The 114872-nt window shown below is 71.0% G+C and carries 104 protein-coding genes and 2 riboswitches (2 of these 106 running past the window's edge); of the genes, 52 read left to right on the plus strand and 52 right to left on the minus strand.

Translation table 11 applies throughout. The features are described 5' to 3' along the window. Positions 1-341, minus strand: partial view of an arsenate reductase family protein gene (locus OG520_RS29160; protein WP_406015161.1) — the 5' portion only. The gene continues 19 nt to the left of window position 1, outside the view; only the first 341 of its 360 coding nucleotides appear in the window; its start codon is at positions 339-341; its stop codon lies beyond the left edge, outside the window. Positions 342-461: 120 nt separating this feature from the next. Between OG520_RS29160 and OG520_RS29165 the strand changes: the two genes are divergently transcribed. Continuing rightward, positions 462-731, plus strand: coding sequence for a hypothetical protein (locus OG520_RS29165; protein ID WP_399326072.1), 270 nt, complete (start codon positions 462-464; stop codon positions 729-731). Between the two features lie 474 nt (positions 732-1205). Next, a complete protein-coding gene (locus OG520_RS29170) occupies positions 1206-1691 on the plus strand; it encodes an FxLYD domain-containing protein (RefSeq protein ID WP_406015162.1) in 486 nt (161 codons plus the stop codon). Positions 1692-2799: 1108 nt separating this feature from the next. Here OG520_RS29170 and OG520_RS29175 read toward each other — a convergent pair. Next, complete coding sequence (locus tag OG520_RS29175) at positions 2800-3597, minus strand: DUF4573 domain-containing protein (protein WP_406015163.1); 798 nt, start codon at positions 3595-3597, stop codon at positions 2800-2802. A gap of 54 nt (positions 3598-3651) precedes the next feature. After that, entirely contained in the window at positions 3652-5061 is a 1410-nt protein-coding gene (gene glnA / locus OG520_RS29180) for a type I glutamate--ammonia ligase (RefSeq protein ID WP_399326063.1), read from the minus strand. Between the two features lie 254 nt (positions 5062-5315). Here glnA and OG520_RS29185 point away from each other — a divergent pair, with 254 nt between their 5' ends. Continuing rightward, on the plus strand, positions 5316-5783 hold the full coding sequence (locus OG520_RS29185) for an RDD family protein (protein ID WP_406015164.1): 468 nt from the start codon (positions 5316-5318) through the stop codon (positions 5781-5783). A 102-nt stretch (positions 5784-5885) separates the two neighbouring features. Here the strand turns inward: OG520_RS29185 and OG520_RS29190 are convergent, their stop codons facing one another. The 4 genes from OG520_RS29190 to lipB form a co-directional block, all read right to left on the minus strand. Next, the gene (locus tag OG520_RS29190) at positions 5886-6593 is read right to left on the minus strand and encodes a DUF4191 domain-containing protein (protein ID WP_399326061.1); all 708 of its coding nucleotides are present in this window, start codon (positions 6591-6593) and stop codon (positions 5886-5888) included. Positions 6594-6612: 19 nt separating this feature from the next. Further along, positions 6613-6813 (minus strand): hypothetical protein, encoded by a 201-nt coding sequence (locus OG520_RS29195; RefSeq protein ID WP_406015165.1) that lies wholly within the window; start codon positions 6811-6813, stop codon positions 6613-6615. Between the two features lie 340 nt (positions 6814-7153). Then, positions 7154-8119: a lipoyl synthase gene (gene lipA, locus OG520_RS29200; RefSeq protein ID WP_266420188.1), complete on the minus strand. Its 966-nt coding sequence runs from the start codon at positions 8117-8119 to the stop codon at positions 7154-7156. Between the two features lie 132 nt (positions 8120-8251). After that, entirely contained in the window at positions 8252-9064 is an 813-nt protein-coding gene (lipB, locus tag OG520_RS29205) for a lipoyl(octanoyl) transferase LipB (RefSeq protein WP_406015166.1), read from the minus strand. A 263-nt stretch (positions 9065-9327) separates the two neighbouring features. On the opposite strand from lipB, the gene OG520_RS29210 reads away from it, so the two are divergent. Then, complete coding sequence (locus tag OG520_RS29210) at positions 9328-11112, plus strand: regulator (protein WP_406015167.1); 1785 nt, start codon at positions 9328-9330, stop codon at positions 11110-11112. A gap of 206 nt (positions 11113-11318) precedes the next feature. On the opposite strand, the gene OG520_RS29215 is transcribed toward OG520_RS29210, so the two are convergent. Then, on the minus strand, positions 11319-12620 hold the full coding sequence (locus OG520_RS29215) for an FAD-dependent oxidoreductase (RefSeq protein WP_406015168.1): 1302 nt from the start codon (positions 12618-12620) through the stop codon (positions 11319-11321). A 227-nt stretch (positions 12621-12847) separates the two neighbouring features. After that, positions 12848-13747, minus strand: coding sequence for a TIGR01777 family oxidoreductase (locus OG520_RS29220; RefSeq protein WP_406015169.1), 900 nt, complete (start codon positions 13745-13747; stop codon positions 12848-12850). A gap of 124 nt (positions 13748-13871) precedes the next feature. Between OG520_RS29220 and OG520_RS29225 the strand changes: the two genes are divergently transcribed. Then, positions 13872-14399: a GNAT family N-acetyltransferase gene (locus tag OG520_RS29225; RefSeq protein WP_406015170.1), complete on the plus strand. Its 528-nt coding sequence runs from the start codon at positions 13872-13874 to the stop codon at positions 14397-14399. Positions 14400-14447: 48 nt separating this feature from the next. Here OG520_RS29225 and OG520_RS29230 read toward each other — a convergent pair whose 3' ends face one another. Then, on the minus strand, positions 14448-15083 hold the full coding sequence (locus OG520_RS29230) for a TetR/AcrR family transcriptional regulator (protein ID WP_399326049.1): 636 nt from the start codon (positions 15081-15083) through the stop codon (positions 14448-14450). Between the two features lie 157 nt (positions 15084-15240). Between OG520_RS29230 and OG520_RS29235 the strand changes: the two genes are divergently transcribed. Next, entirely contained in the window at positions 15241-16011 is a 771-nt protein-coding gene (locus OG520_RS29235) for an SDR family NAD(P)-dependent oxidoreductase (RefSeq protein ID WP_399326047.1), read from the plus strand. Positions 16012-16033: 22 nt separating this feature from the next. Here OG520_RS29235 and OG520_RS29240 read toward each other — a convergent pair whose 3' ends face one another. The 7 genes from OG520_RS29240 to OG520_RS29270 all read right to left on the minus strand — a co-directional run bounded on the left by OG520_RS29240 (position 16034) and on the right by OG520_RS29270 (position 26880). Then, entirely contained in the window at positions 16034-16555 is a 522-nt protein-coding gene (locus OG520_RS29240; protein WP_399326792.1) for a DUF4240 domain-containing protein, read from the minus strand. A 61-nt stretch (positions 16556-16616) separates the two neighbouring features. Then, positions 16617-17588 carry a helix-turn-helix transcriptional regulator gene (locus OG520_RS29245; RefSeq protein ID WP_406015171.1) on the minus strand — a complete coding sequence of 324 codons (972 nt, stop codon included), beginning with the start codon at positions 17586-17588 and terminating at the stop codon, positions 16617-16619. A 217-nt stretch (positions 17589-17805) separates the two neighbouring features. Beyond that, complete coding sequence (gene aceE, locus OG520_RS29250) at positions 17806-20475, minus strand: pyruvate dehydrogenase (acetyl-transferring), homodimeric type (RefSeq protein ID WP_406015172.1); 2670 nt, start codon at positions 20473-20475, stop codon at positions 17806-17808. 255 nt (positions 20476-20730) lie between these two features. Then, positions 20731-21354 (minus strand): GntR family transcriptional regulator, encoded by a 624-nt coding sequence (locus OG520_RS29255; RefSeq protein ID WP_399326041.1) that lies wholly within the window; start codon positions 21352-21354, stop codon positions 20731-20733. Positions 21355-21501: 147 nt separating this feature from the next. After that, on the minus strand, positions 21502-23379 hold the full coding sequence (gene sucB, locus OG520_RS29260) for a 2-oxoglutarate dehydrogenase, E2 component, dihydrolipoamide succinyltransferase (RefSeq protein WP_406015173.1): 1878 nt from the start codon (positions 23377-23379) through the stop codon (positions 21502-21504). Positions 23380-23441: 62 nt separating this feature from the next. Beyond that, positions 23442-24830 carry a dihydrolipoyl dehydrogenase gene (gene lpdA, locus OG520_RS29265; protein ID WP_266420213.1) on the minus strand — a complete coding sequence of 463 codons (1389 nt, stop codon included), beginning with the start codon at positions 24828-24830 and terminating at the stop codon, positions 23442-23444. A 493-nt stretch (positions 24831-25323) separates the two neighbouring features. After that, complete coding sequence (locus OG520_RS29270; RefSeq protein WP_406015174.1) at positions 25324-26880, minus strand: leucyl aminopeptidase; 1557 nt, start codon at positions 26878-26880, stop codon at positions 25324-25326. Between the two features lie 258 nt (positions 26881-27138). On the opposite strand from OG520_RS29270, the gene OG520_RS29275 reads away from it, so the two are divergent. Next, on the plus strand, positions 27139-27969 hold the full coding sequence (locus OG520_RS29275; RefSeq protein ID WP_406015175.1) for an endo alpha-1,4 polygalactosaminidase: 831 nt from the start codon (positions 27139-27141) through the stop codon (positions 27967-27969). Here the strand turns inward: OG520_RS29275 and OG520_RS29280 are convergent. After that, the gene (locus tag OG520_RS29280; RefSeq protein ID WP_406015176.1) at positions 27966-28760 is read right to left on the minus strand and encodes an adenosylcobinamide-GDP ribazoletransferase; all 795 of its coding nucleotides are present in this window, start codon (positions 28758-28760) and stop codon (positions 27966-27968) included. The genes OG520_RS29275 and OG520_RS29280 overlap by 4 nt on opposite strands. 88 nt (positions 28761-28848) lie before the next feature. Here OG520_RS29280 and OG520_RS29285 point away from each other — a divergent pair, with 88 nt between their 5' ends. Further along, positions 28849-29610 (plus strand): hypothetical protein, encoded by a 762-nt coding sequence (locus OG520_RS29285; RefSeq protein ID WP_399326032.1) that lies wholly within the window; start codon positions 28849-28851, stop codon positions 29608-29610. On the opposite strand, the gene OG520_RS29290 is transcribed toward OG520_RS29285, so the two are convergent. From OG520_RS29290 to OG520_RS29310, 5 genes are all read right to left on the minus strand, one after another. Next, positions 29511-30272 (minus strand): hypothetical protein, encoded by a 762-nt coding sequence (locus OG520_RS29290; protein ID WP_406015177.1) that lies wholly within the window; start codon positions 30270-30272, stop codon positions 29511-29513. The genes OG520_RS29285 and OG520_RS29290 overlap by 100 nt on opposite strands. Further along, positions 30269-32074, minus strand: coding sequence for a phosphatidylglycerol lysyltransferase domain-containing protein (locus tag OG520_RS29295; RefSeq protein ID WP_399326028.1), 1806 nt, complete (start codon positions 32072-32074; stop codon positions 30269-30271). Before OG520_RS29295 ends, OG520_RS29290 begins: the two co-directional genes overlap by 4 nt. Positions 32075-32162: 88 nt before the next feature. Next, positions 32163-33269 carry a nicotinate-nucleotide--dimethylbenzimidazole phosphoribosyltransferase gene (cobT, locus tag OG520_RS29300; protein WP_385550941.1) on the minus strand — a complete coding sequence of 369 codons (1107 nt, stop codon included), beginning with the start codon at positions 33267-33269 and terminating at the stop codon, positions 32163-32165. A gap of 95 nt (positions 33270-33364) precedes the next feature. Further along, positions 33365-34204, minus strand: a complete 840-nt coding sequence (locus OG520_RS29305; RefSeq protein ID WP_406015178.1) for a class I SAM-dependent methyltransferase — start codon at positions 34202-34204, stop codon at positions 33365-33367. A gap of 47 nt (positions 34205-34251) precedes the next feature. After that, positions 34252-35454, minus strand: coding sequence for a bifunctional adenosylcobinamide kinase/adenosylcobinamide-phosphate guanylyltransferase (locus OG520_RS29310; protein WP_406015179.1), 1203 nt, complete (start codon positions 35452-35454; stop codon positions 34252-34254). A gap of 127 nt (positions 35455-35581) precedes the next feature. On the opposite strand from OG520_RS29310, the gene OG520_RS29315 reads away from it, so the two are divergent. After that, on the plus strand, positions 35582-35791 hold the full coding sequence (locus OG520_RS29315; protein ID WP_072483289.1) for a hypothetical protein: 210 nt from the start codon (positions 35582-35584) through the stop codon (positions 35789-35791). Between the two features lie 94 nt (positions 35792-35885). Here OG520_RS29315 and OG520_RS29320 read toward each other — a convergent pair whose 3' ends face one another. The 3 genes from OG520_RS29320 to OG520_RS29330 all read right to left on the minus strand — a co-directional run bounded on the left by OG520_RS29320 (position 35886) and on the right by OG520_RS29330 (position 38504). After that, positions 35886-36959 (minus strand): S1C family serine protease, encoded by a 1074-nt coding sequence (locus tag OG520_RS29320; protein WP_406015180.1) that lies wholly within the window; start codon positions 36957-36959, stop codon positions 35886-35888. A 97-nt stretch (positions 36960-37056) separates the two neighbouring features. Continuing rightward, complete coding sequence (locus OG520_RS29325; protein ID WP_406016594.1) at positions 37057-37791, minus strand: class I SAM-dependent methyltransferase; 735 nt, start codon at positions 37789-37791, stop codon at positions 37057-37059. A gap of 113 nt (positions 37792-37904) precedes the next feature. Continuing rightward, positions 37905-38504, minus strand: coding sequence for a DUF3043 domain-containing protein (locus OG520_RS29330; RefSeq protein ID WP_399326018.1), 600 nt, complete (start codon positions 38502-38504; stop codon positions 37905-37907). Positions 38505-38801: 297 nt separating this feature from the next. Here OG520_RS29330 and OG520_RS29335 point away from each other — a divergent pair, with 297 nt between their 5' ends. The 5 genes from OG520_RS29335 to OG520_RS29355 all read left to right on the plus strand — a co-directional run bounded on the left by OG520_RS29335 (position 38802) and on the right by OG520_RS29355 (position 45331). Next, positions 38802-39584: a PspA/IM30 family protein gene (locus tag OG520_RS29335; protein WP_072483677.1), complete on the plus strand. Its 783-nt coding sequence runs from the start codon at positions 38802-38804 to the stop codon at positions 39582-39584. 9 nt (positions 39585-39593) lie between these two features. Continuing rightward, positions 39594-39872 (plus strand): PspA-associated protein PspAA, encoded by a 279-nt coding sequence (locus OG520_RS29340; protein WP_124718101.1) that lies wholly within the window; start codon positions 39594-39596, stop codon positions 39870-39872. Between the two features lie 190 nt (positions 39873-40062). Then, positions 40063-41319, plus strand: a complete 1257-nt coding sequence (locus OG520_RS29345; protein ID WP_406015181.1) for a sensor histidine kinase — start codon at positions 40063-40065, stop codon at positions 41317-41319. Next, positions 41316-42011 carry a response regulator gene (locus OG520_RS29350; protein WP_406015182.1) on the plus strand — a complete coding sequence of 232 codons (696 nt, stop codon included), beginning with the start codon at positions 41316-41318 and terminating at the stop codon, positions 42009-42011. The genes OG520_RS29345 and OG520_RS29350 overlap by 4 nt, the downstream gene beginning before the upstream one ends. 164 nt (positions 42012-42175) lie before the next feature. Continuing rightward, positions 42176-45331: an efflux RND transporter permease subunit gene (locus OG520_RS29355; protein ID WP_406015183.1), complete on the plus strand. Its 3156-nt coding sequence runs from the start codon at positions 42176-42178 to the stop codon at positions 45329-45331. Between the two features lie 86 nt (positions 45332-45417). Here OG520_RS29355 and OG520_RS29360 read toward each other — a convergent pair whose 3' ends face one another. Both OG520_RS29360 and OG520_RS29365 read right to left on the minus strand, forming a co-directional pair. Further along, the gene (locus OG520_RS29360) at positions 45418-45612 is read right to left on the minus strand and encodes a DUF397 domain-containing protein (RefSeq protein WP_376219977.1); all 195 of its coding nucleotides are present in this window, start codon (positions 45610-45612) and stop codon (positions 45418-45420) included. After that, complete coding sequence (locus OG520_RS29365; RefSeq protein WP_406015184.1) at positions 45609-46436, minus strand: Scr1 family TA system antitoxin-like transcriptional regulator; 828 nt, start codon at positions 46434-46436, stop codon at positions 45609-45611. The genes OG520_RS29360 and OG520_RS29365 overlap by 4 nt, the downstream gene beginning before the upstream one ends. Positions 46437-46585: 149 nt before the next feature. Here OG520_RS29365 and OG520_RS29370 point away from each other — a divergent pair, with 149 nt between their 5' ends. Beyond that, positions 46586-46894: a hypothetical protein gene (locus OG520_RS29370; protein ID WP_406015185.1), complete on the plus strand. Its 309-nt coding sequence runs from the start codon at positions 46586-46588 to the stop codon at positions 46892-46894. 19 nt (positions 46895-46913) lie between these two features. Here the strand turns inward: OG520_RS29370 and OG520_RS29375 are convergent, their stop codons facing one another. From OG520_RS29375 to nadA, 3 genes are all read right to left on the minus strand, one after another. Then, positions 46914-51956 (minus strand): tetratricopeptide repeat protein, encoded by a 5043-nt coding sequence (locus OG520_RS29375; protein WP_406015186.1) that lies wholly within the window; start codon positions 51954-51956, stop codon positions 46914-46916. Continuing rightward, positions 51946-53355, minus strand: coding sequence for a lipase/acyltransferase domain-containing protein (locus OG520_RS29380; RefSeq protein WP_406015187.1), 1410 nt, complete (start codon positions 53353-53355; stop codon positions 51946-51948). The genes OG520_RS29375 and OG520_RS29380 overlap by 11 nt, the downstream gene beginning before the upstream one ends. 188 nt (positions 53356-53543) lie before the next feature. Next, the gene (gene nadA / locus OG520_RS29385; RefSeq protein WP_399326000.1) at positions 53544-54752 is read right to left on the minus strand and encodes a quinolinate synthase NadA; all 1209 of its coding nucleotides are present in this window, start codon (positions 54750-54752) and stop codon (positions 53544-53546) included. 246 nt (positions 54753-54998) lie between these two features. On the opposite strand from nadA, the gene OG520_RS29390 reads away from it, so the two are divergent. Then, complete coding sequence (locus OG520_RS29390; protein ID WP_030933606.1) at positions 54999-55355, plus strand: iron-sulfur cluster assembly accessory protein; 357 nt, start codon at positions 54999-55001, stop codon at positions 55353-55355. Between the two features lie 104 nt (positions 55356-55459). Here OG520_RS29390 and OG520_RS29395 read toward each other — a convergent pair whose 3' ends face one another. Further along, positions 55460-56950 (minus strand): hypothetical protein, encoded by a 1491-nt coding sequence (locus OG520_RS29395; RefSeq protein WP_406015188.1) that lies wholly within the window; start codon positions 56948-56950, stop codon positions 55460-55462. A gap of 161 nt (positions 56951-57111) precedes the next feature. Next, positions 57112-57309 carry a hypothetical protein gene (locus OG520_RS29400; RefSeq protein ID WP_266420286.1) on the minus strand — a complete coding sequence of 66 codons (198 nt, stop codon included), beginning with the start codon at positions 57307-57309 and terminating at the stop codon, positions 57112-57114. Between the two features lie 160 nt (positions 57310-57469). Here OG520_RS29400 and OG520_RS29405 point away from each other — a divergent pair, with 160 nt between their 5' ends. Further along, positions 57470-58444, plus strand: a complete 975-nt coding sequence (locus OG520_RS29405) for a carbohydrate kinase family protein (protein WP_266420288.1) — start codon at positions 57470-57472, stop codon at positions 58442-58444. A gap of 14 nt (positions 58445-58458) precedes the next feature. On the opposite strand, the gene OG520_RS29410 is transcribed toward OG520_RS29405, so the two are convergent. Continuing rightward, positions 58459-59841, minus strand: a complete 1383-nt coding sequence (locus OG520_RS29410) for a cysteine desulfurase/sulfurtransferase TusA family protein (protein WP_399325996.1) — start codon at positions 59839-59841, stop codon at positions 58459-58461. Positions 59842-60113: 272 nt separating this feature from the next. Between OG520_RS29410 and coxB the strand changes: the two genes are divergently transcribed. The 4 genes from coxB to OG520_RS29430 all read left to right on the plus strand — a co-directional run bounded on the left by coxB (position 60114) and on the right by OG520_RS29430 (position 64579). After that, entirely contained in the window at positions 60114-61076 is a 963-nt protein-coding gene (coxB, locus tag OG520_RS29415; RefSeq protein WP_399325994.1) for a cytochrome c oxidase subunit II, read from the plus strand. Then, entirely contained in the window at positions 61073-62809 is a 1737-nt protein-coding gene (gene ctaD / locus OG520_RS29420; protein WP_399325992.1) for a cytochrome c oxidase subunit I, read from the plus strand. Before coxB ends, ctaD begins: the two co-directional genes overlap by 4 nt. Further along, the gene (locus tag OG520_RS29425) at positions 62806-63204 is read left to right on the plus strand and encodes a cytochrome c oxidase subunit 4 (protein WP_399325990.1); all 399 of its coding nucleotides are present in this window, start codon (positions 62806-62808) and stop codon (positions 63202-63204) included. Before ctaD ends, OG520_RS29425 begins: the two co-directional genes overlap by 4 nt. Positions 63205-63322: 118 nt before the next feature. Continuing rightward, positions 63323-64579 carry an Ig-like domain-containing protein gene (locus OG520_RS29430; protein WP_406015189.1) on the plus strand — a complete coding sequence of 419 codons (1257 nt, stop codon included), beginning with the start codon at positions 63323-63325 and terminating at the stop codon, positions 64577-64579. Positions 64580-64636: 57 nt separating this feature from the next. Here the strand turns inward: OG520_RS29430 and OG520_RS29435 are convergent, their stop codons facing one another. Continuing rightward, the gene (locus OG520_RS29435) at positions 64637-65038 is read right to left on the minus strand and encodes a hypothetical protein (RefSeq protein WP_399325986.1); all 402 of its coding nucleotides are present in this window, start codon (positions 65036-65038) and stop codon (positions 64637-64639) included. Between the two features lie 187 nt (positions 65039-65225). Between OG520_RS29435 and OG520_RS29440 the strand changes: the two genes are divergently transcribed. The 6 genes from OG520_RS29440 (at position 65226) to OG520_RS29465 (ending at position 72329) form a co-directional block, all read left to right on the plus strand. Next, on the plus strand, positions 65226-65846 hold the full coding sequence (locus OG520_RS29440) for a heme-copper oxidase subunit III (protein WP_030933584.1): 621 nt from the start codon (positions 65226-65228) through the stop codon (positions 65844-65846). A gap of 62 nt (positions 65847-65908) precedes the next feature. Then, positions 65909-66718, plus strand: coding sequence for a c-type cytochrome (locus OG520_RS29445; RefSeq protein ID WP_266420309.1), 810 nt, complete (start codon positions 65909-65911; stop codon positions 66716-66718). Further along, positions 66715-67767 (plus strand): Rieske 2Fe-2S domain-containing protein, encoded by a 1053-nt coding sequence (locus OG520_RS29450; RefSeq protein WP_399325984.1) that lies wholly within the window; start codon positions 66715-66717, stop codon positions 67765-67767. Before OG520_RS29445 ends, OG520_RS29450 begins: the two co-directional genes overlap by 4 nt. Beyond that, positions 67764-69389, plus strand: coding sequence for a cytochrome bc complex cytochrome b subunit (locus OG520_RS29455; RefSeq protein WP_406015190.1), 1626 nt, complete (start codon positions 67764-67766; stop codon positions 69387-69389). Before OG520_RS29450 ends, OG520_RS29455 begins: the two co-directional genes overlap by 4 nt. Before the next feature lie 123 nt (positions 69390-69512). Further along, positions 69513-70577, plus strand: coding sequence for an anthranilate phosphoribosyltransferase (gene trpD, locus OG520_RS29460; protein ID WP_266420317.1), 1065 nt, complete (start codon positions 69513-69515; stop codon positions 70575-70577). An 85-nt stretch (positions 70578-70662) separates the two neighbouring features. Then, positions 70663-70780, plus strand: a riboswitch (SAM riboswitch). A 172-nt stretch (positions 70781-70952) separates the two neighbouring features. Further along, complete coding sequence (locus OG520_RS29465; RefSeq protein ID WP_406015191.1) at positions 70953-72329, plus strand: aminotransferase class V-fold PLP-dependent enzyme; 1377 nt, start codon at positions 70953-70955, stop codon at positions 72327-72329. Between the two features lie 76 nt (positions 72330-72405). Here OG520_RS29465 and OG520_RS29470 read toward each other — a convergent pair whose 3' ends face one another. After that, the gene (locus OG520_RS29470; RefSeq protein ID WP_093543818.1) at positions 72406-72687 is read right to left on the minus strand and encodes an Lrp/AsnC family transcriptional regulator; all 282 of its coding nucleotides are present in this window, start codon (positions 72685-72687) and stop codon (positions 72406-72408) included. Then, a complete protein-coding gene (locus OG520_RS29475; protein WP_389970413.1) occupies positions 72684-73433 on the minus strand; it encodes a rhomboid family intramembrane serine protease in 750 nt (249 codons plus the stop codon). The genes OG520_RS29470 and OG520_RS29475 overlap by 4 nt, the downstream gene beginning before the upstream one ends. Positions 73434-73596: 163 nt before the next feature. Here OG520_RS29475 and OG520_RS29480 point away from each other — a divergent pair, with 163 nt between their 5' ends. The 5 genes from OG520_RS29480 (at position 73597) to OG520_RS29500 (ending at position 79074) form a co-directional block, all read left to right on the plus strand. Continuing rightward, positions 73597-73839: a hypothetical protein gene (locus OG520_RS29480; RefSeq protein ID WP_014156692.1), complete on the plus strand. Its 243-nt coding sequence runs from the start codon at positions 73597-73599 to the stop codon at positions 73837-73839. Positions 73840-73875: 36 nt separating this feature from the next. Continuing rightward, positions 73876-75237, plus strand: a complete 1362-nt coding sequence (locus OG520_RS29485) for an NYN domain-containing protein (RefSeq protein ID WP_406015192.1) — start codon at positions 73876-73878, stop codon at positions 75235-75237. Positions 75238-75521: 284 nt separating this feature from the next. Next, entirely contained in the window at positions 75522-76550 is a 1029-nt protein-coding gene (locus tag OG520_RS29490) for an NlpC/P60 family protein (protein WP_399325974.1), read from the plus strand. A gap of 237 nt (positions 76551-76787) precedes the next feature. Further along, positions 76788-77819, plus strand: coding sequence for an NlpC/P60 family protein (locus OG520_RS29495; RefSeq protein ID WP_406015193.1), 1032 nt, complete (start codon positions 76788-76790; stop codon positions 77817-77819). Positions 77820-77835: 16 nt separating this feature from the next. Further along, positions 77836-79074: a hypothetical protein gene (locus OG520_RS29500; RefSeq protein WP_406015194.1), complete on the plus strand. Its 1239-nt coding sequence runs from the start codon at positions 77836-77838 to the stop codon at positions 79072-79074. 14 nt (positions 79075-79088) lie between these two features. Here the strand turns inward: OG520_RS29500 and OG520_RS29505 are convergent, their stop codons facing one another. Further along, entirely contained in the window at positions 79089-80336 is a 1248-nt protein-coding gene (locus OG520_RS29505; protein ID WP_406015195.1) for a glycosyltransferase 87 family protein, read from the minus strand. A 120-nt stretch (positions 80337-80456) separates the two neighbouring features. Here OG520_RS29505 and OG520_RS29510 point away from each other — a divergent pair, with 120 nt between their 5' ends. Further along, positions 80457-81599 carry a glycosyltransferase family 4 protein gene (locus tag OG520_RS29510; protein WP_399325966.1) on the plus strand — a complete coding sequence of 381 codons (1143 nt, stop codon included), beginning with the start codon at positions 80457-80459 and terminating at the stop codon, positions 81597-81599. 87 nt (positions 81600-81686) lie between these two features. On the opposite strand, the gene OG520_RS29515 is transcribed toward OG520_RS29510, so the two are convergent. Then, on the minus strand, positions 81687-83483 hold the full coding sequence (locus OG520_RS29515) for an AMP-dependent synthetase/ligase (RefSeq protein WP_406015196.1): 1797 nt from the start codon (positions 83481-83483) through the stop codon (positions 81687-81689). Positions 83484-83763: 280 nt separating this feature from the next. Between OG520_RS29515 and OG520_RS29520 the strand changes: the two genes are divergently transcribed. The 6 genes from OG520_RS29520 (at position 83764) to OG520_RS29545 (ending at position 88843) form a co-directional block, all read left to right on the plus strand. Then, a complete protein-coding gene (locus OG520_RS29520; protein ID WP_406015197.1) occupies positions 83764-84570 on the plus strand; it encodes a metallophosphoesterase in 807 nt (268 codons plus the stop codon). 106 nt (positions 84571-84676) lie between these two features. Then, entirely contained in the window at positions 84677-85126 is a 450-nt protein-coding gene (locus tag OG520_RS29525) for an SRPBCC family protein (RefSeq protein WP_072483258.1), read from the plus strand. Between the two features lie 4 nt (positions 85127-85130). After that, entirely contained in the window at positions 85131-86447 is a 1317-nt protein-coding gene (locus OG520_RS29530) for an ArsA family ATPase (protein ID WP_399325960.1), read from the plus strand. A gap of 83 nt (positions 86448-86530) precedes the next feature. After that, positions 86531-86989 carry a DUF5304 domain-containing protein gene (locus tag OG520_RS29535; RefSeq protein ID WP_389970386.1) on the plus strand — a complete coding sequence of 153 codons (459 nt, stop codon included), beginning with the start codon at positions 86531-86533 and terminating at the stop codon, positions 86987-86989. Positions 86990-87063: 74 nt separating this feature from the next. After that, complete coding sequence (locus OG520_RS29540; RefSeq protein WP_406015198.1) at positions 87064-88005, plus strand: ROK family glucokinase; 942 nt, start codon at positions 87064-87066, stop codon at positions 88003-88005. Between the two features lie 79 nt (positions 88006-88084). After that, positions 88085-88843, plus strand: a complete 759-nt coding sequence (locus tag OG520_RS29545) for an endonuclease/exonuclease/phosphatase family protein (RefSeq protein WP_399325957.1) — start codon at positions 88085-88087, stop codon at positions 88841-88843. Positions 88844-88900: 57 nt separating this feature from the next. Here OG520_RS29545 and OG520_RS29550 read toward each other — a convergent pair whose 3' ends face one another. Then, complete coding sequence (locus OG520_RS29550) at positions 88901-89578, minus strand: hypothetical protein (RefSeq protein WP_406015199.1); 678 nt, start codon at positions 89576-89578, stop codon at positions 88901-88903. Then, complete coding sequence (locus tag OG520_RS29555) at positions 89571-90350, minus strand: carboxylesterase (RefSeq protein WP_266425934.1); 780 nt, start codon at positions 90348-90350, stop codon at positions 89571-89573. Before OG520_RS29555 ends, OG520_RS29550 begins: the two co-directional genes overlap by 8 nt. A gap of 195 nt (positions 90351-90545) precedes the next feature. Between OG520_RS29555 and OG520_RS29560 the strand changes: the two genes are divergently transcribed. The 4 genes from OG520_RS29560 to OG520_RS29575 all read left to right on the plus strand — a co-directional run bounded on the left by OG520_RS29560 (position 90546) and on the right by OG520_RS29575 (position 94373). Further along, a complete protein-coding gene (locus tag OG520_RS29560; RefSeq protein WP_266420358.1) occupies positions 90546-91289 on the plus strand; it encodes a 1-acyl-sn-glycerol-3-phosphate acyltransferase in 744 nt (247 codons plus the stop codon). A 47-nt stretch (positions 91290-91336) separates the two neighbouring features. Further along, complete coding sequence (gene macS / locus OG520_RS29565; protein ID WP_266420360.1) at positions 91337-92560, plus strand: MacS family sensor histidine kinase; 1224 nt, start codon at positions 91337-91339, stop codon at positions 92558-92560. Further along, a complete protein-coding gene (locus OG520_RS29570; RefSeq protein WP_399325953.1) occupies positions 92557-93249 on the plus strand; it encodes a response regulator in 693 nt (230 codons plus the stop codon). Before macS ends, OG520_RS29570 begins: the two co-directional genes overlap by 4 nt. A gap of 119 nt (positions 93250-93368) precedes the next feature. Then, positions 93369-94373, plus strand: a complete 1005-nt coding sequence (locus OG520_RS29575; RefSeq protein ID WP_266420366.1) for a 2-hydroxyacid dehydrogenase — start codon at positions 93369-93371, stop codon at positions 94371-94373. Positions 94374-94407: 34 nt separating this feature from the next. On the opposite strand, the gene OG520_RS29580 is transcribed toward OG520_RS29575, so the two are convergent. Continuing rightward, positions 94408-96342 carry an anthranilate synthase family protein gene (locus tag OG520_RS29580; RefSeq protein WP_406015200.1) on the minus strand — a complete coding sequence of 645 codons (1935 nt, stop codon included), beginning with the start codon at positions 96340-96342 and terminating at the stop codon, positions 94408-94410. A gap of 94 nt (positions 96343-96436) precedes the next feature. Then, the gene (locus tag OG520_RS29585) at positions 96437-96493 is read right to left on the minus strand and encodes a trp operon leader peptide (RefSeq protein ID WP_107408160.1); all 57 of its coding nucleotides are present in this window, start codon (positions 96491-96493) and stop codon (positions 96437-96439) included. Positions 96494-96596: 103 nt separating this feature from the next. On the opposite strand from OG520_RS29585, the gene OG520_RS29590 reads away from it, so the two are divergent. Together OG520_RS29590 and OG520_RS29595 are read left to right on the plus strand one after the other, a co-directional pair. Beyond that, entirely contained in the window at positions 96597-97943 is a 1347-nt protein-coding gene (locus OG520_RS29590) for a class II 3-deoxy-7-phosphoheptulonate synthase (protein ID WP_399325949.1), read from the plus strand. Positions 97944-98113: 170 nt separating this feature from the next. Further along, complete coding sequence (locus OG520_RS29595) at positions 98114-98422, plus strand: bacterioferritin-associated ferredoxin (protein ID WP_406016595.1); 309 nt, start codon at positions 98114-98116, stop codon at positions 98420-98422. Between the two features lie 185 nt (positions 98423-98607). Here the strand turns inward: OG520_RS29595 and bfr are convergent, their stop codons facing one another. Next, a complete protein-coding gene (gene bfr / locus OG520_RS29600; protein ID WP_124718145.1) occupies positions 98608-99087 on the minus strand; it encodes a bacterioferritin in 480 nt (159 codons plus the stop codon). 155 nt (positions 99088-99242) lie between these two features. Between bfr and OG520_RS29605 the strand changes: the two genes are divergently transcribed. Further along, positions 99243-99875 carry a sulfite oxidase-like oxidoreductase gene (locus tag OG520_RS29605; protein WP_317866773.1) on the plus strand — a complete coding sequence of 211 codons (633 nt, stop codon included), beginning with the start codon at positions 99243-99245 and terminating at the stop codon, positions 99873-99875. A 78-nt stretch (positions 99876-99953) separates the two neighbouring features. Here the strand turns inward: OG520_RS29605 and OG520_RS29610 are convergent, their stop codons facing one another. The 5 genes from OG520_RS29610 to thiO form a co-directional block, all read right to left on the minus strand. Next, positions 99954-100808, minus strand: a complete 855-nt coding sequence (locus OG520_RS29610) for a deoxyribonuclease IV (RefSeq protein ID WP_399325945.1) — start codon at positions 100806-100808, stop codon at positions 99954-99956. A gap of 6 nt (positions 100809-100814) precedes the next feature. Beyond that, positions 100815-102728, minus strand: a complete 1914-nt coding sequence (gene pknB, locus OG520_RS29615; protein ID WP_406015201.1) for a Stk1 family PASTA domain-containing Ser/Thr kinase — start codon at positions 102726-102728, stop codon at positions 100815-100817. Between the two features lie 111 nt (positions 102729-102839). Next, complete coding sequence (locus tag OG520_RS29620; protein WP_399325941.1) at positions 102840-103634, minus strand: thiazole synthase; 795 nt, start codon at positions 103632-103634, stop codon at positions 102840-102842. Between the two features lie 2 nt (positions 103635-103636). After that, positions 103637-103864 carry a sulfur carrier protein ThiS gene (thiS, locus tag OG520_RS29625; RefSeq protein WP_399325939.1) on the minus strand — a complete coding sequence of 76 codons (228 nt, stop codon included), beginning with the start codon at positions 103862-103864 and terminating at the stop codon, positions 103637-103639. Continuing rightward, a complete protein-coding gene (gene thiO / locus OG520_RS29630) occupies positions 103861-105045 on the minus strand; it encodes a glycine oxidase ThiO (RefSeq protein WP_406015202.1) in 1185 nt (394 codons plus the stop codon). The genes thiS and thiO overlap by 4 nt, the downstream gene beginning before the upstream one ends. Continuing rightward, positions 105043-105155: riboswitch (TPP riboswitch) on the minus strand. Its footprint overlaps the gene before it by 3 nt. A 233-nt stretch (positions 105156-105388) precedes the next feature. Between thiO and OG520_RS29635 the strand changes: the two genes are divergently transcribed. From OG520_RS29635 to OG520_RS29660, 6 genes are all read left to right on the plus strand, one after another. Further along, positions 105389-106645 (plus strand): NAD(P)/FAD-dependent oxidoreductase, encoded by a 1257-nt coding sequence (locus tag OG520_RS29635; RefSeq protein ID WP_406015203.1) that lies wholly within the window; start codon positions 105389-105391, stop codon positions 106643-106645. Positions 106646-106761: 116 nt separating this feature from the next. Then, positions 106762-108510: a peptide-N4-asparagine amidase gene (locus OG520_RS29640; protein WP_406015204.1), complete on the plus strand. Its 1749-nt coding sequence runs from the start codon at positions 106762-106764 to the stop codon at positions 108508-108510. Between the two features lie 43 nt (positions 108511-108553). Then, positions 108554-108919 carry an Rv2175c family DNA-binding protein gene (locus OG520_RS29645; protein ID WP_406015205.1) on the plus strand — a complete coding sequence of 122 codons (366 nt, stop codon included), beginning with the start codon at positions 108554-108556 and terminating at the stop codon, positions 108917-108919. Between the two features lie 107 nt (positions 108920-109026). Further along, positions 109027-109680, plus strand: a complete 654-nt coding sequence (gene thiE, locus OG520_RS29650) for a thiamine phosphate synthase (protein WP_399325930.1) — start codon at positions 109027-109029, stop codon at positions 109678-109680. Between the two features lie 124 nt (positions 109681-109804). Then, entirely contained in the window at positions 109805-110722 is a 918-nt protein-coding gene (metF, locus tag OG520_RS29655; protein ID WP_406015206.1) for a methylenetetrahydrofolate reductase [NAD(P)H], read from the plus strand. Between the two features lie 50 nt (positions 110723-110772). Continuing rightward, positions 110773-111699 carry a hypothetical protein gene (locus OG520_RS29660; RefSeq protein ID WP_406015207.1) on the plus strand — a complete coding sequence of 309 codons (927 nt, stop codon included), beginning with the start codon at positions 110773-110775 and terminating at the stop codon, positions 111697-111699. 51 nt (positions 111700-111750) lie between these two features. Here the strand turns inward: OG520_RS29660 and OG520_RS29665 are convergent, their stop codons facing one another. The 3 genes from OG520_RS29665 to OG520_RS29675 form a co-directional block, all read right to left on the minus strand. Further along, the gene (locus OG520_RS29665) at positions 111751-113268 is read right to left on the minus strand and encodes a phytoene desaturase family protein (RefSeq protein ID WP_406015208.1); all 1518 of its coding nucleotides are present in this window, start codon (positions 113266-113268) and stop codon (positions 111751-111753) included. A gap of 30 nt (positions 113269-113298) precedes the next feature. Beyond that, a complete protein-coding gene (locus OG520_RS29670) occupies positions 113299-113916 on the minus strand; it encodes a DUF4126 domain-containing protein (RefSeq protein WP_399325922.1) in 618 nt (205 codons plus the stop codon). A 362-nt stretch (positions 113917-114278) separates the two neighbouring features. Next, positions 114279-114872: the 3' portion of a TetR/AcrR family transcriptional regulator gene (locus OG520_RS29675; protein WP_266420416.1), read on the minus strand. 18 nt of this gene lie beyond the right edge of the window; the window shows 594 of its 612 coding nt (coding positions 19-612); its start codon lies beyond the right edge, outside the window — the gene reads right to left on this strand; the stop codon is at positions 114279-114281.

The following is a 114872-nucleotide window of genomic DNA, read 5'->3' on the forward strand; positions in this document are numbered from 1 at the left end:
CGTACCGCCTCGTCCGTGCGGGCCACGACGGCGGTCCCGTCGTCCGCGGTGATGATGGGCCGCTGGATGAGCTTCGGGTGCTCGGCGAGGGCCGAGATCCACCGCTCACGCGAACCGGCCTCGCGCGGCCACTCCTTGAGCCCGAGCTCCTTCGCATCCGCTTCCTGCGTCCGTGTGATGTCCCACGGCTCCAGCCCGAGCCGGTCGAGTACGGCCCGGATCTCGTGCGGCGACGGCACATCCTCCAGATAGCGGCGGACGGTGTATTCGGCACCCTCCGCATCGAGCAGCTGCACCGCGCTGCGGCACTTGGAACAGGCGGGATTGATCCAGATCTCCATGGGGCCAAAGGTACGCGAGGGATTCCCCGAAAGCCCTTCTGGCCAGCGCCGATTGTCAGTGCCGGGCAGTAAAATGGAGGCAGTTCGTGAGGGTTCCACGACCGTGCCAGGAGGTTGCCCATGGCCGTTGCCGCAGTCACGACCAAGCCGCTCCACAAGCCCCTGATGAAGAAGCCGCTCCCCGCGGGCCGGCCCCGCGAGTGGTACATCTCCCACAACCGCCGCCTGAAGGCCATGCGCCTGGCGATCGCCCTGCTCGACACGGGCGTCTACTACCCGTCGACCGCGACCAACGACAAGATACGAGCGACCGCCGAGCGCATCGGCACCCACCCGCCGTCCGACACGACCTGCCGCATGGTCCGCGCCCTGATCCGCTACGGCCGCTGACGGCCTGCGCAACCGATGACCGTGTCCCTGGGCCCTGTACGTGGCCCGGGGACACGGCCACGTACAGGCAGCGACGGACCCGGCTCAGAACCCGCCGCAGGTCGCCGTGGCGAAGGCCCCGAGGCCGTGGCTGTCCGGACGGTCCCGTTGTCCGCCGTCACCGCGCGGGCGACCTCGCCGCCCGATGCGCCGAGGGTGACGGCGAAGGAGCCGCCGCTCATTCACCACCACCGGCCGGCGCGAGCACGACCACGAGCAGTACCCAGGGCCACCGCCGCCGACGCCGCATCGCCTCCGGGGCGCCGCCCGGACTCCGGTCGCTCATGCCCTCAGCCTCGTCCGCCCCGTGCCGCACCGCGAATCGACGCCGCCCCCTCCGCTCACCCGTCCGGCGTACACGGCATGCGGCCCGCGCCGCCGCCCCTTTGACTGAGGCGATGGGCGAAGGGGGAGTGGCGAGTGCTGGGAGGCACGATGACGAGGAAAGCTGCGCGGGGCCTGTGCGCCGTACTGCTGACGACGGCCGTGATGTCGACGGCCGCAGCCTGCTCCGACGACGGCGGCAGCGCCTCCAGCACGGCGTCCAAGGCCGCGTCCGCCGCGGCGTCGGCGGCATCCCGGGGCGCTGATGTGGTGGCCTCGGCGACGGCCGCCGCGGGCGAGAAGCTGAACAACTTCAAGAACGGCGTGAATGCCAAGAGCGATGTCGAGCTGGGCAGGCCGAGCACCGACGGCGACGGCCGCGCCACCGTGAAGGCCACCGTGAAGAACAGCTCCGACTCCGCGAAGTCGTACGCGGTGCAGGTCAACTTCCTTGACGGGAGCGGCAATCTGCTCGACACGGTGGTGGTGACGGTCGACGACGTCGGCCCCAAGGCATCCAAGGACGCCACCGCCCGCAGCAACCGCAAGCTGTCCGGAGACATCAAGGCCGAGGTGGGACGGGCTCTGCGGCACTGACTGCGCCACAACAGCGCGCGACTATCGCGTGCTGTTGGAGGAATCCCCTGGAGACAGATCCGGCGGCAAAGCATTCACGACGACCGGAGCTGGGGGATTCGAAGGCGTGGGCACCTGGATGAGGAAGGGGAAGAATGCAATCTCGCTGCCCGTATTCAGAGCCCGCTGTGAAACCCGATAGCAAACGATCTCGTCCGGATTGTCAATGAGTGTGTAGCACTTGAGTACCGACGGTGCGACCTGGGAATTCTGCTGCGAGGCAACGGAGCTACTCGCTGATGTGCCCAAGATGCCGGCCGTCAAGAAGGAAGCCGCCGCTGCGACACTGATGTTCCGCAAGGTTGTCTTCTTCATGTTCATCAGCTCAAAGGCTCGGAGTGAACTGGCAGTTCCCCATCGGCGTGCCGGGGCTTCAGCGGCCCCGGCACCATGGCTTGAGGGGGACGATCCTCGTAGAACTGGAACTGCTCGTAGAACGAACTGCTCGTAGAACTGGAACTGGGCGTCGACAACCATCGTATCGTTCGGCCCGGTCTGCTGCTGGTCCGTCTCGTTCGGCTGCGTCACTTTCCCCGGGTTGCGTCTCGTACGGCATCTGCCTCAACTCTCCAGGCATGACTGGTTGAATTCGGGAAATCTTTCGGTGCGACATTCTCGAAGAGAGCGCGCAAGGTAGGAGAGTAGGGATTCCAGGGTTCCGCCTGGAGTCGCTGCTGTCAGTCCCGTCATTGCGTCAGCGTCACGCCGGAGTCACGCCGTGGCTATGGCCCGCTGCTCACGATGACACGTGACTGGAACAGTAAGAAAGCGCAGTGCCGGAAAGGGGAAAGCCGTGAGAGGAAAAGTCGTCCTGAGTTCCGCCGCGACAGTGGCGCTTGTCGGGGGGCTGGCTGCGGCCACTGTCGTGCCTGCTTCCGCTGCCCCGACTCAGACATGTCGGGTAGTGGCAAATACCTTGACGGGAGAGAGCTTCGATCCCAACGGGATGTTCGTCGTCTCCCCTGGGGGGATGGTGCTGCGCCCTTCTACTGACGGTCGTATAGGACCGACCGCCGTAACGGGCGCGGGCAGCTTCTCCGTAGGCCCGGTGGCTTGCGCTGGAGGGGAATCAGCGACATCGGCCGGAGCAGGTGCAGCCACTGCTGCGGCTGCCGGAACGAGCGCGGCACAAGCGGCGAGAAGCAGGGGTGCCTCCCCGCAAGAAGCGGCGGCACAGGGTGTAGCGGCGGCGCAGGCCACGGGGAGAAGCCTTGGTTTGTCGCAGACGGTGATAAACCAAGTCAGCAATCAGACAATCAACAACCTGAACCAAATCATTGGTTCCACCATCGGTGGCTCCGTCATCGCCGGGAGTGGTAACACGGTCGGCGGCGGCAACACGGTCGGTGGTGGCACGAATGTTCCGGGTACTGGTGGCGGGACGAATGTTCCGGGTACCGGTGGTGGCACGAATGTTCCGGGTACTGGTGGCGGGACGAATGTTCCGGGTACCGGTGGTGGCACGAATGTTCCGGGTACTGGTGGCGGGACGAATGTTCCGGGTACTGGTGGCGGGACGAATGTTCCGGGTACTGGTGGCGGGACGAATGTTCCGGGTACTGGTGGTGGCACGAATGTTCCGGGTACTGGTGGCGGGACGAATGTTCCGGGTACTGGTGGCGGGACGAATGTTCCGGGTACTGGTGGCGGGACGAATGTTCCGGGTACCGGTGGTGGCACGAATGCTCCCGGAACCGGCGAGCAACCAGTGATGGCGCCGGCCCTGTGATTCCCTTTTCCTGCAGGCGGTGAGTCCGGGCCGACGCAGGCGCGAGCCCCCTGTTGGTGAACCGCGCCCGATAGTTGATCGTCGGCCTAGATCACCCATCGCCCATGAGCCCTCATCGGTTTCTCGATGAGGGCTCATGAACCTTTCCCGGAATCACCCGACCCCGCTCTTCAGAGGTCGGGAACCCGCTCTTTAGAGGTCGAAGTACAGCTCGAACTCGTGCGGGTGCGGGCGCAGCTGGATCGGGGCGATCTCGTTGGTGCGCTTGTAGTCGATCCAGGTCTCGATCAGGTCGGACGTGAAGACGCCACCGGCCTGGAGGTACTCGTTGTCCGCTTCCAGCGCTTCCAGGACGGCCGGGAGGGAGGTCGGGACCTGCTGGACGTTCGCGTGCTCCTCGGGAGCCAGCTCGTAGAGGTCCTTGTCGATCGGCTCGGCGGGCTCGATCTTGTTCTTGATGCCGTCGAGGCCCGCCATCAGCAGCGCGGAGAAGGCCAGGTACGGGTTGGACGACGGGTCCGGGGCGCGGAACTCGACGCGCTTGGCCTTCGGGTTGGAGCCCGTGATCGGGATGCGCATTGCGGCCGAGCGGTTGCGCTGCGAGTACACCATGTTGACCGGGGCCTCGAAGCCGGGGACCAGACGGTGGTAGGAGTTCACCGTCGGGTTGGTGAACGCCAGCAGCGACGGGGCGTGCTTGAGGATGCCGCCGATGTAGTAGCGGGCCATGTCCGAGAGGCCCGCGTAGCCCTGCTCGTCGTAGAACAGCGGGTCGCCGCCGGCCCACAGGGACTGGTGGACGTGCATGCCCGAGCCGTTGTCGCCGAAGATCGGCTTCGGCATGAAGGTCGCGGTCTTGCCGTTGCGCCAGGCGACGTTCTTCACGATGTACTTGAAGAGCATCAGGTCGTCGGCCGCGGCGAGCAGCGTGTTGAACTTGTAGTTGATCTCGGCCTGGCCGGCGGTGCCGACCTCGTGGTGCTGGCGCTCGATCTGGAGGCCGCTGTTCTCCAGCTCCAGGGACATCTCGGCACGCAGGTCGGCGAAGTGGTCGACCGGCGGGACCGGGAAGTAACCGCCCTTGTAGCGGACCTTGTAGCCGCGGTTGTTCTCGACCGCACCGGTGTTCCAGGCGCCGGCCTCGGAGTCGATGTGGTAGAAGCTCTCGTTCGCCGACGTCTGGAAGCGGACGTTGTCGAAGACGTAGAACTCGGCCTCGGGACCGAAGTACGCGGTGTCGGCGATGCCGGTGGAGGCGAGGTACGCCTCGGCCTTCTTGGCCACGTTCCGCGGGTCACGGCTGTACTGCTCGCCGGTGATCGGGTCGTGGATGAAGAAGTTGATGTTGACGGTCTTGTCGCGGCGGAAGGGGTCGACCCGGGCGGTCGACAGGTCCGCGCGCAGTGCCATGTCGGACTCGTGGATGGCCTGGAAGCCGCGGATCGACGAGCCGTCGAAGGCAAGCTCGTCGGCCGGGTCGAAGGTCGCCGCCGGGACGGTGACGTGCTGCATCACACCGGGCAGGTCACAGAACCGGACATCGATGAACTTGACGTCATTGTCGGCGATGTACTTCTTCGCGTCGTCGGCGTTCTGGAACATCCAACTCCTCCTACTCCCGGCCCGGGAGGGACGGGGTTGTAGCTCGTGGTGCGGCCAGTGCGGTGGCACACGCTGGACCCGACCATAGGCAGACCGGATTTCTCAAGCATGACCCATTTGTTTCGCAGAAGTTAACCGAGCCGGGTGTGACCGGCACCTCGTGGCCGGTCAGGGGCCCGCGTTCCGGCCGCTCCGGGGACCGGTAGCGGCACCCGCCCGGCCGGGCGCTCGGGCGGGCGCAGTACCGTGTTCGGGTGGACAACAGGCAAGTAATCGGATCCTGGCTCTCCGGGCCGCGCGCGGCCGCCGAGGAGATGGGGGCCGACTTCGGCTACCGGGGCAAGCGGCTCGGCCTGCCCGAGCACGGGCCGGGTTCCGTGGCACCGCTCGGCCGGCGGTTCGGCGCGATCTTCATCGACTGGGCCCTGTGCCTGCTGATCGCATACGGGCTGTTCGCGCGCGGTGACCAGCAGGCGGCCGGAAACTGGGCACTGGGCATCTTCCTCGTGCTGAGCGTGCTCACCGTCGGCACCATCGGCTGCACGCCGGGCAAGCGCATCCTGGGCATCAGGGTCGTCGCCGAGAGCGGTGGCCGGCTGACGTTCGGGCGGGTGATCGTCCGGAGCGTGCTGGTCTGCCTGGTGATCCCGGCCCTGGTCTGGGACCGCGACGGCCGCGGCCTGCACGACCGGCTGGCCGGCGCCGTCCAGGTCCGTATCTGAGGCGAAGACGCGAAGAGCCGAAAAGACAGAAGAGCCGAAAAGGCAGAAGAGGCGGGGCGCGAACCGATCCGGTTCGCGCCCCGCCTCTTCGTATGTCCGACGTCAGCGCATCTTTCCGCCGCGCGGCATCCGCATGCCCTTCGGCATGGGGCCCTTGGGCAGCGGCATGTTGCTCATCAGGTCACCCATTGCGCGCAGCCGGTCGTTGGCCGCCGTCACCTGCGGGCCGGTGAGGATGCGCGGCAGCTTCAGCATCTTGGTGCGCACCTTCTTGAGCGGCACCTGGCCCTCGTCGTTGCCGACGATGATGTCGTGCACCGGTACGTCGACCAGGATGCGCGCCATCTTCTTCTTCTCGGCCGCGAGCAGCAGCTTCACCCGGTTCCCGTTGCCCTCGCCGACCAGCACGATGCCCGCCTTGCCCACGGCGCGGTGGACGACGTCCTGGCTGCGGTTCATCGCGACCGCGGGCGTCGTGGTCCAGCCCCGGCCCACACGGTCCAGCACCGCCGCCGCGGCGCCCGGCTGCCCCTCCATCTGCCCGAAGGCGGCACGCTCGGCACGCCGTCCGAAGACGATCGCCATCGCGAGGAGGGCCAGCACGAAGCCCAGGATGCCCAGATAGATCGGGTGGCCGATCAGGAAGCCGACCCCGAGGAGGACACCGAAGGTGACAATTCCCACGCCCGCGACGACAAGACCGACCTTCGGGTCGGACCGCCTGGCCATCTTGTAGGTCAGGGCGATCTGCTTGAGTCGCCCCGCGTTCTCGGCGCTGTCCGCGCCTTCAGTGTTTGACTTCCTCGCCATGTACAGAAGTTTACGTGGCCTAGGAACGGCGGTCGGCCGCGGCCTCCAGTACGTACTCGGCCTCGACCCTGTCCTTGGCCCGGCGCCGGTCCTCCAGGACGGCGGTCCAGGCGTTGCGGCGGGCGGTGCGCTGGCCGCTGGCCAGGACCAGCGACTCGACGGCACGGAGAGCATCGGTGACGGAAGGGATGGCGGTGGCGCGTACCGGCACGGCCTGCATCGTGGAAATCTCCTCGGAGCGGATGTGCGGACTGAGTTGCGTGGACTCAGCTGCCCGGACCGAACTGCCCGGGACTGCGTTGCGCGAAGTGGGTGGCGTGCGCTGCGATGCGGGAAGCAGGGCGGCAGCGGCCCGGACGGCTGCTGCCGGCCACCGCACCGTGTGCACCCAGCGTCACTGCTCGGTGTTACCAGCGCATGACCGGTCGGTCAAACACCAATGAAACCTTGATACGGGCGGCGCGCACGCCGACGCGGCCCATACGCGCCCCCGACCTGCGAGGAGCGTATGGGCCGCGTCGAATCAGTTATTACTGTGCGGTAGCTTCTTGTGCCCGGATTCACACGGTGGGCGCCGCGGCGGCGGCACCGCGACGCTCGATCGCCTGCTGGAAAAGACGGCCCGCGCGGTACGAGGAACGGACCAGCGGCCCGGACATCACGCCGGAGTAGCCGATCTCGTCGGCCTCCTCCTTCAGCTCCACGAACTCCTGCGGCTTCACCCAGCGCTCGACCGGGTGGTGACGCACGGAGGGCCGCAGGTACTGCGTGATCGTGATGAGCTCGCAACCCGCGTCGTACAGGTCCTGGAGCGCCTCGCTGACTTCCTCGCGGGTCTCGCCCATGCCGAGGATCAGGTTGGATTTGGTCACCAGACCGGCCTCGCGGGCCCGGGTGATGACCTCCAGGGAGCGTTCGTAACGGAAGCCGGGGCGGATCCGCTTGAAGATCCGCGGCACCGTCTCGACGTTGTGCGCGAGCACCTCGGGGCGCGAGGAGAAGACCTCGGCGAGCTGCTCGGGCTCCGCGTTGAAGTCGGGGATCAGCAGCTCGACCTTGGTGCGGCCGGCCTCCCGCTCCGCGGTCAGCGCGTGGATCTGGCGCACGGTCTCCGCGTACAGCCAGGAACCGCCGTCCTCCAGGTCGTCGCGCGCGACGCCGGTGATGGTGGCGTAGTTCAGGTCCATCGTGACGACGGACTCGCCGACACGGCGGGGCTCGTCCCGGTCCAGCGCCTGCGGCTTGCCCGTGTCGATCTGGCAGAAGTCACAGCGCCGGGTGCATTGGTCACCACCGATGAGGAAGGTGGCCTCCCGGTCCTCCCAGCACTCGAAGATGTTGGGGCAGCCGGCCTCCTGGCACACCGTGTGCAGACCCTCGCTCTTCACGAGTTTCTGCAGCTGGTTGTACTCGGGGCCCATCTTCGCCCGGGTCTTGATCCACTCGGGCTTGCGCTCGATGGGGGTCTGGCTGTTCCGGACCTCGAGGCGCAGCATCTTGCGCCCGTCGGGTGCGACAGCGGACACTCCGGCACTCCCCTTTGCTTTCACTGCATTGGATTCTTCGGCGAACACCAGGGTACGCCCGTGGTTCAAACGGCTTTACGTGTGGCCAACCTGTGGCCGGCAGGGCCTATTCCCGGAGGGGTACTCCGAGCGTCATGCAGTGGCCACGGCATCCGTCGGGCGCTCGATGGCGCGCGGGGCGAGCTCGGCGTTCTCCAGGACGTTCCTGAGGTGCTTCTCGACGACCGGGAGCACGTCCGCGATGGTGATGTCGCGGCCGAGCTCGTACGCCAGCGAGGTGACGCCCGCGTCCCGGATGCCGCACGGCACGATCCGGTCGAACCAGGTGTTGTCCGGGTTCACGTTGAAGGAGAAGCCGTGCATGGTCACGCCCTTGGCCACCCGGATGCCGATCGCCGCCAGCTTGCGGTCCTCGCGGCGCTGGCCGGCGTTGGACGGGGCGTACTCGGGGCCGTTCAGCCGGGCGTCGAACTCCTCGTCCTGCAGCCTCGGGTCGAAGTCCAGGGAAAGTCCGCCGATCGCCGGGCGGTCCTCGACCGGGTCGCCGAGCACCCAGACGCCGCTGCGGCCCTCGACCCGGGTGGTCTCCACGCCGAACTCGGCGGCGGTACGGATCAGCGCGTCCTCCAGCCGACGGACATGCGCGACGACGTCCACCGGGCGGGGCAGCTTCTGGATCGGGTAGCCGACCAGCTGCCCGGGGCCGTGCCAGGTGATCTTGCCGCCGCGGTCCACGTCGATGACGGGGGTGCCGTCCAGTGGGCGTTCGCTCTCGGTCGTGCGCCGCCCGGCCGTGTAGACGGGCGGGTGTTCCAGCAGCAGGCAGGTGTCCGGGACGGTGTCCTCGAATCTGGCCGCGTGCACCTCGCGCTGCTTCTGCCAGGCCTCCTGGTAGTCGACGGCTTCCTCGCCGAATCCCAGCCGGACGAACCGAAGCTCAGCCACGACAGATGCCTTCCTACTCGCGGTGCCGGGAGCCGGGGGGTGTCCGGAGCCGCGTCACCATGCACTGAATCACGCCCCGGGCCACTGTACGACCGGCCCCCGGACGGCGGCCCGGCAGGTCTTCCCGTCAGCGCCACTTTCAATCCTCACACGATCGGATGAAAGTGAAGCGAAGGTGGCTGTGACCGCCGCGGAGGCCGCTAAATTCACGCCGTTCCATAAGGGCGCCCGCCCGGCCCCGAAGGCAGGAGACCGTACAGCTGATGTCGGAACGACCTCCGCAGCGCACCCCCAACCGCCGACTCGCCTCCCTCATCACCGAGGCCGGCTTCTCCAACGCCGGCCTCGCCCGCAGGGTGGACCAACTCGGCCTCGAACATGGCCTCGACCTGCGGTACGACAAGACCTCCGTGACCCGCTGGCTGCGCGGTCAGCAGCCCCGCGGGACCACCCCCGCGCTGATCGCCGAGGTCTTCACCCGGCGGCTCGGGCGCCGCCTCTCCGCGCAGGACCTGGGCCTCGACGCGTGCGCCCCGGTCTACGCGGGCCTGGAGTTCGCGGCCACGCCCGCGGAGGCGGTCGACATCGTCAGCGGGCTGTGGCGGAAGGACTCCGGCAGCCATGCGGAGCTGCGCAAGATCGCCTTCACCCCGGCCGGGCTCGTCGTCCCCAGCAGGGACTGGCTGATCGGCCGGGCCGACGAGTGGGTGGGGCGGGGGAGCGAGCCCTCGCCCCAGGTGCGCGGCGGGACCGGTGCCGCCCATGCGACCGGTGGGGCCCACACGACCGGTGGGGCCGGAGGGATCGGCAGGCCCCTCGGCGGCGGTGGGACCGCCGGGGCCACGGGGACGGCGGGAGCCGCCGAGGCCGGTGGTTCCGTGCGGCCCGGCGGTCCCGGCGGTCCCGGTGGCCCCGGCGGGGTGCGCGGAGTGCCGGGAGCGCACGGCTTGTACGGGGCGCACGGCGGGACGGCGGCGTCGGGCGCCGGTGGCCGCGGGGTCCGTGGGCCCGTGCCCTCCCGGCCCTCCGGACCGTCCGCGCCACCGGGCTCGCCCGCACTCCCGCCGGCTCCGGCCCCGCCGGGAACAGGGCTGCCGGGCGCCCCCGGCGTCCCCCGGCAGCGGCAGACCGACCGCGGCCCCGGCCAGCGGGTCAGCGGTGGTGACGTCGCCGCCCTGCGCTCGGTCGGCGAGCTCTTCCGCACCCTCGACAACGCCTACGGCGGCGGCCACGCCCGCCAGGCCCTCGTCCGGTACCTGGAGCACGAGACGGAACCCATGCTCCGCGGGACGTACGGGGAGGCGACCGGCCGTCGGCTCTTCTCCGCCGCCGCCGACCTGACCCGGCTGGCGGGCTGGACCTCGTACGACATCGCGGCCCACGGCCTGGCCCAGCGGTACTTCGTCCAGGCGCTGCGGCTCGCCCAGGCCGCCGGGGACCGCGCGTACGGCAGCTACGTCCTGATCACCATGAGCCGGCAGGCGGTCTACCTCGGCCACGGCAGGGAAGCCGTGCAGCTGGCCCGGGTGGCCCAGCAGGGCATCGGCTCTTCGGCGCCGCCCGTCGTCCAGGCCTTGCTGCACGCCGTCGAGGCACGCGGTCACGGGGTGCTCGGCGAGGCCAGGCCCTGCACCACCTCGCTGGCGCGGGCGGAACGCGCGCTGGAGATCGCCCGGCACGGGGACGAGGTGCCGCACTGGGCGCGGTACTTCGACGAGGCACAGCTCGCCGACGAGTTCGGGCACTGCCACCGGGATCTGCAGCAGTACCGGGCCGCGGCGCAGCACGCGGAGCGCTCCCTCGAGCTGCGCTCCCCGGCGTACGCCCGCAGCCGGCTGTTCTGCCGGGTGGTGCTGGCGTCCGCCCGGCTCGGGCTCGGCGAGCTCGACCAGGCGTGCCTGCTCGGCGCCGAGGCCGCCCAGCAGGCCGCGGAGATGCGGTCGGTGCGGGCGACGGAGTACGTCCGGGACTTCGAGCGGCGCCTGGAGCCGTACCGGGACGCCGCGGCGGTACGGGGCTACCGCGACCGGGTCGCCGCCCTGGGGTGAGTCCGGGGCGCGGCCACCGGCGCCCCCGGACGTCGCGAGCCCTAGGGCCTGTCCGGCGGATCATGGCCGGGGGCGTGGCGTCTGGCACGGCACCTCGCGGCGTTGCCGAAACGCCCGGACAGCTCCGCTATCAGGACGCACCGGCGCCTTGCGATGCACCGCACCAGACGCCGCGCCCTGTCCGACCCTGATCCGCCGGACAGGCCCTACGCCGCCTCGGACAGCGCCGTCCCGCTTCCCTGCCGTACGCCCAGGTCGGTGAGGATCGCCTCGGCCGCGCGCCGGCCCGAGAACAGGGCGCCCTGCACCGAGCTCGTGTCGCGGTGGTCGCCGCACACGTACAGACCGGCGAGCAGCCGCACCGGGCGGCGCGGATCGTGCGGGGCCGGCATCGCGGGGACCGCCTCGGGGTCGTGGTGGGAGGCCAGCAGCTCCCAGTCGTCGGTGGGGGTGCCGTACAGCGCGGCGAGATGGGCGCGGACCGTGCGGTCCAGATCGGGCGGCGGGGTGCCGAGCACCGTCGAGCTGATCAGCGTACGGCCGCGCGGGGCGCGCGAGGGGTCGACCGCGCTCATCACCGCGGTGTGCGCGACCGGGCCCGACCGGTCGGCGTCCAGCAGCAGTGCGGCACCGGTCGGCGGGGGAACGGGGGCGGTGTGGTGAAGAACCGTCACGGCGTGGAAGGGCGGCACCCGCAGACCGGGCAGCAGCTCGGCGGCGGCGCCCGCGCCGGTCGCCAGCAGCAGGGAACGGCAGCCCAGTTCGCCGTGCTCCTTGGTGCGGACCGAGGTGATGTCGGCAGCCGTGACATGCACACCCGTACGTACGGTGCCGGGCGGCAGCGCGGCGGCCAGGAGTTCGGGCAGGGCGCCCGAGCCGCCCACGGGCACGCACAGCCTGCCGCGGGCATAGCCGCGCAGGGCCAGGTCGGCGCACCGGCTGGACGTGCTGAGCCCGGGGTCGCTGAGCAGCGCGGAGAGCAGCGGGCGGAGGAAGCCGTTGACCGTACGGGAGGGCAGGCCGCGGTGGGACAGGGCGGCGAGCGCGGTCTGTTCGGGCCGGGCCAGGATGCGGGCGGACGGGGTGGCGGCGAGCCGGGACAGGGCGGCGCCCAGCCGGGCCTGGTCGATCGGCCCGCCCATCGGTGGCCGGGGGGCGCTTGCGAGGGCGCGCGCTGCTTTGAATGCGCCCCGAGCGCCCCGTGCATCGCCGGTGCGGTACTGACGCCCGTCGCTGTGGACGAGGACCCCCGGGGCGAAGTTGCGCAGCACCAGCCCTTCGAGGCCGGGCGTCGTGCGCAGCTCCGGGCAGGAGGTGCTGAGGAGCGGGCCGAGGTGGTCGAGCCGGAAGCCGTCCAGCTCCGCGGTGGTCATCCGGCCGCCGACCCGGGGGCCGGCCTCCAGGACGCTGACGCTTACCCCTGCACTGGTCAATCGATGGGCTGCTGACAGACCGGCGATCCCGGCCCCGATGATGACGACGTCCGCGTGGTGTGCCGTGCTGAGCACGTGCCCCTCCCCGAGTCGGCGCAACTGCTGGGAGGCTCTTGCCCCCAACAGGCCCCCGGAATGCCCGAGTTCGCAAGGAGGCTAGGAGGGTGGCCGGTGAAGACGCAGTCGCGCGCACCCGGGGCACCGTTGCACGGGGTCGCATGTCCGTCCGATTTCGCGGAGGGTGTGCCGACCGGCGGCGCGCGGGAGGAGGTCCGGCGAGTGCCGGTGCTCTTGCGGCGCGCTCAGCCCAGCGCCGCGCGGATCGCCCCGTCGATTCCCGGGAAGGCGAACACGAAGCCCGAGTCCAGCAACCGACCCGGCAGCACCCGCTGGCTGGCCAGCACATCCTCCGCGAAGTCCCCCAGGGCGATCCGCAGGGCCGGTGCCGGGGCCGTGAAGAGCGTGGGGCGGTGCAGCACCCGCCCCATCGCGGCCGTCACCTCGCTGTTGGTGACGGGGTCGGGTCCGGTCAGGTTCACCGGACCCGACAGCGACTCGGTGTCCAGGATGTGGCGCAGTGCCGCGACCTCGTCGTGCAGCGCGATGAAGCTCCAGTACTGGCGCCCGTTGCCCAGCCGGCCGCCGAGCCCCGCTCGGAACAGCGGGAAGAGCCGGCCCCAGGCGCCGCCCTCGCGGGCGACGACCAGACCGGTGCGCGCGTGCACCGTCCGTACGCCCGCCTCCTGGGCGGCTGCCGTGGCCGCCTCCCACTCCACGCAGACGGACGGCAGGAAGCCCTCGCCGGCCGGGGCGCTCTCGTCGACGGCGCGGTCCCCGGTGTCGCCGTAGTAGCCGATCGCCGACCCGGACAGCAGCACCTTCGGCGGTACGTCCAGCGAGGCGACGGCCTCGGCGATCGCCGCCGTCCCCAGTACCCGGCTGTCCCGGATCTCCCGCTTGTACGCCGCTGTCCAGCGGTGGTCACCGACCCCGGCCCCGGCGAGGTGGACGACGGCGTCGCAGCCGACCAGGCCCGCCACGTCGACGTACCCCCGTCCGGGATCCCACTCCACCTCGTCGCCGGCCCGCGCGGGATGCCGTACGAGGCGCACCACCTCGTGCCCGTCGGCCCGCAGCGAACGCACCAGCGCCGCTCCGATGAGTCCGGATGCTCCGGTGACAGCGATACGGGAGGGCAGCATGGGTCCATCCTGCCCCAGCGGCCCGGCCGGGCCCAGCTGCCGGGCCGACAGCCCTCGTCTCCTCGGTGCGGCGAGGGCGAAATGCGGCTGACCGGGCGAGGGGTGCCGTGGCACAGTGACGCGCATGCCCGAGAACCCCGCGCACCCTGCCTGTTCCGTCCGTCCCGCCGCCCTCCATGACGAAGCCGCGCTCGGTGAACTCGACCGCGCCACCTGGTCGACGCTGCACGCCGTGATGCCCAGGCCGCAGCCGCCGTACGCGCCGTTCTTCGACGAGCGCCACCGGCCCGAGGACCTCCTGGTGGCCGAGGCGCGGGACGACGCGGGCGAGCTGCGCCCGGCCGGATACCTCAGGCTGGTCCCTGCGACCCCGCTGGCCTGCAACGCCCACGTCCAGCAGATACAGGGCCTCGCCGTAGCCGGCTGGGCGCGCGGCCGCGGCGTCGCCAGGGCCCTGCTGCGGGCCGCCTTCGCGACCGCCCGCGGTGACGGGGCGAACCGGGTGACCCTGCGGGTGCTCGGGCACAACGCGCCCGCGCGCGCCCTGTACGAGTCGGAGGGGTTCGTCGTCGAGGGCGTGCTGCCCGGTGAGTTCTTCCTGGACGGGCGTTACGTCGACGACATACTCATGGGCCGCTCGCTCGCCCCGTGACCCGGGGACTGTCCGGCGGATCGGTCCGGACCGGCTCTCGCTCCCTGCTCAGCCCTTGAACAGCCGCATGCCGCCGATGAGTTCGTGCAGGCAGCGCACCGCCAGATCGGCGGGTGAGCCGGGCCCGGTCGGCGGCGCGTCCGTCGCCGCCCAGGCCTCCAGCGCGACACGTACCGCGTCCGTGGCGGCGGCCGCGGCGAGCCGGACCTCCAGCGGGTCCGCCCCGTCGCCCGCCAGCCGGGTCAGCACCGGCAGCAGCCGCTCCTCCGAATCCTGATTGACCCGGTACCAGACGGCACGCAGCGCCGGGTCGTCCGCCGCGGCCCGCAGCAGCCCGCGCGTCCAGCCGAGCTGTTCGGCGCCGTCCGCGCCCGGCGCCCGGAGCGCCTCGGTGACCGCCCGCTCCAGGATCCCGGCGAGCGGGTCCCCGGGCTCGGCCGCTTCCAGCAGTGCCCGCCAGCGCTCGGCGCCGCCGGAGAGCAGCGGACCCACCGCGTCCTGCTTGGAGCGGAAGTAGCGGTAGAAGGTGCGCAGTGCCACGCCCGCCCGGCGGGCGATGTCCTCCGCCGTGGTGCCGTCGGGGCCCCGCTCGGCGAAGAGCGAGGCCGCGGCGCGCGCGATGTCCAGCTGGGTCGCCGCCTTGCGGCGCTCGGTGAGGGACGGCTGGGTCGGCTCGGTGCTCATTCCCAGGAGATTACCCCGGCAGGGGAGAGGTGTGCGCGAAACGCCGTCATGGCAAAACGTGCCATCCAGGCGTACGGTGGACATTGATCGGGACGTCATCGGGGCGCCGCCGAGACGCTTCGGGACAGCAGTCACCGGGATCGGGAGAGATACAGACATGAACCGCTACGAAGGCCGCCGCGTACTCATCACCGGAGGCGGCTCCGGCATCGGGCAGGCCACCGTCCACCGCGTCCTCGCCGAGGGCGGCCACGTCGTCGCGGCCGACGTCAACGAGGCCGGCCTGAAGGCCACCCACGACACGGCCGTGGCGAACGGCACCGCCGGGCGCCTCACCACTCTCGTCCTGGACATCTCGGACGAGGCCGCGGTCCGGGCGGGCGTGGCCTCCGCCGTGGAGACCCTCGGCGGGCTCGACGTCCTGGTCAACGCGGCCGGAATCCTGCGTTCCGAGCACACCCACAAGACATCGCTGGAGTTTTTCAACAAGATCATCGCGGTCAACCTCACGGGTACGTTCCTGATGATCCGCGAGGCGATACCGGCCCTGCTGGCGGGCGACGAGCCGGCCGTCGTGAACTTCTCCTCCACCTCGGCGAGCTTCGCGCACCCGTACATGTCGGCGTACGCGGCGAGCAAGGGCGGTATCCAGTCGATGACGCACGCGCTGGCGAGCGAGTACAGCAAGCAGGGGCTGCGGTTCGTCGCCGTCGCGCCCGGCTCGATCTCCTCCGACATGACCAGCGGCAACGGGCCGGGGCTGCCCGCCGACGCCGACATGTCGCTCTTCATGAAGCTGTCCCCGGCGCTCGGGGCGGGCTTCGCCAGCCCGGACACCGTCGCCGGCGTCGTCGCGATGCTCGGCTCCCGGGACGGGGCGTTCATCACCGGTACGGAGATCCGGATCGACGGCGGAACCCACTTCTGACGCGACGGCGGGGGAGCACCGGTCAGCCCGGCCCGAACCGTTCCCAGAGCGAGGGGAAGCGCTCCGCCAGGGCCGCCTCGTCCTCGAAGCTCACGGGGGTGCCCTCGGGCTCGGCGGCCTGGGGCGGCAGGCCGAGGTCCGGGGCGACCACGCCGGTGAGCTGTTCGTACGCCTCGTCGGCCGCGTAGCCGAGATCCTCGGCGTCCCCGTCGATCTCCTCGTCGAAGTCGTCGAGGAGACCGGCGAGGCCGTCCGGGTCGTGCAGGGCGCCCTCGAAGATCTCCCGGCCCTGGCCGATCAGCCAGCAGCGGAAGAAGTCGAAGGCGTCGTCGCTCGCGCCACCGAGCAGCACGGCGGCGGCGCCCCACAGATCCCAGCGGTAGGCGCGGTTGAAACGGGCCTCGAAGTGCCTGGCGAAGTCCAGCACCGCATCCGGATCGAGCCGCACCAGCCGTTCGACGAGCAGGTCGGCCTGATCCTCGGGGTCGCCCTCGGCGGCCGCGCGGGAGCTGTCGATGAGCTCCCAGAACTCCGTCTCGTCCATCACGGGTCAAGCATCGGCCCTGGCGGCAGGCGACGCACGCGGACGCGGGGAAAAGAAGCCCTCAGCGATAGAGCTCGCGCAGGCGTTCGGCGGCCGCGGCGAAACGGTCCCGCAGAGCGGCCGGCTCCAGGACCTCCGACTCCGGCCCCAGGGCCAGCAGTTGGCTGTAGGCGACCTCGTCGGACTCGACCGGCAGGGTGACCGTGAGCCACCCCCCGGCATCGGGCGGGCCGGCCGCCTCCAGGGCTTCGTGGACCGCCGAACGGTCCATGGTGTGCGGCAGTCGGCGTACACCCTCCGGCGACACCCGCACCGTCACCTCGGTCCGCAGGAGCGAACGGGCGAACTGGGCGGCCCGCTCGTCCCAGAAGCCCGGCAGATCGAACCGCTCGTCGCGCTCGAACCGCTCGTCGGACACCGTCACGGCCGAGAACCGGTCGATCCGGTACACCCGGAAGTCGTCTCCCACCCGGGCGCAGACGTACCAGACCCCGGCCTTCAGGACGAGCCCGTGCGGTGCCATCTCCCGCTCCACATCGCCGTCCCGGCCGCCCCGGCGATAGCGGGCACGGACGATCCGGTCGCCCCAGACGGCCTCGGCGACGGCCGGCAGCAGTTCGGGGGTGACCGGTTCCTGGTACCAGCCGGGAGCGTCCAGGTGGAAGCGCCGGCCGGCACTGTCGGAGGCGTCCCGCAGCGAGGGCAGCAGGGCCGCCGACACCTTGAGCCGGGCGGCGGACGCGGCGTCCTCCAGGCCCATCTCGCGCAGGGCGGACGGCAGTCCGGAGAGGAAGAGCGCCTCGGCCTCGTCACGGGCGAGGCCGGTGAGGCGGGTGCGGTAACCGCCGACCAGTCGGTAGCCCCCGGCCCGGCCCCGGTCCGCGTACACCGGGACACCCGCTTCCGAGAGCGCCTGCGCGTCCCGGGTCACGGTCCGCTCGGACACCTCCAGCTCCCGGGCGAGCTCGGCGGCGGTCATGGCGGGACGGGACTGCAGGAGCAGCACCATTCTGATGAGACGGGCAGCGCGCATGCGGCCATTGTGGCCGCGGTACGCGGTGCGTGTTCCCCGGGCCCGGGGGCGGTGGCCTCAAGCGCCGGCCGGGCTCAAAAGGTGTCCTCGATCGCCGACGGGCTTGATCGTGCCGGCTCCGGAGGCAGAACAAGCCCGTCCGGCGTTCGAGGACAGAGCCTGCGCCGGACGGGCGGGACGGGGGCCGGGGCGGGCCCGGACCCCGTCTTCCGGGCCGTCAGAGCCCGTACCGCTCCCGGGCCTCCTTGACCGCGGAGGCGGTCACCTCGCCGCGGCGGGCCAGCTGGGCCAGGGCCGCGACCGTGACCGACTGCGCGTCGACGCCGAAGTGGCGGCGGGCCGCGTCGCGGGTGTCGGAGAGGCCGAAGCCGTCCGTGCCGAGCGAGGACCAGTCCTGCTCCACCCACTGGCTGATCTGGTCCGGCACCTGACGCATCCAGTCGCTGACCGCGACGACCGGACCCGGTGCGCCCTCCAGCGCCTGGGTCACGTACGGCACCCGCTGCTCACCCCGGAGCAGCGCCTCGTCGCACTCCAGAGCCTCGCGGCGCAGCTCGCCCCAGGAGGTGGCGGACCAGACGTCGGCCGTGACCCCCCAGTCCGCGGCCAGCAGCTCCTGCGCCTGAAGGGCCCAGTGGATCGCCGTACCGGAGGCCAGCAGCTGGACCCGCGGGGCGTCGGCCGAGGCCGGGGTGCCCTCCTTGAAGCGGTACAGGCCCTTGACGATGCCCTCCTCGACGCCCTCCGGCATCGCGGGCTGCGGCTTCGGCTCGTTGTAGACCGTCAGGTAGTAGAAGACGTTCTCGGCCTCGGGGCCGTACATCCGCCGCAGACCGTCCTTGACGATCACGGCGATCTCGTACGCGAACGCCGGGTCGTAGTTGAGCGACGCCGGGTTCGTGGACGCGATCAGGTGCGAGTGGCCGTCCGCGTGCTGGAGGCCCTCGCCGGTCAGCGTCGTACGGCCCGCCGTGGCACCGACGATGAAGCCCTTGCCCAGCTGGTCGGCGAGCTGCCAGAACTGGTCGCCGGTCCGCTGCCAGCCGAACATCGAGTAGAAGATGTAGAAGGGGATCATCGTCTCGCCGTGCGTCGCGTACGACGTCGAGGCGGCGATGAAGTCGGCCATGGCCCCGGCCTCGGTGATCCCCTCGTTGAGGATCTGGCCGTCCTTGGCCTCCTTGTAGTACATCAGCTGGTCGCGGTCGACCGGATCGTACGTCTGGCCCAGCGGCGAGTAGATACCGGCCGACGGGAACAGCGACTCCATACCGAACGTACGGGCCTCGTCCGGGACGATCGGAACCCAGCGCCTGCCGGTCTCCTTGTCCCGCATCAGGTCCTTGACCAGGCGCACGAAGGCCATGGTGGTGGCCATCTCCTGCTTGCCGGAGCCCTTCTTCAGCGCGGCGAACGCGCGCTCCTCGGGCTGGGGCAGCGCCACGGCGTGCGTCCGGCGGGCCGGGGCGGGACCGCCGAGGGCGGCGCGGCGCTCCTGGAGGTAACGGACCTCGGGGGAGTCGGCGCCCGGGTGGCCGTAGGGCACCAGGCCGTCGACGAAGGCGCTGTCGGGGATCGGGAGTCCGAGCAGCTCGCGCATGTCCTTGAACTCGTCGACGGACAGCTTCTTCATCTGGTGGTTGGCGTTCTTGGACTCGAAGCCCTTGCCGAGCGTGAAGCCCTTCACCGTCTGGGCGAGGATCACGGTCGGCGCGCCCTTGTGCTCGACGGCGGCCTTGTACGCCGCGTACACCTTGCGGGCCTCGTGGCCGCCGCGCGAGGTGTAGAAGCACTCGGCGATCTTCGCGTCGGTGAGCAGCTTGGCCAGCTCGGCGAGCGCGGGCTCGGCGCCGAAGAAGTGCTCGCGGATGTACGCGACGTCGCGGGTGGCGTACGTCTGGAACTGCGCGTCCGGGACCTCCCGGAGCCGGCGGACCAGCGCACCGGTGGTGTCCAGCCGGAACAGCTCGTCCCAGGCGTTGCCCCAGAGCGTCTTGACGACGTTCCAGCCGGCGCCGCGGAACGCGCCCTCCAGCTCCTGGACCACGCGGAAGTTGGCGCGGACCGGGCCGTCGAGGCGCTGCAGGTTGCAGTTGATGACGAAGGTCAGGTTGTCGAGCCGCTCACGGGCCGCGAGGGCGAGGGCGGCGGTCGACTCGGGCTCGTCCATCTCGCCGTCGCCGAGGAAGGCCCAGACGTGCGAGTTCGACGTGTTCTTGATGTTGCGGTTGGCGAGGTAGCGGTTGAAGCGCGCCTGGTAGATCGCCGAGAGCGGGCCGAGGCCCATCGACACGGTGGGGAACTCCCACAGCCAGGGCAGCCGCCGCGGGTGCGGGTAGGACGGCAGACCGTCGCCGCCCGCCTCCTGGCGGAAATTGTCGAGCTGCTGCTCGCTCAGTCGGCCGTCGAGGAAGGCGCGGGCGTAGATGCCGGGGGAGGCGTGGCCCTGGATGTAGAGCTGGTCGCCGGAGCCGTCCCCCTCCTTGCCGCGGAAGAAGTGGTTGAAGCCGGTCTCGTACAGCCAGGCCGCCGAGGCGAAGGTGGCGATGTGGCCGCCGACGCCGAACCGGGCGCCGCGGGTGACCATCGCGGCCGCGTTCCAGCGGTTCCAGGCGGTGATCCTGGACTCCATCTCCAGATCGCCGTCGAACGCGGGCTCGGCGGCGGTCGGGATGGAGTTGACGTAATCGGTCTCCAGCAGCTTGGGCAGCGCGAGACCGGCGCCCTCGGCGTGCTCGAGCGAGCGGCGCATCAGGTACGCGGCGCGGTGCGGGCCCGCGGCCTTGGTGACGGCATCCAGGGAGGCCGCCCATTCGGCGGTCTCCTCGGGGTCACGGTCCGGGAGCTGGTCGAGCTCGCTCGGAAGCTTTCCTACGGGGTCGGTCATGATCGCCGCCTTCCGGAGTGGAGGGGGGTGGAGAAGGCCCTGACTGGCAGGACAGGGCGATGGGGCCGGTGGGCCCGCGAATGAACTGTAAGGCGCCGATCGATGATCGATCAAAGGATGAAGGGCAAAACTTCTCGATATGAAGAAAGTGGCATGCGGTGCCGTGAAACGGGGCACGGAGTGACGGGATTTAGCACCTAAAAGGGGCACCCGCCTGCACAGGCGAGCGCCCCTCGCGACAGATGCGTACGGCTCTCAGGCGCGCGGCGCGCAGCCGAGCACGTGTGCTTTGACCAGTACCCCGATGTCCGGGTCCTTGCGCAGGAACGCCTCGATGAGCGCCTCGTGCTCCTCGGCGTACGACTTCTGCACCGTGCCCAGCCACCGGATCGACAGGGCGGTGAACACCTCGATGCCCAGCCCCTCCCAGGTGTGCAGCAGCACCGCGTTCCCGGCGGCCCGCACCATCTCGCGGTGGAAGCCCACGGTGTGCCGCACCTGCGCCTCGCCGTCGGCCAGCCGGTCCGCCGCGTAGAGCGCCGTCACATGCGGTGTGAGGCGCGAGCAGTCCTCGCCGAGGGACGGAGCCGCCAGCTCCGCCGCGATCTGCTCCAGACCGGCCCGCACGGGGTAGCTCTCCTCCAGATCGGCGGCGGTGAGATTGCGGACCCGTACGCCCTTGTTGGGCGCCGACTCGATCAGCCGGAGCGTCTCCAGCTCCCGCAGCGCCTCGCGCACGGGCGTCTGGCTGACCTCCAGCTCGGTGGCGATCCGGCGCTCCACGATCCGCTCACCCGGTTTCCAGCGCCCGCTGACGATCCCGTCCACGATGTGCTCGCGGATCTGTTCGCGCAGCGAGTGGACGACGGGCGGGGTCATGAGGGGCTCCTTCGGGGCAAACCGGTGCTGTCCGCACCATCACGATTGCCGGGGCGACCGGTGGTGTCTAGACAATACGGCGGCGCCCCCGTCCGGAAGTGTTCCGGACGGGGGCGCCGCTGGTGAGGCTGGTTACAGCCGCGGTGCTCAGAGGCCGAGCTCGACCTCGAACTCACCGGCCTCCAGGATCGCCTTGACCGAGGTCAGGTAACGGGCGGCGTCCGCGCCGTCCACCAGACGGTGGTCGTAGGAGAGCGAGAGGTACGTCATGTCGCGCACCGCGATCGTCTCGCCGAGGTCCGGGTGGTCGATGACCACCGGGCGGCGGACCGTGGCACCGATGCCCAGGATGGCTGCCTGGTTCGGGGGCACGATGACGGTGTCGAACAGCGCACCGCGCGAGCCGGTGTTGCTGACGGTGAAGGTGGCACCGGACATGTCGTCCGGCGTCAGGCCGCCGCCGCGGGCCTTGCCGGCCAGCTCGGCGGTCTTCTTCGAGATACCGGCGATGTTCAGGTCGCCCGCACCCTTGATGACCGGGGTCATCAGACCCTTCTCGGCGTCCACGGCGATGCCGATGTTCTCCGAGTCGAAGTACGTGATGGTGCCCTCGTCCTCGTTGATCCGGGCGTTGACGACCGGGTGGGCCTTCAGCGCCTGGGCCGCCGCCTTCACGAAGAACGGCATCGGGGACAGCTTGACGCCCTCACGGGCGGCGAACGCGGCCTTCGCCTGGTTGCGCAGCTTCATCAGCTTGGTGATGTCGACCTCGACGACCGAGGTCAGCTGGGCCTGCGAGTGCAGCGCCTTCATCATGTTGTCGCCGATGACCTTGCGCATGCGGGTCATCTTGACCGTCTGACCGCGCAGCGGGGAGGCCTCCAGCTTCGGCGCCTTGGAGGCGGCCGGAGCAGCAGCGGCGGCGGGGGCCGGGGCGGCAGCGGCGGCCTTGGCGGCCTCCGCGGCGGCGACGACGTCCTGCTTGCGGATGCGGCCACCGACGCCGGTGCCCTTGACCGCGCCCAGGTCGACGCCGTTCTCGGCGGCGAGCTTGCGGACCAGCGGCGTGACGTACGCGCCGTCGTCACCGGAGGGCGCGGCAGGGGCGACCGGGGTGACCGGAGCCGGGGCGGCGACCGGCGCCGGAGCGGCCGGGGCCACCGGAGCCGGAGCGGCGACCGGGGCGGCGGGCGCCACCGGGGCCGGAGCCGGAGCGGGAGCGGCCGGGGCCGGAGCCGGAGCGGGAGCGGCCGGGGCCGGAGCGGGAGCCGGGGCAGCCGGAGCCGGAGCCGGAGCCGGAGCCGGGGCGGCGGCGGGTGCCGGAGCGGCGGCGGGTGCCGGAGCGGCGGCGGGTGCCGGAGCGGCGGCGGGTGCCGGAGCGGCCGGGGCCGGGGCAGCGGCCGGAGCGGCGCCGGCGGCACCGATGACGGCGAGCTTGGCGCCGACCTCGGCGGTCTCGTCCTCGGCGACGACGATCTCCAGCAGCACACCGGAAACCGGGGCCGGGATCTCGGTGTCGACCTTGTCCGTGGAGACCTCCAGGAGGGGCTCGTCCTCCGTGACCTCCTCGCCGACCTCCTTCAGCCAGCGGGTGACGGTGCCCTCGGTGACGCTCTCGCCGAGCGCCGGAAGGGTGACGTCGGTACCGGCGGCGCCACCGGCCGGTGCGGCGGCCGGAGCCTCGGCCGCGGGGGCCGGAGCGGCGGCGGGGGCCTCGGCGACCGGCGCCGGGGCCGGGGCGGCCGCGGGCTCGGCGGCCGGAGCCGCGGCGGCCGCGGGGGCACCCGTGCCGTCGTCGATGACGGCCAGCTCGGCGCCGACCTCGACGGTCTCGTCCTCGGCGACCTTGATGGCGGCCAGGATGCCGGCCGCGGGGGCCGGGATCTCGGTGTCGACCTTGTCGGTCGAAACCTCGAGCAACGGCTCGTCGGCCTCGACGCGCTCGCCCTCGGCCTTCAGCCAGCGGGTGACAGTTCCCTCGGTGACGCTCTCGCCGAGCGCCGGAAGGGTTACGGAAACCGACATGGTTTCAGTTGCTCCTTACGAAAGTGCGGAAGTGGGTCGGTCGTCGCGCCCGGTCGACTGGATCAGTCGTGGGAGTGCAGGGGCTTGCCGGCCAGGGCCAGGTGGGCCTCGCCGAGCGCCTCGCTCTGGGTCGGGTGGGCGTGGATGAGCTGCGCGACCTCGGCGGGCAGCGCCTCCCAGTTGTAGATCAGCTGGGCTTCGCCGACCTGCTCGCCCATACGGTCACCGACCATGTGGACGCCGACCACGGCACCGTCCTTGACCTGGACGAGCTTGATCTCGCCCGCGGTCTTGAGGATCTTGCTCTTGCCGTTGCCCGCGAGGTTGTACTTCAGAGCGACGACCTTGTCCGCGCCGTAGAGCTCCTTGGCCTTGGCCTCGGTGATGCCCACGGAGGCGACCTCGGGGTGGCAGTACGTCACCCGCGGGACACCGTCGTAATCGATCGGAACGGTCTTCAGACCGGCCAGCCGCTCCGCCACCAGGATGCCCTCGGCGAAGCCGACATGCGCGAGCTGGAGCGTCGGGGCCAGGTCACCCACGGCCGAGATGGTGGGCACGTTGGTCTGCATGTACTCGTCGACGAGGACGTAGCCGCGGTCCATCGCGACGCCGGCCTCCTCGTAGCCCAGGCCCTGCGAGACCGGGCCGCGGCCGATGGCGACCAGCAGCACCTCGGCCTCGAAGGTCTTGCCGTCGGCGAGGGTCACGCGGACGCCGTCCTGCGTGTACTCGGCGCTCTGGAAGAACGTACCGAGGTTGAACTTGATGCCGCGCTTGCGGAAGGCGCGCTCAAGAAGCTTCGAGCTGTTCTCGTCCTCGACCGGGACGAGGTGCTTCAGGCCCTCGATGATCGTCACGTCGGTGCCGAAGGACGTCCACGCCGAGGCGAACTCGACGCCGATGACGCCGCCGCCCAGCACGATCGCGGACTTCGGGACGCGGTCCAGCTTCAGCGCGTGGTCCGACGAGATGATGCGGTTGCCGTCGATCTCCAGGCCCGGCAGCGACTTCGGCACGGAGCCGGTCGCGAGCAGCACGTGGCGGCCCTGGACGCGCTGGCCGTTCACATCCACCGAGGTGGGGGAGGAGAGCCGTCCCTCACCCTCGATGTAGGTGACCTTGCGCGAGGCGATGAGACCCTGCAGACCCTTGTACAGGCCCGAGATCACGTCGTCCTTGTACTTGTGGACGGCGTCGATGTCGATGCCCTCGAAGGTGGCCTTGACGCCGAACTGGCCGGCCTCGCGCGCCTGGTCGGCGATCTCACCGGCGTGCAGCAGGGCCTTCGTGGGGATACAACCGTTGTGCAGGCAGGTGCCGCCGACCTTGCCCTTCTCGATCAGAGCGACGTCCAGGCCCAGCTGCGCTCCGCGCAGGGCCGCGGCGTAACCGCCGCTACCACCGCCGAGGATCACTAGGTCGAAAACGGTGCTGGCGTCGTTCGCCACGTCACGTCCTCCATGCATGTGCGCCGTACGCCGGGCCCCGTCGCTGGGGGATGACCGGCCGGTCGGCTGGTGTTCGGCCGCTTTTGTTATTCGGCCCTGTGGTGGGGGCCCTGTCCTGCCGAGAACCCATCTTCGCACTTGTTGACGGTGAGCGGGACGCGGGGCCCGGGTCTGAGACGGACGATCATCCGTCTCAGGGGGTTACCGCCGCGTAGACCCCTACTGATTTCGTCGAGAGCGAAACCGGCCGGATCCGTGCGGCGATGTCATCGGAGCAACACGTACGGCCCCGGGCCCATGCCCGGGGCCGTATGTCACGGTCGAGGCCTCAGAGCCTGTCGGGTGACCTCCGACCGGGCGGCCACGCCCTGGCACGCACGCTTCCCGCGTTGTCGTCGGTGGCCAACGCTCCGCGTCGACTCCCTCCTCCGCCTTGGAACCGCACGCACCAGACCGCGTCCGCTTTTCCGGTCCGAGGTCACCCGACAGGCGCTCAGCCGAGGTCTCCGGCCGCGGTGCGCTCGGCCAGCTTCACCAGCGTGCGGACCGCGGAACCGGTGCCGCCCTTCGGCGTGTAGCCGTACGGTGCGCCCTCGTGGAAGGCCGGGCCGGCGATGTCCAGGTGCGCCCAGGCGATGCCCTCGCCCACGAACTCCTGCAGGAACAGACCGGCCACCAGGCCGCCGCCCATCCGCTCGCCCATGTTGGCGATGTCGGCGGTCGGGGAGTCCATGCCCTTGCGCAGGTCGGCGGGGAGCGGCATCGGCCAGGAGGCCTCGCCGACCTCCTCGGCGATCTCGTGGATGGAGGTACGGAAGGCGTCGTCGTTCGCCATGATGCCGAAGGTGCGGTTGCCCAGCGCCAGCACCATCGCGCCGGTCAGGGTCGCCACGTCGACGATCGCGTCCGGGTTCTCCTCGGAGGCGCGGGTCAGCGCGTCGGCGAGGACGAGCCGGCCCTCGGCGTCCGTGTTGAGGACCTCGACGGTCTTGCCGCTGTACATGCGCAGCACGTCACCGGGGCGGGTGGCGTTGCCCGACGGCATGTTCTCGGCGAGCGCCAGCCAGCCGGTGACGTTGACCTGGAGACCGAGGCGGGCGGCCGCGACGACGGTCGCGAACACGGCGGCGGCGCCGCTCATGTCGCACTTCATCGTCTCGTTGTGGCCGGCCGGCTTCAGCGAGATGCCGCCCGAGTCGTAGGTGATGCCCTTGCCGACCAGGGCCAGGGTCTTCTCCGCCTTCGGGTGCGTGTAGGCGAGCTTCACCAGACGCGGGCCGTGGGTCGAGCCCTGGCCGACGCCCAGCAGACCGCCGAAGCCGCCCTTGACGAGCGCCTTCTCGTCCAGGACCTGCACCTTGATGCCGTGCTCCTTGCCCGCGGTGGTGGCCACGGCGGCGAAGGACTCGGGGTACAGGTCGTTCGGCGGGGTGTTGATCAGGTCGCGGGCGCGGTTGATCTCCTCGGCCACCGCGACGGCGCGCTCGGCGGCCGCCTTGAACGCCTTGTCGCGCGGCTTGGCGCCGAGCAGGGCGACCTCGCCGAGCGGGAGCTTCGCGCCGTTGCCGTTCTTCTTGCCCTTGGGGGCGAGCTTGTCCTCGCCGCCCTGGTACGCGGTGAAGGCGTACGCGCCCAGGAGCGCGCCCTCGGCGACCGCCTCGGCGTCCTCGGCGGACGCGAGGGGCAGCGCGAAGCCGGCCTTCTTCGAGCCGGTCAGGGCACGGGCGGCCGAGCCCGCGGCCCGGCGCAGCGCCTCGCTGTCGTACGCCTCGTCCTTCGCAGGGACGGAGCCGAGCCCGACCGCGATGACGACCGGGACCTTGAGGCCGTCGGGTGCGGGGAGCTTGGTCACCTCGCCCTCGGCACCCGCGGCGCCCAGGGCCTTCAGGACGGTGGCGAGCTTTCCGTCGAACGCCTTGTCCACGGCCTCGGCGCCCGGTGCGAGGACCAGGTCCCCAGACTTGGATCCAGCGCCCTTGGCGACGCCGACGACGAGTGCGTCGGCGCGCAGCGTCGCCGCACCGGCAGTGCTGAGAGTGAGAGCAGTCACGGTGGTGAAATCTCGCTTCCGTTGAGTTCGTTGTCGGTCGAGGGGTGGGCCGACCGTGCCCGGCGCATCGTAGACGCCGCCGCAATGCGCCGGGAATGAGCCTACGCGCGCCATTGCTGCGGGATCACGGCGGCGGGCCGTCGGTGGCCCGATGTGGAGCCCCGGCCGCGGTCCCGGGCGTCCGGTCCGGGGCCCGTGGAGCGGGAACCGGACGTGGACATAGGGTCGTTGGCGGTGCCGGAACGACAGGGGAGAACCATGCACGTCCGTGGGGCCGCACGCCGGACGGGAAGCGGCCGGTCGCTGCCCGTCGCCGTACTGATTCTGCTGACCCTGCTGGCCTGCTGCACGTCGGCGCCGGAACCCTCCGGGAAGGGCCGCTGGCGGCCGGAGCCGGGCATCGGCTGGCAGTGGCAGCTCTCGGGCCGGCTGGACCCGACGGTGGACGTCCCGGTGTACGACATCGACGGCTTCGACCACCAGGCCTCGGCGGTCGGCGATCTGCACCACCGGGGCCGCAAGGTGATCTGCTACCTCTCCACCGGCGCCTGGGAGGACTTCCGCCCGGACGCCGGGAAGTTCCCCGCGTCGGTACGGGGCAAGGGCAACGGCTGGGAGGGGGAGTACTGGCTCGACATCCGTCGCACGGACGTCCTCGAACCGCTGATGGAGCGGCGGATCGAGATGTGCGCGGAGAAGGGCTTCGACGCGGTGGAGCCCGACAACATGGACGGCTACCGCAACCGCACCGGCTTCCCGCTGACCGCCGCCGACCAGTTGCGCTACAACCGGCTCATCGCCCGGATCGCCCACCGCCACGGGCTCGCCGTCGGCCTGAAGAACGACCTCGGGCAGATCCCGGAGCTGGAGCCGGACTTCGACTTCGCGGTCAACGAGCAGTGCGCGCAGTACGAGGAGTGCGGGAAGCTCACCCCGTTCGTGAAGGCGGGCAAGGCCGTCTTCCACGTCGAGTACGAGCTGCCCGTCAGCCGGTTCTGCGCCGGGTCGCGGCGGCTGGGGCTCAGCTCGCTGCTGAAGAAGTACGAACTGGGCGTGTGGCGCCAGGAGTGTCCGGAGGCCCGCGCCTAAAGGACCGGTGCCTGACCGAACGTCAGGACCACCAGGGCCGTCGTCGCCGCCGTTTCCGCCAGCGCGCCGAAGACATCGCCGGTCACCCCGCCGAAGCGCCGCACGCAGTGCCGCAGCAGGAGCTGGGCGAGACCGAGCGCGGCCACCGCGGCCAGCGCGTGGCGCAGCGCCCCGTAGCCGCCGAGGAGCGCACCGGCCCCCGCGCAGCCCGCGACCACCACGGCCCCGACCGCCACCGCGCCCCGGACCGTGACCGTGCCCGCCACCGCAGCGCCCAGCCCCTCCGGGCGGGCCGGCGGCACGCCCCGGCGGGAAGCCAGGGTGAGCGCGAGCCGGGCGGTGACCGCGGCGACGGCCGCCGCCACCGCGCCGTACGCCCAGCCCTGCCCGTACAGCTGATGGAGCGCCGCGACCTGGGCCAGCAGCACGAACAGCAGGGTGATCACACCGAATGGCCCAATGTCCGACTGCTTCATGATCCGCAGGGCGTCGCCGGCGGGCTTGCCGCTGCCCAGGCCGTCGGCGGTGTCCGCGAGACCGTCCAGATGCAGCCCCCGGGTCAGCACGGCGGGAACGGCGGCCGAGGCGACCGCGGCGAGCAGCGGCCCTGAGCCGAGCAGCAGCAACAGGCCGCCGGGCACCGCCGCGAGCAGGCCCACGACGAGGCCGGCGAGCGGTGCGCACAGCATCCCGGCGCGGGCGGTCTCGCGGTCCCAGCGGGTGACGCGGACGGGGAGCACGGTCAGGGTGCCGAAGGCGAAACGGATGCCGTGGCTGTTCAGGGAGGTCACGGCGCGCAGGCTAATCGGTACGCCCGGCGGATAGATTGCTCGGAACACAACAGACCATGACAGAAGCGGCATATCGGGAGTGGGTGGCATGGGTCACTGGTTCGATCAGAACATCGTCGAGCCGGGAAAGCTGCCGCTGCTCCTCGCCCTGGCCGCCTTCGTGCTCACCTTCGCGATCACCCGGGTCATCACCCGGATGATCCGGGCGGGCAAGGGCCCGTTCCGCAACATCACACCCGGCGGAATGCACATCCACCACGTGGTCCCCGGTGTCGTGCTGAGCGTCGTCGGCGGCTTCGGCGCGGTCGCCAGCGGACGGCAGGGCGTCACCGCGGGGGTCTGTGCCGTGGTCTTCGGCACGGGCGCGGGGCTGGTACTGGACGAATTCGCCCTGATCCTCCATCTCGACGACGTGTACTGGACCGAGCAGGGCCGCCAGAGCGTGGAGGTGGTGGTCCTCACCGCGGCGCTGGTGCTGCTGGTGCTGGCCGGATTCTCACCGCTCGGCGTGAACGAGCTGAGCAGCGACGAGCAGCAGGGCAGACTCGGCGTGATCCTGACCCTGGTCGTCAACTTCTGCTTCGTGCTGATCGCCCTCTTCAAGGGCAAGGCGCGGCTCGCGGTCGTCGGCACGCTCGTCCCGTTCGTCGCGCTGATCGGGGCGATCCGGCTGGCCCGGCCGACATCGATGTGGGCGAAGCGCTTCTATCGCAACCGTCACCGGGCCCGCGCCCGGTCGGTGCTGCGCGCCTACCACCACGACGTGCGCTGGGTGGGCCCGCGGCGCAGATTCCAGGATCTGATCGGCGGCGCACCGGACCGGGTGCCGCTCCCCGGACGCAAGACCTGATCCTGGCGTTGGTGCCGACGCGTCGTGCGGACGCACAGCACGAGGATCGCGCCGATCGCCACCAGGTGCTCCTTGCCCGCCAGATTGTTCTTCAGGACCACCTCGACCACCATCGCCGCGATCACCAGCGCCCCGGTGAAGCGGGCCCGGTAGACGCAGCAGACATAGACGGCGAGGCCGACCACCGCCGCGGACGGGCCGGTGTCGACGACCCGGGCGTCCGAGACCGGCAGTCCGAACAGCACGTCCGGGCCGAGCGCGACACCGATCCGCGCGTACAGCGTCCCGGCCAGCGTCGCCACGTACGCGATCAGCAGCGTGCGCCACCGGCCCAGGCAGATCTCGGCGGTCCCGAACACCATCAGGATCTGCACCAGCGCTCCCCAGACCGGCAGATCCAGCGCCGGCACGAACAGCGACAACGGCGTACGCAGCAGGGCCGCCCACAACGGGGCCTCGGCCCGCACCGCCCCGAGGCCGTGCACCACCCCGAAGCCCCACGACCGGTTCTGCACCACCTGGAGCAGCGCCGTCAGGCAGACCGCGGCGACCGTCATCGGAATCGCCCGCAGCCGTGCGGCGGCGAGCATTCCGCGTACGGCCCTCAGCAGCGGACCCCACTCGTGGCGAGCTGCCCCGCACAGCGCGGGCACCGGTCTCATCCATCGGTCCCGAGGTGCGAGCGGTGCAGCCACTTGGGCAGACCGGGCGCCTCCAGGAACCCTTCGGCACGACCCGCCGCGACGCCGATACGCAGCAGGTCCGAGCTCTTCTCGAACAGCATGAAACGTGGCTCCCAGATCGGTCGGTACTTCGCGTTGGCGCGGTACAGCGATTCGATCTGCCACCAGCGCGAGAAGAAGCTGAGCATCGAACGCCACAGCCTCAGCACCGGTCCGGCACCGAGTCGCGAACCCCGCTCGAAGACGGACCTGAACATCGCGAAGTTCAGTGAGACCTGGGTGATCCCGATCTCCTCGGCGCGCTGGAGGAGCTCGATGACCATGAACTCCATCAGCCCGTTCTCGGCGTCCCGGTCACGGCGCATCAGGTCCAGCGAAAGGCCGTTCGGCCCCCACGGGACGAAGCTCAGCACGGCGCGCAACTCGCCCCGAGCGCCGCCCTCCCCGGTCGGGGCGTCACGGCATTCGAGCATCACGCACTGCCCGTCGGCCGGATCACCGAGCCGGCCGAGCGCCATCGAGAAGCCGCGTTCGGTCGCCCCGTCGCGCCAGTCGTCGGCGCGCCGCACCAGTTCGGCCATCTCCTCCTCGGGGATGTCCGCATGGCGGCGGACGGTCACGTCGTACCCGGCGCGCCCGACCCGGTTGTACGCCTGGCGGACGGTCCGCATCGCCCGCCCCTCCAGGGTGAACTCGGCGGTCTCCACGATCGCTTCGTCGCCCAGCTCCAGGGCGTCCAGGCCGTGCCGCGCGTAGACGGTGCCGCCCTCCTCGCTCACCCCCATCACCGCAGGGATCCAGCCGTGCTCGCGGGCCTCGGCCAGCCACGGATCGATCGCCCCGGGCCAGGCCTCCGGATCGCCGATGGGGTCGCCGGAGGCGAGCGAGACCCCGCCCACCACCCGGTAGGTGACGGCGGCCTTCCCGGTGGGGGACCAGATGACGCTCTTCTCCCGGCGCAGCGAGAAGTAGCCGAGCGAGTCGCGTTCGCCGTGCTTCTCCAGCAGCGCCCGGAGCCGGGCCTCGTCCTCGGGGGTGATCGGGTCGACGGCCCGGCGGGCCCGGAACGCCGCGTACACGACGGCGATCAGCAGCAGCGTGGAGAGCACGTTGATGGTGACGTTGACCCAGCCCGGGGTGGTGATCCCGGGGAAGGCGGCGTCGTTCTCGGCGACCGAGACCAGCCTCAGCGCCCCGTAGCGCCAGCGGTCCAGGAAGGGCGCGCGGTAGCCGTGGGGCGCGGTGTTGGTGAGGGTGACCAGGCCCGCGGCGATCAGCGAGGTGACCAGCAGCCCGCCGACCGCGACGACGGCGGCCAGCTTCGGGTTGGACCGGTCGCCCTTCGCGTAGAACTCGCGCCGCCCGAGGACCAGGGCCAGGACGAAGGCGGCGGTCAGCGCCAGCGAGATCCAGTTCTGCGGATACCGCCGGACCTCCGGGAACCCGATCACCAGGGCGAAGAGCAGCAGCAGCAAGCCGCTCACCACCATGTTCACGATCCAGGCGGCCCGCTTGCGGCGGCGCATGGTGACCGCCAGGAAGAGCGCGACCACCCCGGAGGAGAAGCCCGCGGTGAGCAGATAGGGAGTGAAGTAGTTCTCGGTGTTGTGGCGGCGCAGATCGTTGCCGAGAGTGACCCAGACGGCGCTCAGGAAATTGATGAACGACACGACGCGCAGGTACCAGATGGTGAATGCCGCGCTGCGCCGTGACCGGACGGTGCTCGGTGACCGGACGCTGTCCCGCCCGGATTCCTCGGTGGACAATCGGACCTCTCCCATGAAAAGCGATCATATGGTGCATCGCACTGCATGAGGGACTGCGCTGCGGCCGGTGTTCAACGGCCGCAGCGCCGCCGGTCCGTGAGCCTCAGGTCGCGTCGCCGTAGGCGGCGCCTGCCTCGGCTCCCTCGTCGGCGCCGTCCTTCTCCTCGGCGACGGGGTCGCGTTCGGGCAGCTCGGCCGCCAGTGCGGCAGCGGCCCGGACAAGCGGGAGTGCGAGCAATGCCCCGCTTCCTTCCCCCACGATGACGCCGTGGTCCAGCAAGGGGTTGAGCGCCATCCGGTCCAGTGCCTTGGCCTGCGCCGGCTCGCCGCTCGCCTGACCCGCCAGCCACCAGTCCGGCGCCCGGAAGGCCGCCCGCTGACCCACCAGCGCACAGGCCGCGGAGACCACGCCGTCCAGGATCACCGGCAGCCTGCGCACCGCGCACTGGAGCAGGAATCCGGTCGTCGCCGCCAGATCCGCACCGCCCACCGTGGCCAGCAGCTCCAGCTGATCACCGAGGACCGGCCGGGCCCGCCGCAGCGCGTCCCGGATCGCCGCACACTTGCGCATCCACGCCAGATCGTCGATCCCCGCGCCGCCGCGCCCGGTGACCACCGAGGCGTCCGTACCGCACAGCGCCGCGATCAGCGTGGCCGCGGCCGTCGTCCCGCCCACGCTCAGATCACCGAGCACCACCAGATCAGTGCCCGAATCGGCCTCCTCGTCGGCGATGGCCATGCCGAGACGTACCGCCTGCTCGGCCTCCTCGGCCGTCAGCGCGTCCTCGATGTCGATCCGGCCGCTGCCGCGCCGCACCCGATGACGGACCACCGACTCGGGCAGCAGTTCCGGATCGCAGTCCAGGCCGGCGTCGACGATCCGGACCGGTACGGAGAACTGCCGGGCCAGCACCGCGAGCGGTGTCGCGCCGTCCAGCGTGGCCCGCACCAGCTCGTGGGCGGTGCCGGCCGCGCGCCCGGAGACACCCAGCTCGGCCACCCCGTGATCACCGGCGAAGAGCACCACGCGCGGCTGCTCGATCGTCTTGACCGGTACGGACTGCTGCGCGGCCGAGAGCCATTCGCCCAGCTCGTCCAGGCGGCCGAGGGAGCCGACGGGAACGATCATGCGCTCCCGGCGTTCCTCGGCGTCGCGCCGTACGCCGCCGTCGGGGCGTTCGATCAGGTCGGAGAAGTCGTCCAGATTCACGGGGGTCTGCCTCGCGGGTCGATGCGTCGAGTGGGCCGGTGAGCCCGGCGGCGGGCTCACTGCGGAACAGTACCCGCCGCATTTCTGACGCCCGGTCAGTGCGAGGTTCTTCCACCGAACCGCAGCTGCGTCATCGCGGGCGTCAGGGTCCGCAGCCCCGGGAGCAGCGACTGGATCCGGATCAGCTCGCCCATCGCGCCCCGCCCCCGCGGCAGCCGCAGGGTGCGCACCTCGGTGATCGCCGGATGCGCACCGCGCAGCTTGGGCCGCTCGCCGGGATTCATGGCCCAGCGCATCGGCGGAATGGTCATGGTGCCGACCTTCGACGTGCCGGCCAACGTGCCCCTGGCGAGCCGGCGCGCCATCGTGTCCAGGACCAGGACACCGCCGGGCAGTCGTTCGGCGCAGGCCGCCAGGATCTCCCGGACCTCCGCGGGGCGCAGATACATCAGCAGTCCCTGGGTCGTGACGACGACGCCGCGGCCCTGCGGCTCGTCGATCTCGTCCAGCCAGGAGAGATCGGTCGCCGACCGCGACAGCGTGCGCAGCCGGTCCGAGCCGGGCAGCAGCGTCCGGCGCAGCTCGGCGACCTCCGGCAGATCCACGCTCAGCCAGTTCAGCAGGCCGTTGTCGACCCGCCAGAAGCCGGTCTCCAGACCGTCGCCGAGCGCGACCACGGTGGCCCGCGGCCGGTCGGCGAGATACTCCTGCACGGCCAGGTCGAAGCAGCGCGAGCGCAGTCCCTGGGCCTGCGAGTGGAACGGATTCGGCCGCCCGAACCGCTCCTCGAAGGGGTAGTCCAGATCCTTCAGCAGCCGCAGCGCCACCGGATCGTCCAGTACCGGATAGGGCCGGCCCGCCTCGTACGCCCGGTTGTAGAGCGTCCACAGCAGGGTCTCCGGAACCCCGCTCAGCATCGGTTGTACACGTGCCATGCCCGCTCCTCCTGTTCCTTCCGTGCCCATTCCTGTCCTGCCTCCGGTCAGCCGCGCAGGGTCAGCGCCTGCCCGGCCACCACCAGCAGCACCTGTTCGCACTCGTCGGCGAACGCGGCGTTCAGCCGGCCCAGCTCGTCCCGGAAGCGCCGCCCGGCAGCGGTCGCGGGCACCACGCCCGAGCCGGTCTCGTTGGTGACGGCGACGACCGTACGACGCGTTCCGCGCACCGCCGCGACCAGCTCGGCCGTCCGCTCCCGCAGGGCGCCCTCGCCACCGCCCGCCCATACCGCGTCGTCCCAGGCCGCCACCCGGTCCATCGCGTCGGTCAGCCACAGCGACAGGCAGTCGATCAGCAGCGGAGGCCCGTCCGACTCCAGCAGCTCCACCAGCTCACAGGTCTCCTCGGTGCGCCAGGCGGCCGGTCTGCGCTCCCGGTGCAGGCCGATCCGGGCCGCCCACTCGGCGTCCCCCTCCCTGCCGCCACCGGTCGCCACGTACACCACCTCGGGGAACGTCTCCAGGCGCCGCTCGGCCTCCACCGACTTGCCCGACCTGGCCCCGCCCGTCACCAGCGTGCGCCGCGGCACCTCCGGGGCCGTGCGGTACTCGCCCACCACCAGCGTCGTCCCGTCCGGCACGGCCCGCGCGCCGGCCGCCGCGAGCCGCCGGTCCAGCTCGGCGCCGGGCGGCGCGTCATGGTCCAGATGGACGGCCACGACCTCGGTGGCCGGGCCGATCGCCGCCACGGCCCGCAGCCGTGCCACCGCGTCCGGCCGCCCCACCACATCGCCGACCACCATGTCGTACGGCTCCGCGAGCCGGTCCGCGAGACCGGCGGGGGCGGCCCCCGGCGGCATGTACAGCAGCCGCGAGCCCTCCGGTCCCGTGACCTCGTACCCCGTCCCCGGAGCGTCCATCGGCACCGCCCGCACCCGGTGCCCGCTGATCAGCGTCAGCACCCGCCCGTCCGGCACCCGTCCCGCCGGGGGCAGCCCCGCGGGCAGCTCCACGGCGGGCCCGTCGTGCGGATGGGTGAGCAGCACCTGCCGTACCCCGGTGAGCGAGTGCCCCGCACGGGCCGCGGCGAACACGGCCCCCGGGGTGAGATCGAGCAGCAGTGCGTCGTCGACCAGCAGCGCGGTCGACGCCCGCGAGCGCGCCCCGCGGGCGGCGGCGCAGGCGGCGCAGGGGCATTCGGGCCGCGGCAGCCCGTCGGGGGCTCCGGTGCCGAGCAGAGTCAGTTCCACGCTTCCGATCCTCCCGCGTCCGTGCAAGCGGTGCGCGACGTGGGGGCGTCCGGACGGGTGCGGGCCCGGTCCCCGCACCGGACTCAGGCACTAGGCTGCGGGCAGCAAAGTGACCCAGGAGGCGGACATGGCGTGGACGTGGCGGTTCGAGAAGTCCGACGGTACGGAGACGGAGCCGGCCCTGCAGCCGGAGGAATTCACCACCCAGGGCGACGCGGAGTCCTGGATCGGTGAGTACTGGAAGGAACTCCTCGACGGCGGGGCGGACCAGGTGACGCTCTTCGACGACTCGACGAAGATCTACGGTCCCATGAGCCTCCAGGCGGACCAGGGCTGATCCGCCCCCTCGCGCGGGGCCCCGCCGCCGTACGGGCAGGGAGACAGGCCCGTACGGCGGCAGGGCGCGCGACGCGGGGACGCCAGGGCGTGTTTCAGATCTCGCCCAGGGTGACCTTCGCCTTCTGCTCCGTACCGTTGCGCAGATAGGTCACCTCGACCTTCTGGCCCGGTTTGTCCGAGGCCAGCGCCTCCGACAGCGCGGTGATCGTCGGGACCGGCTGACCGTCGATCCCGGTGATGATGTCACCGGCCCGCAGCCCCGCCTTCTCCGCGGCGCCGCCCTTGGTCACGCTGACCAGTGCCACCCCGATCGGCTGGTAGTTGTCGTCGACGACCGTGCGTCCGGTGATGTTCAGGGCCGCCCGGCCCGAGTCGGTGACCTTGCCACTCTTGATGATCTGATCGGCGACCGTCTTCACCATCGACACCGGGATCGCGAACCCGATCCCCGGCGCCGCGCTGCCGCCCAGCTCCGGGTCCGTCGCCGCCAGGGTCGGGATGCCGATCACCTCGCTGTCCAGATTGACCAGCGCGCCCCCGCTGTTGCCCGGGTTGATCGCGGCCGAGGTCTGCACCATGTTCGCGATCGTCGCGCCGGTGCCGCCGCCCGCTCGGCTCTCGCTGACGGTCCGGCCGAGCGCCGAGACGATGCCCTGGGTGACGCTGGAGGACAGCCCGAGCGGCGAGCCCATCGCCAGGACGATCTGCCCCACCTCGACCTTCTCCGAGTTGCCGAACTTCGCGGGCTTCAGGCCGGCCGGCGCGCTGTCGAGCTTGATGACGGCCAGATCCTGTTCCGGATAGGTGGCCACCAGCTTGGCGCCCTTCACCTTCTCGCCGGTGGCGACGGTGACCTTGAACGTCTTGCTGTTGCCGACCACATGGGCGTTGGTGACGATATGGCCCTTGGTGTCGTAGACGATGCCGGAGCCCAGGACCTCGGAGGCCTCGATCTGCACCACCGACGGCAGCACGTTCTTGATCACGGTCTGGTAGTCGCTCTGCAGGTCACCGGCGGTTCGGGTGGCGGAGGCCGACCTGCTGGGTTCGGCCGTCGGCGATTCGGAGGCCGCGTCCGAGCAGCCGCTCACCAGGGCGAGCGCACAGACACCTGCGATCAGGGGCAGCAGCCGGCGGGCACGGCCGCGGGAGTGGGATGCATCCATGTCCGGATTATCACTTTTTACGCCACTCTCGGCCTGTCGGGTTCGGCCGGCCGGGGCGCGCCGCCGGACCGTGCCGGCGACCCGCTCCCGCGTCCGCTCAGCCCCGTACTCCGCACAGATGCAGCAGCGCGGCCACCCGGCGGTAGGGATCCGTCCGCCCGGCACGGTCCTCCGCGGCCAGCACCTGCTCCAGTTCGGCGGCGGCCGGCAGCTCCACGTCGTTGCTCACGTTGTCCGTGAAGACGCGCACCCCGTACCAGGCGTGCAGGGGCGCCGCGATCCCGGCGAGCGTGGACGTCAGGGCGTCCAGCCGGTCGGCCCGCACCGTGAGGCCCAGCCGGTTGGTGTACGTGTCCGTGTCGAAGGCGGTCAACGTCGCGCTCCAGTCCCCGGCGGTCCCGGGGCGCATCGCCAGCGCGTCCGCGTTCCGTACGAGCAGCGACAGCAGTCCGCCCGGGGCCAGCATCCGGGCCAGGCCCGCCAGCATCGCGTCCGGCTCCCGGACGTACATCAGCACGCCGTGACAGAGCACCACGTCGAAACTGCCGGGCAGGAAGTGCACCCCGGTGTCCAGGCCGTTGCCCTCGATCAGCCGGACCCGCTCGCGGATGCCCGCGGGTTCGCTGCCGAGCGCCTCCTTGGCCACCCGCAGCATCTCGGCATCGGACTCCAGGCCGGTCACCGTGTGACCGGCCCGCGCCAGGCGGAGCGCCTGGGTGCCCTGGCCCATGCCCACGTCGAGCACGCGCAGCCGCTGTCCGACCGGGAAGCGCGCCGCTATCTGCTCGTCGAGCTGCCGGGCCACCAGCTCCTGGCGGACGGTGTTGCGCAGCCCGCCGAGCCCCTTCAGCCATACCGAGGAGGCTCCGGAGAATCCGGCGACGGGAACGGCATCGTCCGGCCGGCCGGCGGACGGACCGCCGGTCGGGCCGGAGACGTGCGTACTCAGGGTCGCTCTCCACGCTTGACCTGCGGCTTCGGCAGCCGGAGGCGACGCATCTGAAGCGTGCGCATCAGGCCGTAGGCGACCGCGCCACGCTTGGGCGTATCGGGGAAGCGCGCGTTGAGCTGCTTCTTCAGGCGGAACGCGAGACCGATCGAGTCGATCACGATCAGCACGATCACGACGAGCCAGAGCAGCAGCGAGATGTTCTGGATGTTCTGCACCTGGATCACGCTGAGGATCAGAATGATCACGGCGAGCGGCAGGAAGAACTCCGCGATGCAGAAACGCGAGTCCACGTAGTTGCGGACGAAGCGCCGCACCGGGCCCTTGTCGCGAGCCGGCAGATAGCGCTCGTCGCCACTGGCGAGCGCCTCACGCTGCTTGGCCATGTCCACACGGCGCGCTTCGCGCTGCCGCTTCGTGGCCTCCTTGCGGTCGAGCGGCGCGCCACTGGAGGCACGACGGCGCTGCGACTGGGCATCGCTGCGCTTGGGGGTGGGGCGACCTTTGGGGGCCTGCGGGTCGCGGGGCTGCGTGGAGAGGTCCGCCGTCACCTTGCCGGTGGGCGCCTTCTCTTCCTTCGAACGGCTACGGAACACAAGGCCCAAGGGTACGGGTTCGATCGCCCCGACCCCAGGCCGGTCGGGAACGATCCGGCAACGGCCTGCGTCCTCGCCGGTGTACCGGCCCGTCCGGTACGTTCGGCGGCACCGGGTCTCCCTGACCTCCGCCTACTCCCTGGGCCGGAGTGGTGACCTGGTGCAGTCGTCCTTGGGTAGGAGCACATCCGTGCTCGAACAGTGCGGTAATAGAGGCAGGGCCCGTACTGTGGGTTCTGTTGGAGTGCTGGAGCTCAGTCCGTCAGAAGGGGGCGCGCGAAGCCCATGAGCGGTGTCATGAAGCGTATGGGGATGATCTTCCGCGCGAAGGCAAACAAGGCCCTTGACCGGGCCGAGGATCCGCGCGAGACCCTCGATTACTCGTACCAGAAGCAGCTCGAACTGCTTCAGAAGGTACGTCGCGGTGTCGCCGATGTGGCGACCTCGCGCAAGCGGCTGGAGCTGCAGCTGAATCAGCTGCAGGGACAGTCGTCCAAGCTGGAGGACCAGGGCCGCAAGGCGCTCGCGCTCGGCCGCGAGGACCTGGCCCGCGAGGCGCTGTCCCGGCGCGCCGCACTCCAGCAGCAGGTCACCGACCTGGAGACGCAGCACACCACGCTGCAGGGCGAGGAGGAGAAGCTCACTCTCGCGGCCCAGCGGCTGCAGGCCAAGGTCGATGCCTTCCGCACGAAGAAGGAGACCATCAAGGCCACCTACACCGCAGCCCAGGCGCAGACCCGGATCGGCGAGGCCTTCTCCGGGATCTCCGAGGAGATGGGCGATGTCGGCCTGGCGATCCAGCGGGCCGAGGACAAGACCCAGCAGCTGCAGGCACGGGCCGGCGCGATCGACGAGCTGCTCGCCTCCGGAGCCCTGGACGACCCGACCGGTACGGCCAAGGACGACATCGCCGCCGAGCTGGACCGGATCTCCGGTGGTACGGATGTGGAGCTGGAGCTGCAGCGCATGAAGGCCGAGCTGGCCGGCGGCTCCACCCCGCAGCAGGCGATCGAGGGCGGCCCGCAGGATGCCGCCCAGCAGCAGTCGTCGCAGTCCCCGCACAGGTTCGACAAGAGTTGAGGCGGCGTCATGATCGTACGGATCATGGGGGAGGGCCAGGTCGCACTGGCCGACAGTCATCTCGCCGAGCTCGACGGGCTCGACGACGAACTGCTCGCCGAGATGGAGAGCGGTGACGGACCGGGCTTCCGTGCCACTCTCCACGCGCTCCTGGCGAGGGTGCGCGAGCTCGGCACAGCGTTGCCGGACGACTCCCTGGAACCGTCCGAGCTGATCCTGCCGTCGTCCGACGCGACCCTCGAAGAGGTGCGCGCCATGCTCCGCGACGACGGTCTGATTCCCGGCTGACACCGGTCGTCTCTCCAGCACCCGCACGAACCCGTGCCCCGTGTCCGGTCCGCCGGACACGGGACACGGGCGTGCCAGGGCCTTCCGTCCGGATCGCGCAGGGCTCGCGGGGCCCGGCCCGCCGTTCTCCGGTGTGCTCCGCCCGGGACCCGGTCCGATTCCCGCGCGACACGCCGTAACGTAGCTTGACGTGACCACCCTCGGAACCGGGGTCCTGCGTGTCCGGCACTGGCTGCGCGACCACCCCCTCGCGCTGGACGCCGCGCTGGCCCTGACCGTGCTGATGGCCATGATCATCGGGTCGTTCGCCCATCCGGGTGCGGGGGAGGGGCGCTCCTTCGGCACCCGCGCGCCCGCGGTGAGCGGCCTGCTGCTGATGGTGTCCGGTGCCGTGGCGCTCATCTGGCGGCGGCGCAATCCCCTGGCGGTGCTCGCGGTCACCGCCGGGCTGACGGTCATCGAGCTGGTGCGGTCCGATCCGCCCGCGCCCGTGGTCATGAGCACCGTCATCGCGCTGTTCACCGTCGCCGCCCGCACCGACCGGCCCACCGCCTGGCGGGTCGGTCTGCTGACGGTGGCCGCGCTGACGGCCGCGGCGATGCTCTTCGGCCCGGCGCCCTGGTACAGCCAGGAGAACTTCGGCGTCTTCGCCTGGACCGGCCTGGCCGGCGCCGCGGGGGAGGCCGTCCGCTCCAGGCGCGCCTTCGTCGACGCGATCAGGGAACGGGCCGAACGGGCCGAACGCACCCGCGACGAGGAGGCCCGGCGGCGGGTCGCCGAGGAGCGGCTGCGGATCGCCCGCGATCTCCACGATGTCGTCGCCCACCACATCGCCCTGGTCAACGTGCAGGCCGGGGTGGCCGCCCACGTCATGGACCGGCGCCCCGACCAGGCCAAGGAGGCGCTGGCGCACGTCCGGGAGGCCAGCCGCTCCGCGCTCGACGAACTGCGCGCCACCGTCGGGCTGTTGCGCCAGTCCGGCGACCCGGCGGCACCGACCGAACCCGCCCCCGGACTCGCCGTCCTCGACGCCCTGGTCGACACCGTCCGCCGGGCCGGGCTCCCCGTCGAGGTGGCCTGCACCGACCGGCGGCCCCCGCTGCCCGCGGCCGTCGACCTGGCCGCGTACCGGGTCATCCAGGAGGCGCTGACCAATGTCCGCAAGCACGCGGGCCCCGGGGCGAAGGCCGAGGTGAGCGTCGTACGGGTCGGGGCCACGGCCGAGATCACGGTGATCGACAACGGCTCCGGCGGGGGCTGCGACGGCGACGGCGGCGGTCACGGCCTGCTCGGGATGCGCGAACGCGTCACCGCGCTCGGCGGCACCCTCACCGCGGGGCCCCGCTACGGCGGCGGATTCCGGGTGCATGCGATCCTGCCCGTCGAGGCCCGCACGGCGGAGTCCGGGAAGCCGGGCGCGGCGGGCCGGACGGGGGAAGACACATGACGCCGCCCATCAAGGTGCTGCTCGTCGACGACCAGGCGCTGCTGCGCAGCGCGTTCCGGGTGCTGGTCGACTCGGAGGCCGACATGGAGGTGGTCGGCGAGGCGGCGGACGGCGCGCAGGCCGTGGAGCTCGCCCGCTCGACCCGCGCCGACGTGGTGCTGATGGACATCCGGATGCCCGGTACGGACGGACTCACCGCGACCCGCATGATCAGCGCCGATCCGGAACTGGCCGACGTACGGGTCGTCATGCTCACCACCTTCGAGGTGGACGAGTACGTGGTGCAGTCGCTGCGGGCCGGGGCGTCCGGCTTCCTCGGCAAAGGGGCGGAACCGGAGGAACTGCTCAACGCCATCCGTATCGCCGCGGGCGGCGAGGCGCTGCTCTCACCGGCCGCGACCAAGGGCCTGATCGCCACCTTCCTCGCGCAGGGCGGCAGTGCGGAGGGGGACGGGCCGAGCGCCGCGGAGTACTCCGAGCGGCTCGCCGCGCTCACCGGCCGTGAGCGCGAGGTGCTCGTCCTGGTCGCCGGGGGCCACTCCAACGACGAGATCGCCGAACGGCTCGCCGTCAGCCCGCTCACCGTCAAGACCCATGTGAACCGGGCGATGGCGAAACTGGGCGCCAGGGACCGGGCCCAATTGGTGGTAACTGCCTACGAATCCGGCCTGGTGCGCCCCAGGGTGGAGTGACGGGTGGAGATACGGCGTACTCCACCTGCGGTATGCGCGGCATAAGAAAGCGACCTGGGGCCGACGCTTTCGCCCTTGCCCGTAGGACATCGTGTATCTGGGCCGGGTCTGTCCCCGAGTGACCCGCCCACCTGCCGCGTAAGCCACAGAAGAGAGACCCACCCATGTCCTGGCTGTCCAGATTCAGCCTCGCGCAACGGGCCCTGATCGGACTGATCTCGATCGTCGCGCTCGTATTCGGAGCGATCGCGATCCCGCAGCTCAAGCAGCAGCTGCTGCCCACCATCGAACTCCCGATGGTGTCGGTAATCGCCCCCTATCAGGGTGCGTCCCCCGATGTGGTCGAGAAGCAGGTCGTCGAGCCGCTCGAGAGTTCCATCAAGGCCGTCGACGGCGTCACCGGCACCACCTCGACCGCCAGCGAGGGCAGCGCCGTCATCATGGCGTCCTTCGACTTCGGCAGCGAGGGCACCAAGCAGCTCGTCGCCGACATCCAGCAGGCGGTGAACCGCGCCCGCGCCCAGCTGCCCGACGACGTCGACCCGGAGGTCATCGCCGGCTCGACCGACGACATCCCGGCCGTCGTCCTCGCCGTCACCTCCGACAAGGACCAGCAGGCGCTCGCCGACCAGCTGGACCGCACGGTCGTCCCCGCCCTGGAGGACATCAGCGGCGTCGGCCAGGTCTCGATCGACGGTGTGCAGGACCTCCAGGTCTCCATCACCCCCGACGACAAGAAGCTCGCCGCCGCGGGTCTGAACGCCATGACGCTCTCCCAGGCGCTCCAGGCGGGCGGGGCGACCGTCCCCGCCGGATCCTTCTCCGAGTCGGGCAAGAGCCGCACCGTCCAGGTCGGCGGCGCCTTCACCTCCCTGAAGCAGATCAGGGACCTGCGGGTCACCGGTCAGGACCCGGCAACGGGCAAGCCCGGTACGCCGGTCCGCGTCGGTGACGTCGCCACGGTGAAGCAGGAGCCGTCCACCGCGGTCTCCATCACCCGTACGAACGGCAAGCCGAGCCTCGCCGTGATGGCCACGATGGACAAGGACGGCAGCGCCGTCGCCATCTCGGACGCGGTCAAGGACAAGCTCCCCGACCTCCGCAAGGACCTCGGCGCCGGCGCCGAACTGACCGTCGTCTCGGACCAGGGCCCCGCCGTCTCCAAGGCGATCTCCGGTCTGACCACCGAGGGCGCGCTCGGTCTGCTCTTCGCCGTCATCGTGATCCTGGTCTTCCTCGCATCGCTGCGCTCGACCCTGGTCACCGCGGTCTCCATCCCGCTCTCCGTGGTCCTCGCGCTGATCGTGCTCTGGACCCGTGACCTCTCGCTCAACATGCTCACGCTGGGCGCGCTGACCATCGCGATCGGCCGCGTCGTCGACGACTCGATCGTGGTCCTGGAGAACATCAAGCGTCACCTCGGCTACGGCGAGGAGCGCCAGTCGGCGATCATCACCGCGGTGAAGGAAGTGGCCGGCGCGGTCACCTCCTCGACCCTCACCACGGTCGCCGTCTTCCTGCCGATCGGTCTCGTCGGCGGCATGGTCGGCGAGCTCTTCGGCTCCTTCTCGCTGACCGTCACCGCGGCCCTGCTGGCGTCCCTGCTGGTCTCGCTGACCGTCGTCCCCGTCCTGTCGTACTGGTTCCTGCGCGCCCCGAAGGGCGCCGCGGAGAACCCGGACGAGGCCCGTCGCAAGGCCGAGGAGAAGGAAGCCCGCAGCCGGCTCCAGCTGCTCTACGGCCGGGTGCTGCGCTTCGCCACCCGACGCCGTATCACCAGCATCGTCATCGCCGTCGCCGTGCTCTTCGGCACCTTCGGCATGGCCCCGCTGCTGAAGACCAACTTCTTCGACCAGGGCGAGCAGGAAGTCCTCTCCATCAAGCAGGAGCTGGCCCCCGGCACCAGCCTGGCGGCCGCCGACGAGGCGTCCAAGAAGGTCGAGAAGCTCCTCGCCGACGACAAGGGCGTCAAGGACTACCAGGTCACCGTCGGCTCGTCCGGCTTCATGGCGGCCTTCGGTGGCGGCACCGGCACCAACCAGGCCTCGTACCAGGTCACCCTGAAGGACTCGGGCGACTTCGACGCCACGCAGAAGCGCATCGACGCGGCGCTCGGCAAGCTCGACGGCATCGGTGACACCACCATCTCCGCGGGCGACGGCTTCGGCAGCCAGGACCTCAGCGTCGTGGTCAAGGCCGCCGACGCGGACGTGCTGAGGAAGGCGTCCGAAGAGGTACGGGCCGAGGTGGCCAAGCTCAAGGACGTCACCGATGTCCAGAGCGACCTGGCGCAGAGCATCCCGCGGATCTCGGTCACGGCCAACGCCAAGGCGGCGGAGGCCGGCTTCAACCAGACCACGCTCGGCGCGGCCGTCGCCGGAGCGGTGCGCGGCACCCCGTCCGGCAAGGCGATCATGGACGACACCGAGCGGGACGTCGTCATCAGGTCCGCCCACCCGGCCACCACGATGGCCGAGCTGAAGAACCTCCCCCTCGGCCCGGTGAAGCTCGGACAGATCGCCGACGTCGAACTGGCCCCCGGACCGGTCTCGATGACCCGGATCGACGGCCAGCGCGCCGCGACCATCACCGCCAAGCCCACCGGTGACAACACCGGTGCGGTCAGCACCGCGCTTCAGACCAAGATCAACGCACTGAAGCTCCCGGACGGCGCCACCGCCACCATCGGCGGCGTCTCCCAGGACCAGGACGACGCGTTCGTGAAGCTGGGCCTGGCCATGCTCGCGGCCATCGCGATCGTCTTCATGCTGCTGGTCGCGACCTTCCGGTCGCTCATCCAGCCGCTGATCCTGCTGGTCTCCATCCCGTTCGCGGCAACCGGCGCGATCGGCCTGCTCGTCATCACCGGCACCCCGATGGGTGTCCCGGCGATGATCGGCATGCTGATGCTGATCGGCATCGTGGTCACCAACGCGATCGTGCTGATCGACCTGATCAACCAGTACCGGACCCAGGGCATGGGCGTCGTCGAAGCGGTCATCGAGGGTGGCCGCCACCGGCTCCGCCCGATCCTGATGACCGCACTCGCGACGATCTTCGCCCTGCTCCCGATGGCGCTCGGCGTCACCGGCGAGGGCGGCTTCATCTCGCAGCCGCTCGCGGTGGTCGTGATCGGTGGCCTGGTCACCTCGACGCTGCTGACGCTGCTCCTGGTGCCGACGCTGTACACGATGGTGGAGCTCTTCAAGGAGCGCCGCGCGAAGAAGAAGGCGCTCAAGCGCGCCAAGAAGGCCGGCGTGCCGGTCCCGGCCGAGTCCGCGGAGACCCCCTCCGAGGAGCCGGAGCCCGCGAAGGCCTGACCCGCCTGGCATGACGAGGGGCCTGTCCCACACGCGCGTGTGGGACAGGCCCCTTCGGGTTTCCGCTTGCTCCTTGAGCGCTGCTGCTACTTCAGCGAGGAGACGAACGCGCCCCAGGCCGCGGCCTGGACGACGAGCGCCGGGCCGGCGGGATTCTTGCTGTCGCGTACGGGGACGACGCCGGGGAAGTCGTCGCTGATCTCGACGCATTCGCCCCCATTGGAATTGCTGTAGCTGCTGCTGCGCCAGTGGGCGGTGCTCAGCTCGGGGGAGTGGGTCATGGTCGGTAGCCCTCCATCGCGGTCCGGATCAGTTCCGCCGACTCGGCCAAGGGGAGGGAGTTGGCGCGCAGTACCTCGTACTGCCGCCGCCACTTCTTCACCGCGGCCGGATCCTCGTAGAGATGACCGGCCTGAATGCCCTCCTCGTACGCCACCGAAGTGCCGTCGGGCAGGGTCAGCAGAGTCAGCGCGCCACCCAGGAGCGAGTGGAGTCCCGCACCGAACGGCATCACCTGAACTTTACTGTCCGGAGTATCCACCTGCTCCAGCAGCGAAGCCAGTTGCTCACGCATGCAGGCCGGACTGCCCATCTGCCGTCGCAGCACGGCCTCGTCGACGATCGCCCACCGGAGCGGCGGATTCTCCGAACGCTGCCGCTCCTGCCGCGACATGCGCGCGGTGACGCGTTCCTCGACCTGTTCGGCGCTCAGGTCCTCCTGGCAACGGAGAAACGTGCGCGCGTACTCCTCGGTCTGCAACAGCCCCGGCAGCGCCTGCGCGCCGTACTGCTCTATCACCTCGGACCGGAACTCGAAGTCCATGTACCGCTGGTACTGGTCGGGGTGGATCTCGCGTCGGGCGAGCTCGTACAGCCCGTGGAAGTGGTCATCCGTCCCGAAGGCCATGTCCAGTCGGCTGGGAATGTCCGGCGGCGGCATCAGGTCGGCCGTCTCGATCCGGGCCAGCGTGCTCTTGCTGGAGTTCACGATGTCCGCGAGCTGCACGAGCGACAGGCCCGCCCGCTCGCGGTGGCGGCGTTGCTCGGAGCCGAAGTAGTGGCGGGCGGACAGATAGGGGCTGAGTGGCTGGGGCTTGAACGTCACGGTGCGTGCCTTTCGTGTGTCCCGTTCCCAAGGCCGGGACAGCGGCGCCCTGTTGGGGCGAGGTTCCCCAGGGCGACGATTGCGGCACACACCGTAACCACCCTCTCGTGCGGTGCGCCAGAGGGCCTGCTCCGGAGGTAGCGACCGACATGATGTTCGACGGACAGGGCCGGGCCCTGCGACTGCTCCCGTGGACCAACGAGCGCGGCGGCCCGTGCTGGCTGAGCACGGCGGACCCGGACAGCCGCCTCTCCCGGATGGCCGACGAACTGGAGACCGACCTGATCGCCTCGGCCGCGTACGTACTGGAGCAGGCCCGGGAGCTGTTGGCGCAGACCGCGGTGGGGGAGCGGGAGCTACGGTTCGCGGGCACCCGGCTCGCCGAGTCGCTGGGGGACACCCTGCGGATCGCGGAGAGCCGGGGCAGGCGGTTGGCGAGCGTCGGGAACGACGGCTGAGGAGGCCGGCTGGTCGGCGTCAGGCGGCTCCGCTGAGGGCCTGGACGATGCGGAGCCACGTCTCGCCGTGCGGGTGGGCGTGCCGGACGCTGAGGGCGAGGATCTCCCTCAGCAGCCGGCCACGGGTCTCCTCGGGTGCGCGGGGGAGGAGCGTGGCCAGCTCGTCCGGTTCGACGCCCTCGACGGCTCCGGCGAGCACCATGCCCGCCTGGGCGTGGGTGAGGGAGGACAGCCTGTCGTCGAAGACCTGCCCCTCGACGGCCGCCGCGTGCAGCAGCGCGTTGCCGTCCCCGGCCGCCAACGCCCTTTCCACGTACGCCTGGAGGGCGTCGCGGTCCTCGACGAGGCGGTACGCGGCGTCCAGTCCTTCGGTGCGGGTGACATCGAGGAGGGCGACGTGCGCGAGCGGGGTGGCCTCGGACGGCTGGGCCTGGAGGATGCGGGGGTGGTCCTGGAGGAAGACCCGTGACTCCGCCCAGGTGGCGCACTCCACCCACTCCGCCACCTGTTCCGCGAGGATCAGCGGATCGTAGGCGGCGGTCACGCCGTGGACGAGCACGGCCTCGCGGAGCGCGGCGTGCCGCTGTGCGGTGCGGGGGCCCAGGAGTGCCAGTTCTTCGAGCGCTGCCGCTGTCTCCTCGCCGCTGAGCACTTCCGCGTTCCGGGACCAGACATCGCGTGACTGGGGCCAGTTGGCCGCGAACATCCAGGAACTGACGAGGTCCAGCGTCTCCGGCGACAGGGCGAGCCAGGCCGGCGCGGGGGCGAAGGTCTCTTCTTCCCACGCGGTGCGGACGGCCTCGGTGTCGCTGAAGGCGCGAAGCGCCCGCCGGGCCCGTACGGTCACGGGGTCCGCGCCGCCGGCCGGCGCGGAGTCCCCATCGAGGAAGGCCACGAGCCCGCGTACGCCGATCAAGGCCTGGGGATCGGGACAGTCCAGCAGGAAAACACTCCGCTCGACACCGAGACGCCGGGCGGTCGCGGGGTGGGCGGCGGCGAACTCCTCCACGACCTCGTCGAATTCCCGGATCGCCGACGCGCGGTCGTCGGTGCGGACGAGAGCCTGGGCCAGGTTGGCGAGAGCGGCGACCAGGGCGTTCTCGAAGGCACCGGGGTCCTCCAGCGCCAGAGTCCGGTAGGCGGCGACCGCTTCCTCTGCCGTGCTCACGGCTCCTTCGGCGTCCTGGTTCCGCCCCAGGTGCCTGCTGAGATTCTGCAGGGCAAGAGCCAGATGAGGGAGGAAGGCGCTGCTCGGTTCGTCGACGAGTCCGCGCAGGAGACGGACGCCCTCCCTGGCCGGCGCCAGGGCTTCCTTCCGGCTGCCGGTATCGGCGAGGTTCTGTGCCAGAGTGCCGAGTGCGCCCGCGAGAGCGACGCGGAAGTCGGGCTGGCGTTCGGCGGTTTCACGGTGGAGAACGACAGCTTCCTCCGCTGCTCGCAGTCCCGCCGCCGGATCTCCCGCCTTGTTCAGGTGAGCGGCCAGGTTGGTGAGTGCGGTGGCCAGCTCCTGCCGGAAGACGGCGGGCTGCTGTGCGGCGAGTGCGCGGCGGATGGAGACGGCTTCCCGACCCGCTGCGAGCGCCCCCGAAACATCGCCCAGGGCCGCGCGATGGTTGCCGAGGTTGCTGAGGGCTGTCGCGAACCCGGGGAGAAAGGCGTTCGGATCCTCGGCGGCCAGGCGCCGGTAGACATCGGTCGCTTCCTCGGAGTGGAGCAGGGCTGTCGCAGGCTCACCCGCGGAGACGTGGTGCGTGGCAAGGTCGTTGAGCATCGAGGCCAGGCCAGGGAGGGACGCTGTCGGCCGGTCCCCGGCCAGTTCGCGCTGGATGCGAACAGCCTCCCGCGCGAACAGCACCGCTGCCGCAGGGTCTCCCGCGGCGGCCGTCTTGTTGGCCAAGGAGGTCAGGGACCGGGCGAGATCCGGCTGGAAGGCGTCCGGGTGCTGTGAAGCGAGCCTGGCGTGCATGCGCGCCGCCTCCCGCGCCGGAGCGAGCGCGCCCTCGCGGTCCCCGATGTCGGAGAACCTGTCCGCCAGGTTGTGCAGGGCGCCCGCCAACTGCGCCTGGAAGGCGGCCGGATGACGCGCAACGAGTTCCCGGCAGATCTCCACGGCCTCCTGCGCGGGCGCGAGGCACCCTGCGAGGTCACCGACGTCCTCGCGGTGCACGGACAGATTGGTCAGGGAGCCTGCCAGGGCGGACCGCAGGACGGCGGGGTGACGTTCGGCCACCTTCCGGTTGACCTGGACCGCTCGCTCCGCGTGAGGAAGGGCTTCCGCGTGGCTCCGGGTGGCCCTGAGGCTGCCGGCCAGAATGGTCAGGGCGGCGGCGAGGCCGACCAGGAACTCGTCGGGGTGTGACGCGGCCAGCTCGGTGTGGATCTCCACGGCCTCCTGCGCGGGTGGTACGGCGGCCCGGCGTTCCCCGACGGCTGCGAGGCTCACCGCCAGGTCGGTCAGCGCGGCGGCGAGGCCGGGGCGGAACGCCGCCGGCGTACGTGCGGCGAGCTGCCGGTAGATGCCGACGGCGTCCCGCGTGAGTGCGAGCGCCCCCTCGTGGTCCCCGATGGCGTGGAGGCGCCGGCCGAGAGTGCCGAGGGCGAGAGCCAGGCCGGGGAGGGCCGCGCTCCCTCCCGCGTCGGCAAGGCTCCGTTGGAGCGTGACCGCTTCGCGCGCCGGCGTCAGCGCCCCTTCATGGTCGCCGACGGCGGCGTATCGGTTGGCGACGTTGACGAGCGTGCGTACCACCGCCGTCGTGCAGGACCCGGGAGCGACGTGCTCCAGCGCCTTGTACAGGGTGACGGCCTCCCGCGCGTGGGCCAGCGCACCGTCCAGATCCCCTTCCGCCCCGAGCCGCTCGGAGAAGTACCACAACGCCTGGGCCAGAAACGGCGCCGCGCCCGCCCCGACCCGCTCCACCAGCCCCCGCAGCATCCCGATCCCCGGCGCACCCGCCCGCGCCGCGTGCCGCGCCAGCCCGCGCACCACGTACGGATCGACCGCGCCCCAGTCGCCGCCCACCGCTCGCCGCTCGACGTGCGCGATGAGCGCGGCCGCCGCCACCTCTCCGGCCTCGGAACCCCCCGGCCCCTCCCGGTCCGCGAGATGTGACACGAACTCGCGGTGGTACAGGCGGTACACCGCCTGCCCGTCCTCGGCGTCCTCGACGATGTAGCGGCCGTAGGCGGACAGCACCCAGTCCACGTCGCTCTCGTCGTACGACACGTCACCGCCGCCCAGCGCTCCGGCGACCTCCTCCCACACGCCCCCGGCAGGCATGCCGCGCCCGACCGTCCACGCCAGCGCGGTCAGCAGATCCCGCGCGGCGGACGGCAGTTCGGTGCCGTCCGCCAGGACCCGTACCGGCCCCGCCCGCAAGTCCTCCTCGAACGCGGCCTCGATGGAGCCCGGCAGACCGGCCGGCCACTGGTCCTCCTCGGCGACACGACCCCCCGCCAGCAGCGAGCCCGTCACCAGCCGCGCGAAGAGGAACCCGCCGCCCACCGCCGTGGCACGCGCCGCGACCGCGTCGCCCGCCTCCCGCGCCCGGTCCTCCGGGACACCGGCCGCCGCGCACCGGCGGAACACGTACTCACCGATGTCCTCCCGCGTGTGCGGCTCCTGCTCCAGGTCCGCGGTGGTGACGCCCGCGCCGATCAGCCGGGCCAGGGCGTCCGGCAGCGTCTCGTCCCCGCGCCCTTCCTCCGCCAGGCGGCTGCGGAACGCCCGGTCGCGGGAGCCGAGCAGGAGCGGGACCGTCCGGCTGAGCGGGAAGACCAGCTCCTCGATCACGGCGCGGAGGTGCTCGGCGGGTACTTCGTCCAGGCCGTCGAGCACCAGCACCGGCTGCGGGGACAACTCACGGAGCTCGCCCCGGAAGTCGTCCGCGTTGCGGGGTTCCGGCAGCCCGAGTTGCCGGGCCAGCTCCGAGGCCGCCTGGAGAGGGCTCAGGCCTCGCAGATGCACGGAGGCGAGGGAGCGGTCGGGGCGCGGGCCCGGGTCGCCCTCGCGCAGGCCCCCGTGCGCCTCGGTCTCCTTCCGCCGCACGGGATCGGTGAGCGTCGCGATCCGGCCCAGCACGGCCGACTTGCCGCAGCCCGCCGGGCCGGTCACCAGGAAGAGCCCGGCCTCGCCCGCCTCCAGCCACGCGGCGATCCGGCCCAGCACCTCCTTCCGGCCCGTGAAGAACCAGCCCTCCTCGCGGTACCCGACCCCGCGCGCCGCGAGCACCAGGTGCTCCACCAGCCGGGCGGGGGCCCCGGGCACATGGCGCGGGTTGGGGAAGACCGGCCGCCCGGTGCCGAGGGTGGCGGGCACCGGTGTCTGCCCCTCGCCGCGCCATCGCTCGTCCAGCGCGGCCAGCAGGTCCGGGCCGCTGACCAACGCGTTGTGGGCGCTCCACACCGAGCGGTACCCGGTAGTGGCGGGGCCGGCCTTCAACACCTCCGCCAACGCGGTGAGCAGAGGGCCGCTGCCGTCCGACGTCTCGTTGCGCCGACAGCTCGCCATGATCCCGAACCACTTGACCTGGCCGGGCGGCGTGGATGTGGCCTCCCAACGCCGCAGCGCCTTCTCCAGGCCCCGGCCCACCGCGTCTCCCGCGTGGCAGGTGTCGATGATCACCAGGATCTGGTCCGCGCCCGAGGCCACCGCATGGTTGACCAGCCTCTCGGTCGAGACGCCACGGTCTTCTGCGCCTGCCGAGACCGTGGCGTCGTCGTCGAGGTGGAGGTCCGACAGCGCGAGGCGCAGTTCGCCGTCGATCAGCACCCCGTGCCCCGACCAGACGATGATCGCGGGCTTCGCCGCCCCCGTCTCCCGCCAGTTCCTGCTCCACGCGGGCAGGGCCTCGTCGAAGGCCGCCCAGGACGGGTTCCCGCCGCCCACCACATGCGCCGCGATCCCCAGGCCCTCCAGCAGTCCGGCGATCTCCTCCATCCGGGCCACCGCCCCGGTCAGCCAGGGAAAGCTCCGCCGGTCGGCGTACTCCTCGCACGCCACGCACAGCGCCGTCCCCACCGGCTCGCGTCCGTCGCCGCCCGTCACGCCCGTCTCACGCACCATCGCCCGCCCCGCCCTCCAGTACCAGCACCAGCGCGGTCATCACGACATGGCCCGCGTTCCCCGTACTCACCCGCACCCGGTGCGGCCCGGCCGGCAGCCCGGCCAGGCGCGCCACGTAACGGCCCCCGCCCAGGTTGTTCAGCGTCCGCACCGGTCCGCCCTCGGCCGCCGCGAAGACGGCCACCCGGTCGTGGCCCCGTATGTCCGGCGGGACCGTGGCCCGCAGCTCGTACACCTCGCCCCCGGTGATCGTGTCCGGGGCGTCCACCACCAGGGGGATACTCGCGTCCTCCGGGCCCCGGTGGACCGGCGGGTCCGGGGTGAGCCAGTTGTAGAGGGCCTGCCGCAGCGCCGTGTTGTTCTGGAGCGAGCCGTGCTTCTCCCAGGGCGTGTACGCGGGCCGCCCCGCCGGCCCCACATGGGCGCTGGAGAGCCTCGGTACGCGGCCGTCGCCGCCCTCGTCGTCCCCGTCGATCGTGAGCAGCCCGGTCAGCTTCTCGCCCTGGATCTCGGCGGTGGTCGGGGTCGGCTGGAGCACCCCGCTGATCGGTACGTACTCCACTCCGTACGCCGCCCCCGCCCCGGACTCCCGCAGTGCCTCGTGGAAGAAGGCGGCGTCCTTGAGCAGTGCCGCGTCGGTCCCGGGCAGGCCGGTCACCTCACGGGCGTGTCGCAGCGGCTCGCCCGGCGCGGTGATCAGCGCGGCGTAGTCGGGGACGAGCTGGTGGAGGGAGGGAAGGCCGCGGGCGAACGCGGTGAGGCCGATACCGGCCGGGCCCACCCCGTTGACCAAGGAGAGCAGGGCGTCCAGGGAGCCCCGGTACGGGGTTCCGAGCGTGATCACGCGGCGCGTCACCTCCGCGCCGCCGCACCGCTCCACGTACTGGCGAGTGACCAGGCCGCCCATCGAGTGGCAGACGAAGACGACCCGGGCCTCCGTCCGCTCCGGCGCCGAGGCTCGCCAGCGGCCGAGCTCCTCGTCCACCCGCCCGGCCAGCCGGTCCGCGTTGTAGCGGCAGGACAGCCGCCAGTCGTAGACGAAGTCGATCAGGTTGGCGGGGGCGTCCGCGTCGTCGTTCCCGCCCCGGCGGCGGAGCGTGAAGTTGTTCTCCAGCCACTCCAGGAAGCCGTCGTAGCCGTCCACGAGCGTCCCGATGCCCAGCAGTCCGTGCAGGTCGCGCATCGGACCGAGCGGGCGCACACCGTCGCCCGGGTGCTCGTCGCCCAGGTCCGGGGGCAGCGCCAGGCCCTTGACGGACCGGCCGAAGGTACGGATCCCGCGGAGGAGGGCCGGGCCCGAGAGGCCCCAGACCTCGTGTCCGTCCGCGTCCGCCAGCCGACTGCCGAGAATGCCCGGGACGACGACCACCATGTCATCGACCCGGCTGCGAGACGTCATATGGCGCCGTACCCCCGTGAATGTGCGCTGCTGCCGTGGATAAAGCAGCGTAATTACGGAGAGGGCTGTTCGAGTGCCATATGGAGGAAAGCGGCCCACTCGGGACGTTCCGTGCCTGTACACGAGCGAAAGGCCCCGGCACCTCGAATCCGCCCTCGGTGCCGGGGCCTTCCTGCATGCCGGGGTTCCTACGGCAGCGCCAGCATCCGCTCCAGCGCGAGCTTCGCGTACTTCTCCGTCTCCGGGTCGACCTCGATCCGGTTGACCAGGTTGCCCTCGGCCAGCGACTCCAGCGCCCACACCAGGTGCGGCAGGTCGATGCGGTTCATCGTCGAGCAGAAGCAGACCGTCTTGTCGAGGAAGACGATCTCCTTGTCCTCGGCCGCGAACCGGTTCGCCAGGCGGCGCACCAGGTTCAGCTCGGTGCCGATCGCCCACTTCGAGCCGGCCGGGGCCGCCTCCAGGGCCTTGATGATGTACTCCGTCGAGCCGACGTAGTCCGCCGCCGCCACGACCTCGTGCTTGCACTCGGGGTGCACCAGGACGTTGACGCCCGGTATCCGCTCGCGGACGTCATTGACGGACTCGACCGAGAAGCGGCCGTGCACCGAGCAGTGCCCGCGCCACAGGATCATCTTCGCGTCGCGCAGCTCCTCGGCGGTCAGGCCGCCGTTCGGCTTGTGCGGGTTGTAGAGGACGCAGTCCTCCAGCGACATCCCCATGTCCCGGACCGCGGTGTTCCGGCCCAGGTGCTGGTCGGGCAGGAAGAGGACCTTGGCTGCCGAGGGCTCCCTCTGCTCGAAGGCCCACTCCAGCGCCCGCTTCGCATTGGACGAGGTGCAGATCGTGCCGCCGTGCCGCCCGGTGAAGGCCTTGATGTCGGCGGAGGAGTTCATGTACGACACGGGCACGACCTGCTCGGCGACCCCGGCCTCGGTCAGCACGTCCCAGCACTCGGCGACCTGCTCGGCGGTGGCCATGTCGGCCATGGAGCAGCCCGCCGCCAGGTCCGGCAGCACGACCTTCTGGTTGTCGGTGGTCAGGATGTCCGCGGACTCGGCCATGAAGTGCACGCCGCAGAAGACGATGTACTCGGCCTCCGGCCGCGCGGCCGCGTCCCGGGCGAGCTTGAACGAGTCGCCGGTGACATCGGCGAACTGGATGACCTCGTCGCGCTGGTAGTGGTGGCCGAGGACGAACACCTTGTCCCCGAGCTTCGCCTTGGCCGCACGGGCACGCTCCACCAGGTCCGGGTCGGACGGGGATGGCAGGTCGCCGGGACACTCGACGCCGCGCTCGCTCCTCGGGTCGGCCTCACGGCCGAGCAGGAGCAGGGCGAGGGGCGTCGGCTGGACGTCGAGATCCTGGACGGGGTGGGCCGTGGTCACGTCACGCACCCTTTCTTCTCTGCTGAAAGCTTCTGCGAAAAGCTTCCGCGAAGCCTTTTCGTCTAATTGACGCTATCTATCATATCCGGTTCACGTCACTTTGACGATGGCCATAGTGTCGATGTGACGCATCCCCCCGGCCGACCGGTGTGCGAGCATGATTGGAACAGGCAAGCGCTCGGCCCGGAATGAATCCGCGGTCCCGACGGTTGCAACGTCGGCAAGCAGTCTCCGTACAACCCGGGAGAGAAGCAGATGTCCGTATCGGACGAGACCACCACCGTGAGCGACGGCATCCTCCTGTCCGACGCCGCCGCAGCCAAGGTCAAGGGCCTGCTGGAGCAGGAAGGCCGTGACGACCTGGCGCTGCGCGTCGCCGTCCAGCCCGGCGGTTGCTCGGGCCTGCGCTACCAGCTCTTCTTCGACGAGCGTTCGCTCGACGGTGACGTCGTGAAGGACTTCGACGGCGTCAAGGTCGTCACCGACCGGATGAGCGCTCCGTACCTGGGCGGCGCCTCCATCGACTTCGTCGACACCATCGAGAAGCAGGGCTTCACGATCGACAACCCCAACGCCACGGGCTCCTGCGCCTGCGGCGACTCCTTCAGCTGAGTCCTGAAGGCGGCGCGCACGCCCGAGGGCGTCGCGCGGAACGGCGCAACGGCGGCGGCCCGGAATCCGGGCCGCCGCCGTCGTCGTGTCCGAGGGTCCGGCGCTCAGCCGCGGGGCACGTCGGCGCCCGACACCGCGTCGACCACCCTCCGGCCGTCGAGCGGCGCGTCGAGCGTCACCTTCCGGGTCAGCTCCTTGGCGATCATGATGCAGACCTTCTTCCCGGGCTGCTTCGACTCCGTCACCCTCACGGCCACCCGGTCCGGGCTCTCGGTCGCGCTCGCGGTGTACGTACTGCACGCCCCGCCCCAGAACGTCACCGACAGGGTCCGCCCGTCGGCGCTGTACGACAGCGACTGCCGGGACTTCTCCGCGTTCCCCGGGGAAGGCGTCGGGGCCGGCGCGGGGGCGGTCGTCGAGGGTGCGTTCTTCGCCAGGTACGACGGGGCCACGGCGACCTGCGACACCGTGGTGCCCAGGCCGCCGGCGGCCGGCCGCACCGAGAACAGCCAGGACGGTACGAGCGTCTGCTTGCCCGCCACGTACTGCGTCGCCAGGCCGAACACCGCCTTCTCGACCGTCACGGTCGTCGTCGGCCGCTCCGCCCCGGTCCGCGCCCCGCAGTGGGCCTTCGGCGTCTTTCGGCCTTCGTCCAGTGGTACGGGGGCGGCGCATCCGCCGATGTCCGCGCGCGCACCCGTGCCGGGCGCCGAACCGTTCAGCTGCTCCAGTGCCTCGGCCGCACCGATCACCGGATAGCTGTCGCCCTTCTCCAGGACCTTCAACTGCCCGCTGCCGCCGACCACTTCACCGTCCGGACCCACCTGGATCCCGGTCGACCAGCCGTACGTGGGAAGGCCGTCCACCTTCGGGTCGGCGTTCACCACCCGTACCGAACCCATGAGTTGGCGGGTGTCCAGCGCGGCGTCGCCCTGGCCCGCCGCCTTCAGCACCGGCGTCGCGGCAGCCCTGGCGGCGCTCTCGCTCACCGGGGAGCCGCTGTCGCCCGGAGCCGGCTGCCCGCCCGAACAGACCGTCGTCTTCCGGCAGTTGTCCGTACCGCCGGAGCCGTACCGGGCGAAGCTCCAGGTGCCCGGAGCCTGCTTCTCCACCCGCAGGACCGGGCCCGAACCGTCGCCGTCGGACCCCACCTTCCAGTACGTGTCCTCCGCCTGCGGCGTGCCCGCCAGCCCCAGCGCCTTCGCCAGCCGGGCCACCTCGGCCGCGGAGACGGTCCCCTCCGCGCGCTGCACGGCGGCCGTGCGCGGCCCCTCGGGCAGCTTGCCGGACGCGCGGTAGACCACCCGGGCGCCGTTCGGATCGGGCTCGCCCGGCGCGATGCCCCGCGGGGGGCCTCCCGGGCTCCCGGGCGCCGTCGGGGTGCCCGCGTGCTTGCCCAGGGCCAGCGGGGGCGGGGTGCGCCGCCCGTCGCCGTCCGCGCTGCCGCCGGACCTGCCGTCGCCGTCGGCCGCGGTCGCCGCCCAGTACGCGCCACCGCCACCGGCCAGCAGTACGGCTGCCGCCACCGAGGCCACGGCGAGCGGCGAACGCCGCCGGGGGCCGGTCACGTCGTTGTCGGGTCGCTCGGTGCTCACCGGATCGCTCCTTCGCCTGCATTGCCGTCACATGCCGTCGCCCGGCCTGTCGTCCGCCCCCGGATCGGGGACAACGATGGGACGGGGCAGCGGTGCGCACGGTTCCCGCAGGTTTCCCGCGCGGGGCGTCAGGCGCGATCGGTACCGGTCTTCGGCGCCGCTCAGTCGCCGTAGTCGGACATGGCGTCGATCAGCCGGGCGGAGGCGGCGGGCACGGTGACCCCGTGAATCCGGGACGGCGCGACCGGAACGGGGGCAGACTTCGGGTGGGCCACCCAGTGCGGAGCCATCCGCGCGCAGTCACCGCGCAGCTCGGCCAGGCTGATCTCGGACTCGCGCGTGGCGATGTGGTTCGACATAACCGCACCGTAGGCACCGCAGGCCACAGGAAGAAAGACCTACTATCGGGTAGTTTTTCCCCCTTCAGGGCGGGTCCGGGGAACCGGTAGCGTGAACTGTCACGCCGCCCCGGGAACACAGTCACCCGTTCCCCCCGATCTCCGCAGGAGCAGTCTCCCCGTGCGAATCGCAGTCACCGGCTCCATCGCCACCGATCACCTCATGACCTTCCCCGGCCGTTTCGCCGACCAGCTGGTCGCGGATCAGCTGCACACGGTCTCGCTCTCCTTCCTGGTCGACAACCTCGACGTGCGCCGGGGCGGTGTCGCCGCCAACATCTGCTTCGGCATGGGCCTGCTGGGCACGGAGCCGATCCTGGTCGGTGCCGCCGGCTCCGACTTCGACGAGTACCGCGCCTGGCTCGACCGCCACGGCGTCGACACCGGGTCGGTCCGGATCTCCGAGGTCCTGCACACCGCCCGCTTCGTCTGCACGACGGATGCCGACCACAACCAGATCGGTTCCTTCTACACCGGTGCGATGAGCGAGGCCCGGCTCATCGAGCTGAAGGCCGTCGCCGACCGGGTCGGCGGCCTCGACCTGGTCTCGATCGGCGCCGACGACCCCGAGGGGATGCTCCGCCACACCGAGGAGTGCCGCTCCCGCGGCATCCCGTTCGCCGCGGACTTCTCGCAGCAGATCGCGCGGATGGACGGCGACGAGATCCGGATCCTCCTGGACGGCGCCACGTACCTCTTCTCCAACGAGTACGAGAAGGGGCTCATCGAGTCCAAGACCGGCTGGACCGACGAGGAGATCCTGGCCAAGGTCGGCCACCGGGTCACCACCCTCGGCGCCCGTGGTGTGCGCATCGAGCGCGCCGGCCAGGAGCCGATCGAGGTCGGCTGCCCGGAGGAGGAGATCAAGGCCGACCCGACCGGCGTCGGCGACGCCTTCCGGGCCGGTTTCCTCTCCGGTCTCGCCTGGGGCGTCGGCCTGGAGCGCGCCGCCCAGGTCGGCTGCATGCTGGCCACCCTGGTCATCGAGACGGTCGGTACCCAGGAGTACACCCTGCGCCGCACCCACTTCATGGACCGCTTCACCAAGGCGTACGGCGACGAGGCCGCCGCCGAGGTCCGCACGCACCTGGGCTGATCCGGCGGACGGGCTCAGACGAGCCGGCGGACCACATAGGCCGAGCCGCGGTCCGCCGGCTCCTCGCCCACGTACTCCTGCTCGCGCATGGCGCACCAGGCCGGGATGTCCAGGCGTGCCGCCTCGTCGTCGGAGAGCACGGTCACCGTCCCGCCCGGCGGTACCTCCCCGATCACCTTTGCGAGCTCGATCACCGGGATCGGGCACCGCTTCCCGAGCGCGTCGACCACCAGGGACGCGGCCGGGGCGGGGGAGGGGGGCACCGCAGCGGGCGCGCCCAGCCTCTGCCGTACCTCCGCCACCACCCGGGGCAGCACGTCCAGGAAGCGGTCGACGTCCTCCCCGGCGGTGCCGTTCGGCAGCGACACCCGTACGTTCCCCTCCGACAGCACTCCCATGGCCCGGAGCACATGGCTCGGCGTCAGCGTGCTGCTGGTGCAGGACGAGCCGGACGACACGGAGAACCCCGCCCGGTCCAGCTCGTGCAGCAGTGTCTCCCCATCGACATAGAGACAGGAGAAGGTCACCAGATGCGGCAGCCGCCGCACCGGGTCGCCGACCACCTCCACATCGGGCACCACCTCCGCCACCGTGGCCCTGATGCGGTCCACCAGGGCCCGCAGCCGTACGGACTCGGCCGCGGCCTCGGCCCGCACGGCGCGCAGCGACGCCGCCGCGGCGACGATCGCCGGAATGTTCTCGAAACCCGCCGCCCGTCCCGACTCCCGCTCGTCGGCCGGTCCTTGAGCGGCGAACCGCACCCCCTTGCGCACCGCCAGCAGCCCGACGCCGGAGGGCCCGCCCCATTTGTGGGCGCTGCCCACCAGCAGCGACCAGCCGTCCGGCACCGGCTCCCGGCCCAGCGACTGCGCGGCGTCCACCAGCAGCGGCACCCCCGCCGCCCGGCAGACCTCCGCGACCCCGGCCACCGGCTGCTCGGTGCCGACCTCGTGATTGGCGGACTGCAGACAGGCCAGCGCGGTGTCCTCGCGCAGCGCGTCCGCGAACGCCGCCGTGCTCACCGCCCCCGACCGGTCCACCGGGACCTCGGAGACCGACCCGCCCTGCGCCTCATGGGCGGCCGCCGAATGGAGCACCGACGAGTGTTCGACCGAGGAGACGACCAGATGGCGGCCGACACGCCGACGTCCCGCGAGAGCCCCGGACATCCCCGAGTGCACCGCCCGGGTCCCCGAAGGGGTGAATGTGAGCTCGTCCGGACGGCATCCGACGGCTTCGGCGGCGGCCTCCCGGGCGGCGTCCAGCAGCAGCCGGGCGCGCCGTCCCTCGCGGTAGAGCCTGGCCGGGTCGGCCCAGCCCTCGTCCAGCGCGGCAAGCAGCGCCTGACGTGCGACGGGGTGCAGGGGAGCGGAGGATGCGGTGTCGAAGTAGGGCACGCGGCCACGCTAGCCCGAACCGGGCCCGGACCCGGGGACGGGCCGCCCGCGAGGGGTCGGGAGAGGGGGCGTCAGATGGCGCTCGGAGGCCCGTATTCCACCCCTTCGAGGAGTCGGGCGGCGCGTTGGGCACCCTCCCCGCGCGACGCCAAATAGCGTCCAGTAGGGTTTGGTCCGCATAAACATCCAAACCCCTGCCCGCGTCAGGGCGGCGACCGACCAGAAAGACGGCCGCGCCGACCGCGCGGGCGAGACTCTCGGGAAGGCGCTACGTGAGTCCCAACGGCTCCGACCGCTCGTCGCGGCGCCCGATGCGGCGGAAGCTGCCGCAGGTGCTGACTGCGGGCCTGATCCTGGCGACCGCAACCGGTTGCACATACAAGGACTTCCCCCGCCTTGGTATGCCCACGCCGGTAACAGAAGAGGCACCACGGATCCTTTCCCTCTGGCAGGGCTCGTGGGCGGCAGCGCTCGCCACGGGTGTGCTGGTCTGGGGCCTGATCCTGTGGAGCGTCATCTTCCACCGGCGCAGCCGCACCAAGGTCGAGGTTCCTCCGCAGACCAGGTACAACATGCCCATCGAGGCGCTGTACACCGTGGTCCCTCTGATCATCGTCTCGGTGTTGTTCTACTTCACCGCGCGCGATGAATCGAAGATCCTTTCGCTCTCTCCGAAGCCCGCCCACACTGTCAACGTGGTCGGCTATCAGTGGAGCTGGGGCTTCAACTACATCGAGAACGTGGACGGCTCGACCGCCACGGGCAACGAGATCCCCAAGGAGCTCGACGCCATCCCCAACCGGTTCCAGAAGGACTTCCCCAAGGGTGCGGAAGGCGTCTACGACTTCGGCGTCCCGGGAACGCGGAACCCGCAGAACGGCAACCCGGGTCCGACCCTGTGGCTGCCGAAGGGCGAGAAGGTCCGCTTCGTTCTGACTTCGCGTGACGTCATCCACTCCTTCTGGGTGGTGCCGTTCCTCATGAAGCAGGACGTCTTTCCGGGCCACACCAACGCCTTCGAGGTGACTCCCAACCAGGAGGGCACCTTCATGGGCAAGTGCGCCGAGCTCTGCGGCGCCGACCACTCCCGGATGCTCTTCAACGTCAAGGTCGTCTCCCCGGAGCGCTACCAGGCGCACCTCAAGGAGCTGGCGAAGAAGGGCCAGACGGGCTACGTGCCGGCCGGCATCGAGCAGACTGACCCGGCCAGGAATGCGGAGACGAACAAACTGTGAGCATCCTCAACGAACCTCAGGGTGCCGCGGCAGCAGACGACTCGTACGAGGACGAGCTGCCGGTCCGGCGGAAGCAGCCGGGAAACGTCGTCATCAAGTGGCTGACCACCACTGACCACAAGACGATCGGCACGATGTACCTGGTCACATCGTTCGCGTTCTTCTGCATCGGCGGTCTGATGGCGCTCTTCATGCGCGCCGAACTGGCCCGTCCCGGCACGCAGATCATGTCGAACGAGCAGTTCAACCAGGCGTTCACGATGCACGGCACGATCATGCTGCTGATGTTCGCGACGCCGCTGTTCGCCGGATTCGCGAACTGGATCATGCCGCTGCAGATCGGCGCGCCCGACGTGGCGTTCCCGCGGCTGAACATGTTCGCGTACTGGCTGTACCTCTTCGGTTCGATCATCGCGGTGGCCGGCTTCCTCACCCCGCAGGGTGCGGCGGACTTCGGCTGGTTCGCCTACTCCCCGCTCTCGGACGCGGTCCGGTCGCCGGGTGTCGGCGCCGACATGTGGATCATGGGGCTGGCCTTCTCCGGCTTCGGCACGATCCTCGGTTCGGTCAACTTCATCACCACGATCATCTGCATGCGCGCTCCCGGCATGACGATGTTCCGCATGCCGATCTTCGTCTGGAACGTCCTGCTGACCGGTGTGCTGGTCCTGCTGGCCTTCCCGGTCCTCGCCGCAGCGCTCTTCGCGCTGGAGGCGGACCGTAAATTCGGAGCGCATGTCTTCGACGCGGCCAATGGCGGCGCATTGCTCTGGCAACACCTCTTCTGGTTCTTCGGCCATCCAGAGGTGTACATCATCGCCTTGCCATTCTTCGGAATCATTTCCGAAGTGATTCCGGTGTTCAGCCGGAAGCCGATGTTCGGCTACATCGGCCTGATCAGCGCGACGATCGCCATCGCGGGCCTCTCCGTGACCGTGTGGGCGCACCACATGTACGTCACGGGCGGTGTGCTGCTGCCGTTCTTCTCGTTCATGACCTTCCTCATCGCGGTACCGACCGGTGTGAAGTTCTTCAACTGGATCGGCACGATGTGGAAGGGGTCGTTGTCCTTCGAGACACCGATGCTCTGGGCCGTCGGCTTCCTGATCACCTTCACCTTCGGTGGTCTGACCGGCGTGATCCTGGCATCGCCCCCGATGGACTTCCACGTGTCGGACTCGTACTTCGTCGTCGCGCACTTCCACTACGTCATCTTCGGCACCGTGGTCTTCGCGATGTTCTCCGGATTCCACTTCTGGTGGCCGAAGTTCACCGGCAAGATGCTGGACGAGCGGCTCGGCAAGATCACGTTCTGGACGCTGTTCGTGGGCTTCCACGGCACGTTCCTGGTGCAGCACTGGCTCGGTGCCGAGGGAATGCCGCGTCGTTACGCGGACTACCTCGCCGCGGACGGCTTCACCGCGCTGAACACGATCTCGACGATCTCCTCGTTCCTGCTCGGCCTGTCGATGCTGCCGTTCTTCTACAACGTGTGGAAGACCGCCAAGTACGGCAAGAAGGTCGAGGTCGACGACCCGTGGGGCTACGGCCGTTCGCTGGAGTGGGCGACTTCCTGCCCGCCGCCGCGGCACAACTTCCTCACCCTGCCGCGGATCCGTTCCGAATCCCCGGCGTTCGACCTGCATCACCCGGAGATCGCGGCGCTCGAGCAGCTGGAGCACCACTCCGAGGATGACAAGGCCCTCGCTGGTGGCAAGGAGGCCGGCAAGTGAAGATCCAGGGCAAGATGTTCATCTGGCTGAGCGTCTTCATCCTCGCCATGGCCGTCACGTACGGCGTGTGGTCGAAGGAGCCGGCCGGTACCACCGCACTCGTCCTGGCCTTCGGGCTGAGCGTCATGATCGGCTTCTACCTGGCCTTCACGGCCCGGCGGGTCGACGCCCTGGCGCAGGACAACAAGGAAGCCGATGTCGCGGACGAGGCCGGCGAGGTGGGGTTCTTCTCCCCGCACAGCTGGCAGCCGCTCTCGCTGGCGATCGGCGGTGCCCTCGCCTTCATGGGAGTCATCTTCGGCTGGTGGCTGCTCTACTTCTCGGCCCCGGTCATCCTGATCGGTCTCTTCGGCTGGGTCTTCGAGTACTACCGCGGTGAGAACCGCACCCAGTGACATCGCGCCACCGCTCCACCTGACGGGGGGCCCGCACTTCTCCACCGAGAGGAGTGCGGGTCCCCCGTTCGCAGTCACACCGCGCGCTGATACGGATGAACTTTCATAGCGTGGGTCCATGAACCACACGCCGCGCATCCGCCCCGCAGTGAGCTGCACCCTGCTGGTCGTGACCCTGGTCGCAGGAGTGACCGCCTGTGGCGGGTCCGGCGGCCATCCGCTCGCGGAGAAGCCGTACGACGCTGTGGACGAGATCTCCTCCAACGCGTCGGACGGCGACGGGAAGGTCGACCCCGGCAAGCCGCTGGAGGTCACCGTCAACGACGGCGACGGCCGGATCACGGACGTGTCGGCCGTCGACACGACAGGCCGCCACCTCGCGGGCGAACTCGACGCCGACGGGCAGCGGTGGCACTCCACCCTCCCGCTCGCCGCCGGCACCCGGTACACCGTGCGGGTCAGCACGGAGGACGACGACGGCGCTCCGGGCGGCCGTACGCTCTCTTTCGGGACCACCTCCGCCAAGAAGTTCCTGAAGGTCGCCTTCGGCCCGCAGGCGGGCACCTATGGCGTCGGACAGCCCATCACGGCGGAACTCAGCGCTCCGATCAAGGACAAGGCGTCCAGGGCCAACGTCGAGCGCGCCCTCAGGGTCCGTTCGACACCCGCCGTGACCGGTTCCTGGTACTGGGTCGACGACAAGACCCTGCACTACCGCCCCAAGGTCTACTGGCCCGCCAGGGCCACCATCGACGTCACCAGCGGCCTGGCCGGGGTCAAGGTCACCGACGCCCTCTACGGCGCCCCCACGAAGGCGCTGAGGCTCACCACGGGCGACCGCATCGAGGCCGTCACGGACGCCGCGGCGCACTCGATGACGGTCAAGCGCAACGGGAAAGTGATCAACACCATTCCGGTGACGACCGGCAAGCCCGGCTTCTCCACCCGAAACGGCGTCAAGGTCGTACTGGGCAAGGAGTACAACGTACGTATGCGCGGGGAGACGATCGGCATCGCGGAGGGCTCCTCCGACTCGTACGACCTGCAGGTCTACTACGCGACGCGGGTCACCTGGAGCGGCGAGTACGTGCACGCGGCCCCCTGGTCCACCGGCTCGCAGGGGTACGCGAACGTCAGCCACGGCTGTACGGGCATGAGCACCAGCCAGGCCGAGTGGTTCTACAACACCGTGCGCCAGGGCGACATCGTCACGGTCGTGGGCAGCCAGGGCGAGACGATGACGCCGTTCGACAACGGTTACGGGGACTGGAACCTGTCCTGGGCCAAATGGCTGAAGGGCAGCGCCCTGCAGAAGAACACCACGCCGGACCGTACGGACACGATCCAGGCGGCGCGACTGCGTCCCGAGGTCTGACCGGACCGGGGAGTGCGCTGCCCCTCAGTGGGACCACGGACGAAACCGCGGCGCGACTCAGGCGTTCACGCAGTCCCTGCTGCGCAGCAGGGCGGCCAGTGCGTCCGCGAACCCGACCGGTTCGACCGGCAGGGTCACCGCGGCGTCCGCACGGCTCCAGGTGGCCAGCCAGGCGTCCTGCGGGCGCCCGATCAGCAGCAGTACCGGCGGGCAGTGGAAGATCTCGTCCTTGATCTGCCGGCAGACGCCCATGCCGCCCGCGGGCGCCGTCTCGCCGTCCAGCACGCAGACGTCGATGCCGCCGCGGTCCAGCGCCTCCAGCACGGCGGGCAGGGTGGCGCATTCCAGGAATTCCACCGGTGGCACATCGGCCGCGGGCCTGTGCCCGGCTGCCAGCCTCACCTGCTCACGGGTGTTGGCGTCGTCGCTGTAGACCAGGACCGTGGCGGTCGGCTGCATTGTTCCTCCGTGACATCTGTGTCTTCGGGGCTTTCCGGGCATGAACCGATGCGCGGATCGTACTCCGCCCGACGTCCTGTCAGCACTGCCCGGGACAGCGGATCCATGGGCCGTTCGGGGAGGACACACCCGCCTGACACACCGAACGGCACCCCCCGGGGTGAGGGCGGGATAAGCGACCGACATAATGTCGGTCGTGGCGACAGCAACGACAGTAGAAACCGGGCACGCGCACCCGTCGGTCAATCGACCGAACCTCACCAGCGTCGGAACCATCATCTGGTTGAGTTCCGAGCTGATGTTCTTCGCGGCCCTCTTCGCGATGTACTTCACCCTGCGATCGGTGATGGGACCGGACCACTGGAAGGAAATGGCTTCGGCCCTGAACTTCCCGTTCTCGGCGACGAACACCACGATCCTGGTGCTCTCCTCACTCACCTGCCAGCTCGGCGTCTTCGCCGCGGAGCGGGGCGATGTGAAGAAGCTCCGTGCCTGGTTCGTGATCACTTTCGTGATGGGTGCGATCTTCATCGGAGGCCAGGTCTTCGAGTACACCGAGCTGGTGAAGAAGGACGGCCTCTCGCTGTCCTCCGACCCGTACGGCTCGGTGTTCTACCTGACCACCGGCTTCCACGGTCTGCATGTGACAGGCGGTCTCATCGCCTTCCTGCTCGTTCTGGGCAGGACATACGCAGCCAAGAGGTTCACCCACGAACAGGCGACCGCCGCCATCGTCGTGTCCTATTACTGGCACTTCGTCGATGTCGTATGGATCGGCCTCTTCGCCACGATCTACATGATCAAGTAACCGGGCTCGAACCCGAACCACATCCAGCATCGACGCAGAAGATCCTGACACCGGGGTAATCCGTGAAAAAGCTCTCCGCACGACGACGCCATCCGTTGGCGGCGGTCGTCGTACTACTCCTCGCGCTGGCGGCCACTGGGGGGCTCTACGCCGCGTTTGCGCCCGCGAGTAAGGCGCAGGCCGACGAAACCGCCCAGTCCCTCGCCATCGACGAGGGCAAGAAGCTGTACTCCGTCGGTTGCGCCAGCTGCCACGGAACCGGCGGTCAGGGCACCACCGACGGGCCGAGCCTGGTCGGCGTGGGCTCCGCCGCCGTTGACTTCCAGGTCGGTACGGGCCGTATGCCGGCGCAGCAGCCCGGCGCCCAGGTGCCGAAGAAGAAGGTCATCTACAACCAGGCGCAGATCGATCAGCTCGCGGCGTACGTCGCGTCGCTCGGCGCCGGTCCGATCATTCCGACCAAGAACCAGGTCAGCCCTGACGGTGCGGACATCGCCAAGGGTGGCGACCTGTTCCGTACCAACTGCGCGCAGTGCCACAACTTCACCGGTGAGGGCGGCGCGCTGACGAACGGCAAGTACGCGCCCAGCCTTGAAGGCGTGGACCCGAAGCACATCTACGAGGCCATGCAGACCGGCCCGCAGAGCATGCCGTCCTTCCCGGACACGACGATGCCCGAGCAGCAGAAGCGGGACATCATCGCGTACATCCAGACCGTCAACAGCGCCCAGTCGGAGAACCCGGGTGGTCTGAAGCTGGGCGGCCTGGGGCCGGTCAGCGAGGGGCTGTTCGCCTGGATCTTCGGGCTCGGCGCACTGATCGCAGTTGCCATTTGGGTCGCGGCCCACACCGCTAAGGCCAAGAAGTCATGAGTAGCCAAGAGATTCCAGACGAGAACCTGCCCGCTGAGCAGGACACCGCGCACGGCGCGGTAGAGGTCGCGGACGACCCGTTCGCCGACCCGGGGCTGCCGGCCCACAAGCCGCGCATCCAGGACATCGACGAACAGGCCGCGAAGCGCTCCGAGCGCGCCGTGGCGTTCATGTTCACGCTGTCCATGCTGGCGACGATCGGCTTCATCGCCTCGTACGTCATCTTCCCGGTCGACAAGATCGTGTACATCTGGCCCTTCGGCCATGTGAGCGCGCTCAACTTCTCCCTGGGTCTGACCCTGGGCGTGGCCCTCTTCGCGATCGGCGCCGGCGCCGTCCACTGGGCGCGCACGCTGATGTCCGACGTGGAGGTCGCCGACGACCGGCACGCCATCGAGGCCGAGCCCGAGGTCAAGGCGAAGGTTCTGGCGGACTTCGCGGCAGGTGCCGAGGAGTCCGCGTTCGGACGGCGCAAGCTGATCCGCAACACCATGTTCGGCGCGCTGGCCCTGGTGCCGCTCTCCGGTGTGGTGCTGCTGCGCGACCTCGGGCCGCTGCCGGAGAAGAAGCTCCGCAACACCCTGTGGGCCAAGGGCAAGCAGCTCATCAACATGAACACGATGGAGCCGCTGCGTCCCGAGGACGTCGCCGTCGGTTCGCTGACCTTCGCCATGCCCGAGGGCCTGGACGAGGGCGCCGAGGACTTCCAGAACCAGATCGCCAAGGCCGCGCTGATGATCATCCGTATCCAGCCGGAGAACATCAAGGACAAGCGCGAGCGCGAGTGGGCCCACGAGGGAATCGTGGCCTTCTCCAAGATCTGCACCCACGTCGGCTGCCCGATCAGCCTGTACGAGCAGCAGACGCACCACGTGCTCTGCCCGTGCCACCAGTCCACCTTCGACCTCTCCGACGGCGCCCGCGTCATCTTCGGTCCGGCCGGTCACGCCCTTCCGCAGCTGCGGATCGGTGTGAACAGCGAGGGCAACCTCGAGGCGCTCGGTGACTTCGATGAGCCCGTCGGTCCTGCATTCTGGGAGCGCGGATGAGTACTGCGACCGACACACAGCGCAAGGCGCCCGCCGGTGAGCGGGTGGCCGACTGGGCGGACGGCCGGCTCGGGATCTACTCCCTGGCCAAGGCCAACATGCGCAAGATCTTCCCGGACCACTGGTCCTTCATGCTCGGTGAGATCGCTCTCTACAGCTTCATCATCATCATCCTCACGGGTGTGTATCTGACGCTGTTCTTCCACCCGAGCATGAACGAGGTCGTGTACCACGGCTCGTACGAGCCGATGCAGGGCATCCGGATGTCCGAGGCCTACGCCTCGACGCTGGACATCAGCTTCGACGTCCGTGGTGGTCTGCTGGTCCGGCAGATCCACCACTGGGCCGCGCTGATCTTCCTGGCCGGCATGTTCGTGCACATGATGCGCGTCTTCTTCACGGGTGCGTTCCGCAAGCCGCGTGAGATCAACTGGCTGTTCGGCTTCCTGCTGTTCGTGCTGGGCATGTTCACCGGCTTCACCGGCTACTCGCTGCCGGACGACCTGCTGTCCGGTACGGGTGTCCGCTTCACCCAGGGCGCGATCCTGTCGATGCCGGTCGTCGGCACGTACATCTCGATGTTCCTGTTCGGCGGAGAGTTCCCCGGCCACGACTTCGTCGCCCGGTTCTACTCGATCCACATCCTGCTGCTGCCGGGCATCATGCTCGGCCTGCTGGTGGCGCACCTGATCCTGGTCTTCTACCACAAGCACACGCAGTTCGCGGGTCCCGGCCGCACCAACAAGAACGTCGTCGGCATGCCGCTGCTGCCGGTGTACATGGCGAAGGCCGGCGGTTTCTTCTTCCTGGTCTTCGGCATCATCGCCATCATCGCGGCCATCGCCTCGATCAACCCGATCTGGGCCATCGGCCCGTACCGCCCGGACCAGGTGTCCACCGGCGCCCAGCCCGACTGGTACATGGGCTTCGCCGAGGGTCTGATCCGAGTGATGCCCGGCTGGGAGATCAACCTCTGGGGTCACACGCTGGTCCTGGGTGTGTTCATCCCGCTGATGGCCTTCGGACTGGTGCTCGCGATCATCGCGGTCTACCCGTTCGTCGAGTCCTGGGTCACCGGCGACAAGCGCGAGCACCACATCCTGGACCGCCCGCGCAACGCCCCGACCCGGACGGCCTTCGGTGTCGCCTGGATCACCGAGTACGTCATCGTCTTCATCGGCGGTGGCAACGACCTGTGGGCCACGCACTTCCACCTGTCGCTGAACGCCATCTCCTGGTTCGTCCGGATCTTCATCTTCGTCGGCCCGGTCCTCGCGTTCATCGCCACCCGGCGGATCTGCCTCGGCCTCCAGCGCCGCGACAAGGAGAAGGTGCTGCACGGGCGCGAGTCCGGCATCATCAAGCGCCTGCCGCACGGTGAGTTCGTCGAGATCCACGAGCCGCTCGGCCCCGAGCAGCTGCACACCCTCACCGCGCACGAGCAGTACAAGCCGGTCGAGATCGGCCCGACGGTCGACGAGAACGGTGTCGAGCGCAAGGCGTCGGTCCTGCAGAAGCTGCGGGCCCGGCTCAGCAAGGGCTACTTCGGCGAGGACAACCAGATCGCCAAGCCCACCGCCGAGGAGTACAAGGAGATCACCAGCGGCCACGGTCACCACTGATCGCTTGAACTGATCGCCACAGCAGGAGCCCCGTCCATTCGATGGACGGGGCTCTTTGCCGTCCACGGCGCTCGATAGGGTGGAGGCAATCCCTTTTACCGGCTGTGGACCCAGGAGCGGACCATGAACGTTGTGACCCCGATCGGCGGCGACAGCGTGGCGGACCGTTCCTGGCCCGGCATGCTGAACCCCCTGCTGCGCGGTGAGAACCTCACCGCCGACGACACCGCGTGGGCGATGGACCGCATCATGAGCGGCGAGGCGACCGATGTGCAGATCGCCGGGTTCGCGGTGGCGCTGCGGGCCAAGGGCGAGACGATCGACGAGGTGTCCGGCCTGGTACGGGCGATGTACGAGCACGCCAACACCATCCACGTACCCGGTCGTACGGTCGACATCGTCGGCACCGGCGGCGACCTCGCCAAGACGGTCAACATCTCCACCATGTCGGCGATCGTCATCGCCGGCACCGGCGCCAAGGTCGTCAAGCACGGCAACCGCGCCTCCTCGTCGGCGAGCGGTTCCTCCGATGTGCTGGAGAAGCTCGGCGTCAACCTGGACCTCTCCGCGCAGCGGGTCGTCGAGGTCGCCGAGGAGGCGGGCATCACCTTCTGCTTCGCGGTGAAGTTCCACCCCGCCCTGCGCTACGTCTCCAGGGCCCGCAAGGAGCTCGGCGCGCCGACGACGTTCAACATCCTCGGGCCGCTCACCAACCCGGCCCGGGTGCGTTCGCAGGCCGTCGGCGTGGCCGACCTGAAGATGGCGCCCATCGTCGCCGGGGTGCTGGCCGGGCGCGGCAATTCGGCGCTGGTCTTCCGCGGCGACGACGGTCTGGACGAGCTGACGACGACCGCGACCTCGCGGGTCTGGGTGGTCCGGGACGGAGCGGTGCGCGAGGAGGCGTTCGACCCGCGCGACGTCGGTCTGGAACTGGTGCCCGTGCAGGCCCTGCGCGGTGCGGACGCCTCGTACAACGCCGATGTGGCCCGCCGGGTGCTGGGCGGCGAGCGGGGACCGGTGCGCGATGCCGTACTGCTCAACTCGGCGGCGGCGCTGGTGGCGCTGGACGCGGCGGACGGCACGCTGAACGAGCAGCTCGCGGCCGGGATGGCGAAGGCCGCCGAGTCCATCGACTCCGGGGCGGCGGCACGTGCGCTGGAGCGCTGGGTGGCGGCCAGCAACGCCTGAAACAGGCGGAAATGTGGCGCAGGGCGCAGTCCGGATCCTGGACTGCGCCTTGCGCGTCTTCAGGCGTATGGCAAGATGCTGGTCAGGTCATGAGTGACAGCGACTACGGCCCCGGCCCGCTGTCCGGCAACCCTCCGTCCGTGGCGGGGTGCCCCGGGTGAAGACCAGGCCGTAGGCAGCGAGGTCTGCGGCAAGCGCGGGCCCCTCGGCATCTGTGAATGCCAACCCCCGGGGTCCTGGTCCCTAGGGAGTCTCTTGTGAGCACGCGAATGCGATAGGGCCGTCGGCCCTCCTCCGCACACCCCTCTTTTCTCCGCTGCGCTGCCGCGTTTCCGCCGGCGCATGCAATTCGCCTGCCTCTTACGGGAGTTCGCCATGTCTGTCTTCACCGCTGCCGCCGACCAGTCGTTTTGTGCCCCTCTGTCGGTTCTGGGCAAGGATGTGACGGTTCCGCTGGTCACGGGCGGTGAGGTCACCTACGCCGCTCTCGACTACGCCGCCAGCGCCCCCGCCCTCCAGCGCGTCTGGGACGACGTCGCCGCGTACGCCCCGTACTACGGCAGCGTCCACCGCGGGGCCGGTTACCTCTCGCAGCTCTCCACGGACCTCTTCGAGAACAGCCGCGCGACCGTCGCGGAGTTCCTCGGCTGCCGCGCCGACGACCAGGTGATCTTCACCCGCTCGACCACCGACTCGCTGAACCTGCTGGCCGCGGTCGTCCCGGCCGACTGCCAGGTCTTCGTGTACGAGACCGAGCACCACGCCTCGCTGCTGCCGTGGCGCGATGCCCGGGTGACCTACCTGAACGCCCCGCGCACCCCCGCCCAGGCCGTCGAGACGCTGGAGCGGGCGCTCGCCGACCGCGAGCCCTACGGCCCCGCGCTGGTCTGCGTCACCGGCGCCTCCAACGTCACCGGCGAGCTGTGGCCGGTGAAGGAGCTGGCCGCCGCCGCGCACGCGCACGGTGCCCGGATCGTGCTGGACGCCGCGCAGCTCGCCCCGCACCACCCCGTCGACATTGCCGAGCTGGACGTCGACTGGGTCGCCTTCTCCGGACACAAGCTGTACGCGCCCTTCGGCTCGGGCGTCCTCGCCGGCCGGTCCGACTGGCTGCAGCAGGCCGAGCCCTACCTCGCCGGCGGCGGCGCCTCGCGCAAGGTCGCCCGCCGCACCGACGGCGGCGTGGACGTCGAATGGCACTCCACCGCCGCCCGCCACGAGGCCGGTTCCCCCAACGTCATCGGGGTGTACTCCATCGCCTCCGCCTGCAAGGCGCTCACCGAGGCGGGCTTCGACAACCTGGTCGCCCGGGAGCAGCACCTCGTGGGCGCGGTCCGGGCCGGCCTGGCCGAGGTCCCCGAGGTCAAGGTGCTCTCGCTGTTCGGCGACGAGGCCCCGCGGGTCGGCGTCATCTCCTTCGTGGTGGAGGGCTGGAACAGCTCGCACTTCGCCGCCGCCCTCTCCGCCGAGTACGGCATCGGGGTCCGCGACGGCCTGTTCTGCGCCCACCCGCTGGTCCGCACCCTGCTGGGCAGCGACCCGCAGGAGGTCGGGGAGTGCGGCGCGCCGGAGGCCGAGCCGGGCGAGAGCTCGCTCAACGCGATCCGGGTGAGCTTCGGCGCCGGTACGCCGGACGAGCACATCGAGCGCTTCGTCCGCGCGGTCAAGGAACTGGTGAGCAAGGGCGCCCAGTGGAAGTACCGCACCGAGGACGGCCGCTGCGTCCCGGACCGGGGTGCGGCGCAGCTCTGACGGGCACACAGCACTTCGGCGGGGGACGGGCAGCCGAGCCCGTCCCCCGCCGAAGTGTCACGCCGTGGGGGTGTGCCTACGCGTCGAGGCCGATGGCGAAGGCGGCCTCCAGGTCGTGCTGCGAGTAGGTACGGAACGCCACATGCGTGTCGGTGGCCTCGACGCCGGGGATCTTGCTGATCCGGCCGGGGATGACGTCGGCCAGATCGTCGTGCTTGGCCACCCGGACCATGGCGATCAGGTCGTACGTACCGGTGACCGAGAAGACCTCGCTGACGCTGTCCAGCGCGGCGATGGCCTCGGCGATCTCGGGAATCCGGTCCACGCTGGTTTTGATGAGCACGATCGCGGTGATCACGGCTGGCTTTCTCCCTCGGTGGCCGTGGCTGGTGCCTTCACTCTATCCGTACGCCGGTAACGCCCCCAGGCGTAGAGAAAGCCCAGGGCGAAGCCCACCACATGGGCCAGATAGGCCACGCCCGGCCCCCCGCTGCCCGCGCCCTGGACCGCCAGCCACTGCAGGACGAACCAGAAGACCAGCACGATCCAGGCGGGGAAGCGCAGCGGCAGGAAGAAGAGGAACGGGAACAGGCTGGTGACCCGGGCCCTGGGGAAGAGGTACAGGAACGCCCCGAGCACCGCCGAGATCGCCCCCGAGGCGCCCACCAGCGTCTGGTCGGACGTGGCGTGGGCCGCCGCGTAGGCGACCAGGGCGAGATAGCCGCTGATGACGTAGAAGAAGGTGAACCCGACCCGGCCCATGCGCTCCTCGGTCATCGCCCCGAACACGTACAGGAAGAGCACGTTGCCGAGCAGGTGCAGCCAGCTGCCGTGCACGAAGAGGGCGGTGAGCGGGGCGAGCAGGGCGTGTGCGGAGCCGTCCCACAGCTCGCTCGGGATCACGCCCCACCGTTCGAAGTACCCCGCCTGGGCGGCCAGCAGGGCGTCGGCGGTTCCGGGGACCGGGTTGAAGCCGGACAGCGGGCTGATCACGAAGACCAGGGCGCAGACCGCGATCAGGGCATGGGTCACCAGTGGTCCACCGGTGACCGTCCGTAGCAGTCCGCCGGACAGCCTGCCGGCCACAGCTCGCCGATCGATCATGAACAGAGCATGACGCAACCGGAGGGAACGGGACAGACCGCCTCGCCGTGTCGGGGGGACGCGGTGAGGCCGTAGGGTTACGGCAGGACATCCGCAGTTCGACGGCGCACCGCGAGATCCTTGAAGCAAGGCAGCACGAGGCTCGACGAAAGAGGACGCAACGATGACGACGGTTCCCCAGCCGACCGACGGGACTCGCTGGCGTTGCACGCTCTGCGGAAATCTCACGCGCTTCGACGTGACGCGCTCCTCGAAGGTCGTCGAATACGTCCATCTCGACCTGGCCGGTGAGTCCAGCGTCGAGGAACGCGAGGTGGTCAGTGAGACCATCGAGTCGGTGCGCTGCCGTTGGTGCAACGCGGTGGACCAGATCGAACTGGTGGACAGGCCGGGTGCCGACTCCTGACGGAGCCGCGCCCACAGACATTTGGGGTGACGGATGGTGGAGCAGCCCGATAGCGGCGCCGAGTCGGCCGAGGCGGCCGACGGCGCCGTCGAGGCGCTCGACCGCCCGCTGCCCGAAGGCGTACGGCGGCGGGTCGTCGCACTGGTCTCGGACGCGTTCGGCGGCCTGACGGTCACCGAACTCCCGGCCCAGCTGCGGCAGTACGCCCGCTTCACCCCGACCCGGCGGGCCAAGTTCGCCGGGAACGCGATGGCGGCCGCCCTGGAGAGTGACGCGCTGTTCCGGCAGCGCATCGGTGAGCGGCTCAAGGAGGGGCAGCCCGAGCTGACCGCTGCCCTGGAGGCCGGTGCGCCGCCTGCCGCCGCCGACCCCGTCGATGTGGCCGCGGCGGCGTATGTGCTGCGCCCGCCGGGCTGGGTGAAGCTGGTCGCCGCCGCCGGCGAAGAGGTCCAGCGCGCGGACGCCGAGCGCGCCGACGAGGAGAGCCGCCGCGAACTGGAGCGGCTGCGCGAGGAGCTCGTCCGGGCCCGCTCGCAGACGAAGAGCGAGACGGAGCGGCTGCGCGCCGAGCTGGACGCGGCCCGCAAGGAGGCCGAATCCCTCCAGCGCAAGCTGCGCAGCGCCGTCAACGAGGTCAGGCGCGGCGAGGCCGCGCTGCGCCGCAGCCGCGCCGAGACCGACGCCGTACGGTCCGAGACGGCCGCCCAGGTCTCCGCCGCCGAGAGCGAGAGCCGCCGGCTCAAGGCGCGGCTCGGTGAGGCCGAGGCGTCCGTGGAGGCGGGCCGCCGGGCCGCCAGGGAGGGCCGCTCGGTCGAGGACATGCGGCTGCGGCTGCTGCTGGACACGGTGCTCGACGCGGCGAGCGGGCTCCGGCGCGAACTCGCCCTGCCGCCCTCCTCGATCCGTCCCGCCGACAGTGTCGACGCCGTCGAGCCGGGCCGGATGTCGCCCAAGGACATTGCCGCCAGGGCCCTTTCGGAGACCGACCCGGCCCTGCTCGACCAGCTGCTCGCGCTGCCGCAGGCGCATCTGATCGTCGACGGCTACAACGTCACCAAGACCGGCTATCCGCAGCTGCCGCTGGAGAAGCAGCGGCTGCGGCTGCTGGGCGGCCTCGCGGTGCTCGCGGCACAGACCGGCGCCGAGATGACCTGTGTCTTCGACGGGGCCGAGCTGGCGGCCCCGGTGCTGCTCGCGCCGCCGCGCGGGGTCCGGGTGCTGTTCAGCAAGCCCGGCGTGACCGCCGACGAACTCATCCGTCAGCTGGCGCGCGCCGAACCTCCGGGCAGGCCCGTCGTGGTGGTCTCCACCGACCGCGAAGTCGCCGACGGAGTGGCGAAGGCGGGCGCCAGGCCCGTTGCGTCCGTCTTGCTCCTGAAGCGCCTTTCGCGCGTCTAGCGGCACTTGTCGGGTCTCGGTGGAATTGAGGGAACGGACCGTCAGGTCGCAGCTACACCCCGTGTGTCGAGGGTAAAGAAGTGCGGTCTGTGACGAGATTTTTCTGGTGAGGATTTGAACTGATCACAAGTTGGTCACTAGGGTCGGGCCTCGAACCTTCGCACGGTTGATCACCCATCCGGGGTGACGGCGAAGACACCGCCGAGTCCGTGACGTGCACGGAGCCGGGGATTCGAATCCCCCACAGCCCGGTAGGCGGCTCGAGGAAGAAGGAGCTCGCCTTCGTGGCGTCCCACCGTCGTCCCAAGCAGCCGAGCCGCGCCCGTGTGACCGTGCTCACCGCGACCGCCGCCGCGGCCGTGGCCCTGACCTCCCAGGCGGCCCACGCCGACCCGAAGCCCTCCAAGGGCGAGGTCAAGGCGAAGGTCGAGAAGCTCAACCACGAGGCCGGCGCCGCCAATGAGCAGTACTACGGCGCCAAGGAGAAGCAGCAGAAGCTGGAGAAGGAAGTCGGCGCGCTGCAGGACAAGGTGGCCCGCGGTCAGCAGGAGATCAACAACCTGCGCAACGGCCTCGGTTCGCTCGCCGCCGCGCAGTACCGCTCCGGTGGCATCGACCCGTCGGTGCAGCTCTTCCTCTCCTCCAACCCGGACAGCTTCCTCGACGAGGCCTCGGCCCTCGACCAGTTGACGGCCAAGCAGACCGAGACCCTGGGGAAGATCCAGGAGAAGCAGCGGGTCCTCGCGCAGGAGCGCAAGGAGGCCCAGGACAAGCTCGGCGACCTCGCGGACGTGCGCAAGACGCTCGGCGCGAAGAAGAAGAAGCTCCAGGACAAGCTGGCCGAGGCGCAGCGCCTGCTCAACACGATGACCCAGGCCGAGCGCACGAAGATGCGCAATGACGAACAGCGCGCCAGCCGCGCCGCGAGCGACCGGGTCGACCTGGGCAAGGAGGTCCCCGCCTCCGCCTGGGGTGCCGCCGCCCTGAACGCCGCCGCCACCCAGGAGGGCAAGCCGTACCAGAGGGGCGGCACCGGCCCCGGGGCCTTCGACTGCTCCGGGCTGACCCAGTGGGCCTACGCCCAGGCCAACGTCCAGATCTCCCGGGTCACGTACACCCAGGTCAACGACGGCGTCCACATCGGGCGCAGCGCGCTGAAGCCGGGCGACCTGGTCTTCTTCAACAACACCGAGCACGTGGGCCTCTACGCGGGCAACAACACCGTCCTGCACGCCCCGTACCCGGGCACGTTCGTCCGCTACGAGTCGATGAACACCATCGGCAGCTTCCAGTTCGGCGTGCGCGTCGGCTGACGACGCCCGAACGGGCGAATTCCCGCGCCCGCGCAGACAGCCCGCCCCGCCGGAGACCACAGGTCACCGGCGGGGCGTCGCCTTTTCTGCCGCCCTTCCGTACGGCGCGGTCGTTGGTCGCTCCGTGATCGCCCGACTACTGTCTGCCTGCCGTGCAGCTCCCGGTCGTCGGTCCGCCCGCCCCGGGCGGCAGGGGCTGCGCGCGTCTGCGTACCGCGGAAGGGAGTGCGGCGTCCTGTGGTGTCCCATCGCCGTTCCACACAGCCCGGCCTCAATCTCGGGGTCCGGGCCACCGTTCTGTCGGCCGCGGCGGCGACCGCGGCCGCCACCCTCGGGGTGGCCACCGCGAACGCCGACCCGCAGGACACCCCCCGGAGCGCCAAGGCCCGCATCGACCGGCTGTACACCGAGGCCGAGCGGGCCACCGAGCAGTACAACAAGGCCGGTGAGAACGCAGGCCGGCTGCGCGGCGAGGTCGGCCGGGCCCAGGACCGGGCGGCCCGCGGCCAGGAACGGCTCAACCGGATGCGTACGGCGCTCGGTTCGGCGGCGAGCGCGCAGTACCGTTCCGGCGGCATCGACCCCTCGCTCGCCCTGCTGCTCTCCTCCGACCCGGACAGCTACCTCGACCGGGCGGCCGTACTGGAGCGCCTGACCGACCTTCAGGCCGCCGAGCTGCGGGAACTCCAGCAGGTCCAGCGCGGGCTCGTGCAGACCCGCGCGGAGGCGGCCCGCGCGCTGGCCGAGCTGGAGCGCAACCGGGCGGACGCCACCCGTCACAAACGCACCGTCGAGCGCAAGCTCGCCGAGGCCAGGAAGCTGCTGAACGCGCTGCCCGGCGCCGACCGGGCGGAGTTCCAGCGGGCCTCGCGCTCCGGCCGCGACGGCGCGTACCCGGCGATGGCCGATCTGCCGGCCGGCTCCGCGCGCGCGGCGGTCGCCGTCATGGCGGTCCGGCAGGCACTGGGCCGCCCGTACATCTGGGGGGCCAACGGGCCGGCCGGATTCGACTGCTCCGGGCTGATGCAGTGGGCGTACGCCCAGGCCGGGGTCAGCCTGCCGCGGACCTCGCAGGCCCAGCGGTACGCGGGACACATGGTGCCGCTCTCCGAGGCCCGCCCCGGCGATCTGGTCGCCTACCGCGCGGACGCCGGCCACATCGCGATGTACGTCGGCAACGGCCAGGTGATCCACGCCCCGTACCCCGGGGCCCCGGTGCGCTACGACCCCGTCGGCATGATGCCCGTCTCGTCGGTCACCCGCGTCTGACCGTACCCTCGATCGGGTGAGCGAACGGCGGGGACGGAACGGCGGGCGGCGCGCGGCGGGTGCGCTGCTCGCCGGACTGCTGCTCGCCTCCGGCTGCGCGGCCCCCGACGACGGCGCCGCCCCGGACGCGACCGCCCGCGCCGTCCGCGCCACGCTGGACCGCCGGGCGGCCGCCGTGCTGGACCACGACACGGACGCCTACCTGGCCACGACGGACCCCGAAGCCACCGGGCTGCGCACGGCCCAGCGCCGGGAGCTCGCCAACCTCGCGGACATACCGCTGAGCTCGTGGACGTACCGGCTGCGCGACGTGACCGCGCGGGGCACCGACCGGGCCACCGCGGACGTCGAGCTGCGCTACCGGATCAAGGGCTACGACGCCGCCCCGGTCGCCGCGGACCGGGTGTTCGACCTGAGACGGGACCGGGCGGACGGCCGCTGGTACGTCGTCGGGGACCGGGCGGAGGGGGACGGCGTCCAGCAGCTCTGGCAGCAGGGCGACGTCCGGGTGGTGCCCGGGAAGCACAGCCTCGTGCTCGGCGTCGGCCGCACGGAGCAGGAGCTGCGCGCCATCGCCCGGACCGCGGACCGCGCGGTGCCCGCCGTGTCCGACGCCTGGCCGGAACGCTGGGCGGGCCGCGTGGTGGTGCTCGTACCGCGCAGGGTGGAGGACATGGCGGGGCTGCTGGGGTCGTCGGCGGACTACCGGGGCATCGCCGCCGTCACCACCGGGCAGACCGGCGGCGCGGGCCGGGCCCCCGCGGACCGGGTGATCGTCAACCCGCAGGCGTACGGCACCCTCGGCACCTTCGGGCAGCGGATCGTCCTCACCCACGAGACCACCCACGTCGCCACCCGCACCCGCACCTCCGCCGCGACCCCGACCTGGCTCTCCGAAGGCTTCGCGGACTGGACGGCCTACCGCTCCGAGGACCGCACCGCCGCACAGATCGCGCCCGAACTCGCGGACGCCGTGCGGCGCGGCGACCCGCCCGCCGAGCTCCCCACGGACGAGGACTTCGGCTTCGCGGGCGACCCGGCGCGCCTGGCGAGGGCGTACGAGGGCGGCTGGGCGGCCTGCGAGCTGATCGCCGACCACTGGGGCGAGAAGAAGCTGTTGGCCTTCTACCGGGCCGTCGGAGGGCACCCGGGACGGGACGGAGCGGTGGAGCAGGCCATGCACGAGGTGCTCGACACGACCCCGCAGGACTTCACCGCACTCTGGCGGGAGCAACTGCGCTCCTGGCTCGGCTGAGCGCGGCGCACTGCTCAGGAGCCGACCGGCTCCGCCTCCCGGCCGAGGCCGGAGCGGACGGCCGACCCGCCGCCGTCGCACGCCGCCCGGGGCACCGTCCGCCGCCACAGCCGGCGGCAGGCGATCAGCGTCGCCGCGACCAGCAGGCCGTTGCGCAGGAACATCAGCGTGACGCCGGTCGCGTCGCTGGTCACCACATGCGTGAACCCGAACGGGAACTCCCACTGGGTGAAGCCCGTCGCCAGCAGCACCAGACCGGCCGGCAGCACCATCCGGCTGTCGCGGAACACCAGGCAGACCGCCGCCAGGCCGACCAGCCACAGCATGTACTGCGGGCTGATCACCCGGCTCGTCGTCGTGAACAGCAGCACCGCCGCGAACGCCGCGTCCGCCGGGGTGCTCACGCCGAACTCACGGGCCCGCAGCCGCCACACCACCAGCCAGCCGAACGCGAGGACGGACAGACCGAGGGCCAGCGTGCTCACCAGCGGCACGTGCGGACCCAGGAACTCCATCGAGCCGTAGTGGAACTCCACCCGGCCCTGCCAGTCGAACTGCCGCGCCACATGGAAGACCAGCGCGCCCAGCGACTCGACCTCGGTGCCCCGGTCGCGCTGGGCGCCGATGAAGGCCAGCGCCCCCGGCATCGCCACGGCGCACCCCACCAGCAGCCCGGCCGCCGTCACCGCCGCGGCCGTCCACGCCAGCCGCGTGCGCCGGCCGCGCGCCGTACCGGCCAGGACCAGCGCCGGCCACACCTTCAGCAGCGCACCGACGGCGGCCAGCACCCCCAGCAGCCGCGGATGCCGCAGCCCCGCCAGGAGCGCCGCCACCGCCACCGCCGTGACCATCACGTCGTAACGGGCGTACGCGGTCGTGCCGAGCAGCGGCACCCCCGCCACCCACACCCAGGCGCCCGCCACCGACCGGCCGCCGCCCCGGCCCGCGTACAGCAGCAGCCCCAGCACCAGCAGGTCGCACACGAACGCGAGGACGAAGAAGGCCGAGGCGTAGTCCAGGAAAGGCAGCAGCGAGGGGGAGAGGATGGCGAGCGCGGCCAGCGGCGGGTACTGCCAGGTGACGTCGGACTGCGGATACGTACCGGTCTTCAGCACCTCGGACCAGCCGTGGTAGATCACCGAGACGTCACTGGTCACGTCCGGTCCGGACAGCGTGATCACCTTGGTGACGCAGAGCAGCAGCGCGACCCTGGTCAGGGCCCACACCGCGACAGCGAGCCGCGCGCCGGTAGATCCCCTCATGACCGCCTCATCCGTTCTCGTCAGTGGGCACCCGGTGGGTACTCGGTGGATACGAGGAGACATGATGCCCGCACGGTGCCGGAGCCATCGGGCCCGGACCGCCCGGTACTGTCGGCCGGGATGGACAAGACCCTGATCGTGACCAACGACTTCCCGCCCCGCCCCGGCGGCATCCAGGCCTTTCTGCACAACATGGCACTGCGCCTGGACCCCGGACAGATCGTCGTGTACGCCTCGACCTGGAAGCGGACCCCCGAAGGCGTCGCGGCCACCACCGCCTTCGACGCCGAGCAGCCGTTCACCGTCGTGCGCGACCCGACGACGATGCTGCTGCCGACCCCGCGGGTCACCCGGCGCGCGGTACGGCTGCTGCGCGAACACGGCTGCAGCTCCGTCTGGTTCGGCGCCGCGGCCCCGCTCGGGCTGATGGCACCGGCGCTGCGCAGGGCCGGCGCCCGCCGCCTGGTCGCCACCACGCACGGGCACGAGGCGGGCTGGGCCCAGCTGCCCGCGGCCCGGCAGCTGCTGCGACGGATCGGCGAGGGCACGGACACGATCACCTACCTGGGGGAGTACACCCGCTCCCGGATCGCCCCCGCGCTCACGCCCGGGGCCGCGGCACGCATGGCCCAACTGCCGCCCGGCGTCGACGAGAAGACCTTCCACCCGGGGTCGGGCGGGGACCGGGTCAGGGCCGGGCTCGGCCTCGCGGACCGGCCCGTCGTCGTCTGCGTGTCACGGCTCGTGCCGCGCAAGGGCCAGGACACGCTGATCCTCGCGATGCCCGCGATCCTGGCGCAGGTGCCGGACGCGGTGCTCCTGATCGTCGGCGGCGGACCGTACGCCGAGGAGCTGAAGCGGCTGGCCGGGGAGACCGGGGTCGAGGAGTCCGTGCGGTTCACCGGACCGGTGCCGTGGGAGGAGCTGCCCGCCCACTACGGCGCGGGCGACGTCTTCGCCATGCCGTGCCGCACCCGTCGCGGCGGCCTGGACGTGGAGGGCCTCGGCATCGTCTTCCTGGAGGCGTCCGCGACCGGTCTGCCGGTGGTGGCGGGCGACTCGGGCGGCGCGCCCGACGCGGTGCTCGACGGCGAGACCGGGTGGGTGGTGCGCGGGGACAGCGTGGAGGAGTCGGCCGACCGGATCGTCACCCTGCTCCGCGACCCGGAGCTGCGGCAGCGGATGGGGGAGCGGGGGCGGGCCTGGGTCGAGGAGAAATGGCGCTGGGACCTGCTCGCCGAGCGGCTCCGGGCACTGCTCTGACGAACGAGAGGCCGTAGGTGCCCAGTACGCGTGAGAGGGGGCCCGCACCTACCGTGCGGGCCCCCTCTCACGCGTACGCCCCGGTCGTCAGCCCCGGTAGATCGACTCGATCTCGTCCGCGAAGTCCTTCGCCACCACGTTCCGCTTCAGCTTCAGCGACGGCGTGATGTGGCCCGCCTCCTCGGTGAACTGCGAGTCCAGGATGCGGAACTTGCGCACCGACTCCGCCTTGGACACGGCCGCGTTCCCGTCGTCCACCGCCCGCTGCACCTCGGCCAGCAGCTCCGGGTCCTCGCGCAGCGACACCGCCGTCGAACCGGCCGGCTTGCCGTGCTCCGCGGCCCAGCGGCCCAGGAACTCCTCGTCCAGGGTGACCAGCGCGCCCACGAACGGCCGTCCGTCGCCGACCACCATGCACTCGGCGACCAGGGCGTGCCCGCGGATCCGGTCCTCGATCACCGCGGGAGCGACGTTCTTGCCGCCCGCCGTGACGATGATCTCCTTCTTGCGGCCGGTGATCGCGAGATAGCCGTCCTCGTCGAGGGTGCCGATGTCGCCCGTGTGGAACCAGCCGTCGGCCAGCGCGTCGGCCGTCGCCGCCTCGTTGTTCCAGTAACCGGTGAACAGGTGCTCGCCGTGCAGCAGCACCTCGCCGTCGTCCGCGATGCGCACGACCGAACCGGGCAGCGGCTGGCCGACCGTACCGATCTTCTGCCGGTCCCACGGGTTGAAGGCGGTGGCCGCACAGGTCTCGGTCAGGCCGTAGCCCTCCAGGACCGTGAAGCCGATCCCGCGGTAGAAGTGGCCGAGCCGCTCGCCCAGCGGCGCGCCGCCGGAGATCGCGTACTCGCCGCGCCCGCCGAGCACCGCCCGCAGCTTGCCGTAGACCAGCCGGTCGAAGACCTTGTGCTTCAGCTTCAGGCCCAGCGGGGGGCCCTGGGGGGTACCCAGCGCGCGGCTGTAGGCGATCGCCGTGTTCGCGGCCTTGTCGAAGATCTTCCCCTTGCCGTCGGCCTGCGCCTTGGCCCGCGCCGCGTTGTACACCTTCTCGAAGACCCGCGGCACGCCGAGGATCAACGTCGGCCGGAACGAGGCCAGTTCATCGGTGAGGTGCTTGATGTCCGGTACGCAGCCGAGCTTGATCGGGGCCATCACCGAGGCCACCTCGACCAGCCGTCCGAAGACATGCGCGGCGGGCAGGAAGAGCAGCACGGAGCACTCGCCGGTACGGAAGAGCGGCTTCAGCCGTTCCACCACGTTGCCGCACTCGGCGAAGAAGCTGCGGTGCGTGAGCACACAGCCCTTGGGGCGGCCGGTGGTGCCCGAGGTGTAGACGATGGTGGCCGGGTCGTCCGCCTTGGCGCTCACCATCCGCAGGTCCAGCGTCTCGTCCGAGACGTCCTCCCCGATCGCCGTCAGCCGGCGGATCGCGTCGTCCTCGATCTGCCAGATGCCCTTCAGGGCCGGCAGGTCCGCCTGGACGGAGACCACGGAGGCCCGGTGCGCGTCGGATTCCACGAGGCACAGCGCGGCGCCGGAGTCGCCGAGGATCCACTGGATCTGCTCGGGCGAACTGGTCTCGTACACCGGGACGGTGACCGCGCCCGCGCTCCAGATCGCGAAGTCGAGCAGTACCCACTCGTAGCGGGTGCGCGAGAGCAGGGCCACCCGGTCACCGGCGTCGACGCCCGCGGCGATCAGGCCCTTGGCGACGCCTCTGACCTCGGCCAGGAACTGCGTGGCGTCGACGTCGGTCCACGCGCCCCCCACCTTGCGGCTCATCACCGCGACATCGGGATGCTGAGCGGCATTGCGGCGGATGAGATCCGTCAGGTTGCCGTCCGAAGGGACCTCGTACAGGGCCGGAAGGCTGAACTCGCGCAAGACTGCTGCTCCTCATCGGGCTCCGGTGCCACGGCTCTGTGTGACGCACCGGCTGCGGTCCAAGATTGGCAGGTGCTCAGTGGGGTGAGCACGACTGGACTGCCCGGACGTTACCCACGAGTACTCGGTTCCCGATAGGGGGTTCCGGCCAGATGTCTTATGCGTCACACATCACGCTGATCCTTGGGCGCACAGTAGTCCACCCGCGTGACCGGGCGGCGATATTCGCAGGTCCGGCGGCCTCTACCGAGGCGACCGGCAGAGTCCTAAGGTGATCGTCATGCGAGCCGGACCGGACAGCCCAGGCACATCGACCCGACAGCGCACCCGCATCCACGTCGTCAGCGACGTGCACGGCAACACCGAGGCGCTGGCCCGTGCCGGGAACGGCGCCGACGCACTGGTCTGCCTCGGTGACCTGGTGCTCTTCCTCGACTACGCCGACCACTCGCGCGGCATCTTCCCCGACCTCTTCGGGGTGGAGAACGCCGACCGGATCGTCGCGCTGCGCACCGCGCGCCGCTTCGAGGAGGCCCGCGAGTTCGGCCGCGGCCTGTGGGCGGGCATGGACCGCAACGCCGCGATCGTCTCGGCGGTGCGCAAGCAGTACGCCGCACTCTTCGCGGCCTTCCCCACACCGACGTACGCCACCTACGGCAACGTCGACATCCCCGGCCTGTGGTCCGAGTACGCACACCCCGGCACCACCGTCCTGGACGGCGAACGGGTCGAGATCGGCGGCCGGGTGTTCGGCTTCGTCGGCGGCGGCCTGAAGACCCCGATGAACACCCCGTACGAGATCGGCGACGAGGAGTACGCGGCGAAGATCGAGGCGATCGGCCCGGTCGACGTGCTCTGCACCCACATCCCGCCCGAGGTCCCGGAGCTGACGTACGACACGGTGGCGCGCCGCTTCGAGCGCGGCAGCCGGGCCCTGCTGGACGCCATCCGCCGCACCCGCCCGCGGTACGCGCTGTTCGGCCACGTCCACCAGCCGCTGGCCCGCCGGATGCGGATCGGCGCCACCGAATGCGTGAACGTCGGCCACTTCGCGTCCACCGGCAGGCCCTGGGCCCTGGAGTGGTGACAACACCGGCACGGACCCTGGAACGAGGCGCCGCGCACACGCGATAGCCTTCTGGCGGCAGGCCTCTGCCGACGCACCGGTACACCGCACTGGAGGAGCCACGGCGATGGCTGAACACACCAGCTCGAGCATCACGATCGAGGCGGCACCGGCCGACGTCATGGGAGTGATCGCCGACTTCGCCCGCTACCCGGAGTGGACCGGCGAGGTCAAGGAGGCCGAGGTCCTCTCCACCGACGACCACGGCCGCGCCGAGAAGGTCCGCCTCGTCCTCGACGCCGGAGCGATCAAGGACGACCACACGCTCGCCTACACCTGGATCGGCGACTACGAGGTCAGCTGGACCCTCGTCAAGTCCCAGATGCTGCGCGCCATCGACGGCTCCTACGCGCTGGCCCCGCTCGGCGACGGCGACCGCACCGAGGTCACCTACCGGCTGACCGTCGACGTCAAGATCCCGATGCTCGGCATGATCAAGCGCAAGGCGGAGAAGGTCATCATCGACCGGGCCCTGGCCGGTCTGAAGAAGCGCGTCGAGTCCGTCCCGAAGGCCTGACCGGATGCGTACGGTCCTCGTCACCGGCCCCGGCGGCGCCGGCCGTACCACCGTCGCGGCGGCGACCGCGCTGGCCGCCGCCCGCCGCGGCAGGCGCACCCTGCTGCTGACGGCCGACGGCATACCCGGCTTTCCCGACAGCACCGAACCCACCGAGGTCACCGACGGGCTGTGGTCCGCCCGCATCGACTCCGGCGAGCACTTCCGCGGCGAACTCCTCGCCCTCCAGGACCAGGCCTCCGCCGTACTCGACCTGCTCGGCGGGAACCGGCTGGACGGCGAGGAACTGACCGAGCTCCCCGGCAGCTCCGAGCTCGCCCTGCTGCACACCCTGCGCCGCGCCGCCGAGGGTGACTGGTCGCGCCGCGGCCACGACCTCCTCGTCGTCGACCTGCCACCGCTGCGCGAAGCACTCGCCCTGCTCGCCCTCCCCGAGCAGCTGCGCCGCTATCTGCGCCGGCTGCTCCCCCCGGAACGCCAGGCCGCCCGCGCCCTGCGCCCGATGCTCGCCCAGCTCGCCGGCGTGCCCATGCCCGCCCAGTGGCTGTACGAGGCAGCTGCCCGCAGGGACGCCGAGCTGGCCGCCGTCCAGGCCCTGATCGAGGACCGCAACACCACGCTCCGGCTGGTCGCGGAGCCCGGCCCCGCCGCCGAGGAAGCCCTGCGCACCGCCCGCACCGGCCTCGCCCTGCACGGACTGCGGGTCGACACCCTCGCGGTGAACCGGGTGCTGCCCAGGCACTCGGCCGACCCCTGGTTCGCGGAGCTCGCCGCGCAGCAGGAGAAGACCGTCGACCGCTGGTACGAGGAATGGGTGCCCGGGGCCGCGCTGTGCGAGGTGCCCCACCTCGGCCGCGACCCGCGGGGCCTCGACGACCTCGCCCGCCTCGACACCACGGCCGCCTGCACCGTCTTCGAGACGGCCGGCACCGGTGGTGGCCTCTTCGAGGGCGACGGACTGGCCCCGGAACTGGACGGGCGGAGCCCCGGCCGGGCCGACGACCCCTGGTGGATCGAGAGCCCCGACGTCCCGGACGGCCTCGACGGACTGCTGCCCGGCGGCCGGATCGTGACCGCCCCGCCGTCCGGCGACGGCGACCCGGTCCTCGTCTGGTGCCTGCCGCTGCCCGGCGCCGTCAAGAAGGACCTCCAGCTGGTCCGCCGCGGCGACGAGCTGCTGCTCACGGTCGGCCCGTTCCACCGGATCGTCCCGCTGGAATCCGGACTGCGCCGCTGCACCGTCTCCGGCGCCGCCCTCACCGACGGGGTGCTCCGGGTCCGGTTCACCCCGGACCCCGGACTGTGGCCGAGGACGAGCTGAACGACGCCCCACGGTTCGGGTAACGTCGGTAGTACGTGCCCCGTATGCCGGGCCGCCGGCACACCACGTCGCAGGAGTCCGCCATGAGCGATGCCACCGATCGTCCCGTCGACGACGACGCGTGGGCGAAGGCCTGCGCCGAGGACCTCGAAGCGGAGAAGGCCCGCCGCCGGGCGCAGCACGGCCCGCCGCCCGGCTCCGCCGCCGAGGAACTGCGCAAGCTGGTCGACGCCGTGGCCGACAAGGTCTCGTCCCTCCAGTCGCCGCTGTTCGGCGCGGCGGCCCAGGGCACCGTGCAGCAGATCATCAAGCAGGCGAAGTCCGCGGTCGAGCCCGTCATCGAGCGCAATCCGGACGTCTTCGACCACATCGCCGCAGCCGGCAGCGAACTCCTCGCCGCCTACCGCTCCGCCGTCGAAGGCCAGGAACGCCGCTGGACCCAGGGGGCCGGGGACCCCGCAGGCAACGAAAAGAAGGCCGACGACCCCTCCGACCCCCGTGACGAGGGCCCCGCCGCGGGCGAACACATCGACCTGGACTGACCGGCCCCGAAGGGCCGGGCCCCGGGCTCGGGTACGGTTGGCCCCAGCGGGGCTCGACCGGAACTGAGGGATTCATGGGACTCACCATCGGCGTCGATATCGGCGGCACGAAGATCGCGGCGGGAGTGGTCGACGAAGAGGGCCGGATCCTCTCGACGTTCAAGGTGCCGACCCCGCCGACGGCTGAAGGCATCGTGGACGCGATCGCGTCGGCCGTGTCCGGCGCGAGCGAGGGCCACCAGATCGATGCCGTCGGCATCGGTGCGGCCGGATACGTCGACGACAAGCGCGCCACCGTGCTGTTCGCGCCGAACATCAACTGGCGGCACGAGCCGCTGAAGGACAAGGTCGAACAGCGCGTCGGCCTTCCGGTCGTCGTCGAGAACGACGCCAACGCCGCCGCCTGGGGCGAATACCGCTTCGGCGCCGGACAGGGCCACGACGACGTCATCTGCATCACTCTCGGCACCGGCCTCGGTGGCGGGATCATCATCGGCAACAAGCTGCGCCGCGGACGCTTCGGCGTGGCCGCCGAGTTCGGCCACATCCGGGTCGTCCCGGACGGTCTGCTCTGCGGCTGCGGCAGCCAGGGCTGCTGGGAGCAGTACGCGTCAGGGCGCGCGCTCGTCCGGTACGCCAAGCAGCGCGCCAACGCCACCCCCGAGAACGCCACGATCCTGCTGTCGCTCGGCGACGGCACGGTGGACGGCATCGAGGGCAAGCACATCAGCAAGGCCGCCCGGCAGGGCGACCCGGTGGCGGTCGACTCGTTCCGCGAGCTGGCCCGCTGGGCCGGCGCCGGACTCGCCGACCTCGCCTCGCTCTTCGACCCGTCCGCGTTCATCGTCGGCGGCGGCGTGTCGGACGAGGGCGAGCTGGTGCTCGACCCGATCCGCAAGTCGTTCCGGCGCTGGCTGATCGGCGGCGAATGGCGTCCGCACGCCCAGGTGCTCGCGGCCCAACTGGGCGGCAAGGCCGGGCTGGTGGGCGCGGCGGACCTGGCCCGCCAGGGCTAGAGCCTGTCCGGGCCGACCGTGACCGGACGCCCGTCGCGCCCCTGTGGGAGCGGCGGGCGTCCGTCGTATCGTGAGACACATGGTCCTGACGCCACTGCCCGACTCCCGTACCGAGCCGGATGGTTCGGCCGTCGTCCGAGTGCTCAGCTACAACATCCGGTCGATGCGCGACGACCGCGAGGCACTGGCCCGCGTCATCGGCGCCTGCGCCCCCGACCTGGTCTTCATCCAGGAAGCCCCGCGCTTCTTCCGCTGGCGCAAGCGCGCGGCCTGGCTCGCGGCCCGTACCGACCTGGTCCTCCTCAGCGGCGGTGCCACGGCGGCCGGGCCGCTGCTGCTCTGCTCGCTGCGGGCCACCGTGGAGCGGACGGAGGACGTACTGCTGCCGCTCACTCCCGGACTGCACCGCAGGGGCTTCGCCACGTCGGTGGTGCGGATCGCGGGCACCCGGATCGGTCTGCTGAGCTTCCATCTGAGCCTGCAGCGCGACGAACGCCTGGCCCAGACGGAGCTGTTGCTGGAGCGGCTGGACGCGATGGGCGTCGAGCACGCCATCGCGGCCGGCGACCTCAACGACGTACCGACCGGGAGCGCGTTCCGGCGGCTGGCCGAGCGGCTCCAGGACTGCTGGGCGGTCCGGCCGTGGGGCGAGGAGAACACCTACGCGCCGGATCAACCGCGACGGCGCATCGACGCGGTCTTCGCGACGGACGGGATCGAGGTGCTCGGCTGCGGTGTCCCCGCCGGGCTGCCCGGTGTCACCGACGCGGACCTGCGGGCGGCCACCGACCATCTGCCGGTGCTGGCGGCGCTGCGGGTGCCCGCGATCAGGCCCTGAGCGGGCGGCGGCCCGCCCGCCGCAGCGCCCCGGTCCGAGAGGTCACCCGACAGGCTCTCAGACCACCGCCCCGCGCCCGGGGTCGTCGCCGTCCTCGTCGTCGTCGTTCATCCGCGCCACCAGGGTGACGAAACCGCCCAGGAAGCCGCCGACGCAGATCGTCGTGAGCCACCAGGTCATGTCCCACCGCAGCAGCACCGCGAGCAGCATCAGCACCGGACCGCCGACGACCGCGAGCCAGGCGAACTTCGCCGTGACATCGGCCTCCGGCAGCGGCGGCGGCTCCGGGGGGACGAAATGCCCCTCGTCGCTCCCGTCGAGATCGTCGTCCTTCGGCTCGGCGACCTCGTAGTCGCGCGGGCCCCCGACGCCGGGGGCGAACACGATCGAGCTGCCGAGCGGCTTCTCCGGCGGCTTCGCGGACTTCTTCCCGAGCCCCTTGTCCGGATCCAGGACGTCGGGCTGGTCGTCCTCCGGCAGCGCGAGATCCTCGATCGACCTGAACGGCCTGGCGCCCGGCGGGTCCGGCGGCTCCTCGCCGTACCCCGCGACGATCGCCTGCCACGCCGCGTCCTCGTCGACCGACGGCTCGGACCGGCTGCCGTCGGCGCCCGCCGCCTCCCGGGCAGCGGCGTCCTGCGGGCCCGTGCCGTCGTCGGGCACGGCCGCTCCCTCCGCGGGAAGGGGCTCGCGCTCCTCCTCGCTGCCCGCGCGCTCCGCGTCGTGCTCAGCCACCTGACGTGCTCCCCTTCTTTCCGACGCTCGGGGCGAGGCGGCCGATGAACCGGTAGCTCTCGTCGAAGATCCGCTCCGCATCGTGGTCCAACGTCGCGACGTGGTAGCTCTGTTCCAGCAGGATCTCCTCGACGTCCGTCGACGACACCCGGCTGAGGATGCGGGCCGAGTCGGCGGGCGGCACCACATGGTCCTGCGGGCTGTGCAGCAGCACGATCGGCTGGGTGACCTGGGGCAGCTCGGCGTCGACCAGGCGGAAGAACTTCCGCAGCGAATGCGCCGCGTGCAACGGCACCCGGTCGTACCCCACCTCGTCGGAGCCCGGCAGGGCGATGTCGCTCGCCAGCCCCTTCGTCGTCCGTACCAGATGGCGGGCGACCGGCAGCGCGTACGCCGACAGGCCGTGCACCTTGTTCGCCGGGTTGACCAGCACCAGACCGCTGATCGCGTCCCCGTGCTTCGCCGCCAGCCGCAGCGTCAGCGCGCCTCCCATGGACAGTCCGAAGACGAAGACCTGGCCGCACCGCTCCAGCAGGGCGCGCAGCTCCCGGTCCACCTCCGCGTACCAGTCCTGCCAGCCCGTGAGCTGCATGTCCTCCCAGCGGGTGCCGTGCCCCGGCAGCAGGGGCAGCGAGACGGTGAGCCCGCGCTCCGCCAGGTATTCCGCCCAGGGGCGCAGCGACTGCGGGGAACCGGTGAATCCGTGGCAGAGGAGGACGCCGACCTCTCCGCCCTCGTGGCGGAACGGCTCGGCTCCAGGAAGGACCGGCACCGGGGTCTCCTGTTCGTGAGGCTCGAAGGGGAGCGAAAGGGGGGAGTGCAGAAGGATTACTTCACCGTACGCGACCGGGCTGACACCGACCAGGGTCGTCACCGCCTCCGGCCGCCGCATCGGCTCCCTGCCGGGCGGGAGCGGGGGCGGCCCACGGGTTAAGGTCTGTCGGACAGCACACAGGAGGCACCCGAGTTGATCTACGGCGCAATGAAGTTCTCCATCGGCGGCTCGCTGAAGCTTGCCTTCCGGCCATGGGTGGAGGGCCTGGAGAACATTCCCGCGCAGGGACCGGCGATCCTCGCGAGCAATCACCTGTCGTTCTCGGACTCCTTCTTCCTGCCGGCCGTCCTGGACCGCAAGGTCACCTTCATCGCCAAGTCGGAGTACTTCACCGCACCCGGCGTGAAGGGCAAGCTGACCGCGGCCTTCTTCAAGGGCGTCGGCCAGCTCCCGGTGGACCGCTCGGGAGCCCGCGGCGCCGGTGAGGCGGCCATCAAGGCGGGCATCGAGGTCATCGAGAGCGGCGGCCTCTTCGGCATCTACCCGGAGGGCACCCGTTCGCCCGACGGCCGTCTCTACCGGGGCAAGCCCGGCGGGCTCGCCAGGGTGGCGCTGGCCACCGGAGCGCCCGTCATCCCCGTCGCGATGATCGACACGGAGAAGATCCAGCCGCCCGGCCAGGTGATGCCCAAGCTGATGCGCCCGGGGATCAGGATCGGCAAGCCGCTCGACTTCAGCCGCTACCACGGCATGGACGGGGACCGCTTCATCCTGCGCTCGGTCACCGACGAGGTGATGTACGAGATCATGAAGCTCTCCGGCCAGGAGTACGTCGACATCTACGCGACGGCGGCCAAGCGGCAGATCGCGGACGAGGCGAAGCGCCACGCCGAGGCGGAGAAGCACAAGGGCGACGAGTCCGGAACGCAAGGCTGAAGGAACGGTACGGCGCGCGCGCCGGTGCCGTACGGGGGGTGGGGGATGTGGCCAGGCGCGAGCGCGTCGTACGGATGTCGGTCGAGCAGCCGCTGTGGAGTGCGCTGACGGCGTACCGCATCCTGACGATGCTGTACGCGGTCCTGCTCTCCGTCTTCGGCCGGGAGAAGTACGACCGGCCGTGGGTGGCCATCGCCTTCCTGGCGGTGATGGTGGTCTGGACGCTCGCCACCCTTCCGAAGGTCTCGGGCGCCGCCGCCTGCACCAAGCGTTTCCTCGGCGCCGATCTGACCATCGCCCTGGCCGGGATACTCCTCACCCCGCTCGCCGACTTCGAGGCCCAGCAGGTCGACGGCCCGACGCTGCCGTCGATCTGGACCGCGGGTTCCGTGCTGGCCTTCGCGATCAAGGGCGGCTGGCGCTGGGCGGCCTTCGCCTCCACCTTCGTCGCCGTCGTCAACATCATCGAGCGCGGCGACCCCAGCCGGGACACCTTCCACAACGTGCTGCTGGTCTGGGTCGCGTCCATCGCGATCGGGTACGTCGTCGAGGTCGCCAGGGCCAGTGAGCGGACCCTCGCCCGCGCCCTGGAGATCGAGGCCGCCACCCGGGAGCGGGAACGGCTGGCCCGGGACATCCACGACAGCGTGCTCCAGGTCCTCGCGATGGTGCAGCGCCGCGGCACCGCGCTCGGCGGGGAGGCGGCGGAGCTGGGCCGGATGGCCGGGGAGCAGGAGGTCGCCCTGCGCACCCTGGTCTCCACCGGCCTCGTCCCCACCACCCGGGTCTCCGAGGACGCCGCCGAGGGCGCCGTGGTCCGCAGCGTGGAGGTCGACGACGAACCGTCCGGCCGCGCCGACTGCGATCTGCGCTCCCTGCTCGCCCCGCACGCCGGCTCCCGGGTCAGCTTCGCGGAGCCGGGCGCCCCGGTGCTGCTCGCTCCCGCGGCCGCGATGGAACTGGCGGCCGCTGTCAGTGCCGCCCTGGACAATGTCAGGGTCCACGCGGGGGAGAATGCCCAGGCCTGGATCCTCGTCGAGGACTGGCCGGACGAGGTGATCGTGACGGTCCGGGACGACGGCCCCGGAATCCCGGAGGGGCGGCTCGCCCAGGCCGAGGGGGAGGGACGGATGGGGGTGGCCCTGTCGATCCGGGGGAGGCTGCGCGACCTGGGCGGTACGGCGGAGTTGATCTCCGTGCCCGGCCAGGGCACCGAGGTCGAGTTGAAGGTTCCGAAGGTTTCACGGGGGAAGGCAGGATCAGCGAGATGAGCACGGAGAACACCCAGGGCGCCGAGGAGCGGGCCATCAGGGTGATGGTGGTGGACGACCATCCGATGTGGCGCGACGCCGTCGCCCGTGACCTTTCCGAGTCGGGCTTCGACGTGGTGGCGACCGCCGGTGACGGACCGCAGGCGGTCCGCAGGGCGAAGGCCGTCACCCCCGACGTCCTCGTGCTCGACCTCAACCTGCCCGGTATGCCCGGCGTCCAGGTCTGCAAGGAGCTCGTCGGCTCCCACCCCGGGCTGCGGGTGCTGGTGCTCTCCGCGAGCGGTGAGCACGCCGACGTACTGGAAGCGGTCAAGTCCGGTGCCACCGGCTATCTGCTCAAGTCGGCCAGTACGCAGGAGCTGACCGAGGCCGTGCGGTCCACCGCCGTCGGCGACCCCGTCTTCACGCCGGGCCTGGCCGGACTGGTCCTCGGCGAATACCGCAGGCTCGCCTCCGACCCCACGCCGGTCGCCTCCGACGAACCCAAGGCCCCGCAGCTCACAGAGCGCGAGACCGAGGTGCTGCGGCTGGTCGCCAAGGGGCTCTCGTACAAGCAGATCGCCGAGCGGCTGGTCATCTCGCACCGCACCGTGCAGAACCACGTGCAGAACACCCTGGGCAAGCTCCAGCTGCACAACCGGGTGGAGCTCGTGCGGTACGCGATCGAGCGCGGCCTCGACGACGCCTGAGCACCGCGGCCCCGGCCGGCCCGTTCGGCCGAGCGGCGCGGCAGGGGCACGGGCCGTATATTCGCGTTGACCGGCCCCGGCCCCTGATCCGCTGATCCGTGCGACAAACGGGAGAAGTCGTGGAAATCCTGGCATTCGGCGTGCAGTCCGACGAGAAGCCGCTGATCGAGAAGGCCTTCGCCGGGCAGCACGAGGTCCGGTGCCTGGACGTCTTCCTGAACAAGGACACCGCCCCCATCGCGGCGGGCTACGAGATCATCTCCACCAGTGTCAACGCCGACCTGGGCGCCGGCGTCCTGCAGACCCTGGCGGCGGGCGGCACGCAGATGATCGCCCAGCGCTCCACCGGCTTCAACAACATCGACCTCGACGTCGCCGAACGCCTTGCCCTGCGGGTCGCCCGGGTCTCGTACTACTCGCCGTACTCGGTCGCCGAATTCGCCTGGACCCTCGCGATGGCCGTCAACCGCCGGATCATCCGGGCCGCGAGCCGCACCCGCGACTTCGACTTCCGGCTCGACGGACTGCTCGGCCGGGACATGCGCGGCCGTACGGCGGGCGTGATCGGCACCGGCAAGATCGGCGAGGCCTTCACCCGTATCGCCCACGGCTTCGGCATGGAACTGCTCGGCTGGGACGTCGCCGAGAATCCCGCCTGCCTCGCGCTCGGCATGAAGTACGTGGAGAAGGAGCGACTGCTCGCCGAGTCCGACCTGATCAGCCTGCACGTCCCGCTGCTGCCCGCGACCCACCACATCATCGGCGAGGACGCCCTGGCCCGGATGAAGGACGACGCGATCCTGGTCAACTCCAGCCGCGGCGGACTCATCGACACCACGGCGCTGGTCACCGAGCTGCGCGCGGGCCGCTTCCTGGGCGTCGGACTCGATGTGTACGAGGCGGAGGCCGGGCTCTTCTTCCTCGACAAGTCGCTGGAGGGCGTCGACGACGACACCCTGGCCCGGCTCGTCACCTTCCCGAACGTCATCGTCACCTCGCACCAGGCCTACTACACCGAGGACGCCGTGGGGCAGATCATCGACGCCACCGTGCAGAACGTCGCCGACTACCTGGCCGGCCGGCGCAGCGACAACGTCCTGGTCCCGGCGCTCCCGGCGAGCTGAGACCCCGGATCGCCCCGGGGTCCCGTCCGCCCCTTCAGCCGGCCACCGGCAGCCCCGCCAGCAGTTCCGCCACGATCGCCGCGCCGCGCAGCGTCAGCACCGACTCCGGGTGGAACTGCACCGAGGCGAAGCCCGGCCCGCGCAGCGCGTGCAGCTCACCGGTCGCCGCGTCCACGCTCGCCCCGACACCGTGCGCCGCGAGCTCGGTGACCACCGCCTCGTCGCAGCGCGCGGTGAAGCTGTTGTAGAAGCCGACCGTCTCCGGCCGCCCGAACAGCTCGATCCGGGTCTGCGCGCCCTGGTGCGGCACGGTCTTGCGGACGATCTCCAGACCCAGCTCCGCCGCGATCAGCTCATGGCCGAGGCAGACCCCCAGCAGGCCGTGCCGGTGATCACGGACCAGCTCCGCGGCGAGCCCGCGCAGCAGCCGCATTTTCGGATCGGCGGTGTCGCCCGGATTCCCCGGCCCCGGACCCAGCACGACCGGACCCTCGTGCACCCGCACCCGTTCGCGCAGCCCCGGCTCGTCGTAGCGGTGCACCGACACATCGAGGCCCGAGGAACGGAGCAGATGCGCCAGCATCGCGGTGAAGGTGTCCTCCCCGTCGATCACCAGCGCCCGCCCGGACAGCTGGTGCGTACGCTCCTGCATCCGCAGCCAGAACGGCGCGAGACCGTCCCGCCGGGCGTCCAGCGCGGCCTGCACGCGCGGGTCGCCCGCCAGCCGCGGCCGGGCCGCCTCGTCCCGCGGCCGGCCGGGCCGCACCCCCAGCGCGGCGAGCACACCGGCCGCCTTCGCATGGGTCTCGGCGACCTCGCCGTCCGGATCGGAGTGCCGCACGAGCGTCGCCCCGACCGGCACCCGCAGCTGCCCGCCGGCCGAGATGTCGGCGGTACGGATCAGGATCGGCGAGTCCAGGGTCTGCGCCCCGCCCGGCTCCTGCCGCAACAGCGCCAGGGCCCCCGCGTAGTAGCCGCGCCCGCCGGGCTCGTACCGCTCGATGACCCGGCAGGCGTTCTGCACCGGGGAGCCGGTGACCGTCGCCGCGAACATGGTCTCCTTCAGCACCTCCCGCACATCCAGCGAGGAGCGCCCGCGCAGCTCGTACTCCGTATGGGCGAGATGGGTCATCTCCTTGAGCCGCGGCCCGATCACCACGCCGCCCATGTCGCCGACGGTGCACATCATCTTGAGTTCCTCGTCGACCACCATGGAGAGCTCCTCGGTCTCCTTGCGGTCGGCGAGGAAGGCCAGCAGACCCTCCGGGGTCGGGCCCTCGGCGGGGTAGCGGTACGTCCCGCTGATCGGGTTCATCACGACCGTCCCGCCGGACATCCGCACATGCACCTCGGGACTGGCGCCGACCAGCGTCCGCCCGCCCGTCGCCCGCCGCCCCGACGGGGAGGGCCCTTCGGATCCGCTGTCACCCGTGTGCACGACGAAGGTCCAGTACGCGCCGCGCTCACCGGCCAGCAGCCGCCGGAAGAGGGCCAGCGCGTCGGCCCGGCCGAAGCCGGGGATCTCCCCCCGGAAGGTCCGCCGGATGACGAAGTTCGCGCCCTCGCCCTGCCCGATCTCGTCCTCGACGACCCGCCGGACGATCCCGGCGTACTCCTCGTCCCCGACATCGAACGCGCCGCCTTCGACCCGCACGTCCCGGACCGGTAGACGGTCCAGCACCTCGGCGAGCGGCAGCTCGTACGTCTCGTCCGCGACCAGCACGGACAGTGGTGTCCCGTCGTCGCGCACATCGAAACCGCGCTCGGCGATCTGCCGGAACGGCACCAGGGCGAGCGAGGGCAGCTCACCGACCGGGAGATCGGCGAGCCGGTCCACTTCCCGTACCCGGCCGATCAGCACCTCGACGGTGTCCTGGTCGCGGCCGGGGGTGCGCCTGCGCAGCAGCGCGAACGGCGGGCAGTCGTCACTCAGGAGTCTGTGGACGACGGCGTCGGTGCGGTGAGGCATGGGGGTGTTCCTTCCGGATGGAGGAACGGCTCCCGAAAACGCGGAAAAGGCCGCCCCTCGGGCGGCCTTCGCGTGGTCTGTCGCGCGCGATTGTTCAGTGGGCCGCCGGATGAGCGGTCCACCACCAGTTCTGGTTTGTCTGCGCGAACATGTCCTGAACCCTAGCGGACGCCGATGACGTCCGAGCACGCGTCTCATCTGTTGAGCTCGCGGATGGACGCACCGCCGGAACCCGTAATGTTGAGGTTGTGACCGTGAACGCCAATACCTCCGTCGCCGGTGGCAACACCTGGCGAGACCTTCCCGCGGCGCAGCAGCCCGAGTACCCCGATGCCGAGGCTCTGCGCGATGTACTCGCGGACCTCGCGTCGTATCCGCCCCTCGTCTTCGCGGGCGAGTGCGACCAGCTGCGCGCCCGCATGGGAGCCGTCGCCAAGGGCGAGGCGTTCCTGCTGCAGGGCGGTGACTGCGCCGAGGCCTTCGACGCCGTGTCGGCCGACCACATCCGGGCCAAGCTGAAGACGCTGCTCCAGATGAGCGCCGTCCTGACGTACGCGGCCTCCGTGCCCGTCGTCAAGGTGGGCCGGATCGCCGGGCAGTACTCCAAGCCGCGCTCCAAGCCGACCGAGGCCCGCGACGGCGTCACCCTGCCGACCTACCGCGGCGACTCCGTCAACGGCTTCGCCTTCACCGAGAAGGACCGCGTCCCGGACCCGGACCGGCTGAAGCAGATGTACCACGCATCCGCTTCCACGCTGAACCTGGTCCGCGCCTTCACCACCGGCGGTTACGCCGACCTGCGCCAGGTGCACGCCTGGAACCAGGACTTCGTGAAGTCGTCCCCGTCCGGCCAGCGCTACGAGGCGCTCGCCCGCGAGATCGACAACGCGCTGAACTTCATGAAGGCGTGCGGCACGGACCCGGCCGAGTTCAAGGCGGTCGAGTTCTACTCCTCGCACGAGGGCCTGCTGCTGGACTACGAGTCGGCGCTGACCCGCACCGACTCGCGCACCGGCGAGCTGTACGACACCTCCGGCCACATGGTCTGGATCGGTGAGCGCACCCGCCAGATGGACGGCGCGCACATCGAGTTCGCCTCGAAGATCCGTAACCCCATCGGCATCAAGCTCGGCCCGACGACCACGGTCGACGAGGCGCTCGGCTACATCGATCGCCTCGACCCCGAGCGCGAGCCCGGCCGGCTGACCTTCATCGTCCGCATGGGCGCCGACAAGGTCCGTGACAAGCTCCCGGCCCTGGTCGAGAAGGTCACCGCATCCGGCGCCACCGTGGCGTGGGTGACCGACCCGATGCACGGCAACACCTTCGAGGCCGCCTCCGGCCACAAGACCCGCCGCTTCGACGACGTTCTGGACGAGGTCAAGGGCTTCTTCGAGGTGCACAAGGGCCTCGGTACGCACCCCGGCGGCATCCACGTCGAGCTCACCGGTGACGACGTCACCGAGTGCGTCGGTGGCGGACACGAGATCTTCGTGGACGATCTGCACCAGCGTTACGAGACGGCCTGCGACCCGCGGCTCAACCGCAGCCAGTCCCTCGACCTGGCGTTCCTGGTCGCCGAGATGTACCGGGACCAGTAGGCGTCACCGCAGGTGGCGCGCGTACGACTGTGGGGCACGGATCGATGTGATCCGTGCCCCACAGGGCGTTCGGAGGCTTTCAACGCCTTTCGGCGCCGGGTAAGGTTAGGTTAGCCTCACCGTTAGACGGGGTGGCAGCCAACGACCGATCCCGCCGGGAGGTGAACCGCGTGTACGTCTGCTCGTGCTTCGGCATCACGGAGAAGCAGGTCAAGGAGCATGCGGACGCCGGGGCGTGCACACCCCGGCAGATAGCCTCGGCCTGCAAGGCGGGCACCGACTGCGGCGGCTGCGTCCGGGCCATCCAGGCCGTGCTCGGCCGCGGCGCCTGCCCGCGCCGCGAACTGCTCGGCCGGAAGCTGACCCCCGGCACCGCCGACGAGACCACCACGGGCGCCGGATCCGGGACGGAGCCGGGCATCGCTCCCGGCATCGCCCCGGGCGTGGCGCCGGGAATCCCGCTCCCCGACGCGGCCTGAGCCTTCCCGCCGGTGCCGGTCTAGGGCCTGTCCGGCGGATCATGGCCGGGGGCGCGGCGTCTGGCACGGCACCTCGCGGCGTTGCCGAAACGCCCGGATAGCTCCGCTATCAGGACGCTCCGGCGCCTTGCGATGCACCGCACCAGACGCCGCGCCCTGTCCGCCCCTGATCCGCCGGACAGGCCCTAGCTGTCCGGCTGCTCGATCAGCTGGGCGATGTACAGCGGCTCGCCGAGCTTCTCGACCAGTTCCAGCTGGGTGTCGAGGTAGTCGATGTGGTGCTCCTCGTCCGCCAGGATCGACTCGAAGATGTTCGCGGACGTGATGTCGCCCTTGCCGCGCATCAGCTCGATCCCGCGCTTGAGGCGGTCGATCGCCTCCACCTCGACCTGGCGGTCGGCCTGGAACATCTCGGTGACGGTCTGGCCCACCCGTACATGGAACAGCCGCTGGTAGTTGGGCAGTCCGTCGAGGAAGAGGATGCGGTCCGTGAGGATCTCGGCGTGCTTCATCTCGTCGAACGACTCGGAGCGGGTGTACTTCGCGAGCTTCGTCCAGCCGAAGTTGTCCTGCATCTTCGCGTGCAGGAAGTACTGATTGATGGCAGTCAATTCTGCGGTCAGCTGCTCGTTCAGGAACTCAAGGACCTCGGGGTCGCCCTGCATCGCAGAGGCTCCTTCCAACCGGTGAACTGGGCAAGTTGGCCGCATCCTGTCATCGCACCCGATGGCCGTCCAGTAAGTACAGGCTTACTGTGAGTTGTCCGGATTGCCCTCTGTTCTGGTCAGGACCACCCCTGCCTGTCTGTCACCATGGAGTCATGGGTCAGCCGGAAAGCCGGGAACAGTGCGCGTCAGAGCAGTCCGAGCTTCCGCCGGGACAGCGACTCCAGCGTGGTTGGCCGGTTACCCACTACGGGCCCGTGCCCAAGTTCAAGCCGGACCGCTGGGAGTTCCGGGTCTTCGGGGCCACCGCCGACGGCGAGAAGCACTGCTGGAACCACCAGGAGTTCTCGGTGCTGCCGTTCGCCTCGGTCGTCGCCGACCTGCACTGCGTCACGAAATTCAGCATGATTGGTGCCGAATGGGGCGGAGTCCTGGCCCGCACGGTGCTGGAACTCGCGCCGCCCGCGCCGAACGTCACCCATGTGATGGTCTGGGCCGAGTACGGATTCAGCTCCAACCTGAGGCTCTCCGACTTCGCCTCGGACCGAACACTTTTCGCCACTCACAAGGGCGGTGAACTGCTCACCGCCGAGCACGGTTTTCCGCTCCGCCTCGTCGTGCCGCATCTCTACGCCTGGAAGGGGCCCAAGTGGGTCCGGGGTGTCGAGTACATGACGGCCGACCGCCGCGGCTTCTGGGAGGAGCGCGGCTATCACAACATCGGTGACCCGTGGAGCGAGCAGCGGTACTCCTACCAGGAAGAGCCCGGGGACGGCCCCGAGCTCTGACCTGCGTGCTGCATGGTGATCCCCCGATGTCGGGTATCGGTTCCTGCCGACAGTAAGAACCGATACCCCTATGGGGAATCAGGTGTCGCGCAGCCCCTTCAGCCGGGCCACGTCCGCCGCGTGGCCTTCCTTGCCGCCCGGCGTCTCGATGATCAGCGGTACGCCCGCGGTCGCCGGATGCGAGAACAGCTCACGGAACGGTTCCTCGCCGATGTGCCCGGCGCCGATGTTCTCGTGCCGGTCCTTGTGGGCTCCCACCACGTCCTTGGAGTCATTGGCGTGGATCAGTTTCAGCCGGCCCTCGCCGACCGTCGCCACCAGCAGATCCAGCGTCTGCCGCATCCCCGCCGGGCCGGTCAGATCGTGACCCGCCGCGTAGATGTGACAGGTGTCGAGGCAGATGCCGAGCTTGGGGTGGGCGTCGAGGGCGTCGAAGTACGGGCCGAAGTCCCAGGTGCGCGAGCAGAGCGAGAACCCCTGCCCGGCGGTCGACTCCAGCAACAGATACGGGTCGTCGTCATGCGTCAGCTCGTCCAGGAGCGGCCGCATGTGTGTGCGTACCTGCGCGAGGGCCTGCTCGCGCGGCCGGCCGCCGGTCGCCGATCCGGTGTGCACCACGACGCCCAGGGCGCCGATCTCGCGGGCGCGGCGCAGCGAGTGGCGCAGTGAATCCACGGACTTCTCGACGGTCGCCCCGGTGTGCGATCCGAAGTTGATCAGGTACGGGGCGTGGACGTACGCCGGTATGGATTCGGCGGCGCACTCGGCGCGGAACCGCTCGTCCTGGGCCGGGTTGCCGACGGGGGTCGCCCAGCCGCGCGGGTTGGCGACGAAGACCTGCACGGCCTCCGCCCCCATCCCGCGGGCGTAGGGGAGGCCGACCTTGGCGAGGCCGCCGGCCACCGGAACATGGCCGCCGACTGGGTTGCGCATGTGGATCTAGAGTCCCTTGGTCTTGATGGTGATGGTGCTGCCTTCGGGGGCCTGCTTGCCGCCGTCGACGGACTGGCTCGCGATGGTGTCGCTGAAGGACAGGAACGGGCGGTCGACCTTGACCTCGAAGCCCGCGTCCTTCAGTTCGCTCGTGGCTTCGTCGACGTCCTTGCCGGTGACGTCGGGGACGTCGATCATGCGCGGCCCGTCGGAGACCGTGAGCTCGACGGTGTCGCCCTCGGCGGCCTCGGTGCCCTCGCCGGGTGACTGCCGGGCGATGTCGCCCGCGTCCTCGGCGGAATTGACCCGGTCGGGCAGCACCTTTGCCTTCAGCCCCTCGTCCTTCAGTGCGGCGGTGGCGTCCGCGACGGACAGCCCGGTGACATCGGGGACGTCCACCGGAGCGCCCTTGCTGACGACGAGGGCGACCGCCGAGTCCGGGTGGCGCCCGGTGCCCGCCACGGGGTCCGTACGGATCACGTCGCCCCGTGCCGTCTCCTCGCTGAACTCCTTGGTGACCATGCCGGGCACCAGACCGGCCTTCTTCAGCTCACGCCTGGCGTCGGCGAGCGAGAGGTCCTGGACGTCGGGCACCTTCACGATCTCGGGACCGCGCGAGACGACGAGCGTCACCGCGTCATTGCCCCTGACACGGGCGCCGGAATCCGGGTCGCTGCTGATGACCTTGCCGCGCTCCACCGTGTCGCTGTAGGCCCGCTCGACGCCCTTGAGGTCCAGACCGACGTCCGAGAGCCGCCGCTCGGCGTTCTTCTCGGTCTGGCCGAGCAGCGAGGGCACCCGGGTGAACTGCCCGGAGTTGATGTACCAGACACCGGTACCGATCCCCAGCGCCAGCAGTACGGCGACGACCGCGGCGATGACGGAGCGCCGTGGCCCGCGGCGCCGGCCCTGCGACGCGGACCGCGGCGGCTCCGGCGGGGGCATTTCCAGCCGGCTGGTGTGGTGCGAGACGCCCTGGTCGGCCGGGAGCAGCCGCGGGATCACGCTGGTGCGGTCCTCGGCGGCGTCGTGCACCTCGGCGGTGGCCTGCGGCGGTACGGCGTCCAGCTGGGCGTCGGTGAGGCCGGAGCGGGCCTCACGGGTCTCGGCGAGCAGCGCCACCGCGTCGAACGGGCGGACCTCGGGGTCGCGGGCGGTGGCGCTCGCCACCAGGCCGTCGAGCCCGGCCGGAAGCCCCGGGACGGCGGCCGACGGCGGCGGGACGGCCTCGTTGAGGTGCTGGTAGATGACCTGGGCGGGGGTGTCGCCGCCGTGCGGCTTGGACCCGGTCAGCATTTCGTACAGGACGACGCCGCAGGCGTACACATCGGTGCGGGTGTCCGCCGTGCCGTTCTCTATCTGCTCGGGGGCGAGATAGGAGACCGTGCCCAGGACGGACCCGGTGGTGTTGGTGACGGTGCCCACCGCCCGTACGAGTCCGAAGTCGGCGACCTTGACCCGGCCGTCGTCCCCTATCAGGACGTTCTCCGGCTTCATGTCGCGGTGCACGAAGCCCGCCCGGTGCGCCGCGCCGAGGGCGGCGAGGACCGGCTCCAGGATGTCCAGTGCGGCCCTCGGCTGAAGCGCGCCGCGATCACGCAGCACGTCGCGCAGGGTGCAGCCCGCGACGTACTCCATCGCCAGGTAGACGTACTGCCCCTGGGCGCCCTGGTCGAAGACCGCGACCACGTTGGGGTGCGCGAGCCGGGCCACGGACTTGGCCTCGCGGATGAAGCGCTCGACGAACGAGACGTCGGTCGCCAGCGCCGGGTGCATCACCTTGAGGGCGAGCACCCGGTCGAGCCGGGTGTCCACGGCCCGGTAGACCGTGGCCATGCCGCCCACGGCGATGCGGGCATCGACGCGGTAGCGGCCGTCGAGCAGCTGCCCGACAAGAGGGTCCTGGAGGGTCGTATCCACGCAGGCGAGTCTACGAGCCGCCACGGACACGGCCCACGGGCCGGGGCACTCCCGGGGCCGTACTGCAGCCGAGCCGTGACAGGAACATGCGCTGTCCGCCGTACCGGCGGCTCAGAAGGCCGGGCGCTCCGGGTCCAGCACCGCGCGCCCCTCCACCGGCGACGACGCCTCGGCGAAGTGGCGGCGCGGAATCCGGCCGGCCCGGTACGCCAGCCGCCCGCCCGCCACCGCGTGCCGCATCGCCGTGGCCATCAGCTCGGGCTCCTGGGCCCGGGTCACCGCGGACGCCAGCATCACCGCCGCGCACCCCAGCTCCATCGCGAGCGCCGCGTCGGAGGCCGTCCCGGCGCCCGCGTCGAGGATCACCGGCACCCGGGCCTGCTCGACGATCAGCTGGAAGTTGTGCGGATTGCGGATGCCGAGCCCGGAGCCGATGGGGGAGCCGAGCGGCATGACCGCCGCGCACCCCACGTCCTGGAGCCTGCGGGCCAGCACCGGGTCGTCATTGGTGTACGGCAGCACGGTGAAGCCGTCGTCCACCAGGATCTCCGCGGCGTCCAGCAGCTCGATCGGGTCGGGCAGCAGGGTCCGCTCGTCGGCCACCACCTCCAGCTTGATCCAGTCGGTGCCGAGCGCCTCGCGGGCCAGCCGGGCGGTCAGCACGGCCTCGCCCGCGGTGAAGCAGCCCGCCGTGTTGGGCAGGACGCGGATGGAGAGCCGCCGCAGGACGGAGAGCACCGAGCCCTGCACGGTCGGGTCGAGGCGGCGCATCGCGACGGTGGTCAGCTCGGTGCCGGACGCGGTCAGGGAGCGCTCCAGCACGTCGAGGCTCGGCGCCCCGCCCGTGCCCATGATCAGCCGGGAGCCGAACGTGGTGTCGCCGAGGGCGAAGAGGTCGTCCGCCATGGTCAGCCTCCCTGGACCGCGGTCAGGACCTCGACGCGGTCCCCGTCGCGGAGTGCGGCGGCCGACCACTGGCCGCGCGGTACGACGGTCTCGTTGACGGCGGCCGCGACGCCGGAGCGCGCGGCGGTCAGGGTGGCGACCAGGGCGTCCAGGGTGGTGCCCGCGGCGAGGAGCCGCACCTCGCCGTTCACGGACACGGACACGGAGGGGGGTACGGGCTCGGCGGTCATGCGGGCTGCTCCTGACGTACGGGGGCGGCGGCGGACGAGAAACGGCGCGGGGTGAAGGGACGGGCCGGCTCGGGCGGCTCGCCGCCGGTGAGGAGCTCCGCCATGACGTCACCGGTGATGGGGGTGAGCAGCACCCCGTTGCGGTGGTGGCCGGTGGCGAGATGGAGGCCGGGCAGGGCGGTGGGGCCGAGCAGCGGGGCGTTGTCGGGGGAGGCGGGGCGCAGGCCGGCCAGGGTCTCGGTGAGCGGCAGCTCGGTGATGCCGGGTACCAGCTCGTGGGCGTCCCGCAGCAGCTCGTAGACGCCGCCCGCGGTGACGGTGGTGTCCCAGCCCAGCTCCTCGCTGGTGGCACCGACGACCAGTTCGCCGTTCTCGCGCGGCACCAGATAGACATGGCTGCCCCGGACCACGGCCCGTACCGTCCGGCTCAGGAACGGTGCGTACGGGGCCGGCACGGTCAGCCGCAGCACCTGGCCCTTCACCGGCCGGACCGGCGGCACGACCTCGTCCGGCAGCCCCGGCAGCCGGCCACTGAGGCTGCCCGCGGCGAGCACGACCTGGTCGGCCGCGAGCTCCGTGCCCCCGGCGAGCACCGCTCCGGCGGCCCGGTCGCCCACCACGCTCAGGCGCTCCACCCAGCCGCGGTGGAAGACCACCCCGGCCCGCTCGCAGGCGGTCAGCAGGGCGGCGGCCAGCCGGCGGGGATCGATCTGGTGGTCGCCGTCGACCCGCAGACCGCCGCGGACACCCGGCGCGAGCATCGGCTCCAGCCGGCGGCACTCACGGCCGGTGAGCCACTCCGACTCCAGGCCCGAACGCCGCTGCAGGGCGTGCAGGTCCCGCAGATGGGCGCGGTCGTCGGAGTCCAGCGCGACGGCCAGGGTGCCGCAGGCGCGGAAGCCGGTCTCCTGCCCGCTCGCCGCCTCCAGCTCGGCCGCGAAGGCCGGATAACGGGCGGCGGAGGCGACGTTGAGGCCCAGCAGGAGCTGTTCGCCGTAGTGGAGTTCGGTGACGGCGGCCAGCATGCCGGCCGCCACCCGGGCGGCCCCGCCACCCGGTTCGGGGTCGGCGACCGCGGTGCGCAGCCCGCGTTGCGCGGCCCGCCAGGCGGTCACCAGGCCGATGATCCCGCCCCCGATGACCAGGACATCGGATCCGTTTCCGTTCCGAGAAGAACGCATGGGCTTCCAGCCCCTCCCTTCGCCGGCATGACCCGGATCAGGTTCGTACGGTCGGAGGCCGCCCAGCCTCCCTCTCAGCCCGGTGCGTCCGGGCTCCCGCGAGTGCTTTACGTCGGCCACCTTAACCCCGGCCACCCGGCCCGGTAAGGGAGCAGCCGCCGTGGCCCGTCCGCTCGACGGACTCGTCCTTCACCGGTGGCCGGCCGGACGCCCGGCCGGATCGGCACCCGGACCGGCGACACCCTCGCTTCCACCCCGTGGGAGTCGCGGGAGAGCGGCGGGACGAGCACGGTCGGAGAACACACCCTTTCCTGACGATCTATCAGGTGCTTAAGGTGTACGGGTGAGCGAGCAGCAGCAGTCGGAACAGCCGGAACGGCGGGCGGGACGCCGCGTCGTCATCGTCGGTGCGGGCATGGCCGGGGTGCAGACCGCGGTGGCCCTGCGGGAGCAGGGCTTCACCGGCCCCGTCACCCTGATCGGCGCCGAACCGCATCAGCCCTACGACCGGCCTCCGCTGTCCAAGGCGGTGCTCCTCGGCAAGGCCGAGGACTCCGCCTTCGACATCGACTTCGAGGCGCTGGAGATCGATCTGCGACTGGGCCGCGACGTCACCGGTGTGCGGCCCGCGGCGCATGAGCTGGACACCCCGTCGGGACCCGTCCCCTACGACGTCCTGGTGATCGCGACCGGTGCCGAACCGGTCGTCCTGCCCGGGTCCGAGGGCGTTCCCGGCGTCCATCTGCTGCGCACCCTCGACGACGCGGCACGACTGCGGCCGGTCCTCGACGAGCAGCACGGCGTCGTGGTCGTCGGCGCGGGCTGGATCGGTGCCGAGTTCGCCACCGCGGCCCGCGCCGCGGGCTGCGCGGTCACCGTCGTCGAGGCCGCCGACCGGCCCCTCGCGGGCGCGATGCCCGCGGAGGTCGCCGCCCCGATGGCCGCCTGGTACGCGGAGAGCGGCGCCGAACTCCTCACCGGAGCCCGGGTCGCCCGCATCGAGCCGGGCCGGGTGGTCCTCGCGGACGGCCGTACGGTCCCGGCCGGAGCGGTCGTCGTCGGAATCGGCGCCCGGCCCGCCACCGGCTGGCTGGCCGGCTCCGGCATCGCGCTCGGCCCCGACGGATCGGTGACCGCCGACGGGGCGCTGCGCACCTCTCTGCCCGATGTGTACGCGGTCGGCGACTGTGCCTCGTTCCCCTCCGCCCGGTACGGCGAACGCCTGCTCGTCCACCACTGGGACAACGCGCTCCAGGGCCCGCGCACCGCCGCCGCCAACATCATCGGGGCAGTCGCCGCCGACGGCCCGGCGCCGATGACCTACGACCCCGTGCCGTACTTCTGGTCCGAGCAGTTCGACCGGTTCGTGCAGTACGCGGGCCACCACGGGAGCGCCGACACCTTGCTGTGGCGCGGCGATCCGGCCGCAGCCGCCTGGTCGGTGTGCTGGCTGCGCGAGGGCGTGCTGGTCGCGGTTCTCGCCGTCGGCCGGCCGCGCGATCTGGCGCAGGGGCGCAAGCTCATCGAGGTGGGGGCGCGGCTCGATCCGGCGCGGGCCGGTGACCCCTCCGTACCGCTGAAGTCGGCGATCCGTCAGTAGGCGTACGGAAAGCGGACGTTGGCGTCCGACATGTGGGCTCCCCCTTGGAGGCGGGCGGAAATTAGTGCACTGTGCATCTTTTGGATTGCTCATTTCACACTCTTCGAAGGATGCGCATGTTCCGGCACAGATGGGCCCGCGCGCTGCGCGGAATCTCCATGGCCTCGGCGTCGATCGCCCTCGTCGGTGGCGCACTCGCCGCCCCGGCGTACGCGGGCGCCACCCCCAAGCCCGGTTCCAACCCGGCTGTCGACTACCAGGACCCGATCGACGCACTGCCGCCGGTCTCCCGTCCGGACACCAAGAGCTGCTCGGTGACGGCCGTCGACCACGACTTCGGCTACACCCTCGGCGGACCGCCGTACACCACCACGCTGACCCCGCCCAAGCCGTGCAAGGGTCCGTGGAACAAGGTCGTCCTCGACTGGTCGGGCAGCGTGAAGGGGCGTCAGTACGACCGCCTCGCCGCAGTCTTCATCGGTGGCGCGGAGGTCTTCCGCACCAGCACCGCCGAGCCCGACGAGGACGGCATCAGCTGGCACGTCGCCAAGGACATCACCGACTTCGCGCCGCTCCTCAAGGACCCGCAGAAGCTTCAGGTCGAACTGGGCAATGTCGTCAACGAGACGTACACCGGTGTGTACAGGATCAAGCTGACGGTCACGTATTACCAGGCCGACAAGCGTCACCCGGCCGCCACCACGGCCGACCGCATCGTCCCGCTCGGTGACACGGGCTCCGACAACGCCCCCTGGATGAACGTCGGCAAGGGCGGCTCCACCCGCACCGAGGTCACCTTCCCGCGCAACCTGACCAAGGCGCGCCTGGAGGTCTACGCACGCGGTGGCGGCTGCGACGAGCAGTGGTTCGACGCGGTCCCCAGCGATCTGGCGGAAACCGCTCCCGACTACCTCTGCGGCGGCGGCCCCTACCGTGAGGTGCAGGTTGCGGTGGACGGACAGCCGGCCGGCCTCGCCCAGCCGTACCCCGTGGTGTACTCCGGCGGCATCGTGCCGACCCTGTGGCGCCCGATCCCGGCCATCGACCAGTTCAGGACCGAGGCGTACGACATCGACCTCACCCCCTTCGCGGGTCTGCTGGCCGACGGCAAGCCGCACGGCATCAGCATCACCCCGTACGGCGCGGCCGACGGCTGGACCGTCGACGGCTCGCTCTTCCTCGACACGGACGCGCACGCGTCCCGCACGAGCGGCAAGGTGACCACCAACACGCTCGGCCACACCCCGGTCGTGAAGACCGTCCAGACCCCGGGCGGGAACGGCTCCACGGACGTCTCCGTGTCGACCGGCCGCTCCTGGAAGATCTCGGGCTATGTCGAGACCTCGAAGGGCCGGGTCACCACCACCGTCGAGCAGGAGTTCGCGTACACCAACACGGACAACGTCTCCCGCACGGGCAGCCACCAGGTGATGCATCAGCGTGACCACGGTTCCACCACGGTGACGACCCGGACCCACGGGCGCACGGACGCGCAGCGGCACACCTGGTCCTACCCCATTGACGTGGACATGGACATCCCGGTGTACGGCGATTACAACAACTACGACATGCGGGCCGCCGTCACCCAGCGCCGTGTGCTCGTCGACGCGTCCCGGAAGGGCTCCGCACACGCGTGGCGCACGGACGCGGTGACGGACGACACCGTGGACTCGACCGGCAGCCTCGTCCGCACGAACGGTGTCGTCCAGTCCGCCGACGGAGCCTCGACCGAGAAGTACCGGGGCACCACCGACACCGGGGCCTGCTACGCGCGCTCCCTGACGACCGCGCACGGCTGGGTCACCGGTGACCGGCAGAGCCACTGCCGGGTCGCCGACGTGGTCCGCGAGGCCCTGAAGGGCTGACTCCGGGTATCGGCTGTCAGTCCGGGATGGCAGGCTTGTCCCTGTGACCGAGATTGACGCAAAGATCGATGCTCTCGTCCCCGCCTGGTTCCACCTGCCCGACATCGCCGAAATGTTCGATGTCGAGGTGACGCGCGTGCGGCAGCTGGTCAAGGAGGGCCAGCTGATCGCCGTACGACGTGGTGAGAACCGGACACTCCAGGTGCCTGCTGCCTTCATCGACGGCAACAAGGTGGTCAAGGGCCTCTCCGGCACCCTGACGCTCCTGAGGGACGACGGCTACAACGACGAAGAGATGCTGGAGTGGCTCTTCACCCCCGACCCGACCCTGCCGGGCACCCCTGCCCAGGCACTGAGTGAGAATCGTGGCACGGAGGTGAAGCGCCGCGCCCAGGCGCTCGCCGTCTGACCGCCGGCCGTATGTGAGGGGCGGGCCGCGCGACACCGCGCGGCCCGCGCCCCCGCACCGTCCGGCGACAACCGCTCCACGATGCTCTCCCAGGGGGGAACCGCACCATGCCCACGCCTCGCGCGCTGCTGTCCGATGCCCGGCTCTATCTGTGCACGGACGCCCGCAGGCGCCAGGGCGACCTCCCCGAGTTCCTCGACGCCGTCCTCGCCTCCGGGGTGGACATCGTCCAGCTCCGCGACAAGGGCATGGAGGCGGCCGAGGAGCTCGACCACCTGGCCGTCCTCGCCGAGGCGTGCCGGCGCCACGGCAAGCTCCTCGCGGTGAACGACCGGGCCGATGTCGCCCATGCCATCGGCTCCGACGTGCTGCACCTCGGCCAGGGCGACCTGCCGGTGCCCGCCGCCCGAGCGGTACTCGGCGAGGACGTGCTGATCGGCCGCTCCACGCACGCCGGGTCCGAGGTCGACGCGGCCGTCGCCGAGCCCGGCGTGGACTACTTCTGCACCGGCCCCTGCTGGCCCACCCCGACCAAGCCCGGCCGGCACGCCCCGGGCCTGGACCTGGTGCGGTACGCCGCCTCGCTCGACCAGCCGCGCCCCTGGTTCGCCATCGGCGGGATCGACGCCGGCAATCTCGACGAGGTGCTGGACGCCGGAGCCCGCCGGGTCGTCGTCGTACGGGCGATCACCGAGGCCACCGACCCGGCCGCCGCCACCGCCGAACTGGCCGGGAGGATCCGGGCGCGCGCCACGGCGTGATCAGGCCGACTGCCCGGAGGCGATATCCGGCCGACTGTCCGAAGGATGGACAAACAACCAGTCAATTCGGGCAATTCACGCTGGTCCGGTCCTTCGGTCGTCGTGCTCTGGTTAACCTGCCCATATGGCCCTTGGCACACCATCCACCAGGACAGATCACGCACGCACGGTGCGTGAGCTCCTCGCGACCGGCAAGACCTCGTACTCGTTCGAGTTCTGGGCGCCCAAGACCGAGAAGGGCGAGCGGAACCTCTGGAACGCGCTGCGCCGGGTCGAGGCGGTGCGGCCGAGTTTCGTCTCCGTGACCTACGGGGCCGGTGGCTCCACCCGGGCCGGGACGGTGAAGGCCACCGAGCAGATCGCGGCCGATTCCACCCTCACTCCGGTCGCCCACCTCACTGCGGTCAACCACTCCGTCGCCGAGCTGCGCAACATGATCGGGCAGTACGCGGACGCCGGGATCCGGAACATCCTCGCCGTGCGCGGAGACCCGCCGGGCGACCCGATGAGCGAGTGGATCGAGCATCCGCAGGGCGTGCGGTACGCGGCCGATCTCGTCCGGCTCATCAAGGAATCCGGCGATTTCTGCGTCGGCGTCGCGGCATTTCCCGAGATGCACCCGCGCTCGACCGACTGGGACACCGACATCCGGCATTTCGTGGACAAGTGCCGCGCCGGAGCCGACTATGCAATCACCCAGATGTTCTTCAATCCGGAGGACTATTTGCGTATGCGTGACCGTGTGGTCGCTGCGGGTTGCGGAACCCCGATCATCCCCGAGGTCATGCCGCTGACCAGCGTCAAACAGCTGGACAGGTTTGCGCAGCTCAGCAACGCGTCTTTCCCCTCGTCCCTGAAAGAACGCATCCTCGCCGCCAAGGACGATCCCGCCGCTGTACGCTCCATTGGCATCGACTTCGCAACGCAGTTCTGCGCGAGGCTGCGATCCGAGGGTGTGCCCGGATTGCACTTCATTACGCTCAACAACTCGACGGCGACGCTCGAAATCTACGAGAATCTCGGACTGCACAAGCAGTCGTGACCGGCCGTACCCGCCGCGACCCGGGGCGGTGGCCGTAGAAGGGGGCGGGCATGGGCTGGACGGTCCTCTACATCGCGTTCGGAATAGTTGCGCTGTGGCTGCTCGGCGAGGTGCTCCTGCAGTACAAGGCGCGCCTTCGCTGGCGACTGCTCGCCTTCGGAGGCTTCGGCTGCGTGGTCGTCGGCGTGCTGATCCCGTCGGTGTTCGTCATCGTCCTCGGCACGATCGCCTTCGCGACCGGCCAGACATACGTCACGCTCTCCTTCCGGCGCGGCTTCTCCACCGGCTGGGCCATAGGGGGCAGGCCCGGCGCGAGCCGTCGTCGCCGGGGCGGCGGCGACCGGGAGGGCCGCGGGCCCACGCTCCAGGTGTCGGACGTGGAGACGGCGTACGACGGGCAGGCACCGCAGCGCGCGGACGCCGAGGCTCTGGCGGCCGCGGTCTACGAACCCGAACCGCTGCCGGACGACACCGGGCAGTACGGCGTCTACTCCGACCACCGCCGGTCGCAGCAGGGGCCGGGCCAGGAGGGACAGCCCCAGCCGCAGTACGCCGCGTACGACCCGTACACCGCCCCCGCCCCGGCCTCCGCCGCGTACGGGGCGGAGGGCCAGGACCCGTACGCCGGTCAGGACCCGCTCACCGGGCAGTACGACTACGGCACCGAGCGGCAGCAGTACGCCGCGTACTCCGACCCGTACATCGGGACCGGCACCACCGGCGGTCCCGCGCAGTACGAGGCGTACGACAGCTACGGCAACGGTTACGACAGCTTCGGTGGCCGGCAGCAGCACGACCCCGACCCGTACGCCCAGCAGTACGCTCCCGAGACCCCGCCGGGCGGTGTCTGGGTGCCTCAGCAGCGCGAGGGGGAGCAGTACCCGGTCACACCGCCGGAACAGCCCGCGCAGCCCGCCCCGTTCCCGAACGGCTACAACAACGGCAACGGCTACGACGAGCAGCAGTACCGCTACTGACGACGGGCGGGCGGCCCGATCGCCGACGGGCCCGGCAGACGGCTCTCCCGGTCACTGGGAGCCGCGGAAGCCGTCACCCTCCACGATCAGCCCGGCGACCAGCGCTCCCGACATGCCCGCGTGGGCGAGCCCGCCGCCCGGGTGCGCCCAGCCGCCCGCGGTGTAGAGCCCCGGCAGTCGGGTGCGATTGCCCGGGTGCAGATACGCGCCGCCCGCCCCGGCCAGCGCGGGCGCGGGCACCGAACCGCCCTCGGCGCCGGTGTCGGCAGCGGTCTCGGCCGGCGTCCGCACCTCGGCATGGAGCAACCGCTCCCGTATCCCGGGCACGGCCGCGGCTGCCGCCTCGATCAGCGCATCGGCGCACCGCTCGCGCACCGCCGGGTCCGTCCAGTCCACCGCCCCGTGCGGGGCGACCGTCGCCATCAGCGTCACCGCCTCGTGCGCGTCGTCGGGGCGGGTCGACGGGTCGTCCGGGCGCAGCACCGTCACCGTGGGGCGCTCGGCGAGCCTTCCGCCGAACACCGCCGCGCGCTCCGCCGCGCCGTCCTCGGGATGCACCAGCGTCCGGTGCACGGCATCCGCGGGCCGGGCGCCGCGCAACGAGAGCAGAACCAGGAACCGGCCCGGCACCACCCCTTCTCCGGGCCGGGGCCGCACCGCCACGTCGCCGTCGTGCCACAGCTCCTGACCGGGCACCAGCCCCGGCCACGGCCGGGCCCCCAGCACCACATGGCCGGCCTCGGCGACCGTGCCGTCCATCAGCTCGACGCCCGCCGCCCGGCCGTCCTTCTCGACGACCCGGGCCACCTCGGCGCCGAAGACGAACTCCACCTTCCGGGCCAGGCACCGCTCGTACACCGCCTGTGCCAGGGCCCGCATCCCACCGGCGACGTACCAGCTGCCGAACGTCTCCTCCATGTACGGCAGCAGGGCGGCCGCCGCCGGGGCGCGCAGCGGATCGAGCCCGTACGACAGGGCGTACCCGTCGAGGAGCGCGGCCAGCCGGGGGTCCGCCAGCTCCCACGCGCCGACCTCCGCGACCGTGCCCGCCTGTCGGGCGGAGCGCAGCAGGCGGCGCCGGCGGAGCGCCGGATACGGATCGCGGCCGAGCACCTGCCAGTCGGGGCGCAACGGCTCCTCCAGGAGCGGACGCCGGGACCGGTCCCAGGCATCGCGTGCCCGGTCCAGGAACTCGCCCCAGGCCGCGCCGACGCCGCCACCGAGCGCGCCGTCCAGCGCGGAGACGACCCCGGCCCGTGAGGCGTTCGGCAGCGAGACCGCCGTGCCGTCGGCGAACAGATGACGGCTCGCCGGATCGACCTGGGTCATGGTGACGCACCGCTCCAGCGGCTCCTTGCCGGTCTTCACGAACAAGTCGCGGTAGACGGCGGGCAGATGCAGCAGCGTCGGACCGGTGTCGAAGGCGAAGCCCTCATGGGCATACCGGCCGACCGAACCGCCGAAGGTCTCCGACCGCTCGTACACCGTCACCCGGTGGCCTGCCACGGCGAGCCGGGCGGCCGCCGCCATCGCGCCCATCCCGGCGCCGATCACCGCAATACGTGCCATGTCAGTGACCTTAACGGCCACCACCGACAGTCAGTCCGGCGGCCAGTGCGAACCCTTCCCGGCCAGGCGTTTCTCCTCCCGCCGCTGAGCCCTGCGGCGCAGATACCGACGGATTCTGGAGGCCAGGAAGGCCAGTATCACGATGCCCAGCAGCAACAGCGTCCCCGCGATGACCGCGGCCACCACCGGATGGAATATCGCGAAGGTGACGATCCCGGCGACGCCCAGGTCCTCCGCGATGCTCACGGCGACATTGCTGAACGGCTCGGGGGAGGAGTTGACGGCCATTCTGGTGCCCGCCTTCACCAGATGGCTCATCAGCGCGGTGGAACCGCCCACCGCCGCGGCGGCGAGCTGCGGCAGCGAACCGCTCTCGCCGGCCAGCAGCGCGGCCACGACGGCACCGGCGACCGGCCTGATGACGGTGTGCACCGAGTCCCAGACCGAGTCCACGTACGGGATCTTGTCGGCCACCACCTCGCACAGGAAGAGAACGCCGGCCACCACGAGGACGTCGGTGCGTTGCAGCGACGCGGGCACCTCGTCGGTCAGACCGGTCGCGCCGAAGACACCGAGCAGCAGGACCACCGCGTAGGCGTTGATCCCGCTCGCCCAGCCGCTCGTGAACACCAGGGGAAGTACGGACACGGACGAGATCGTAGGCCAGATGGCGCAACGCCCGGGGTGGGTTCGGTGCGCAGCTCTGAGTATCCGTACCTAGGCGACGAGATGAGTAGATGCGCGGATGGGCTCCCACCTGTGCGGACGGGAGAGTGGAACGCACGGAGAGGGCGCGGCCCCGGCACCGCCGACACGGGGCGGCGGAACGGTCGCGGCGTTCCCTCCGGAACGGGGGAGCACGAAGGAGAGCCCGGGGACCACGGGGGAACGAAGGTCACGGGGGAAGGCTCTCCGGCAGTACGGAAGACGCCGGTCCGGCGCAGGCTCGGGGGGATCGAGCCTCACCGGACCGGCGTCTTCCCGTGCTGCCGCGCACCCGGCCGGGCGGATCAGCGCCCGCTGACCCGCCCGTGCAGGAGCAGCGACAGTGCCGAGTGCACATCGTCGATCGAACGCTCCGGCTGGAACGCCTGCCAGTCCAGGGCCGCCACCAGCACCATGCCGACCAGCGCGGCGGCCGTCAGCGGGATGTCGATCTCCTCGCTCAGCTCGCCGTTGCCCACACCCTCGCGCAGCACCCCCTCCACCACCGCGACGGCTTCCTGACGTACCACCAGGAGGGTCCCCTGCCAGGCACGGTTGGTGCGCCACAGCTCCGCGACGTACAGCTGGGTGAAGGCCGGATAGCGGTCGATGAAGACCAGACCCGCCCGGATCATCGCGTCCAGGGCCTCGACCCGGGTGCCGCCGCGCTCCTCGGTCTCCTCGGCCGCGGAGCGCAGCGAGGCCGTGAGCAGTCCGACCCCGTGGCGCAGCAGCTCCTCGAAGAGCTCGGTCTTGCTCTTGAAGTTGTAGTAGACCGTGCCCTTGGCGACCCCGGCGCGCTCGGCGATCTCGTCCACCGTGGTCGCCGAGAAGCCCTTCTCGGCGATGAGGGTCACGGCCGCTTCGTAGAGCTTCTGCCGGGTGGCCCGGCGACGCGT

Origin of the sequence: Streptomyces sp. NBC_00984 (assembly GCF_045162475.1) — a bacterium.
Classification (GTDB): Bacteria; Actinomycetota; Actinomycetes; order Streptomycetales; family Streptomycetaceae; genus Streptomyces.

What these genes read in the sequence shown, in the direction of transcription:
- OG520_RS29165 (WP_399326072.1), top strand. Translation starts at nt 462, where the DNA reads ATGGCCGTTGCCGCAGTCACGACCAAGCCGCTCCACAAGCCCCTGATG.
- OG520_RS29170 (WP_406015162.1), top strand. Translation starts at nt 1,206, where the DNA reads ATGACGAGGAAAGCTGCGCGGGGCCTGTGCGCCGTACTGCTGACGACG.
- OG520_RS29175 (WP_406015163.1), bottom strand. Translation starts at nt 3,597, where the DNA reads ATGAGCCCTCATCGAGAAACCGATGAGGGCTCATGGGCGATGGGTGAT.
- glnA (WP_399326063.1), bottom strand. Translation starts at nt 5,061, where the DNA reads ATGTTCCAGAACGCCGACGACGCGAAGAAGTACATCGCCGACAATGAC.
- OG520_RS29190 (WP_399326061.1), bottom strand. Translation starts at nt 6,593, where the DNA reads ATGGCGAGGAAGTCAAACACTGAAGGCGCGGACAGCGCCGAGAACGCG.
- OG520_RS29195 (WP_406015165.1), bottom strand. Translation starts at nt 6,813, where the DNA reads ATGCAGGCCGTGCCGGTACGCGCCACCGCCATCCCTTCCGTCACCGAT.
- OG520_RS29210 (WP_406015167.1), top strand. Translation starts at nt 9,328, where the DNA reads ATGTCGGAACGACCTCCGCAGCGCACCCCCAACCGCCGACTCGCCTCC.
- OG520_RS29220 (WP_406015169.1), bottom strand. Translation starts at nt 13,747, where the DNA reads ATGCTGCCCTCCCGTATCGCTGTCACCGGAGCATCCGGACTCATCGGA.
- OG520_RS29225 (WP_406015170.1), top strand. Translation starts at nt 13,872, where the DNA reads ATGCCCGAGAACCCCGCGCACCCTGCCTGTTCCGTCCGTCCCGCCGCC.
- OG520_RS29230 (WP_399326049.1), bottom strand. Translation starts at nt 15,083, where the DNA reads ATGAGCACCGAGCCGACCCAGCCGTCCCTCACCGAGCGCCGCAAGGCG.
- OG520_RS29235 (WP_399326047.1), top strand. Translation starts at nt 15,241, where the DNA reads ATGAACCGCTACGAAGGCCGCCGCGTACTCATCACCGGAGGCGGCTCC.
- OG520_RS29240 (WP_399326792.1), bottom strand. Translation starts at nt 16,555, where the DNA reads ATGGACGAGACGGAGTTCTGGGAGCTCATCGACAGCTCCCGCGCGGCC.
- OG520_RS29245 (WP_406015171.1), bottom strand. Translation starts at nt 17,588, where the DNA reads ATGCGCGCTGCCCGTCTCATCAGAATGGTGCTGCTCCTGCAGTCCCGT.
- aceE (WP_406015172.1), bottom strand. Translation starts at nt 20,475, where the DNA reads ATGACCGACCCCGTAGGAAAGCTTCCGAGCGAGCTCGACCAGCTCCCG.
- OG520_RS29255 (WP_399326041.1), bottom strand. Translation starts at nt 21,354, where the DNA reads ATGACCCCGCCCGTCGTCCACTCGCTGCGCGAACAGATCCGCGAGCAC.
- sucB (WP_406015173.1), bottom strand. Translation starts at nt 23,379, where the DNA reads ATGTCGGTTTCCGTAACCCTTCCGGCGCTCGGCGAGAGCGTCACCGAG.
- OG520_RS29275 (WP_406015175.1), top strand. Translation starts at nt 27,139, where the DNA reads ATGCACGTCCGTGGGGCCGCACGCCGGACGGGAAGCGGCCGGTCGCTG.
- OG520_RS29285 (WP_399326032.1), top strand. Translation starts at nt 28,849, where the DNA reads ATGGGTCACTGGTTCGATCAGAACATCGTCGAGCCGGGAAAGCTGCCG.
- OG520_RS29290 (WP_406015177.1), bottom strand. Translation starts at nt 30,272, where the DNA reads ATGAGACCGGTGCCCGCGCTGTGCGGGGCAGCTCGCCACGAGTGGGGT.
- OG520_RS29295 (WP_399326028.1), bottom strand. Translation starts at nt 32,074, where the DNA reads ATGGGAGAGGTCCGATTGTCCACCGAGGAATCCGGGCGGGACAGCGTC.
- OG520_RS29305 (WP_406015178.1), bottom strand. Translation starts at nt 34,204, where the DNA reads ATGGCACGTGTACAACCGATGCTGAGCGGGGTTCCGGAGACCCTGCTG.
- OG520_RS29315 (WP_072483289.1), top strand. Translation starts at nt 35,582, where the DNA reads ATGGCGTGGACGTGGCGGTTCGAGAAGTCCGACGGTACGGAGACGGAG.
- OG520_RS29320 (WP_406015180.1), bottom strand. Translation starts at nt 36,959, where the DNA reads ATGGATGCATCCCACTCCCGCGGCCGTGCCCGCCGGCTGCTGCCCCTG.
- OG520_RS29335 (WP_072483677.1), top strand. Translation starts at nt 38,802, where the DNA reads ATGAAGCGTATGGGGATGATCTTCCGCGCGAAGGCAAACAAGGCCCTT.
- OG520_RS29340 (WP_124718101.1), top strand. Translation starts at nt 39,594, where the DNA reads ATGATCGTACGGATCATGGGGGAGGGCCAGGTCGCACTGGCCGACAGT.
- OG520_RS29350 (WP_406015182.1), top strand. Translation starts at nt 41,316, where the DNA reads ATGACGCCGCCCATCAAGGTGCTGCTCGTCGACGACCAGGCGCTGCTG.
- OG520_RS29355 (WP_406015183.1), top strand. Translation starts at nt 42,176, where the DNA reads ATGTCCTGGCTGTCCAGATTCAGCCTCGCGCAACGGGCCCTGATCGGA.
- OG520_RS29360 (WP_376219977.1), bottom strand. Translation starts at nt 45,612, where the DNA reads ATGACCCACTCCCCCGAGCTGAGCACCGCCCACTGGCGCAGCAGCAGC.
- OG520_RS29370 (WP_406015185.1), top strand. Translation starts at nt 46,586, where the DNA reads ATGATGTTCGACGGACAGGGCCGGGCCCTGCGACTGCTCCCGTGGACC.
- OG520_RS29375 (WP_406015186.1), bottom strand. Translation starts at nt 51,956, where the DNA reads ATGGTGCGTGAGACGGGCGTGACGGGCGGCGACGGACGCGAGCCGGTG.
- OG520_RS29380 (WP_406015187.1), bottom strand. Translation starts at nt 53,355, where the DNA reads ATGACGTCTCGCAGCCGGGTCGATGACATGGTGGTCGTCGTCCCGGGC.
- OG520_RS29390 (WP_030933606.1), top strand. Translation starts at nt 54,999, where the DNA reads ATGTCCGTATCGGACGAGACCACCACCGTGAGCGACGGCATCCTCCTG.
- OG520_RS29400 (WP_266420286.1), bottom strand. Translation starts at nt 57,309, where the DNA reads ATGTCGAACCACATCGCCACGCGCGAGTCCGAGATCAGCCTGGCCGAG.
- OG520_RS29430 (WP_406015189.1), top strand. Translation starts at nt 63,323, where the DNA reads ATGAACCACACGCCGCGCATCCGCCCCGCAGTGAGCTGCACCCTGCTG.
- OG520_RS29435 (WP_399325986.1), bottom strand. Translation starts at nt 65,038, where the DNA reads ATGCAGCCGACCGCCACGGTCCTGGTCTACAGCGACGACGCCAACACC.
- OG520_RS29440 (WP_030933584.1), top strand. Translation starts at nt 65,226, where the DNA reads ATGTCGGTCGTGGCGACAGCAACGACAGTAGAAACCGGGCACGCGCAC.
- OG520_RS29450 (WP_399325984.1), top strand. Translation starts at nt 66,715, where the DNA reads ATGAGTAGCCAAGAGATTCCAGACGAGAACCTGCCCGCTGAGCAGGAC.
- OG520_RS29455 (WP_406015190.1), top strand. Translation starts at nt 67,764, where the DNA reads ATGAGTACTGCGACCGACACACAGCGCAAGGCGCCCGCCGGTGAGCGG.
- trpD (WP_266420317.1), top strand. Translation starts at nt 69,513, where the DNA reads ATGAACGTTGTGACCCCGATCGGCGGCGACAGCGTGGCGGACCGTTCC.
- OG520_RS29465 (WP_406015191.1), top strand. Translation starts at nt 70,953, where the DNA reads ATGTCTGTCTTCACCGCTGCCGCCGACCAGTCGTTTTGTGCCCCTCTG.
- OG520_RS29475 (WP_389970413.1), bottom strand. Translation starts at nt 73,433, where the DNA reads ATGATCGATCGGCGAGCTGTGGCCGGCAGGCTGTCCGGCGGACTGCTA.
- OG520_RS29480 (WP_014156692.1), top strand. Translation starts at nt 73,597, where the DNA reads ATGACGACGGTTCCCCAGCCGACCGACGGGACTCGCTGGCGTTGCACG.
- OG520_RS29505 (WP_406015195.1), bottom strand. Translation starts at nt 80,336, where the DNA reads ATGAGGGGATCTACCGGCGCGCGGCTCGCTGTCGCGGTGTGGGCCCTG.
- OG520_RS29510 (WP_399325966.1), top strand. Translation starts at nt 80,457, where the DNA reads ATGGACAAGACCCTGATCGTGACCAACGACTTCCCGCCCCGCCCCGGC.
- OG520_RS29520 (WP_406015197.1), top strand. Translation starts at nt 83,764, where the DNA reads ATGCGAGCCGGACCGGACAGCCCAGGCACATCGACCCGACAGCGCACC.
- OG520_RS29525 (WP_072483258.1), top strand. Translation starts at nt 84,677, where the DNA reads ATGGCTGAACACACCAGCTCGAGCATCACGATCGAGGCGGCACCGGCC.
- OG520_RS29530 (WP_399325960.1), top strand. Translation starts at nt 85,131, where the DNA reads ATGCGTACGGTCCTCGTCACCGGCCCCGGCGGCGCCGGCCGTACCACC.
- OG520_RS29535 (WP_389970386.1), top strand. Translation starts at nt 86,531, where the DNA reads ATGAGCGATGCCACCGATCGTCCCGTCGACGACGACGCGTGGGCGAAG.
- OG520_RS29540 (WP_406015198.1), top strand. Translation starts at nt 87,064, where the DNA reads ATGGGACTCACCATCGGCGTCGATATCGGCGGCACGAAGATCGCGGCG.
- OG520_RS29545 (WP_399325957.1), top strand. Translation starts at nt 88,085, where the DNA reads ATGGTCCTGACGCCACTGCCCGACTCCCGTACCGAGCCGGATGGTTCG.
- OG520_RS29570 (WP_399325953.1), top strand. Translation starts at nt 92,557, where the DNA reads ATGAGCACGGAGAACACCCAGGGCGCCGAGGAGCGGGCCATCAGGGTG.
- OG520_RS29580 (WP_406015200.1), bottom strand. Translation starts at nt 96,342, where the DNA reads ATGCCTCACCGCACCGACGCCGTCGTCCACAGACTCCTGAGTGACGAC.
- bfr (WP_124718145.1), bottom strand. Translation starts at nt 99,087, where the DNA reads ATGCAGGGCGACCCCGAGGTCCTTGAGTTCCTGAACGAGCAGCTGACC.
- OG520_RS29605 (WP_317866773.1), top strand. Translation starts at nt 99,243, where the DNA reads ATGGGTCAGCCGGAAAGCCGGGAACAGTGCGCGTCAGAGCAGTCCGAG.
- OG520_RS29610 (WP_399325945.1), bottom strand. Translation starts at nt 100,808, where the DNA reads ATGCGCAACCCAGTCGGCGGCCATGTTCCGGTGGCCGGCGGCCTCGCC.
- OG520_RS29620 (WP_399325941.1), bottom strand. Translation starts at nt 103,634, where the DNA reads ATGGCGGACGACCTCTTCGCCCTCGGCGACACCACGTTCGGCTCCCGG.
- thiS (WP_399325939.1), bottom strand. Translation starts at nt 103,864, where the DNA reads ATGACCGCCGAGCCCGTACCCCCCTCCGTGTCCGTGTCCGTGAACGGC.
- thiO (WP_406015202.1), bottom strand. Translation starts at nt 105,045, where the DNA reads ATGCGTTCTTCTCGGAACGGAAACGGATCCGATGTCCTGGTCATCGGG.
- OG520_RS29640 (WP_406015204.1), top strand. Translation starts at nt 106,762, where the DNA reads ATGTTCCGGCACAGATGGGCCCGCGCGCTGCGCGGAATCTCCATGGCC.
- thiE (WP_399325930.1), top strand. Translation starts at nt 109,027, where the DNA reads ATGCCCACGCCTCGCGCGCTGCTGTCCGATGCCCGGCTCTATCTGTGC.
- metF (WP_406015206.1), top strand. Translation starts at nt 109,805, where the DNA reads ATGGCCCTTGGCACACCATCCACCAGGACAGATCACGCACGCACGGTG.
- OG520_RS29660 (WP_406015207.1), top strand. Translation starts at nt 110,773, where the DNA reads ATGGGCTGGACGGTCCTCTACATCGCGTTCGGAATAGTTGCGCTGTGG.
- OG520_RS29665 (WP_406015208.1), bottom strand. Translation starts at nt 113,268, where the DNA reads ATGGCACGTATTGCGGTGATCGGCGCCGGGATGGGCGCGATGGCGGCG.